The sequence below is a fragment of the Alkalihalobacterium sp. APHAB7 genome, from assembly GCF_048323755.1.
In the GTDB taxonomy this organism is placed as follows: domain Bacteria; phylum Bacillota; class Bacilli; order Bacillales; family Bacillaceae_F; genus Alkalihalobacterium.
In genome coordinates this window covers 1-115,343 of the sequence record NZ_JBLWFS010000012.1, presented here as the reverse complement: position 1 = coordinate 115,343, position 115,343 = coordinate 1, and the positions used below count along the sequence as shown (strand labels likewise).

The window sequence follows — 115,343 nt, the reverse complement described above, 5'->3', positions numbered from 1 at the left end:
CTAATAGTACAAAAAAAAGAGACATTCAGCAATCAAACACTTCTATATAATAATAGGAAAATATGAATAAAATATGAAACTACACCTAACTTATGTTAAATATCATAAAAAAAGAGAAAGGTAGCCCCTTTCTCTTTACTCATTGACTAGTTCATTTAATTCTCTTGTTAATCCTTCCAATTCTTTAAAGCTATCAATAATCTCGACAATATATTGGTGTTGCTCTTCTACACTCGCAAAAACTTCTTCAACCATCGCACTCGACTCTTGGGTTACATTCGTAACTTCAGATAATTCACCTGAGATCTTATTAGAAGCATTTTCTAGAAGAAGAACCATTTCCTCTAATTTTTGACTAAACGAGACCACTTCTTTGGTATTACGTAAAATTTCATTAAAGCTTACTTCTGTATCTTCCGTTACTTTTATACTTTCCCCAACAATTTCTTCGCCTTTTTGAACTTCTTCTGTTACTTTTTCGGTTTTTGTTTTAATATCTTGTAGGATCGATTCAATTTCTTTTGTAGACCGTTGTGAATCTTCAGCTAAACGTTTTACTTCATTTGCAACGACAACAAAACCTCGTCCATGTTCCCCGGCCCTTGCCGCTTCAATCGATGCATTAAGTGCAAGTAAGTTTGTTTGGTTTGAAATATCGCTTATAGTTGTTAAGATTGTACTAATTTTTTGGCTTTGTTCATTTAAGTCCTTCATAACAACAGCTGCTGAAGTAATCACAGATTGAACATTATCCATCGTTCGACTTAACTCATTCACTTGCTCATTGCCTTTATTCGTATGGTTGAGCGTTTCATTCGCAATGTTCTTGGCAGATTGTGTTAGTGAGGAAACATTTTGAACAGCAGTATTCTTATCACTCATTGACTCATTAATATCACTGACAGTTGAAGCTTGTGTTTCTACTCCTCTAGCCACTTCGGAAAAAGTTGACGTTAAGTCCGTTGAAACTTTTTGTGTGGCTTCAATATTCGTTTTCACTTGTTGACTAAACTCTGTAATGACATTCACAGAATTCGTCACTTTCGCTAGCAACTGATCTACTTTTTGTTTACCTAGTAATGCTTCTTCTCCTTTTAATTGCACATCCTTTTGCATATTTTCACCAATACGAGCTTGAGCAATTAAAACCCCCGTAATAATAATGACAAATACATTTAATGAAATGAGAATATTATTTTCTTGCCCAATAAACATGCTGTCTCTCAGTGTAAAGAAGAAATAATTCGTTAACAATAACCCTATTGCCCCAGATAAAGCTATCGAGCGGTAATTGTGGAATAACGTAATAAATACAAGTCCTATGTAAACCATTAAGTAATTCGAAAGTTTCGGTGAGGTTACTCCCATGACAAAAGTTAACACACCAAGACCAACCGCAATAAAATATTGTAAAGAATACGGCATCAATTTTTTGTAGGCCATGATTGAAAAAAAGATAGATAGAGACATACCCGTAATAGTATAGGCAATAATACCTCCCAAAGGTACGTCACTAATGAAGTTACTTATTAACCCAAGAATAAAGGCTCCCCAAAGGAGATTCGATACAAGTTTATTCCTTTTTCCATATACTTCTTTATCTATAATTGACATATAAGTGCCCCCTTAGCTCTGCTGAAGTATTTTATGAATGAATATTCATTCATAAAATACTTTGTTTACATACATTTTTTAGTAAAATAGTATTATTACTAATAGTTTACAAAAATTCTGACTACTAGACAACTACTATTTTCCAACATGTGAGTAGTATTTATTATAACTATTGGGCTTCGGCTGCTAAGTAGGCAGTTTCTCTCCGATTCTTTGTACAAATCAAATATCACAGAACAATTTTCACTTGATCAATTTTTCAGCCTTCGATAAGATAAACTCGTTACGAAAAGGAGTTAAATATATTGAAATTAAAATATTCGTTATATGTTTTTATTGGAGCATGCAGTTATGGAATACTTTCCACTTTTGTGAAACTTGCCTATGACCAAGGATTTATCCACCGTGAAGTAATTGGCAGTCAATTTCTAGTCGGATGGTTACTATTATTATTGTTATTCTTGTTCATTCGAAAGCAAAATGTATCTCGAAACCATTTCTTCCTATTACTTGGTGCTGGAACGACAACGAGTTTAACAGGTATTTTTTATTATTTAGCTTTAGAAACAATACCCGCTTCGTTAGCCATCATTTTATTATTTCAATTCACATGGATTGGCGTGCTCATTGAAGCGGTCACTGATCGAAAGTGGCCTTCAAAAACAAAATTAATTTCTATTGCCATTATCCTACTCGGAACATTTCTTGCAGCAGGACCTCTATTACAATTGACAGGGGAATTCACACTTACAGGTGTCGTTTACGGGTTAATTGCAGCCTTTGCATTTGCCTGGTTTATTTTCTTAAGTGGAAAAGTAGCGGTATCTGTTCATCCAATGACAAGAAGTTTTCTGTTTATCACAGGTGCTATGCTCTTAACGCTTATTCTGTTTCCACCCACTTTTCTAATAAGCAGTGCGATACAAGATGGTCTATGGATCTATGCTCTACCATTAGGGTTTTTTGGATTAGTGTTACCAACGATTTTATTTGCAGTCGGTGTACCCAAAATCGGTACAGGATTAGGAACGATACTCGGGGCTGCCGAATTACCGACAGCTGTTATTATGTCAGTGCTCGTTTTAAAAGAATATGTCTCTCTTCTACAATGGATTGGTGTCCTTTTAATCTTAATGGCTATAATCTATTCACAGTATCAAAACCTAATTACTGAACTTACAAAACGGAAAAAGCTAGAGACTTAATGAATAGGTCTCTAGCTTTTATGTATCTACTATTTTACTTAAAACATTCTGAGATTTTTTTAACAATTTGTAGAGTATTCGTTTGAATTAGATCTGTTTTATGTGGTTGTATGTAAATAGCTTTCATCCCAAGTAAAAGGGCAGGAGCGATTTCATTAATAAAATTATCTCCAATAGAGATTACCTCTTTTTCTTTCACATCGTACTGATCCATTAAATGTCTGAAAATATCAACCGTAAAAGATGGCTTTCTTGCAGATGAAACAATATGTGTAAATACGTCAAGAAGATCTAATTCTTTTAGTAGCCTTAACACATCTTCTTTATCACTATTTGTCAGTAAGACAGTTGTCTTCCCTTGTTCTTGTAATTCAATGATCCACTTTTTTAAACCAGAAATAGCTTGAAGTTCAAAAGATTCAGTAACCATAAATTCCTTAGTTGCTAAATAACTGCTATAACAATCATCTATTCCATAATGTTTAGCTACAGTAAAAGGAAGCCACCAACCATCTCCTATGGCCACAATATTTTCAAAATCAAAGTTTATTTGATTTTGAAAATGAACTTTTGTCTGTTCTTCACCCCAAACCGTACCGTCCCACTCTTCCACTTTTGTTACCGTCAACTTCAGCGGATCAATTGAAAGAAGAACATCACGGTTTACATCATAGGCTTTACCAATTTGAACGACATGGTCCCCGGCTTTCGCTTGTTCATATTCTTGATAAAAATTGTCTTGAACATCATTAGCCAGTTTATTCATTAAATGTCTCGCATAATAGTCAAAGTGCTCTGTACCTTCGTAAAGTGTTCCGTCCAAATCAAAAATAATCAATTGACTATCCATAAAAATGTGTTCCATTCTATTCACCTCGAAAAAATTATATTAGAAAATGATTACAAACAAATATATTACCTAATATACAGGTTTCGCTCATGAAGTAAACCATTCTATTGTAAATCTAGTGTAAATTTCGTTAAGATACGAATAATTATTTTAAGAAAGTTTAAAGATGTTCGTACTACCTATAGATTTTTTTAGAATTATGTTGCATAATGACAAAGTACTACAAATTATCCATAGAGGTGAAAAAAAACAATGAAGAAAATTTATTCATTCGTGTTAGCAGTAGCAATGAGCGTTGCACTAGTTGGTTGTGGAACAGCTGATGAAACACCTGCTCCAGAAGAAACAACTGGTGGCGACACACCAGAAACTACTGAAGAAGTTGCAAATGCAGATTTACCTAGCGAGATCGTTATGGGATTTGTTCCATCTCAAGACTCGGCTAACATCGCAGACACAGTTGCCCCACTTGCAGACCGTCTTTCGGCTGAGTTAGGTGTAACCGTTCGTGGTGAAGTTATGACAAACTACACAGCATTAGTTGAAGCAATGGGTAATGACCAAGTACATATTGGTTTCATTCCAGCTTTCGGTTATGTTTTAGCAACTGACCGTTATGACAACATTGAAGCTGTTCTAAAATCAATTCGTCACGGTAGCTCTACGTATAAAGCTCAATACACAGTTCGTACAGATTCAGACATTCAGTCAATTGAAGATTTAGAAGGAAAAGTTTGGGCATTCCCTGACCTTGCTTCTACAAGTGGTTACTTATTCCCTGCTGCACAACTAGTTAATGAATTTGGTGTTGATTCAGAGAACATCGCTGGTTTCTTTTCTGATATGATCCAATCTGGTGGACATGATAACGCATTAATTCAAGTACTAGAAGGAAATGCAGATGTTGCAACAACTTTCGATGATGCTCGTACAGCAATTGAAGGAGACTACCCTGAAGCTATGACAGATCTTCGTGTACTTGGTTACACTGCTGAAATTCCAAACGACACAATCTCTTTAAATACTAACCTACCTGAAGAGTTAAGAGACGCTATCGTTGCAGCATTTATGGCATTTAACGATGACGAAGAAATGTTAACAATTATGGATGAAGTTTATAACTGGACTGGTATTGATACAGCTTCTGATAGCGATTACGATGTAGTTCGTGAAACAGCTGCCGTTTTCCCAGACATGTTAAAATAATCTAACAAGGTATTAAACTATTAAAAAATGTATTAGGGGAGAAGTTAACTTCTCCCCTCCTCTTATGTCCTATTTAAATAGAACATAAGAAGAGGGGGCAAATACCTTCTACAAAGCCAACGAAATGAGGGAAAGAAATGATCGAGTTTAAAGACGTATCACTTGTCTATCCTAATGGTACGCAAGGATTAAAAAATGTAAATCTTAAAATAAATCAAGGTGAGTTTGTTGTTATTGTTGGTTTGTCTGGTGCAGGAAAATCAACTCTTATTCGAAGTATGAACCGTCTTGTTACACCTACAGATGGTGAATTACTCATTGATAACGATGATATTCTAAAATACAACCAGCGTAAGCTAAGAAAACTTCGTACTGAAGTAGGAATGATCTTTCAAAACTACAATCTAGTAAAACGTTCAACTGTAATGAAAAATGTTATTTCTGGTCGTTTAGGCCATACAGGTACGATTGCTAGTTTACTAAACATCTTTCCTAAGGAAGCCGTTTCACTAGCCTATCGCAGCCTTGAGCGTGTCAACATTGCTGAAAAAGTATATAGTCGTGCAGATCAATTAAGTGGTGGACAACAACAACGTGTAGCTATTGCCCGCGTGCTTACTCAACAACCTAAAATTATTCTTGCAGATGAGCCCGTTGCGAGTCTTGATCCACCTACTTCACATCAGGTAATGACATATTTGCGTAAAGTAAACAAAGAAGACAATATAACCACAATCGTTAATCTTCACTTTATCGATATGGCGATGGAATATGCTGATCGTATTATTGGAATGCGTGCAGGAGAAGTAGTATTTGATGGACCTGCTAGTAAAGTATCTGAACAAACATTTGAGGAGATTTATGGTCGAAAAATTCGAGAGGATGACCTTGTAGGAGGTCAAGACGATGAGTAATCCTGAAATAAAAAGCGTTGTTTCCTCAAGAGCGAAGCTACGAATGACAATTATTCTCATAGCTATCGTCGGTGTGTATATTTACACATCTTGGGCTACACGTTCAACACCCGTAGACCTTATTAAGGGTTGGGGCGGTTTTCAGCGAATTTTAACTGATTTGTTCCCACCAAACTGGTCTTATGCACCACAAGTTTGGGACAAACTAGCCGAAACGATCCATATGGCAATTATAGCAACAACTCTTGCAGCAATTGTTAGTATTCCAATTTTCTTATTATCAGCAGCAAATCTATTCCCTAGTCCTTGGATCCACCAACCTGTACGTTTTATTATGAATGTCTTACGTACAATACCAGACATCTTACTCGCAATTATTTTCGTTGGTATTTTCGGTGTAGGTGTTTTCCCTGGGATTATCGCTCTATTTATTTTTTCTTTAGGGCTTCTCGCAAAATTAATGTACGAGACAATCGAAGCCATTGATATGAATCCACTGGATGCTATTCGTGCATCGGGAGGAAATACGCTTCAAGTAATCTGGTATGCGGTACTTCCGCAAGTATTACCACAATTCGTCTCCTTTAGCTTGTATGTTTTTGAAGTAAACGTTCGTGCCTCAACTGTTTTAGGATTTGTCGGCGCTGGTGGTATCGGCTTATTACTTCAGCAACAAATAAGTTTCTTCAATTACCCGAGAGTCATGACGATTATTTTAATCATTTTCTTAGCTGTAATCATCATTGACTACATTAGTAATAAGATAAGGGAGAGAATTGTCTAATGGAACTAATTATGCCACCGAAGAAAAAACGTTCGGTTAAAAAGATTATTCGTAACATTCTTATTGCAATTGCTCTCATCGCGCTATATACATGGACTTTTGTTTCCATTGATATTCGTTGGGAGCGCATTTTCAGTCAACAAACGATTAACAATTTTGGTCGAGTCATTCCACAACTATTTTCACCAGATTGGAGTGCCTTTCCAAAAGTCATGGGCTTAATGTGGCAAACATTACAAATGGCTTACACAGGTACACTTCTAGCTGCCATTTTAGCCATTCCTTTTGGTTTCTTTGCCGCTAGTAATATGGTCAAGAACAAAGTATTAAACAATCTTTCTAAAGGGGCTTTAAACGGGATCCGTGCGTTTCCTGAGTTAGTACTTGCGTTAATGTTCGTTGCTGCTGTTGGTCCACGACCGTTTGCCGGAGTTTTAGCCATTGCAATCGGTTCGATTGGAATGCTTGGGAAACTATATTCTGAAGTCATTGAATCAATTGACATGCATGTCGTTGAAGCACTTCAAGCTAATGGGGCGAATCGAATTCAGGTTCTTTTCTACGGAGTATTACCTCAGATTATTCCTGAGTTTTTATCGTATGCGATCTATCGATTTGAAATTGATGTCCGTGCCTCTACGATTTTAGGGATTATCGGTGCCGGGGGGATCGGTACTTTAATTACTATTTCCATTGCAAATCGTAAATGGGATGAAGTAGGAATGATTTTACTTGTCATTATTGTCGTCGTAACGATTATTGACACAATCAGTGCACAAATTCGAAAACGTATTGTTTAGAGAAAAGCGATTGCACCCGTTTTGCGGTGTATGGACTGGAGCACTCCGTATGAGATAAAGAAAACACGTAGAGCGCTAGCGATACGATGTTGCCTTATCGTAAGGAGGAGATCGAAGTCCACTAGACGCAGGGTGCATCAGCTAGACAAGGAGAAAGCGATTGCACCCGTTTTGCGGTGTAATAGTAAAAGAGCGTTCATTATTGAACGCTCTTTTACTATTATATTAGAGATACTGACGCATATGTCGATAACGGTCAATTGTATCTTGCATACGTTTTTCACTTTTTTCGCGGTTGTGATATTTTTCAATATCACTTCCCACACGATTACGCTTAGTAATCGTAATGGTGAAAAATAAAAACTGAATCGTCATAAATATTGCCTCCTTTTCATTAGAACATGATTAGGTGAGGCCTTTCACCTTTTCATACCAGTTAATTACAGCACATTGTACAATCATCATTGTTATTACCTCCTTTTTAATATTTTATAAGTCAAAATATATAGAAAAAGCCACAGGTCGGCCTCTGACCTGTGGCTTTCTATAGCATAATAAAGAAAAATATACACTACATCGAAAACACTCTATAAGTAGGAACCAAACGTATGATAAAAGTATTCAATTGTAATTTCATTGATTTTCCAACTCTCATCATTGTGTTCAGCCCCTTTCTTTTAATAGTTAATATTCTTTACAAAGGAAATTATAACCAATTAAATTGCATTTGTAAATATCTAATTTGTTAAATAGGTGTTAATTTTCAAAACAGTTAAACTCCAACGGTACATCATATTCTAATTATATGCCTTATTTTAACAAGTTCTTCTTAAATAACCTGTATTCGTAAACTTTGTTGCTAAAGCGTGAAGAACCAAACTTTCGCTTGGTTACGGTCCAATAGCTAAAAGCTACAATCTATTAGAAAAGAGCCTTAAAATAAGAAACTGTAAACTGAAGCAACACCCTTCCCCAATAAAAAAACAGACCCCACATTGGAGTCTGCTTCATGCAATTAGAACGTAATTACTTTGAATCCCATTAGAACGACAAGGACTAACGTAGCAACAAACATTATCCAATAGTACGGTCCTTTGCCTGCTAATGTATCTTTTTTCGTACGAACTAAAATCATTTCCATAAAGTATATTAAAGAGATAGCTAAAATACCTTTTAATACGAATGTGAATACAAAATTCCACTGAATTAATAGTCCAATTCCTGTAAGAACCATAATCACGTAGAAAAGGCGTAAAATCATATGAACGATTTTTGCCCCTTTTTCTTTATTGGCTTTGATTAAGAAATAAGCAATAAAAAATAATAACACTGTGATTGCCCATGAACTCGAATGGGTATGTAATAAACCTGTATACATGTTATCCTCCTACAATATATAATTTATAATCCTCTACCATTATAATATAACGTCGACAATAAACCAAAAAAATTCACTTTTTTTTATGGAATACGAATAGCATCAAATGGAGTTACAATCCCAAGTAATGGGTCATTCGGATTCCCATTTTCCGTAATCAAAACGGCCTCAAGTCGTGTAACCTTTTTATCGATATGGTGTAGAAATAATTCTTTTACATCGTATATCGATTTATTCACACAAACAAACTTCACATTATTCATATGTTTTTCATAGATAATAACATCTGAAAGCTTTACCTTATCCACTTCGAAAGCAAATTGATCACGATGATGTGCGAGCCATGCGGTTATACCGTAATTGGTAAGCAAACATTTGAATTTCCCATTTTCATATATTGGGAATTGCGTATAGGCATGTCGTTCAATCGTTCCTAATACGGTTTCTAACGGATCGTCGATATTAAATGTCTTGACTTGTCGTTTATACTTCGGAATAACCATCTCAGGACTAATTAATTCCCGATGAACTTTTTCAATCATTTGAACAACCTCACGATGAGGCTCTGCAATGACAAAATCAGGTGCTGTTTGTTCATGAACGATGACATTTCTAAGTTCCGCAAATTTCTTTAAATCCATTTCGTATTTTGCAATCAGTGGATGTTTCTTTTTAGCGCCATCAATCATTCGTGAGAAAGAAAAATGACGATGCATGTTTAGTTGATCTTTTAATGCCTTTTCAATTGAATTAAATGCTGCCAAAAATCGATCAGCGTTTTCCCCCATATCTGTTACAACTCCTATCACTTTCATGCTGATAGTATACTATTCGATAAAAAGTTGTAAGTTCCTGTCGAAAATGAAAAGACTGACAAAATAATTGTCAGCCTCAATTTATAAATTTTATTCATCTTCGCCGATTACATCTTCAGCAATGTTCACCGCATGGTCTCCAATACGTTCTAAGTTACTTACAATATCAACATACACGATACCAGCTTGTCCTGAACATCTGCCTTCATTTAGACGTATAATATGTTTTTTACGCAGATCACGTTCCATTTTATCAATTCGTTCTTCTTTCTCAAGTACAGACTTAGCTTCTTCAATATCATGTGTTTCTAAAGCTTTAATCGACTGTCTTAGAGTAGATAGAGTTAACTCAAACATTTCATCCAAGTCTTGAATTGCTGTATCAGAAAACTTCACTTTATTTGTGATTTGATAATCAACTAATTCCATAATATTTTCCATATGATCTCCAATTCGTTCAAAATCACGGATCGAACTCATAAGTGTTGAATGAAGCTTTGAATCTTGAGCTGATAACGAATGAGACGACAACTTAACAAGATAATCTGTAATTTTGCGATCTAAATTGTTAATAGCGTCTTCAAACTGAGGAACTAGTTCCCCGTGCTTCTTTTGATGTGTTTTCAAATATAAACTGGTCTCTAGAAGTCCTTTTTCAGCTAATTCAGCCATTCTCAATATCTCTTTTTGTCCTTGTCCTAAAGCAATGGCTGGTGATTGTCTAATAAAGGCTTCATCTAAGTGAACGGCTTTGTACTCTACAGCTGAATCTTTTCCAGGGATGAGCTTTACAACAATCCACGCTAGCACTGCAATAAACGGTAATTGGATTAAAGTATTCGAAACGTTGAAAATACCGTGTGCAAAAGCGATTGTCATTTCAGGGTTAAGCTGCCATTCTCTTTGAATAGTTTCAACTAAATAAGTAAACGGAACTAATAATATTAAAACAAGAATTGTACCGATAAGGTTAAAAATAACATGTGTAGCAGCAGCACGTTTAGCCGCTATAGATGCACCGATTGCTGCTAACACTGCAGTAATCGTTGTCCCAATATTATCACCAAATAATACAGGTAAAGCTGCATTTAAATCCATCGCACCTTGTGCATAAAGGGTTTGTAACAAGCCAATTGAAGCGGATGAACTTTGCACTGCGACTGTAAAAATGGTTCCAATTAGTACTCCTAATAACGGGTTTTCACTCATACTAACCGTTAAATCTGCAAATGCTTGTACATCACGAATGGGCTTTAAGCCATCTCCCATTAATTTCAAACCATAAAATAATGCACCAAAACCAAAAACAACTTGACCATAATTATTTACTTTTCGATTTTTAAAGAAGAAAATGAGAAATGCACCTAAAGCTATAATTGGTAACGCATAGTCAGTAATTTTAATACCGATAATGAAAGCAGTAACCGTCGTACCAATATTTGCTCCTAAGATGACTCCTATGGCTTGTTGTAATGTCATAAAGCCAGCATTTACTAATCCAATGGTTAATACGGTAGTACCTGAACTAGTTTGCAATAGAACAGTTACAAATATCCCTGCAAATACACCCATTACTGGATTAGTCGTGAAGCGATCTAGGATATCTCTAAGTCCATCTCCAGCAATTTTCTGAAGTCCATCCCCCATTGATTTAATACCGAATAAAAAGATACCCAAACCACCGAAAAACACAAAGAGTATTGTTTGTAAATCCAACTGAAAATCATCCCTTCAAAGTAATTATATCCCCTTCGACAATTCTCTACAAAAAGAACCCCCCATCAATACTAAGGAATTATTAAGAGATTGTAAATATTAATTAATGTAAAGTTTTTGTAAAGTTTATTTATTATTTTACTTTGTTCTTGACATAGCTCATTTTAAAAGGGCTTTACTATTGTTTCCAGATGGATGTGTATGTATGAAAATTTTTTAAATTAATGGGTCGAAAGATTGAAATGAAAATAATCATACCTATGTCTAGAGCTGTTTGGCTATTCTATTACTTTTTTCAACATGAGGAATATAACCTTTCCTAAAGCTGAATATATTCGTTATCCGAAACAACCATCTACATTCCCCGTTACAAACGTATCTCATGTCAGTTGCTATTTATCAAATGATTTATCAGTATGGCGGATGGTAATTTCAATCGGATCATTTACCTACATGGATGGACAATGAAGATATTGGGAGAGCTCTAGCAAAAGAAAAAGGAGCCTCTGTCAGTGATATCTTCACTTTCAAAGGCTCCTTCATCCATATATATACCTTAAACCTTACCCTACTCGATACCCATATTGAACAGTGTTTTTACATGAGGACAGTTTTAGCAATTGTTCAATTCAAATCAAAATACTGTCCGTTGACTTCATACACAATACATTCAGCTAAATTAGTAGCATAGTCAGCAATTCGTTCAATATAGCGACCAATGAACGCCAAGTTAATGAGTGTCTCTACATGATTTTGGCTATCCTGTATTTTAAATAAGTTTTGTATGAATTCAGCATACATTTTGTCAACAGTATCATCCAGAATCGCAATTTTTTGAGCTTTTAGAACATCACTATGGTAGTAGGCTGCAAGTGCACTTGAGAGCATTTCAGTCGCTCTCTCCGAAATAGCAATTAGGTGATCCCGATAGATATCAAGCTCAGACGGCTTAACACGTTTTCCGACTTTCGCAATATCAACGGCCAGATCTCCTATTCTTTCCAAATCACTTGAAATTTTTAGAGAGACAATTAGTTTACGTAAATCTGATGCTACGGGTTGCTGTTTCGCTATGAGTAAAGTGACACTCTCATTGATTTGAAGCTCAAATTGATTAATCTTTTGATCATTTTGAATCACAGCTGCCATTCCTTCTTGATCATTATTTTTAAAGCTATCAAGGGAATATTGAAGTGCCATTTCAACGACCTGACCCATCTCTAATATTTTGGACTTAATATCCTTTAGTTCACTTTCAAAACTTCCTCGTATTATCATTTTTTTCACTTCACTTTCATTATCCGAAGCGACCAGTAATGTAATCCTCCGTTCGCTTATCAGAAGGGTTTGAAAAGATTTTACTAGTCTGATCATATTCTACCAATTCACCAGTTAAAAAGAATGCCGTTTTATCTGAAATACGAGCGGCTTGCTGCATGTTGTGAGTAACAATTACAATGCTGTAATCTTTTTTCAGTTGCTGTACTAATTCCTCAACTTTAAGGGTAGATATTGGGTCAAGGGCAGATGTCGGTTCATCCATTAAAATAACATCTGGTTCGATGGCTAAACATCTTGCAATACAAATACGTTGTTGTTGACCTCCAGATAAACCGTACGCGTTTTCATGGAGACGATCTTTAACCTCATCCCAGATCGCTGCTCCACGCAAGCTTTTTTCAACAATCTCTTTTAAGATTTTTTTATCCCTGATCCCATGAATTTTAGGACCATACGCAACATTTTCAAAAATTGACTTCGGGAATGGGTTAGGTTTTTGAAATACCATTCCTACACGTGTTCTTAGTTCTTCTACACCATAGGATCTGTCAAGAATATTTCGATCTCTGTATAATATCTCACCAGAAATCTTAACTGATGAAACTAATTCAACCATTCGGTTTAGTGTCTTAATATAGGTTGATTTCCCACAACCTGAAGGTCCAATAATAGCAGTTACTTCATTTTCATAAATGGGAAGATTAATATTCTTCAGTGCTTGATCTTTTCCATACCAAAGATTTAAGTCTTTCGTATTGTAGACAACCTTTTTATTTTCTTTAGGAGAATCCCCTGTTTCTCCTTCTTTATTAACCTTATTGTAATCTACTGAAATTGAAATAGATGACATCTTACATACCCCCATATTAATCAGTATCTATTCTGAAATTTGTTACGAATAATAATTGCGATCGAGTTCATAATAAACAAAACGATTAACAAAACAAGAATGGTAGCAGCAGCTAAATTCGCATACTCGTCTACTAGTACTGCATCAATTGTCCAGTAATAGATTTGCATCGGTAAAGCTGTAAAACTGTCAAATATACTACCTGGAATTGGAATGAGTAATGCTGGTATTCCGATAACAACTAACGGTGCTGTTTCACCGATAGCTCTTGATAAAGCTAAGATCGTTCCTGTTAGTATACCTGGCAGTGAAGATGGTAAAACAATGTTCTTAATCGTTTGCCACTTCGTAGCGCCCATCCCATAGGATGCTTCTCTGAGGTATGATGGTACAGAACGGATCGCCTCTTGGCTGGCAACAACGACAATGGGTAAAACGAGTAAAGCCATCGTTAACCCACCGGCAATAATACTAGGTCCAAAACCAAATGTCCTTACAAATACTGTTAGACCGAGTAAACCAAATACTATAGATGGAACTCCAGCTAAGTTGGTAATGTTTGTCTGAATAAAAGAAGAAAGTTTCCCTTTTTTTGCATATTCCTCTAAATAAATAGCTGTTCCTACCCCAAGTATCATCGTCACTGGACCTACAATCAACATGAGCCATAACGTACCAACAATAGCTCCTTTAATACCCGCACGCTCTGCACTAGTAGAAAGCTTGTTCGTTAGGAACTCAAAGTTCAACCACCCAATACTTTCTACAAATACACGGTATAAAAGGATGGCTAGAACAACTAGCCCAAATAATGTCGATAATAAAAACAAATACTTAAGGAGGTTATTTAAGAGTAATCTCGATTTCATCTTCTTCTGAACGATTTCAGTTTCTATATACTTCATTTTAATAAACCTCCCTATATTTGCGAGAGATATATCTTGCAAGCAAGTTCATCAATAACGTAAATACGAAAAGAGTCATGGCTACCGCATATAAGCTGTAATAAGCTGTTGTTCCAGCCGCAGCATCACCACTTGTGACTTCTACAATATAAGCTGTCATAGTCTGCATCGATTGTGTAATATCAAATGTTAAATTTTTTGAACTACCGCTTGCAATAGTAACGATCATCGTTTCTCCAATCGCACGTGAGATTCCTAGTACGAACGAAGCTACGATACCAGAAATTGCAGCAGGGATAACAACACGAAATGTCACTTCTAACTTAGTTGATCCCATTGCTAATGCCCCTTCTCTCATAGCATTTGGGACTGAGTTCATAGCATCTTCCGATAATGAAGCTACCATTGGAATAATCATAATTCCCATTACAATACCAGGGCTTAGAACGTTTGTTGCCTGTAATGCAGGGATGAACTCTCTTAAAAGTGGAGTTACAAATGTAAATGCAAAGAAACCATAAACTATTGTTGGTATTCCTGCTAAAACTTCAATAAGTGGTTTTAATACTTTTCTTGTATTTTCAGAAGCATATTCACTTAAGAAAATGGCTGTAGTTAATCCAATTGGAATAGCTACAAGCATAGCAATTAGTGAACTCATTAGTGTACCGACTAATAATGGCAAGATACTAAATTTTGGTTCAACTGGACTTAATGGTCTTAATTCTTTACTTGTAAAAAACTCGATAAATGAAACGGCTTTGAAGAATAGAGTTGTTTCATATATTAATGTAAAGACAATACCTACGGTTGTTAATATCGAAATAAGTGCTGCCCCAAAAAGAAGAACGGGAATAACTTTTCCAGTCACCTTATTAACACTCATCGTTTTATTATTTTTCTGTATTAACTCTCTTACACTAACAGCCATTTAAAACTGTCCCCTTTCGAACGATTCCTTGTTTCAACAATTACAGGAAAATAAACCCTTTCGTATCTTTAAATGATATAAGATGAGGAGATGCTTTCCTCCTCATCTTATATTCCTTTAATAAGGACTTAGCCTACATTAATTATTTAATAGATTGTACAAATTCCAGGTTAGCTTTTAACTCTTCCTCTGGAAGTGGAGCAAATCCAGTCTCACCAGCGAAGTCGTTAGCTGCAGTAAAGATATACTCAGCAAAAGCCTTTACTTGAGCTTTTTCTTTAGCAGCATTAATGCTTAAGTTTGTAAATACAGGACGTGTGAATGGTCCATACTCACCATCTTCTTCAATAGTGTCTAAAGAAGGTGCTACTGGTCCGTTACCAAAGTCAACTGCTACAGCTTTAATTTTGTCAGTGTTGTTAGCATAGTAACCATAACCAAAGAAAGCAATTGCGTTTTTATCTTCAGAAACTAGACTTACTAATGTTGAATATTCTTGTTGAAGGTTAATTGTTTTAACTAAATCTTGTTTTTCAATAATTACATCTACAAAGAATTCATTTGTTCCGTGGTTTTCGTTTGGTCCGTAGAAGTTAATTTGCTCTTCAGGCCATTCAGAACGAATGTCTGACCACATTACAACATCATCTTCTTTGATGTTTCCTGTAACGAACATCGTTTTAATTTCTTCTTCAGTCATTTCTCCAGCCCAGTCATTTTCCGGGTGAATAACCATTGTTAAACCATCTAATGCTACTTTAAATTCTTTAGATTCGATATTGTTAGCTTCTAATTCTGCAACCTCTTCGTCTTTAATTCCACGAGATGCGTTAGCGAGATCAACTTCACCTACTACATACTTCTTCATTCCTGCACTTGTACCAGCACGGCTAACTTCAACACTCACTTTTTCTTGCTCGTTTAACATAAATTCTTCAGCAAGGCGAGCCATTAATGGGAAAACTGTTCCAGACCCATCAATTAGTACTGAACCAGATAATTCTTCTACTTGCTCTTGTTTAGGATCTGCATCATTATTGTTACTGTCATTAGATGATGAACCACCAGTCTCAGTATTTGAACCACTAGATCCACAAGCTGTAGCAAAAAGCATCATTGAAGCCATTCCTAAAGTTAAAGCTGAACGTTTAAAAAATTTCATTAATATTTCCCCCTAAGAGTTAACTTTTTTTTGATTAGTTTAAATTATCGATAGAATGGTTAAATCGTTTGGAAACCCTCTACCATCCCTCCTCAGCGCGCTTGTGTTACTTACTACGTTTCTAAGAATACTCTCAATCTATTAACTTGATATGAATAAATTGTAAACCTTTTGTAAAGATCATCTTTTTAATCGATTTACATTTCGACACATTTGCGGTAAAGGCCTGATCATTCAACATTTTTCTTGTTCTTTTATTGAAAAATGTACCAATTATTTTTTCGAAAATAAATAAAAAAGCTGCTGACTTCTAGTCAACAGCCTTTAAACTCATATAATTACAACCCAACCAAAACTTAAAACCTTTGAGCTCATGTCTTGAAGCATATAACCGACATTTCTAACGGTTTTAATGTACTTTTTTTCACTATGGGAAGGTTCTATTTTACTGCGAATACGATTAATAAACACGTCTATGATCCGATGGTCGCCTGTCTCCTCATAACCACGAATGGCAGTCAATAATTTTTTTCGAGACACTGCCTTCCCACGATACTCATACAAAAACATAAGGATTTCAAATTCCTTTTGAGTTAATTCAATTGGTTCTTTTTTATAATATACAGTATAACTATCAGGAAATATATCAATATCTCCTATCGTTAGTTTACGGTTTTTCTTCTGATAAGAAACGACTTCAGCAGGGTTTTTGCTTTCACCTAAGCCTACTTGCGCTCTTCGTAAAATGGCTTTTATTTTGGCTACAAGCTTTTTGGAATGAACTGGCTTTGCATAATAAGCATCTGCACCAAGTTCTAAGCCCAGTACGGCATCTAACTCATGGAAATGATCTGATAATAGAATAATTGGTGTCCAATTCTTTTCTTCATAACGCATGTGACGACAGAGATCCATTCCATCAATTTCTGGGGCATGTATTTCCGAAATAATAGTTACTGGCTTCTTTACTTTTATTAGTTCAACAGCTTCTTTATAGTGTGATGCAGTCTCTAAACCATATCCAACTTCTTCAAGTCGGTACCGTAATGTCTTGATGAGAGATTGATCAGTGGAAATTAATAGGATGTCATTCCCATTCACCATTTATTCCCTCCCAAACACCCTAATAATCAGTCGTGGTGTCTTTTTTATTTTATTATACATGATTAATGTAAATTTTCTGTTAAATTTTATAGATCCAGGTGCGCGCCTTATCATTAAAGACACGCACCCCTCTTAACCGAAACGACCAGTTATATAATTTTCTGTACTTTCATTATTCGGGTTTGTAAAGATCGTATTCGTTTCATCAAATTCTACTAAATCACCATTTAAAAAGAATGCTGTTTTATCTGAAATACGCGCCGCTTGCTGCATATTATGGGTAACGATGATAATGGAATACTCTTCTTTTAACGATTGTATTAACTCTTCAATATTAGCTGTAGAACGCGGGTCAAGAGCTGAAGTAGGCTCATCCATTAAGATCACTTCGGGTTGAACCGCTAAGCAGCGAGCGATACACAGACGTTGTTGTTGGCCTCCTGATAGACCTAGCGCCGAATCATTCAAACGGTCTTTTACTTCATCCCAAAGTGCTGCTTCTCTTAAACTTTTTTCAACTAACTCAGCAAGTTTCTTCTTATTCTTTAGTCCGTGAACACGGGGTCCAAATGCTACATTATCAAATATTGATTTAGGAAATGGATTAGGTTTCTGAAAAACCATACCAATAGCACTACGTAATTCAACTAGATTGACGGATGGATCAAAAATATTCGTATCATGATAGATTACTTCCCCGCTAATTTTCACAACTGGTACTAATTCAATCATCCGATTTAAAGTTTTTAAGAAAGTTGACTTTCCACAACCTGAAGGGCCGATAATTGCAGTAACACCATTTTTAGGAATTTCCATATCAATATTCTTTAATGCTTGATCGTTTCCATACCATAAGTTAAGGCCTTTAACATCGAAGATATCTTCTTTAATCTCTGGCTTTTTAATATCATTTTCATTTGATTTCAGTACCGTTTCTATAATTGCCATATTTTCTTCCTCCCTTATTTTAACTACTTATGTGAAAAGAATTGTATTCCATCCCCAAAAGAACTTATAGCAGTTCATTTTTCTTACGATAATAGTTTCTAATTAATATAGCTGATAAGTTTAATAGAACAACCATAATAATTAAAACAAGTGCTGTTCCATATGCGATTGGTCTTACTACAGCCGTTTGTGCATGCTGCGTTGCCAGAATAAATAAATGATAAGGCAGGGCCATAAATTGATCTGTTACGCTTTGGGGTAATACCGGTATAAAGTATGCAGCGCCTGTCAAAATGATCGGTGCTGTTTCTCCAGCTGCTCGTGCGAGACCAAGAATAGAACCTGTTGCCATACCAGGAATTGCTGAAGGAAGAACAAGTTGACGAATCGTTTGCCATTTTGTTGCACCTAGAGCTAAACCACCTTCACGGAAAGAGGTTGGCACCGCCTTTAATGCTTCTTCTGTAGCAGTAATTACCCATGGTAAGACCATAATTGCTAATGTGATAGCAGCCGTAATTAAACCCGTACCTAATTTAAGCATAGATGCAAAAATAGCTAATCCAAATAGTCCGTAAACAATTGATGGAACACCTGCAAGATTTCGAATACTCATGCGGATCATTCGTACAATGGGTCCTTGTTTGGCATATTCATTCAAATAAATAGCAGCCCCTACTCCAACAGGAACTGAAATTAAAATGGTCAGTGATGCAACATAGAAAGTACCTACAATTGCCGGCCATATTCCTCCCTCGGTCATATTACTTCGAGGTCGATCAGTTATAAATGTCCAACTTAGAACATGCGCTCCATTACTTACAATCCAATAGAGTAATAGAAGAAGTGCCCCTATGGTCATCGCAGCAAAGAAACCGCAAATGGTAAACCATACTTTTTCTGTCATTTGTTTAGTCATTTTGCAGTTTCCTCCTCTGCTTCGAAATTAAGATATCTGCAACGAGGTTAACCACAAATGTAATCGTAAATAGAATTAATGCAGTGACGAACAATGCACTATAATGAAGACTTCCCCACGCAACATCCGATCCTTCAATCGCAATATTTGCAGTTAGAGTTCGAACTGAAGTTAGAAAGTCAGGTACTACAACTCCAAAAAATTCACGCAAAGGCATGTCAATTGCATTTCCTGCTGCCATGAGAACAGTCATCGTCTCTCCAACTGCACGACCAAAACCTAACATGCAACCTGCTACTATTCCTGACTTTGCTGCAGGTACAACAATTATCTTAATCGTCTCCCATTTAGATGCCCCTAAAGCATATGCCGCTTCACGGTAGTCTTTCGGTACACTTCTTAATGAGTCTTCAGCAATACTAATAATTGTTGGAAGAGCCATAACCGAAAGAATAACAGATGCAGTTAGAGCCGTTAAGCCATTAGATAAGTTAAAGATATTTGCAATGATTGGTGATAAAATAACTAAAGCAATAAACCCTAATACAACTGACGGGAAAATTGCTAGTATTTCAATAACCGGCTTTAAAAATTCCCGAACTCTTTTAGGGGCAATTTCTGCTATAAATATCGCAGTAAAGATCCCCCAAGGAATAGCAATAGCTAGTGCCCCTAGTGTCACCATAAATGAACCAATAATAAATGGAAGTGCACCATACCCTGCGCCTTGCGGTGATGAAGGATACCATCTAGTACCTGTTAAAAACTCCATTAATCCTACTTCTCGAATAGCTCCTGAACCTTCTCTTAAAAGGAAAAATAGTATCATTGCTAAAATAAATATAGCCATCATTCCAAATAGAAAAAATGCTTTTTCAACCAAATAATCCATAATATTGGACTTGAACGATCTCTGTGTTAACTTTTCTTTCGTTACGAGTTTGAGTTGATTTAATTTTTTACTGTCAGATGTCTTCTCAGCTTGCAATCCCACGGTTTCCCCTCCAAACCTTTTCATAAACATGTATTCTAGCAGCAATCACAACTATAGGAATTACCCTGTTTGGGCAATTCCTAAGCTATATGGTTTATTATTTAATTACCAATCGATACCTAGATCAGAATAAACTTTCTTATTACCTTCTTGGTATGCACCGATTTCAAAGAAGCCAGTTGCTTCTACTTGAGCTGTTGCTTCTGCATCTTGCAGGACCCAAGTTAAATAATGTAATACTAAACCTTCAGGACTACCGTTTGTATAGAAGAATAGTGGACGAGCAACTGGATAATCACCACTTGCAACGTTTGCTTTGTCTAATGGAGAAAAGTACTCTGAGTTCTCATCTAATGCAACTTCAAGTGCTGAAACGTTATCATCGACATAACCAACACCAATATAACCAATTGCATTTACTTCTTGTTCAATAGCTTCTTTAATTGCAGAAGTACCAGGCATAAACTTCGCACCAGCTCCAAAGTCTTCCGTTTCCATTACAACCTCATTAAAGAAGACATATGTACCTGAGTTTGATTGACGTGAATAAACAGAAATTTCTCCACCGTCTTCCCATCCAAGTTCAGACCAATCTGTAACTACTCCAGTAAAGATATCTTTAAGTTGACCAATTGTCATTTCTGTAATTGGATTTTCTGGGTTTACTGCTACTGCTACTCCATCCTGCCCTACAACAAACTCATGGACATCTACGCCATTTTCTGCTGCTAACTCAATCTCTTCTTCTTTTATTGCACGTGAAGATTGAGCGATATCCACATCATTGTTAATTAATGCTGTAATTCCAGTACCTGATCCGCCACCAGTTACGGCAAGACCAGCATCTTGATTTACATTATCCATGTAATATTCAGCTAATGCCTGTCCTAAGTTAACCATAGTATCTGATCCACGAATTTGTAATGTACCTGATGGCAACTCAGCCTCTTCGACTTCTTCAACTTCTTCAGTTGGAGTTTCGTTTGAATTATCTCCTCCTGTTGTTCCGCCATCGTTTGCTGTCGGCTCTGATGAGTTACCCCCACCACATGCTGCTAAAGCCATAATTGAAGCCCCTAGAACTACGGATAAAACTCTTCCTCTAAATTTCATCGTATTGCTCCTCCTTCTCCAAATCACACTTTTGTTTTTTGTGTTTCTTATGTTTCATTTCGATTACAAGTATAAAATTTGAATATTAAGGAATTCATGAGGAGGCGTTAACAAAACGTTAAACTAATATAAATATCCATTAATATTTGAATTAACAAAGCCTTACTTTACTTAATAATCCCATAATATAAAATCACTTAAAGCTAACGAAATGTTAATAATAATTGATATAACACCAATTTTTACTTTATGTAGCACTAACAGATTCAGAATATGTGAAAATATATGATGATTTGTAATTATCTATAAATTAGTTTGTCTTTCTTATATTTCCCACTTTTTTCTAGTATGATGGCAATATCACATCAGCTAAATGCTTTTGTGCAAGATCAATGTCACCATTTCGTGAGTTAATGATTTACAGGAAACTGAACTCAATGGAGGGATAATAATGAAGAAAAAATGGTTACTTACTTTAATGTCTGGCGCTTTAGCAATTAGTGTTTTAGCAGCGTGCGGGGAAGTTGATGAGGACTTTACAGAAGATCAAACCGATGACATACCAATTGAAGAATCTGAAACAACAGATTAATATCTTTTATCCATGTAAAAAGGGTGGAACTTTTGCCTCCACCCTTTTCTTATTCTTTAGTTTTCATATGTCCAGCCCGTTTTCGCTAGTTCTGCAGGACCTTGATAGTAGGCTTTTACTTGTTTGATTAACTGATTACGATCACCGAAGTGTGGTAAATGTGTTAATAACAGCTTTTTAGTATTTGCTTTTTGTGCAAGTAAACCGACGTCTCGACTGTTCATATGCCCTGCTGCCGTAGGGTCTTGATGCTCATAAAAGCTACATTCGGCAATTAGTAAATCACAATCTAAAGCAAACTGGTGCAATTCTTGAAAATAACTCGTGTCTGCTGTATATACAATTGTTGTGTTACCATCTGTTATTTTCATGGCAAAGCACGGGGCCGGATGTTTGGTTTTCAAAAAAGTAATTGTAAAAGGTCCTACATTTAATACTTTTTCAGGGTTATACGGAATGGCAGTGACATGCGGTTCATAAGAAAGCTGATTATATTTTTCTTTATCAAGTATATGTCCATAAACGGTAAGCTTTTTGTCCTCAGCTTTCCAGGCGTTATGTATGAGACGCGCATATTGGAGAACACCAATATCTGAAAAGTGATCATGATGGTAGTGTGAGAAGATTAATGCATCTAGTTTCTCAATTGGGCAATAGTTCTGAAGTTGACTCACTACCCCGCTTCCACAATCAATTAGTAATCGAAAATCATCTTTCTCAAGTAAATATCCACTAGATGCCTCCCCGGCTTCAGGAAAACCATGCCAATAACCAAGTACAGTAAACTTCATCCTGCTTCACTCTCCTTTATTCTGTATGATCGACTTTGTATATTGTTGAAAATCTGTTAAGTGATTATTTAAGATACTTTCTAAGATTGCTAAATTCACTTTTTGGTAATCGTGGATAGCTATATTCCTGAAACCAACCATTGCTTTCATTCTTTGATTTAAACTCTCACAAATGATTTTATTTCCATGCAAGACGTCAAAAGCTTCCCTGCTGGTTTGGGGGAGGCCTAACTTTTTTGTAGCGATTAAATGCATAGCAAGATCAATTGATGCTTCACATGCTCTTTGTATGTTAAGAATAATAGAATCTTGTTTCGTGTAATTCTTCAAGTTTTCTGGATTATTGGCATACTCTTCATTAATTCTTTTTAAACATCGTTCAATGACGGTTACTTTATTAATGATTACGTCATTATTCATATACGCTTCCACTCTCTTTTATTTGATCTATAATAGGTTTTCTTTCTTCATTCAATTTGGCATATTTTTTTAACGTAAGCATTTCAAATTCCTGCCGTGTTCTTTCATCAGAACAATAAATTAACTTTCCATAACCTACAATTTGCGCTTGAAACACAGTGGATGCTTGCTCGAGATCAACTAAGTCCACTTCTCTTTTAGTGATATCTGCTAATTGTTGAGCTAACATAAACCTCTCATAATGGGTTAGCTTTATTTTTGATAAAAAGGCAATATCTATATCGCTTTTTTCAGTTTGCGTACCTTTAGCAAAGGAACCAAAAATATAAATCATTGTAGGTTTGAGATGGTCTACAAGTTCATCTATTATCGCCTTTTCTATTTCTGATAGAGATTTCACTGGATTACCCACCTCTTTATTCTACTTTTCATCATGTATAAGTAATTAGCCTCTTATACATTAATTTCCTGCAAAGAAGAAAATTAATACTCTGATTGTGCTGATTATTGTCTGTTAGGTAAGAGTGTTTTTTCCTTGCTTGAGGATGGAATGTTGTTTTCTAAAATGAAAATGGAGTTATTAAATTTACTAGGAGGATTTAAATGATTATTAAAGCGCGAGAAGAACCATTAGAATTAAAATTGTGGCGAATTTTAGTGTCACGCATGAGGTTATCTGAAAATGATATAGGTTATTACCACAGTCTAGATAAAGGCTTTCAATGAGAGCTGCAGTTTGATTATTTAATAAGGAATTTAAGAAGTGACATATTAATTCTGAATGATTTATTATTTGAACATAACCATACGATATTTCAGATTGACTCTGTACTAATCACCGGTGAAAGCATCCTCTTAATTGAAGTTAAAAATTATGATGGTGACTACTATATGGAAGAAGAAAAGTGGTATTCACTAACAACAACGGAAATTAAACGCGAAGTTAAAAACCCCTTACTCCAGCTAAAACGAACTGAATCGATGTTTATTCAATTACTCCATCATCTAGGTTTTTCATCTAGTACATCCACTGTTAAATCACATCTAGTTTTCGTTAATCCAAACTTTTTCCTCTATCATGCACCGCTACAATTCCCTATTATCTTCCCCACACAAATCCAGCGCTTTATTAACAAGTTAGATGACATGAGGGCAAAAAAGAATATGGACATTTATCATAAATTAGCAGATGAATTAGTATCTATTCATATTAAAAATTCTCCATTGCTTTTTCCCGATCATCGTATCACCACAACAGCAATATACGACTGGTGTAACATCGTCCCAACTTATTCTATTAGAAAAATTCTCTCGAGACATTTCAAACTTATGGGACAAGGAAAGTCATCATACTATGTTTAAAGGAAAGAGCATCGGAATATGATTGCCTTATCATTGGTTACTGTATGGGTTATGGGTTGTCTTAGTTTTTCCGTTATCACGCGCATTCCTTTGCCTTTCGTTCACGCTTCCCCCTAGTTTTTTCCTCTAGTGCTCACGATTCGTTCTCTTTCGTTCACACTTTCTCCTAGTTTTTTACTTTATCGCTCACGATTCTTTCCTTTCCGTTCACGCTTTCCCCTAGTTTTTTCCTCTTGCGCTCACGATTCATTCCCTTTCATTCACACTTTCTCCTAATTTTTCCCTCTAGCGCTCACGATTACATCCACGAACCCTTTATGTTCTCCCCGCAAAAGCGAAAAAACCCGCTGAACTCAATTGAGTCCAACGGGTTTTTGTCACAGCATTATTGTGCTGCTGGGTATACACTTACTTGTTTGCGATCACGACCAACGCGCTCGAATTTCACAACGCCGTCTACTTTCGCGAATAACGTGTCGTCTCCACCTTTACCTACGTTTACACCTGGGTAAATGCGAGTTCCACGTTGACGTACTAGGATTGAACCACCTGTTACAGTTTGACCGTCAGCACGTTTAGTACCTAGACGCTTAGAGATAGAGTCACGACCGTTCTTTGTACTACCTACCCCTTTTTTACTTGCGAAAAATTGAAGGTTCATTTTTAACATTGAATTCACCTCCCCTAATTTTGGATTGTAATATGCTTGCTGTATTCTGCTTCAATTGAGCGTAAGGCTACGATCATACCTTCTAATAGAAGTTGTACTTTCTCATAGGTTTGTACGTCTAGTCCACCTGGGACCGTACAGCGGAGAAAGCCACCGTCGCCTTCTAAGTCAATGTGGGGTTCCACTTGACAAAGCTCTGCAATTGCATTGATCGCTCCAAAAGAAACTGCAGAAGCGCCTGCACAAACGATATCCTGACCATAAGGACCAGCCTCTGCATGGCCACTCATCGTAAATGAATGTATGTGTCGGTTTTCATTACGTTCTATTTGAACTGTAATCATCGTTTTACCTATTACGCGTTGATTTTTTCAATAACAACTTTTGTGTAAGGTTGACGATGACCTTGCTTACGACGGTAGTTTTTCTTAGCTTTGTATTTGTAAACAGTGATCTTCTTAGCACGACCGTGTTTTTCAACTTTAGCCGTTACTGAAGCACCTTCAACAAATGGAGCTCCAACTTTAACGTCGTTACCACCAACAAATAGTACTTTGTCGAAAGTCACTTGCTCATCTTCAGTGTTTAACTTCTCGATGTAAACCTCTTGACCTTCTTGTACTTTGATTTGCTTTCCGCCTGTTTCAATAATTGCGTACATGTACTTGCACCTCCTCGATTTCTAAGACTCGCCATTTGCAGGTAGCTACACGAATAGCTTTTAAAACCTGGTCTGTGCGGTTGTAGCTTTTGGGTGCTATCCAAATAACTAACAAAAGATATGATACCATAAATAAATGCTTAAAGTCAATGCTCTTTCCTTAACCGTTCAAGCTTATTCTTCGCCTCTTCCAGGCTACCCAAAAATGGAATTTCGTATTGTTGTTCTGTCATTTCTCGGTTTTCAAAAATAAGAATACGATAATGAAGTGCTTCTTCCAAACGCTTCAAATGCTCATCCTTATTTCCTCGCAACACTTGAGAAATATGCGGCGGTAATTCTAATACAAGTGCCTCATGATCCATCCCACGGTATTCCCATAATAACCGCTCCACATGAAAAGCTTGTGCTTCATTTGAGAGCACCGATCCTTTTCCTTTACAAGTAGGACAAACTTTCGATAAGCTGTCTTGTAAATTTTGTCTAATCTTTTTTCTCGTCATTTCCACGAGACCAAGTCCTGTTATCCCAAGAACATTCGTCTTCGTACGATCATTTTCCAATGCATTTTTAAAATAATTTAATACATCAATTTGATCTCGTTCTGACTTCATATCGATAAAATCGATAATAATGATCCCTGAGATATCTCTAAGTCTCAACTGCCTTGCAATTTCTTTTGACGCTTCAATATTTGTTCGTTTAATCGTATCTTGTAAGTCGCTTTTTCCAATAAACTTTCCAGTGTTCACGTCAATTACTGTTAACGCTTCGGTTTGATCGATCATAAGATAGGCACCATTTTTTAACCAAACTTGTTGTCTCAAGGCTTTGTCTAATTCTTTATCAATACCAAAGGCTGAAAAAATATTTTCTTTTCCTTGGTAAAAATGGAGTTTATCTTTTCTGTGCTCTCCTAGAAGGTCCACAATCCGTTTGTAATCATAAAAGTTATCTATATACACTGCATCTACTAGATCCAATGAAAAATCACGAACAATCCGTTCCATTAATCCGGTGTCTTGATGGATGAGAGCTGGTGGCTTGTCTTCTTTCTTTTCCTTCCAAGTGTCTTTCCAAAATCCTCGTAAAATACGAATATCTTCCTCAATATCTTCTGGTGTGGCCCCTTCGCAAACGGTACGGATGATTAAGCCTTCCTCATTTTCAGTAAGCTCTTCTCCTAATTTATGCAGTCTTGTTCTTTCTTCTTCCGAACGAATTTTACGGGAAACACCTATATAATTTCCATTTGGCATATAAACGACAAACTTACCTGGAAACGAAACAACACCAGATAGTCGAGGACCTTTTGTACCAAACCCTTCCTTTGTTACTTGTACGAGAAGCTCCTCTCCTTTTTTAACGAATTCACTAATATTCTTCTTCTTTTTTTCTTCGTCTGTTAAAGACAACTGCTGAAACGATAGTAAATCATCTCGGTATAAAAATGCATTTTTATCACGCCCAATGTCCACAAAAGCAGCCTGCATTCCAGGAAGAACGTTTACGACACGACCTTTATATACATTCCCGACAATTCGCTTTTCAACCGAACGCTCAATAAGTAACTCAACTACTTTATCATTTTCTAGAATAGCTGCTCGCCGTTCTCTTGTTGCCATATTAAAATATATACGATACAACTGCCATCACCAACTTCAATTTATATCTTCCTATTGTACTGTAATCTTCCCTAAAGTGGAAATTCGTTACTACAATTTTGTCCGATTTCTTCTATTTTTTCATTCATGTTACTTCTCAGGTGGAAAACTTGCTCCTATAAGATCGAAGCCAATACTCAAACTTAATTTAACTAAAAAGGAACGTTAAAAAACACCATCGTTCGATTTTTTTCTTTTTTAATTGTAAATTTTTTAATAAAGAAATTGCTATATTTTTTACAAAGAGTTAATATAAATTATAAATAGATTAATAATTATACATTTCTTTCATATTGCGGGAGGATTTATGGGTAGGAAACCGTTTATTTATTTGGTTGAAGATGAGCCGGCTCATGCAATGTTGATAACCTATCATATCGAAAAGCTTGGTTATGAGGTTGTCCACTATGATAACAGTCCTGATTTCCTTCGAGCTCTGCCAGACGATCTTGATTTTCTTATCGTCAGTGATCAATTAGCTGATATGGACGCTACAAAACTTTGTGAAGTAGTTCGTGAAAAAATAAAGAAACCAATTAGTATGATTGTTACTACTACTTTTGAGTCGAACGTAAATCACTGTGAATGTAATACTTTTATCACTTATTTGCAGAAGCCTTTTTCAATAGCAAATCTAAAAGAAAAGCTAAATTTCACACTCAAAAGTAATACTCTTACATACCAAAATGGCAATTAAAAACATAGATTAAGCAGACGATTTAACCTTCGTCTGCTTTTATTTTATTCGCTGTTTTCGTATACTTTATCCCTAAGAAATAAACACTTCCTTTAATTCACGGTCAAATGCTTTTTGATTAAAGTAAGCCTCTAGTAACATTTTCTCTGAGATACATTGCTTACGGTCAATTGTAATCGTATGTTGATGTCCACGACGAAACTGCTCTAATACTTGGCGAACTTTCATATTTTGATGCACTTGAAGCGAATAACGTTTTAAATGACGTTCTTCTAAGTAAAAACGATCCAATAGGAATCTCATAAAGATATAATGACGCTGTTTCCATTCTAAATAGTTAGCAATACATAAAAAGGTAAGAACGACCCAAAGATTTAAATGAAAAGGAAATAATTTCAGACTAATCATTCCTATAATTAGAATACCGGTTGTCGATAGTAATAATGTTAGTTTCTGTCCCTGCTTATAAGGTAGCTTATACGTACAGGCTAAATGTAACATACGACCGCCGTCCAGTGGCCAGATCGGTAGTAAATTAAATCCGAGTATCATTAAATTATGCCAAATAAAAAGCTGATGATCCGCCGTTGACCAAATTGGCGTTTGGACCAAAAGAAAAGATGCTCCAATCATCCAGAGGTGTTGTGCTGGGCCCGAAACAATGACAATCAACTCCTCGCGAAACGGTCGATTTGAACTTTCATTCATTTCAGCCACACCTCCGAATGGAAGCAACTCTACTTTTGAAATCCTCCATTTAAACCATCTTGCAGCAAATACATGCCCCATCTCATGAATAAACACGATCAAAAATACCATGATGACTTCTTTAAAATAGCCTGTAATGATCCCCATTCCCAGTACGAACCAAAATAGAGGATTAATTTTTATTTTTGAAAGAAGCGAATTATTCAAAGCTAATCACATCGTTTGGATCAATATAGTCTTCGCCTTCTTTAATGGATAAGTAATAAATTCCTTTTTCTGCTCCTTCACTAGCTGAAACTTTACCAACCGGTTTACCAGCTTCAATATGATCATATAACTTTACATCAACTGTCTCTAACATTCCATACCATGATTGTCCTCCGTCGTAATGCTGAATGGCAACGGTACGCCCAAGTCTTTCTTCTTCACCTACAAAAATAACAAGGCCCGATTTCACCGCTTCAACATTCGCGTCAATTTCGGTTTCTACTAATATCCCCGTACCGTTTTGTTGAAAGTTCTCACGAATTTGTCCAGTTGCCGGTACAGCATAGGCGACTGGCGGCGTTTCTTCTGTATCTTCAAGTGCTACGTCCATAGACATCGGTAACAGGGCTAGCGGGCGACCGAATTGATTTTCATACCAATCAGCAATAGCTGCAAATTGAAATTCTTGCTCATAAGACTGTTTGACGACTTGTCTCGCATTTTCAAGCTGTGGCATCCCACTATTGAACATGATGGCAACAAGTAAAAATAAGACAACTGCGATGAGTGATCTCATTAAAAACCAATCTTTTTGTTTCCACTTTTCATCCGTGGCCATTTTCTTTTTATCTTGGAAAACGTAAAAATCAGGCTCATCTCTCGATTCGTTATGGCGATCGTAAAAAACTGGTGCCGACCGTTCTCGTTCTTTTCGAGCCCCTTTCCCTTGAGCCTCTCTTCTTCTCGACTCTATTTGTCTCTTAATTTTATCAATTCGTTTAGACATCACATACCCCATCCTTTTCCCGACAGATTCTTCTAGTGCGTGTTCAAAAAGGAGGACAAAAAGATCCAAGAAGTTCGAGGCGGTGCAGTTGCGAGTACCACAGCGTATGCTATTAATACGTGAGGAACACAGCAACAAACCAACGAGCTTCCACAGGATGTGGTGACTTCGACGTTCCCACAGGACGTGGGGCTCTTAGTCGAAGGTCTTCTGCCACCAGAGATTTTTCCTGGACTTTTTGAACATCCTCTTCTAGTCTCGTCCCACTTTTTTACTCTATCTTATGACTTGTCCGTTCTTTATATGACATAAATCAAATGATTAAATGATTCATAGAAACAAGAAAAGCCCAAGCGCCCGTTCATCAACATACTTCCTGGAGCGCACCGTATGAGATAAAGGAAACACGGTGATCGTTAGTGTGTCGTTGTTGACTTATCGAAGGAGGTGAGCGAAGTCTCGCTGGGTGCTGGAGCTAGACAAGAAAAGTGCAAGGTGCCTGCTTATCGGCGACAAGCGCTGGATTACCAGCAATAAGTGTCTTGCTCTTTTAGACACGTTTGATGGACCGAAGCGACCTAGAGCCGATGGAACCTGGAGCTAGACATCTTCGAATTTTATAAGTTCTTTGCTCATAAAAAAAAGACACACGAATGAGTATGTGCCTTCAACAGTACCAAAGTTATCCAATATTCACTTCTTGCCAATTAGAGATAGAATCAGTCTGAATTTCTTCATACCATGCGAGCTTGTTCCTTAACTGAACGACCTCGCCGACAACAATTATTGCTGGTGACTTTATTTTGGCATTAGCGGCTTTTTCAACAATGGTAGCTAGGGCGCCAACGAGTGTTCGTTGCCTTTTCGTCGTTCCTTGTTCAACTAATGCGATTGATGTGCTAGGTGAGCGCCCATATGTGATTAGCTTTTCACATATTAATGAAAGATTAGATAGTCCCATATAAAATACGAGGGTATCCGAACCCATTGCAAGGTGGGGCCAGTTGATTTCTCGGCTACCTTTATCTGACCGCTTATGACCTGTGATAAACGTTACTGATGAACTATAATCCCTATGTGTCACCGGAATTCCGGCATACATCGGAGCAGAAATCCCTGATGTAATTCCTGGTATAAATTCAAAGTCAACCTGATATTCAGCACAATACTCAGCTTCTTCGCCTCCACGCCCAAACATACAGGGGTCGCCTCCTTTCAGGCGAACAACTTGTTTTCCTCGTTTCGCTTGCAGGACTAATATCTCGTTGATATGCTCCTGTGGAATCGTATGTTGATTGGGCATCTTACCGCAATATATGAGTTCGACAGTATGGCTCGCATAATTGATCAATTCCGGATTAACTAATCGATCATAGACGATGACTTCTGCGCGTTGAATTGCTTCTAAGCCTTTAATCGTTAAAAGTTTGGGGTCACCAGGTCCCGCACCAACTAGAAAAACCTTTCCTTTCGCTTTCATGTTATCTCCCCCTCTTTATTGATTAAATGACTACCGTTACTTGTGCAACCTTTTCTTTTATTGGTTGAACCGGACTGATTTTTACTGAACTGACTTTAAATTCCGGCATCCGACAAACGGGATCTAAAGCAGGATTCGTCACCCGGTTAATACATTGGAAATCCCCCCAATGAAATGGTGCAAATAGCGTGTCCTCGCGTATACTTTCAGTTACTTTACTCTTTACAATGACAGATCCTCTTTTTGACTCAATCCGAACTAATGTATCGTTTTCAATGTTATATTCTAAAGCTGTTTGTGGATGGATTTCTACAAAAGGTTCGTTTGATCGCTCGATTAGCTCCTGGCTTCTTCTCGTTTGGACCCCTGTTAAGTAGTGCTCCATTAAACGTCCTGTCGTAAGAATCAGCGGGTATTTCTTGGTCGCTTTCTCACTACGAATCAGTTCATGGCCCGTGTGGAATTGTGCACGACCGTCTGTGGTATGAAAGGATTTTTCGAACAGGCGTAAAGTTCCTTGGTGTGATGGGTCTGGGCACGGCCAGAATACACCTCCATTTTTAACTCGATCATACGTAATCCCGAAGTAATCTGCAGTTCCTCCTTTACTAGCTTGACGTAATTCATTAAATATGTCTTCCACTTTTTCATACGTAAAATATTGTTCTTTTCCTAATGATTTTGCGAGTTCACATATGATTTGCCAATCGTGTTTGACTTCTTTCGGTGCTTTTCGTTCGGCATGTCGGTAAACGACTCTGCCTTCTAAATTGGTCATCGTCCCTTCATCTTCAAGGTAAGAAGTCGTCGGTAAAATTAAATCAGCCATTCGAGCTGTTTCTGAAATAAACATATCTACTACGACTAAAAAATCTAGTTTTTCTAATGCCTTCTCTACAAAAATAGCATTTGGACTGGAGACGACTGGGTTAGAGCCCATTAAGAACAATGCTTTAATTTCTTGTCGATCGATTGTTTCAATGAGTTCATAGGCAGAAACACCTTTGCGAGGTAATTCACTTTCATCTACACCCCAAATGGCAGCAATATATTTTCGGTCAAGTTCATTTTCTATCGAACGATAGCCTGGGAGCTGATCGGCTTTTTGTCCGTGCTCCCTTCCACCTTGGCCATTGCCTTGACCCGTGATGGCACCGTACCCACACGCATGCTTACCAATCTTACCTGTTGCCAATACTAGGTTTAAAAAATGTCGAACGGTTTGATAGCCGTTCGCATGTTGTTCTACTCCTCTAGCAGTAAAAATCATCCCCGTCTCCGCTTGACCATATTGACGTGCTGCTTCTAGTATTTCTTCACTAGTAATGCCGCATTGTTTTGCAATTGTGGAAACGGAAAACTGATCTACCTGTTCTAGAACTTGCTCAAAGTCTCTCGTCCGCTCGGAAATAAAAGTTTCATCACAGTACTTTTCATCGACAAGCACTTTGAGCATTCCCATAGCTAGATTCGCATCCGTTCCCGGTTTAACTTTAATGTGCAGATCTGCAAATTTAGTGGTTGCTGTTTCTCGAGGATCTATCGCAATAATAAAAGCCCCATTCTTTTTCGCTTTGCGGAAGTACGGCATAATCGTTGGCTGGCATTCCGCAATGTTCGTTCCGGCTAGTATAATGCATTTTGCATCTGCTATTTCAGTCAGCTGATTCGTCATCCCACGGTCGATACCAAACGTAGCGTTGGACGCTGATGCTGCTGCACTCATGCAGAAACGACCGTTATAATCAATATACTTGGTTTGCAATCCAACTCTAGCAAACTTTCCTAGTAAATAGGCTTCTTCATTCGTTAACGAGCCTCCACCGTATACCCCGATTGAATCCTTCCCGTACTCCTGTTGTAATGACGAGAATTGTTCTGCGATCATCTCTAATGCTAAGTCCCAGGAAATTCGAACCCATTCTCCATCAATCTTATATAGCGGGTATTTCACACGCGCTCCATTAATCGCATGTTGATGAGCTTGAAGCCCTTTAATACATAGTCTGCCTTCTGAAGTTGGATCTTGTTTATTCGGTTTTACTTTAAATCGTTTTCGTTGAATGATATGCTCTTCAATAAGCTCCATTGAACATTGCATACTACAGTATGGACAACGTCCTTTCATGATCTGTTCGGAGCTTTGTTTTAGCTGTTTTTCACGAAAGTATTGAATTAAATCGCTCACTTCATAACACCCTCTTACTCCCCTAGTATAGATGGTTTCACAAGCTACTTATAAGAACCCTCTACTCATCTAGTTAATGACCAGAAAAACGTTCTCTTCTTCAACAATGGTTTCATAACTTTTGACGCAACCTTTATCTGGTGTTTGAACTAATCCATCATTTAAACAAACTTTCCAGTCGTGCAATGGACAGAAAACGTGGTCGCCGGCTACGATCCCTTGAGAAAGGGGCCCGCCTTTATGCGGACATTTGTTTTCAACCGCGCGGACAGCACCCGAGGCTAAGCGAAATACCGCTACACTCTGATCACCGATAATGACTTCTTTACCATATTTCTCAGGTATATCTGTTAGTTTTCCGATCATCACTTTTCTTCCCGCTTGAATGTTACTCATTAACAGCTCCCCCTTTTATTGAATGACTTCAACGTGTTTATTTTTAAATAATTCAGTTTGTAGTTTGTTACTTTCGTAAATTTCACTCCAAGGTTCCTTAATAGTTGATAGAACAGTATCCATTCGATCACTTAATTCTTTTCGATTTTGCTCATTCGAAATGACTTGCTCAATGACATAATCAAGCCCTACTCTTTCAATCCAATGCGATGTTCGCTCTAAATAACGTGCATTTTCGCGATAAAGTTGTAAATAAGCTGCCGTAACTTCAAGGACCTCTTCACTTGTTTTAACTTTGCAAAGCAAGTCACCTTTTCGGAGTTCGGTTCCACCATTACCACCAACAAAAATCTCCCAAGCTCCTTCAACCCCTACAATCCCGACATCTTTAATTCCTGATTCTGCACAGTTTCTCGGGCAAGCGGACACGGCCATCTTGACTTTATGCGGTGTGTTTAACCCTTCAAATTTTTTCTCAAGTGCAATTCCCATTCCAATCGAATCCTGTGTTCCAAATCGACAGAAGCTTTCACCTACGCATGTTTTTACTGTACGAAGCGTTTTACCGTACGCATGACCGGATGGCATCCCAATTTCTTTCCAAACATTCGGCAGATCTTCTTTTTTTATACCAAGTAAATCGATTCGCTGACCTCCCGTTAGTTTTACAAGAGGAACATTATACTTTTCTGCTACTTCAGCAATTCGCTTTAATTCAGTCGGATTTGTAACTCCCCCGTACATCCTAGGTACAACCGAATACGTACCGTCCTTTTGGATGTTCGCATGCATTCTCTCGTTTACAAATCGTGACTCTCTTTCATCTTCGTAGTTTGTCGGATGAACCATTCCCAAGTAGTAGTTAATAGCTGGACGACATTTCGAACAACCACCTTCATTTTTCCAACCTAGTACATTCATCACTTCTCGCGTATGCGTTAGTCCTTTTTCACGGATTTCAGCAACTACTTGTTCATGAGTTAAATCCGTGCATCCGCAAAGAGCTTCTGTTTTTGCGGCAGCATCAAATTCGTCTCCTAATGTGTCTGCAAGCAACTCTGAAATCATCGGCTTACATGTCCCGCACGATCGACCGGCACTTGTACAGCCACTGACTTCTTCTACTGAACACAGACTTTGTTCACGAATTGCTGATACGATCGTCCCTTTTGTGACACCATTACAGCCACAAACATTGTCGTTCGCTGCTAACGAGGCGGTTAAACTTTCAGATACCGCGTCATTACTTTGCAAAATATTGATCGGGGCCATATCTGAAACATCCGCACCTTCATTAATCATACTTAATAGTTTTGTACTTTCTTTTGTATCTCCAAATAATACAGCCCCCACCACTTTGTTATTGCGAATCATTACTTTTTTATAAATACCTTCATATTCGTCGTATACTCGGACACTTCTCGTCGATCCATCATCGACGAACTCGCCTGCAGAAAACACATTGACGCCAGATACTTTTAATTTAGTTGATAGAACCGACCCTTGATATCCAGCACCAGCGTTTTCACCAACGATATGTTTTGCGAGCACTTTACCTTGCTCATAAAGGGGTGCGACTAATCCATAAACGACTTCGCGGTGTTCGGCGCATTCCCCAACAGCGTAAACACCTAGAGCACTTGTTTGCATGTAATTATTAACGATAACACCGCGATTTACTTCAATGTCACTTTCACTTGCTACTAGCGTATTTGGGCGTATCCCAACGGCCATGACAACGAGGTCTGCTTCGGTTTCCGATCCATCTTTAAAGATTACTTTTTCGACTCGATTCGTTCCTACGATTTTGTCGGTGAGCTTTGGCATTAAGAAGTTCATTCCTTGTTTTTCAAGCTCTACTCGAAGGAGATTTGCTGCATCTTGGTCTAGTTGTCTTTCCATTAAATGATCTTGTAAATGCACAACATCGACTTCCATACCAAGGTTTAAAAGACCACGGGCTGCTTCTAAACCAAGTAAGCCCCCACCAATTACGACTGCTTTTTTATAGTTTTTAGACGCATCAATCATCGTTTCGCAATCTTTTATATCTCGGAAGGCTATGACTCCTTCCAGGTCAGCACCTGGAACTGGTAAAATGAACGGGTTAGAGCCTGTCGCCATAATGACGTAGTCGTATTTCATTTCTCGATCTTTGTTCGTATAGAGAACTTTCTGCTCTGTGTCTAATCTCATAACCGTCTCGTTTGTAAACAGCTCAATTTCATTTTCTTCATACCATTCAATACTATTAATCTCGATATCTTTTATCGTCGTATCCCCAGCTAACACCGCTGAAAGCATAATCCGGTTATAGTTGACATGAGGTTCACTTCCGAATACCGTAATTTCAAATTTTTCTTTTCCACCATTCAGCTTTAAAATTTCTTCAATACAACGAACTCCAGCCATTCCATTCCCAATGAGCACCAGTTTCTTTTTCTCCATCGTAATCCCTCCTGAGTATCTATTCGTTTTATTTGTACGGCTTGCTTTATAGTGCTTTTCTTGTTAAAACTTTCTCTTCCGATACAACAGCTGCTTCTTCTCGATCGACTGATGATAAGTGATATTCTTCACCAAATGAATTATCAGGTTCTTCTAAAAGGAAGTAACAAATCACGAAGCTGAGAAATGCACCGGTTGCTAGAATGAAAAAGAATTGTTGCGGCGTAACGAGTGTAAATAACGTTAAGTAAATGGTTGAACCGACATTTCCATAAGCACCTGCCATTCCAGCGACTTGACCAGTTATTCGTTTTTTAATCATCGGAATAACTGCAAATGTCGCCCCTTCTGCTCCTTGAATAAATACAGATGTTAAAACAGTAACCGCAACAGCTGCGATCAGTGGCCATGATGAGTCAATAAAGCCCATCGCCACTAAGCCTAACGTAATCCCAATCATGTAAACGAGCATCACTTTTCTTCGGCTTCCCATTCGATCAGATAGCATTCCACCAAGTGGCCTAGCAACTAAATTAATGAAGGCAAATGAGGCAGCAATGAGACCAGCCGAAGTGGCACTAAGTGAAAAGGTTAATTGAAAAAACATCGGCAGCATCGAAACAATCGCTAATTCTGCCCCGAAGTTAGCAAAATAGGTACTGTTTAATGCAGCTACATTTTTAAATTTGTATTGATCATCTTTAGGAACACCCTTTTTTAAGATTGGGATATTCACTTTCAGGATTTTATAGACTTGAAAAACAATTGTAAGTGCGATCGCTGTATAAAGGGCATACAGCACATTAGTCGAGATAAAGCCCATTCCTTCCAATCTCCAAGACAGGACGGCTAATGCACCACCTAATGGAACCGTCCAGATAATGAGCCAAACTAAGTCCCCCCAACTGCTAACTTCCATCGCCCCAGTTCGTTTCGGTTTGATGTATTCTTTTCCTTCCGGGGTATCTCGGACATTTAAATAATAAATAATGCCATAGACGAGACAGAAGACACCAGTTAAAGCAATTGCATACCGCCAGCCGTTTTCTCCACCAAACATCGTTAAAGCGATCCAAGGAAGTAACATCGCACCTGCAGCTGAACCAAAATTACCCCAACCACCGTATATCCCTTCTGCAAAACCGACATCTTTCGGCGGGTACCATTCAGCCACCATGCGGATCCCAATGACAAAACTTGCACCAATACTACTTAGCAATAGCCTGGATATCATCAGCTGAGACCAACTATCTCCAAAGGCGAATATGAACGTCGGAATGGACATGAGGATAAGTAAACCAGAATAAACGACTCGTGGTCCAAATCGATCTAGCAATACCCCAATAATAATGCGAGCTGGAATTGTTAAGGCGACATTGATAATTGCTAACGCTGAGATATGTTCCCTTGTCAGCCAGTCTGAGCTTTCTAGCATCGTCGTAGCAAGTGGCGCCATATTAAACCAAGTGAAGAAAGAAACAAAAAATGCAAACCAAGTAAAGTGTAATATTTTCGTCCTCTCATCCTTAAACGTAAACAAATCCGAAACTTTCAAACTAGTTACCCCCTCAATTTTTCTTTTGGATTTCTTCCGAATGGTTGTTGATCTATAAAAGCAAGTTAAAACTATCGGTTTATAAGGAATTATACTTATAAAAACATGTGCAACAGATTGATTGTAGTGGTTGCTGAATTACGTTTATAAAATTCAGATTGTTTTGATTAATTTGATTGTGCCATAAAAGTAATCTAACGTGTTCCAGTTTGAAAGAAGATCTTACAAGGTTTTCCCTATAGAAACAATGAAAACGCTATTATTTCTGTTGGTGATTTGGATTGGAGGTTAGGCAGGCATACTAAAGTTAGAGCACTAATAATTGTATTGGTTGTTATCCTCCTGATTTTTTTAAGTGCACCATTTCCCCTCTTTGTTTCACGCTTTCTCCTAGTTTTTTCCTTTAACGCTCACGATTCATCCCCTTTTATTCACACTTTCTCCTAGTTTTTTCCTTTATCGCTCACGATTCATCCCCTTTCATTCACGCTTTCCTAGTTTTTTCCTCTATCGCTCACGATTCTTTCCCTTTCGTTCACTCTTTCTCCTAATTTTTTACTTTAGCGCTCACGATTCTTTCCCTTTCATTCAAGATTTCTCCTAGTTTTTTCCTTTATCGCTCATTATTCGTTCCCTTTGGTTTACACCTTCTCCTAATTTCTTCCTCTAGCGCTCACCATTCGCTCCCTTTGGTTCAAACCTTCGTCTAGTTTTTTACTTTAGCGTGCGTCGCTCCGAGCTTCTAGTTAATAAAACTAACTCCTAACATAAAAAAAGCGCAACGGATTTTGGACAAATCCATTGCGCTTTAAATTTTGAAATTGAATATTAACGAATACCAAAGAACTTCTTTACTTTTGTAAAGACGCCTTTTTCCTCACCAAGTGACATAAGAGGAACCGTTTCGCCTAGAATGCGTCTTGCAATATTACGGTATGCAATCGAAGCTTTGCTTCCTGGATGAAGAGCAACAGGCTCTCCTTTGTTTGAATGCTTAATGACATTTTCATCATCAACGACGATCCCTAGTAATTCAATTGCTAGAATACTAACAATTTCATCAACGTCTAGCATTTCACCGCTTTTCATCATATGATTACGGATGCGGTTTACAATCAGTAATGGTGGTTCAACGTTCTCTTTTTCTAGTAATCCAATAATACGGTCGGCATCACGAACTGCTGATAACTCAGGTGTCGTTACAACAATCGCTTTGTTTGCTCCAGCAACCGCATTTTTAAATCCTTGCTCAATACCGGCTGGACAGTCAATTAAAACATAATCATAATCCCGTTTTAATTCTTCCACAATCGTTTTCATTTGCTCAGGTGTTATTGAAGACTTGTCCTTTGTTTGAGCAGCTGGCAATAGATATAAACATTCGAACCGCTTGTCTTTAATTAGGGCTTGTTGTAAGCGACAACGTTCTTCTGCTACATCGACAAGATCATATATGATTCGGTTTTCTAGTCCCATAACAACGTCAAGATTTCGAAGACCTATATCTGTATCGATTAAGCAAACTCTTTTACCTGAAAGGGCTAGGGCTGTTCCGATGTTAGCGGAAGTTGTCGTTTTCCCGACGCCCCCTTTTCCAGAAGTAATTACGATAGCCTCTCCCACACATATTTCCCCTTTCTTCCTCTATGTCAAATTCCGACCGACTTTTCCTTTATGAAGTCACTTTTTCAGGTGACCGATTTAAACTTGGACGTAACCAAGGTAATTGTTGAATTCGTTCTAAAACAATCGAATGATCATTGGAATTTATGTAAGCACACTCCATTTGACGGTCAACTTGTTCATTCCGATTAGGCTCTTGACGCATATGTTCACTAATTTTCAACTGTGAAGGTGCCATCACAGACGCTGCAATGACTGCCGTTTCATCTCCTTCACTTCCAGCATGAGCCATTCCTCGTAATGCCCCCATTACAAAGATATTACCAGAAGCAACTACTGTTCCACCAGGGTTAACATCACCAATCAATAACAAATCACCATTGACTTTAAAAACTTGACCCGAACGAACGATTTTAGAGACCATCACAGTTTGCTTTTCCTCTGCCATTCGTTCCGCTTCTTCTTTAGTAATGACTTTCGTTTCAATTTGATCAATCACCAAATTTTTACCTTCACAAACGAGGTCTTTAAGTGCCTTCTCTTGATCCTCAGTTAAATAACGGTTTCCCGTATCAATATAAACTTTTACTGCTGGACCATCGGCTTTTTCGTAATGTTTAGAAGATAATTTTTCTTTAAGTTCTTCCATAATACTTTCGAAACTACAGTTATCACTTAATAAAAATGTTAATCCGTCTTTCGTCCCTTTTATTGTAACGTGGTGTTTCTTTTGTAACATTTATAGTTCACCTCAGAGTAGGTTAGATCCATTTACACCATTACTGTTATTTCTACAAAAAGACTAAAATCTCCTCTATTAACGGAAAGAAAATTGAAATTACTTAATGTTTTTGTATTTCTTCGATTCTCTTTAGATAAAGAAGATACTTACGTAAAGGATACAAAATGATGAGTGAAAAAATAAAATTTAAACCTAAAGTTGATAATAAACGTCTTTGTAAAAACTCATCATGCGTCATTGCCGTAATATTAAGCATGGAATTAATTCCAAATGTAAAGTACTCGACAATGATGACCGCCACTAATGTAAGTAACACAACAACGGTATAGCTTCTTCTCACATAAAGGTGTGACAAGGATAATAAATAGGCAATAAACCCAAGACAAAACATGTACACACCCAGTAATTCTGTATAAACGACATCATAAAGAAGGCCAAAGATTAAGCCGTATATAATTGCATGAGTCTTCCCTAAGAAAATACCGATAATGATTATTGCAACGACAACAAACCTAGGGATAAAAAGCATATCACTCCCATATTGCTCAGGTGCATACACTTGAAAGAGTGACCCTTCAATGACAAAAATAAATAACATAATTAAAGGAAGAAGAATTCGATTCACAATCCATCTCCCTCCATAAGATCAGGATCTAATGTTGTACTTGCTCGTTCTATAATAATAACATAGTCTAACCCATAAAAATTTGCTGCAGGTTGGATATATGCATTTTTAGTTAATCCATATTCATCTGGCTCAATCTCAACAATTTCACCGATAATTAAACCACGTGGATACACACCGCCAAGCCCCGAAGTCGTAACGGTTTGTTCAACTTCAATATCAGCGTCGATATCTAGTTTCTTCAACATCAGCATGCCAGTTTCTGGATCAAAGCCTTCAATAAAGCCATAAGCAGGTACTTCGGCTTGAACCATTGCAGACACTCGGTTGGTGCGGTCATTATCGGTTAACAATTGAACTTTAGAAGAAAACTGTCCGACTTGATGGACCTTTCCAATTAATCCACCTGAAGTAATTACTGCCATATTTCTTTGAATGCCATGTTCTGACCCACGGTTAATTCCTATAAATTCGCTCCAGCGATCAGGGTTACGATGGATTACCGTTGCTGTTCGCATTCGATAATCACTTAACGTTTCTTCTATTTCAAGTGTTGCTTTTAGCGTATCATTTTCCGCTTTTAACATATTTCGCTCAACTGATACTTGTGCGTACTCTTCTAATCTTGCTTTTAATACTTGATTTTCCGCATAGAGTCCTTGTAATTCATTTAGATTCTCGAAGAAACCCGCTGCAAATTGAGCGGGTTTGGAGACGAGGGTTTGAACCCATCCAACAGTGTCCTTCATAAATTGCTCTGGCCAAGTTACTCGGTCACGGTCACTCATGGAATATCCAATTAACGCAACAAGTATAATAATGCTCACCATTAAGACAATGAGCCGTTTATTTGAAAAAAATGTCATTGTCTACACCTACTTACAATTACGATTTACGACCGGAACGAACAGTGATTCCCGCTCTCGAACGGAATAAATGAATATTTTCCAACGCTCGACCAGTACCAAGTGCCACACAATCAAGTGGATCTTCGGCAACAATTACTGGCATATTCGTTTCATCACTAAGTACACGATCTAAGTTACGAAGAAGTGCTCCACCGCCAGTTAATACGATTCCACGATCCATAATATCTGCTGCTAATTCGGGAGGAGACTGCTCTAGCGTATTTTTCACTGCATCCACAATTGCATCTACCGTATCTTTTAGAGCATCTGAAATTTCAACAGCTGTGACTGTAATCGTCTTTGGCAATCCTGTAACAAGGTCACGACCACGAATGTCCATATCTTCAACACCTTCAGGAGAACCTGCAGAACCAATTTCTAATTTTAGAGCTTCGGATGTACGCTCACCGATCATTAAGTTATACGTTTTTTTAATGTATTGAATAATCGAATCGTCCATTTCATCACCAGCAACGCGGATCGATTGACTAGTTACGATCCCACCTAAAGAAATAATCGCAACTTCTGTCGTTCCCCCACCAATATCAACAACCATACTACCGGTTGGCTCCCATACTGGTAAGTCTGCGCCAATCGCTGCTGCAAACGGCTCTTCAATCGTATAAGCTTCACGAGCTCCCGCTTGTTTTGTAGCATCTTCGACAGCGCGCTTCTCAACAGCAGTAATACCTGATGGTACACAAACCATAACATTTGGTTTTCTTGTAAAAATCGAACGTTGTCTAAGAGCTTGTCGAATAAAATGTTTTAACATCGTTGCAGTTGTATCAAAATCAGCAATTACACCGTCTTTCATTGGACGAACGGCAACGATATTTCCTGGAGTACGACCGATCATATTTTTCGCATCGTTACCTACCGCTTCAATCGAACCTGTATCCGTTCTAAGTGCAACTACTGAAGGTTCACGAACAATAACACCTTTACCCTTCACATATACGAGGGTATTGGCTGTACCTAAATCAATTCCTAAGTCTTTTGAAAAACCACCAAACATCTATGTATCTCCCTTCATGAAACCCAAAACTCATAAAGTATATTATACTGAATATCATTGCAAATGAATAGTCTCAAAGTACTCTATACGATAATTTTACACGTTTATTACAAGAGTGAAATATTGGATTTCTTAATATTTTATGTCAAATATCCCTTCTCCTTTAAACTTATATACGTTCGATCCCCAATTATGACATGGTCCAACAGCTCAATTCCAAGAATTTTTCCACACTCACCTAAACGTTTGGTTACTTCAATGTCCTCTCGGCTTGGCGTTGGATCACCTGAAGGATGGTTGTGCAGACAAATGAAAGAAGCTGCCGAACGGCGAAGGGCTTCTTTGAACACCTCCCTTGGATGAACAATGCTTGCATTTAAGCTGCCGATAAAAATCGTTTCCCGATGAAGAACATGATTTTTCGTATTCAAATAAAGACATACGAAATGCTCTTGCGTTAGAGACCGCATGTCTTCCATTACGTACCGAGACACATCTTCTGGTGATCGTATAACGTATCGTTCTTCAAGTTTAAGGTTCGTAATTCGTCTCCCTAACTCTAGGACCGCACACACTTCAACCGCCTTTGCTTCACCAATTCCCTTAATTTCTTTTAGTTCTTCAACAGTCGCATCCTTTAGCATCGTTAACCCGTCAAATTTCTGTAAAACACGATGAGCCAGTTGTAAAACTGATTCATCTTTTGAACCCGTTCGTAAAATAATTGCAAGCAGTTCTTGGTTCGATAAATACTTAGCCCCATCAGCTAGAAGCCTCTCGCGGGGACGCTCGTGATTAGGTACATCACGAATTAGAAGGGACTGCTTGGTCAAGTAACATCCTCACCTTCCTAGCGTTTGCCATTTTTCTTCATTTCATCCAATAGAATAGGGATTTTTGTCTAAAAATTGGGGGTAATTCCGAAGTGGTTTAACTGTCGAACCGTCAAAGCCAATGGCAAGCCTACAACTGCAAAATAATCACCAGCAATTTCTCGGACTAATGTTGCTCCAAAGCCTTGAATTCCATAAGCTCCAGCCTTATCAAAGGGTTCATTGGTATCCAAGTAACGTTCAATTTCAGCATTGGATAGTTCCCAAAATTGTACTCGAGTTTCAACAAAAAATGTCTTTTGTTGTTCGCAGCTTAAGATTGCGACACCTGTTATTACAGAGTGCTGCTTTCCTGATAATGCAGTTAGCATATCTCTTGCATGATCACGGTCATTCGGCTTACCAAGAATTTGACCTTCTAATACGACGACGGTATCCGAACCGAGCACGACAGCATGTTGATTTGATTTAAAAACTGCTTCTGCTTTTTGTAAAGCTAACGACTGGACAAATTGTTCTGGGGATTGGGCAGGATCGAGCGTTTCATCAATATCACTCGTTTGCACGGTAAACGAAATATTCGCTTGTTCCAATAATTCTTTTCTGCGCGGAGAACCTGAAGCTAATATGAAGGGTTTCATGAAGGGCACATCCTTTACAATAAATTTTCTTATGTGTTTATTGTACAAGGATTAGTTAAACTATACCAAATGATACTATCGAATTTAAAGAGATATCAGTGAAACTTTACAGTAATTAAACATTTGGATAAGATTATTCATTAAGAACTCAACTAAATCAATTTGTGGTGGACGATCTATATTACAGACTAGGGACAAAGTAAATCCTGTCAGCTGATCCACAGCATTAAATCTGAAGTCATTAATTTAGGGCACTGAGAGGCTCTTATATGCGCTAAATCCTACTATTTAGGCTATTTAGGGCACTCAGAGGCCCCTATATGGTTAATTCTTTTATAAAACAATATGAAATGTAGAAAATAAGGGCCTCTGAAGTCCATTACGGTTTCAAAAAGCCAATTTTTACTGAAATAAGGGCCCTGTGAGTCCGCAAAAAAGTGCACCAAATAATTAAGTCTATTATAAGTAGGTGCTCCTAAATCATACGAATACAAGACGCTCAGATTTATACTCTGAGCGTCTGATGCTTTCTTATTCGGTATTGCTCCTAGGCTATTTATCATTGTGCTTCCCATTTTGATTAGCATTTTCTCTAGGATGCTTAATGTAACTTGTTTAGGAAGTTACTTTATCGTTTGAACAAACGTGTCATACGCAAGTAATGCTTCTAGTAGATGTTGTTGGATGCCCCATAGGTTTGCTTCTTCTTGGTTACCTTTATACCCTTCGATTTGAGTAGCGGCTCCAGCCATGCTTGAAAGAAATTGCTCAGCATGCCCTTGTGCTTCTGCCGGCAGTTCAGCAATTACGATGGACCCTTGATTACTCCACTTCTGGTATTGCTCTAAAAAGGTGTCGATGTTTTCTAAAGCGTAACTTTGTCCGGATAGACCAGCAACTGAAAAGCGGGCTAAATCGTTAAACATTCCGCCACCTTGAGCAAAGAACTCCTTTACAGTTTCATTTTCAACCGAGTGCATGGAACCATTTACGGCAAACGGCTTAACATACGTATCTTGACCGTGTTGTTGATAAATTTGGCTTAAGCGACCGGCTTCTTCTTTTTGAAGCCCTAGTCCGATGAACATGAACATCGGGTCACCATCGGTTTTTAATACGGCTGCTTGTCCTCTGCTTTTTATCGAAGAAACAATTTCGTTTCCTTTTTCACTGCTTGAAAAAGCACCGCCTTGAACAATTTCAACGGATAAATCTGGGAGTGTTACAGCAGCAGCCTGTCCATTCGCCACCGTTTCAATCGCTTCGTTTGCCGGAACGAGCGAAGCTGTCGTGCTTTGATCCGCGTCGCCGGTAAAAGCGGTTAAGACCATAAATCCGAAACCAACACCGACGATAATAGCAGAGACACCTGCCATGATGAGTGAAATCGGCAAGCCCGATAACGTGTTCTTGAGTCGATCGGCCGGCTTTTTCTTTCTTTTATTCGGTGGAAGTTTCGGCACCCACTTCCGGTTCCCATCATCCCAATACGGTTGTTCTCTCGTTTCTCTTTCTTCTTTCAGCTGATTAAAGTCGATGATGTTGCTTGTAAAATAACTTTGAGTATCATCCACCTTTTCCGCCTGCTGTTCTTCTATTCGTTCTGGCCTTCTCTCCTCTTTTGCTTCGAAATTTCGTTCAAACGGCGGTGGTACTGGACTTTTCGGCCGAATCAGTTCATTCGAATGAACAGGCTCTACCGGCTGATCCTTTTTTGTATTCTCTATTTGATGAAACGAATGTTCTTTACCGTTCAACTTCACTGATATGCGTTGCTTTTCTTGCTCCACCATCACTCGCTCCTCTCCTGCTTCTTATTTTCTTAATTCTATTCTATTAATTTGAATTAGTAGATAGAACTAAAAGCAGAAATTTAATAGAGAAGAATTTGAAACCATTCGAAGCCGAACTATCAGACAAAATAAAAAAGAACAAAACTTAGGAGTAAGTCTTGTTCTAGTTGCTAGTTCGATATTAACCAAAGTTGTTATAAATTGAAAACATCGGCAACAGGGCCGCAAGTACGATCGTACCTACTATAACCCCTAAGATAACAATCATTAACGGTTCGATGATTGCGCTCATACGTGATGCCATTTGTTCTACGTCTTCTTCATAAAAATCGGCAACCTTTTCTAGCATCGTATCTAACTGACCGGTTTCTTCGCCGACTTTAATCATATGGCTAACAATTTTCGGGAAAACCCAGCTTTTATCTAAGGGCTCTGACAGACTTTCTCCTGCTCTTAGAGACTCTTTTGATTCATTAAGTACTTTAGCTACAACATCATTGTTAGCGATCTCCGCACTCATCGTTAAGGTTTGCAAGACAGGAACTGAGCTCGAAAAAAGTGAAGCCATCGTTCGCGTAACTCTAGCGATAATCGTTTTTTGAAATAATAAGCCGAAGACCGGGATCTTCAATTTCAGATAATCTAGCATGAAATGTCCTTTAGGATTTCGATAGATCGCAATAAAAAGAAGTACAAATAATGCAACAAATAATAGAACTAAATACCATCTGTAAATGAGAAAATCTGAAATACTCATGACGATTTGAGTAGGAACGGGGATTTCTCCACCCATGCTTGTTAAATTGTTTAAAAGACTAGGTAAAACATTCGTTAATAAAATGATCACAACGACTACTGCAATAATCGATACCGCTATTGGGTACATCATCGCTGATTTCACTTTTTCTTTGACACGATGTTCTTTTTCATAGAACGTTGCTAAACGATCCATGACATTTTCTAAGTCTCCACTCGTTTCCCCGGCACGAACCATATTGACAAAGACTTTATCAAAGATCTTTGGAAAGTCGGAGCAAGCTTCAGAAAAGGATGTCCCTGAACGAATATCATTATAAACATCTTCAAGCGCCTTTTTAAAAATCTTCGATGAGACTTGTTCTGATAGAATACGAATCGATTCGGTGATCGGTGTTCCAGCTTTTAATAAAGTAGCTAACTGGCGGCAGAATACAACAAAATCTCGATTTTTAACAGGCTTCCCAATGACGATGTTTAACTCATTTAAATCTTTATTCCATACCGTTTCCTTACGTTTTGAAAGTTCGGCAATATAAAGACCTTTACCTTTCAATTCCTTAACAGCTACTTCTTGTGTGGGGGCGTATAATTTACCTTTTACTTCTTTTCCTGTTTTTGAATCAATTGCTTTATAGAGAAAGAGCATATTGTTCTCCCTTTCATACAAGTTTTTTACTCATGTTGGTCCCATCCAGGAACAAATTCATCTGCAACAGCACGAGTTACTATCCCTTTATGAACAAGGTCGGTAACTGCCATATTGATCGTCTGCATGCCACTGCTTTTACTCGTTTCTAGGATTGTTAAGATTTGATGAATTTTATCTGAACGTATTAAATTCGCAACTGCTGGATTACTTACTAATATTTCTAATGCTGCCGTTCGTCCTGTTTCATCTGCTGTTGGCATTAAACGTTGAGAAATAACACCAGAGAGCGTACTCGCTAATTGCATTCGAATTTGCTGATGCTGTTCTCCTGGAAACACGTCAATTATGCGGTGAACCGTTTGAGAAGCTGTTGTCGTATGAAGAGTTCCTAAGACTAGGTGGCCCGTTTCTGCAGCAGTGATGGCTGTTTGTATCGTATCTAAATCACGCATCTCACCAACTAATATGACGTCAGGATCTTGCCTTAATGCAGCTCGCAAACCAATCGAAAAAGATTGACTGTCTTGTCCAATTTCACGTTGGTTAATAATACTCTTTTTATGATGATGTAAATACTCAATCGGATCTTCCAGTGTTAAAATGTGCTTGCTCATATGTTCATTAATATAATCAATGATCGCCGCAAGCGTCGTCGACTTCCCGCTACCTGTAGGACCTGTAACGAGTAGTAAACCTTGTGTTTGTTTGGCAAAATATTTAACGACATCTGGTAGATTTAAATCACCGATCGTAGGGACTTTACTATGAATGACACGACAAACGATACCAACGGCTCCCATTTGCTTAAATAAATTAACACGGAAACGACATGCATCTTCTAATGCATAGGAGAAATCTAACTCACTCGTTTGTTCAAATGTTTCAAACTGACTTGGAGTTGTAATTTGCCGGGCTAAGTCAAGGGTCATCTCTTTTGTTAAAAATTGTGAGCCTACTTTTTTTAGCTTGCCGTTAATTCGCACAATCGGTGTCGTATCGACCGTAATGTGTAAATCAGATGCCCCATTTTGAAAGGCAAAATATAATAGTTTATTCATGTCCAATACAAATCACCCTACTCTCCAACGGTTACTCTATAGACTTCATCCAGTGTCGTTAGCCCTTTAGCCACTTTCATTAGGCCATCTTCAAACATGGCTACAAAGCCTTTTTGCTCTACATAATGACGATACTCAGAATCAGAAGCTTTTTTCGTAATCATTTCTCTCAAGTAGTCATCGATCATTACAGTTTCATGAATCGCCATTCGCCCTTTGTAACCTGTACTATTACACGTGGCGCAACCTTCACCTTTTACGATTTTTGTTGTTTCAATTCCTCTTGAAGTGAACAACTCTCGTTCTTTAACGGTTAATTCGTATGGAACTGCACACGAAGGACATACTCGGCGAACCAAACGTTGCGCAACAACACCGGTAAGTGATGAAGACACAAGGAACGGTTCAACTCCCATATCGATTAAACGACTAATCGCACTAACGGCATCGTTTGTATGCAAAGTGGTTAAAACTAAATGTCCAGTCATCGCTGATCGCAATGCAATTTCTGCCGTTTCAGAGTCACGAACCTCACCGACCATGATAATGTCTGGATCTTGTCGCAAGATCGAACGAAGACCAGCGGCAAACGTCATACCGATACTCGAGTTCACTTGTACTTGGTTAATTCCTTTTAACTGGTACTCTACAGGATCTTCAACCGTGATGATGTTTACGTCTTCTGAATTTATGTTGGATAATGCCGAGTACAAGGTCGTTGACTTACCACTTCCGGTAGGACCAGTAACAAGCATAATCCCATAAGCTTGTTTGAGCATCTTTCGGAAATTCGCTTCATTCATTTCGGAAAATCCTAACCGGTCAATTCCTAATAAAACATTACCAGTGTCGAGAAGACGCATGACTACTTTTTCTCCAAAAATGGTAGGTAAACACGAAACACGCAAGTCAATTCTGCGCAGATCTACATCCATTTTAAAACGTCCATCTTGTGGTAATCGCTTTTCAGCAATATTTAAATTAGATAAGATCTTGACCCTTGAAACGAGAACGTTGTGCATGTTTTTAGGGATCGTTCGTTCAGGACGAAGAACACCATCGACACGAAAGCGAATGACCGTTTCCATTTCTAGTGGATCAATATGAATATCACTTGCACCAACTTGGGTTGCTTGGCTAATCAACTGATTAATCATTTTAGCAACCGGTGAATCGTCGGATTGTTGCGACTCGATCAGCATATCTTCATCATCATTCGTATTGATATCTTTTAACATCTGATCAATCGACTTCTGCATTCCGTAGTAACGATTAATTGCTAAACGCAGCTCTTCTTTTTTGGCAATCGCTGGCTCGATTTCAAATCCCGTACTCAACCGAATATCATCAATGGCAAAGTAGTCAAGTGGATCTGCCATCGCTATCATTAAACGGTCTCCATTACGTTTAACGGGTAGCAGTTGATAGCGACGTGCTAATTCTTCATTAATTATCCCAATAATTTTCGGATCAATTTTTTGTTTATATAAATTGATATGAGGAATACCCAGTTGAAACTCAAGTACTTCAATAATTTGTTGTTCGTCAACAAAGTTCATTTGAACGAGCTGGTCTCCTAAGCGATTGTTCGTTGACTTTTGTTCATGAAGTGCTTCCATCAGTTGATCTTCCGTGATGACACCTGCTTCAACGAGCAAATCTCCTAACCGTCTACGTTTTTGTATGGCCATTTTTATAGCTCCTTTTCTATCAAACTAGCTATTAAGGCTGTAATCACTTTTCTGTAAAACTAACATACCCATTCAAAGTAAGCATGAAATCAAGCATTGCTCCCTGGGCCTGCCACAAGTGAGATCGTTGGTTTTGATTTTGATAATTCTTTAATGCCGTTTCAAGTTGTTTTGTATAAATTAATGTATTTTCTAATTGTGTGTTCCAAATCATATCCGAGCTATTCGTCATCGCTTCTCTCGCTCTTAATTCATAGACGCGAATTTTAGCAGAAATCAGGTCCATTTGTTCGGATGAAATTTGATAATTCGTTTCCGTTAACCCTTTTGTAATGACAGGAGACACAGATGAAACCAGATCCTGTGCATCTTTTGCTAATGCCGTATTTCCTTTCACACTAAAAGGAACTTGATCAACCCACGAATGAAAATCTTTATTTACAGACTTTAAATAATTAGCTAACTGTTCAGCAGAAGATTTGTCATGAGCCACCCCTGTATAAACGACAAATCTAGTTTCATTGGCTTGATTTTCTCTTTCGACTTCTCTTGGGTACATGCCGGCATTTCGCAAATTAGTTACTTGTTCATATAACGTCGCTTCCGTATTGTATCCGCCGGTTTGAACAACATAGAATGCTAAATTCGCTTCTTGTTCACCTGCTGCTGGCTCAACGTAACGTTTTGATGGATCAACAAGCTTAATTTCTGTAGTCGAAGTTGCCGGATCTGATGGTGTAGTAGAAGAAGAATTTTCACCATTCGTTCCTGTCTCATTTAAACCTTCACTTCCACTACTTATTTCAGGTGATACTTCAATATAACGGTTTAATTTACTTGGATCGAAATTATAATCTAACTTAAAATCTACAGCATCTTCAATAAACTCTAAAAAGTCTTCACAATAAAAAGCACGGAGCGTTGCCGATGCTTGTACTCTTTCTGTTTCACTATCTAGTGAATAATCATAGCTTTGCACATGGATGATGCGTTTTAACTTTTCAACTTCTTCAATGAAAGAATGTACATCTTCTTCTTTTCCGTTCATACTAATAGACATTTCAATATAGGAAACATGAAGTCCGTTTACATCAGCCACTTGTGTTTCAAGAAGAGAATATAAGTCTTCGTCTAAAATATTTCTCCAGGATTGCGTGTCTTGTCCTTCATTTTCCTGTGCCTCACTCGGATGAATACTAATCGATACACTATCAATAACAGCACCTGTGTCCAGCTCGGTTCTTTCTAGATCCGCAATCACTTGTTCTACGTTAGGGCGCATCGGAACACGATCAAGTAATGTCTTTTTCTGCAGTGGTGTTAAAGATTGAGCAGTTAGTTTACTAATCTGTGTTTCATAGTGAGCGATGTCGGTTTGAATACGATGGAGTTCCTCTTGTTGACTACGTTCCTCTGCCTGTAAAGGGCGAACGAAATACATATAAAATACCGTTAATAATAAAAAGAAAATAAGAACACTATATAAGATCCGGTTTTTATTGTTATTCAACCATTCACTCACGATTCTTCACCTACTATCGTATCGAGCTTTAACGTAAATTGAGATTGATAAAGCAAATCTTCATTAGAAATGGAAATCGTTTGTACTTCAGCACTCGTCACTATTTCTGCCTGTAATAGACGATTTAAATAAATCGCGGCATCTCCTTTGGATTGGAACGTGATTTGCATCGAAAGATCACCATTGTTTAAAAATGAATAAGAATTGACTTCCGCTCGATCAGGCAGCAACATATACACACGTTCTCTTAGATCGATCGTATCTTTGTAGATCGTGTCTAGTAAAGTGTTCACGTTCGTATAATAATCAATGTAATTGTATTCCGTCATTCCCGTTGTTTTCGTAAGAAACTCTTGTTCAGCAGCATTACGGACTTCCGTTTGAGCAGCAACTTCCTGTTCTAACGATTGAACCGAGCTTTTCGTATCAACATACATAAAAGTAAGAAAGCTAGCAGCAACAATAACCGCACAAGCCCCCGCAACTGGAATGACAGGAACTCCTCCTCTTTCTTTTGCTTTTACTCGTTGAGGTAACAAATCTATGCTAATGTTCACAGGTATCGCTCCAATCCTTTTGAAACGTAAATAGTCATTTATTTCTTTTTCTTCTCACTTTTTTCATTGCCCCGCATTGCAAGCCCGATCGCAACACTGCAACGATCTAGCAAGTCATGCTGCATAAATCCAATATCAACAATCGAGCTATAATCAATCTGAACCACTTCAGTCGGAAGTCGTTCAACTAACCTTGAGAAAATATGCTGCGTTTTTTCTCCCGTAACAATGATTCGATCAAACTCACTATCTCGTTCCCCTAAAGAATAGCGGTAGAAGTTTTGCGCTTTTTGGATTTCATTTAGTAAATCTTCAACATACGAATCCTCTTTTTCGTCTTTTGTTAATTCGCTCGTCGCAGCCACTTCATCCTGTAAGGTTAATTCTTCTGTATCAAATGAAAGCACATCATCTGAAGACATTGGATTTGCCACAAACTCACTACGGTTTAACTCCATCGTACGAGAAAAAACAATTAGCTCATCTTTGAAAATATGAATATCCACAGAACCACCAGACGCATCAATGATCATTTCCGTACCTTTTAGCCAGTTCGGATGCGTGTGTAGTAATAGACGTTGTAGCGCTAACGCTCTTAACTCCGCCGTTAACGGTTTATAGCCTGCCTCTTCACAGCTTTCTAGCAATCCTTCAGAAAGTTCACGAGACGTAGCAAAAAATAGTATTTCACTTCGCGGTCCTTGCAGCTCCTTCTCCACACTTTCCGTTAACTCTTCTAAAGTAAAGTCATCTTCTTCTGAAGAACTTTTGTTCTCTTGATCAGGTTGGATCGAACCAATTTTAACAAAATCATAGATCGGATCTTCAAAAGGAAGGTGAATCGTTTCACCAATTTGAAACTGAAGCAACTTCGCTAATTCAGGCTCCCCTACATCTGGTAGTGTATTCACTTTACGAATTAACGAATGCTGAGTCGGAATCGCTAAATGAACATGTTTTGAAGCTTCTTTATGTTGCTGTAAGTAGTTTCGAAGTGCTGTTTCAAGCAAACCCTTTTCTTGCACTTGTCCACCAGCAATAACCGAATCTGTTAATGTCATTTCATAGACTTGCTGCAGGACGGGCAGCTCCTTGTCCATCTTGATCGTCGCAAACGTCACTTTCTTCTCACGAAAATCGATGCCTGAGTATTTGTTGTTGAAAAACATAGGGTCACCTCAATTGATAACTTAAGAATTTATCTTGTAGTTTTAAAGTTTAATATTTGTAGACTGGAATTCCAAGAATAGTCACTAGTGTCCAAATCAATAATTGGTACATTGTTTTGACTAGAACAGTTCATATTGATGAGTGAACAGTTGAAGCCTTTTGCTTCTCCATTAAGAGCAATGTTACCGTTCTTACTAAAGTTATTTGTTATTATTCCACTATTAATTGTTAATTCACCACTATTTAAATTCGAGTTATTTCTCACAATTAATATTCCATTGACTTCAAGTGTTGAGTTACCACTCATATTTAATTCTTCAGTAACGAGAATCCCGTTTACGGTAAGTTGAGCTCCTTCATGCTTTTGACCACCTGAACCATGTAACTCAACATGTTTAGTAAAAACTTTGGCACCTTCAGCAACTACAATTGAACTTGCTTGTCCGCTCTGAACAATTTTGTGTGGATTATGAAAGCCTGGTGAAAAAGTATGTGAACTATTTATTTCAGCATTCGTATACGACGGAGAATGATAACCTAACTCATTCAAAATCCTATTATATGGTACACTTGCAATTTTTATTTCTTGTCTATCTCTTGCAGTTTCCCCAGTCTTATTATTTACGACTGCATTTTGATCGTATAAATATAGTTTAAGCTCATCATCGTGAATCCCACCATTATAGTTAAAGTTACTTACAAAATGGATTGGTCGATCTAAAACAAATTCTGGTGGTGTCGATTGTTTGGGAATAACAGGTTTGTTTTCACGAGTCACATTAAGATTAAGCGACCTAGTAACTCTTGTTTCTCCCTCTAAATAACTAGCATTCAATGTGGCTCTATAATTTTTTTCATCAATTTTAGTCTTTTGTATCTCGACTTCAACATCCTTACCGCCAATCAATTTAGTTGATGGCAATTGATTATCTTCCAAATAAAAATAAGGACCCTTTCGATCAATCATTCTGTTTTCAACTGCTGTTCCATCCTCATATAACAATGGTACTTGTCCACCATTATAATTTCTCATTTCATCAATTACGATTTCTAATGCGCCTTCAGCTCGGTAAAATTCCCCTTGCACTGTTGTATTAGAATTAATCGATTTTTGACTATATAAGGTCACTGATAACATTCCTACTCCTACAATTGATATAAGTGCAATGATGAAAAGTGATAAAAGTAATGCTGCCCCACGTTGAGAATTATACTTGGACTTCCAACTCATATAGAAAACTCCTCTTAACAATTATCTCCTTGTTGAAAAGGTTGGATATGAATTACTAGTACTTTTAACTCTTGGACCTAGTACTTGTTCTCCTTCCTCATTTTCATTAGGTACCCCTGGTTCTATAATATCTTCATTATCAATAATTATCTCTTTAGGTATTTCACAGCCTTGTTCACCAAGTAGTGCGCAGTTAATTCCCTTTCCCTCTCCAGTAATTCTTACTGCATTGGATTGAGCGTGGATAACATTTGTAATTATGCCACTATTGACAACTAAACGAGCATTACCTTTCAAGATTATTTCGTTTGCAATTAACAACCCATTTACAGTTAATCTAGAGTTATTACCGCTCCCAGACCAATTAATTTTATCAACATAAACAATTGCATTTGTAGGGATCACAATTTGATGATGATTACCACTAATATTTATTTCGTTGATTATAGTAACATTGTTAGCAGGAGTATGAGGAAACGTATTAGCACTAGTCACTTTGTTGTAATGATTAAAATTGATATTGTTTAATCCTAAATTATCAATTACATTATTAAAATACGTAAGAGATTGAAATTCATTTCTTTTAGATTTTAAATGATTACTATAAACGTTATTAAAATGCTGAGACTTTGTACGGTCTTCCAAGTAATTTATTGCCTTATTTGAAATATTAAAGGTTTCTTCTGGCTCTGAAGGTATCACAGGTTCTGCACCAGGTGGACTATTTTCACTTGAAATGTTATTTTCAACTTCAACCATCGTATTTAAATGGGCAACTCTTGTAATATTAGTATCAGAAGTTACATCATCATAAGAGGAATGAATTTCAAACTCAACTTCAGTCGTACCTTCTTCTAAATCATCAATGTTTTTAATCTCACCATCTACAACTTTAAGCTCCACTTTTACTTTTTCTCCACCTATTTCATACTCTTTATATGTCGGATTATTAGGGTCTAACAAATAAAAATATGGACCTTTTTCATTACCCGAACCGTAATTTCTTATTTCATCGTAAAATACTTCAATTGCTCCCTCAGCTCTATAAAATTCTCCTTGTATTTCTTTATTCGTGGATACTGTTTTAGTACTGTAAAGTGTAGAACTTAATAAAGCAGTCCCTACAATACTTAAAAATGCCACAACAAAAAGAATTAATAGCAGGGCAGCACCTCGCTCATTATTATGAAATCTCTTCATACTCAATATAGGAAACCACCTTTCTCCTAATTTCGTATTCTTACGAAGCCAATCTTCGTACTTACCTCGTATTCGTGGTTGCCTTTTTTTAACTTAAAATTAATGTACTCACCATCAGTAAGGTAATCTTTTCTGAAACTTATTACATTTTCCGATAACACATTTCCACTCGGTAATAAAATAACTTTATTATTTTCGTATTTTAACACTTGTTGATTATCGTCATTTTCAACAAACTCATACAAGACATAGTTATTGGAATCTGGTGGTTCTTCCACCAAGTCATAATTGTCATCTCTTAATTTAGTAGTAATATATTCTACAATGAGTCGTGCTTCTCTCTGAAGTTCATTATCAATTGAAACAGTTCTTTCACTTTTTATGGATAATTGAAGTAATGATATAATAACAGCAGTAATAATTCCCATAATTACAATCGTAGTTAGCAATTCTACTAATGTGACCCCTCTTTGATTTTTCATTGTTTTTTCACCACTGTGTAGAACTTTATTTCCGAATTAGAGGACAGGGATTGGACCAACACTTCATAAAAATTATTGTTCTCACTAAATTCTTCTACAATCACTTCAATTTCACCATCATATATTAATGTGTTGTCATACTCATCATGGTTTTCATCGATACAGCCTAAATCATTTAAGCAATAATATTTTGTAGGATCACCCGGTGTATAACCATTATTTCTTATGTTCTCCATCACTTCTTGTGCGAAGTACATATGCTGAGTATCATCACCTTGTATATGCGTTCTCGTGAAAGTTCCGGTCATAATGTGCAGCAGTGGTACTAGTATGAGTCCTGCAATAACGATTGCTACTAATAGCTCTACTAATGTCATTCCCTCTTGATTGTTCATTGATTGTCACCCCTGCAACATGCTAATATACCAATTCCATATATCATAACCAAATAAATATGCAACGATGGTCCCCACAAAAATAAAAGGCCCAAACGCTATAGGTTGTTTTCGTTTAATAACACCAGTGACCATTAATAAAACACCGATAAAGGTACCAACAAATGATGCTAACACGAGACTCATAACCGTCATCCACGGCCCTAATGCAACACCGATCGCCGCATAAAGCTTTACATCACCACCACCCATACCACCTCGACTGACGATAGCAATCAGTAGTAACAATGCAAAACCAACAACCCCACCAAGTAAATAGTACCAAAACGGTTCCGTCCCAATAAAAAGCCGACTTATAATCAATAATCCAAGCATTGGTAACGTAACCACATCTAAAATAAGTTGTTTGCGAATATCGGTTATGACGGATATAACAAGCAAAACAGTTAAAAGAAGTGCTGGAATAAGTTCTAGTTGTAGACCGACAAATTTATAAACAATAAAAATTGATGTTGCTGTTAATAACTCTCCAAAAGGGTATAATGGAGAAATTTTAGTTTTACAGTAACGGCATTTTCCTTTTAAAAATACGTAGCTGAATACAGGGACCAGATCTAATACTGAAAGTTTGTGCTTGCAATATGGACAATTAGAAGGAGGGAAGACGATTGATTCTTTTTTTAATAGACGAATGGCTACGACGTTGAAGAAACTACCTAGTATTAAACTAATTAAAATTACATAAAGTTCAACCAACAACATCATTTTCCTTCCTTCCATTTAGTAAAATTTTTTTTAAAACAGCTGCCGCCTCATGTATTAGCGACAGCTGTTTGATGTTAAAAAATCCTAACTCATTACACTCTTAAAGTTTATATAATTCACTATTGTACTAATCATTTTTGATACATTTAGAAGTTTCAATATCAACTTCTTTTATCTTTGCATTTGCACCTTCACCTTCTAATGTGTATTTGAAATCACTATCATCACATCCAGCAAATTTTACTGGAGTTGGAAGTGGATCAAGACCTAATTTTTCTTTTAAATTTGCTGATGTTGGATAATCTCCAACCTCTACATAATATCTTTGAACTCCATCTTGCAATAATTTAAGATTTTGCGTATTTGTAGCTTGAGCTGCAGCATCCCTATTGCCTGTTAACTGTGGAATCGCTATCGCCGCAATAATCCCCAAAATAACAATTACAACTAGTAACTCGATTAGTGTTAAACCTTTTTGGTTTTTAAGACGTTTTTGAATTAGTGCCTTCATTTAATAAATCTCTCCCTTTTTTCTCATAATTAATTTATTTTTTGAGCTTGTCTGCTCTCAAAACCGTGACTACGTTCTTGTTGCTAGAGTTGACCTAATAATGATGTTTTTGACGCTGTTTGCTAACTTTTTTACCTTAATTTGTCATAAAGTGACAGTTTAAGAGTAAAAAAATAACCTTTACTAGACCACCTCCGAAGATTGTCATATGTAAAAGCCGGTTGCACCACTAGCTCCGTACGACTTAGGTGCCCACATACAAGTCGTATTTCATCGCGCCTTTATTTTCAATATATTGAACAATTCTAGTAATAAATACCCTAATTCCTTCTGTTTCAAACCTATTATAACAAGTTCTACTCCTCTGGTCATTAGAGTTGTTAAATTCCCTTTAATTTACTAGTCTGTTTGCTTCACCCTTATAGCTCTGATTATAGCAAGATTCTCCTAAATTAAAATACTTTTTGATAAAATTTTATTTGGAATTTATATCGAACTCGTGACTTTAGTCACAAAAATGACAATAGTAATATTTATTAGAAAATAAATGTCGTTATCTCGTCAATGTATCTTCCAACGTTGCTGCTGCTTCTTGTACTCCATGTCCATCCCCATACACCGCTACACGGTTCCTGCCTTTCTGCTTCGCTCCCGTATACATTGCCCGGTCGGCTTGGCGGACCAGTGAAACGGGATTGGACTCTTCATCATCGCTCGTTGCCACACCGATACTTGCCGTGACCTGGATCGGTGTCACTTCTCCTTCATTGAGATCGTTATGAATGAGGAACTGGTGTTGTGCAATTCGCGTACGTAAATCCTCCGCTTTCATGTATGCGACAGTTGAATTTGTGTTTGTTAAAAGAATGACAAACTCTTCTCCGCCATAGCGAGCGACAATCCCATTTTCCCCTATCGTCTCTTCCATCAGTCTTGCGATTTGACAGAGCACTTCATTGCCGGCTTGGTGGCCATACGTATCATTAACAGACTTAAAATGATCTAAATCTAGTAAAATGACAGCTACATTTTCGCGGTGAATGAGGCTTCGTTCATAGTTTTCTATTAATAGACGCTCAAATGAACGATAGTTAAAGAGACTTGTCAGTGGGCAACGTTCACTTTCCTTTTTCGTTGCCTCGTAATGACGGGCGTTATCGATGGCAACACCAACGAAATTGGCGAGGATTTCCATTAACGTGACATCTTGCTTTTTATAAGCACTTTTTTGATTGACGGCAATCGTGATAATTCCTTTTAGCTCACGATGTTGAATCATCGGGACGACCATTACGGAATGAGCTGATTTTAACCAAAGTCGCTCTGGAGTTGGCCATTGGCTCCTGTTTTGAAAGACAACAGCTCTTTTCCTGCGATAAACTTTTTCCGTTACCGAGTCAATTGATTTTCCAGTTAAAAATAGATCGGTTGGGTCTTTTTGATAAGCTTCGAGAAGTTCGAGCTTGGTGTTTTCTATTGTATATAAGTAGATGTAATCGCTTGGGAATAAATCTTTTATTTTATTGATAAATAAGTGAGCGGTTTCTTTTACTTCCCACGTACTGCTTAGTTCGATGCCGAGTTCATTTACTTTTTTGAGTTGTTCATTCATTAATTCACTTCTACGATAGACTTTTAACATAATCGAAATTCCGATAAAAGCAACTGCGACTATTCCAGACGCCCCGTAGCCAATTTCTTGGTACATCATGACAAGGATCAAACTCATTGGTAATACGAGCGCTGCCGTCGCTAGTTCCCATACCGTTCCTCTATCAATAAACTTTGTTTTTACCTTAGCCATATGATTTCGAATGAGGTAGATTAACACATGGTTAACGAACAAAAATGTACATACATACGCTGCTACCGGAACAAAAAAATCTAACGCATTAGGAAGCGGTAATCTCACGACGAAATAATACATTCCCGCAGCAGAAAGAGACGTAATATAGAACATGATTGAATTCAGTGGAATTCGATACAAGCTTTCACGATTTATCTTCATTAAAAGAAGGGAAAATAATAGAGCGAATTGGGTCACAATGATTTCAATTAAGAGACCATATAACAGAAAACTAGCAAGAGATACCCATTGAAATAAGACGAATGAATACCCTCGATAATGAATGGGAAATGCTGCTGCGATTGCGGCTAATACGAATAAAGAGAGGATTTCTTTTTCATTTCCAGTAATTTGAGAGAAAGCATATAAATCAAAAGCAGTGATGAAAAAAACAGTTAGAATAAACCAAATTGTCCACAATGATGCTTTTACCGTCCCCGACACAATCCTTCCCCCCTATGATTACTTTTATAGTTTTCTGAAATTTCGATCTCTCTTTATTATATTACTACAATAGTGTAAAAATTCCTACTTTAAACATAGTGTTAAACTAATTAATGGTATTATTTTACTATAAATTTACTTTTTGAAATATAACCTTACTTGCGAAATAAAATATAAAGATCCTGTTATGAGTAATAAGTCCCTATTTTCTAACAATAAATGTTTCGTTTTAATAAAGTTCCGCCAGTCACTGACTATCGTTTTCTTTTTCAAGCTGCAATTTGCATACAAATTGGTTGCTGAAGCTGCCCGTGGAAAATCGAAACTAGTAAAACTAATTTCATCTATTACGTCATATAGAGGCGTGAGCATCTTTTCGACGTCTTTTTCTTTTGTCGCAGCGAATAGCACTTGGATGTTTTTATCCGAAAACTGTTCACGTAAGGTCGTTGCTAATGCTGCTATTCCTTCCTCGTTATGAGCACCATCGATATAGACAAGCGGTGTTTCACTGAGCTTTTCAAAACGCCCGATCCACGCCGCCTTTTTTAGAGCACTGCGAATTTCTTCTTCTGTAATGATCAGCGCTTGATACGTTTTTAAATAATCAATAACCATTAAGCCAAGCGACGCATTTTTGATTTGATGTTTACCGAGCATCGTTAGTTCTAGAGCTTCTATTGTACGAAATGGCGATGTAAAGGTGAATGTCTGTAAACCACTAGTAGCAGAAGCACTATCAATGAAAAAGTCATCTTCTAACACATATAGTTTCGAGTGCTTTTGCTTCGTTTGTTGGTTAAAGATCTCCAAGATGTTCTCTTCACTTTCCGTCGTGATGAGCGGAACGCCTGCTTTAATGATCCCTGCTTTTTCACGGGCAATCTCTTCTTTGGTTTCACCTAGTAAATGCATGTGGTCCATACCGATATTTGTGATCGCAGTTACGAGCGGCATCGAAACATTCGTTGCATCGAGGCGCCCCCCCATACCAGTTTCTAATAGAACAAAATCGACTGGACGGACTTCTGCAAAATAGTAAAACATCATTGCCGTTAAATTTTCAAATTCGGTCAACATCGCTTGTCCATTCGCTTCAAACCGTTCGCGAGCTGGTGTTAATTGATCAAAGACGTGGATAAAGTCCTCTTGTGTAATCGGTTCTTTATTCATAGAGATTTGCTCTTCATAGCTGAGCACCGCAGGAGTGGTAAACGCACCGACATCGTATCCAGCTTCTAGTAACATCTCGCGAATAAAATTTAACGTCGATCCTTTTCCGTTCGTACCGGCAATATGAATAATTTTTAACTTTCGATGTGGGTTTCCTATTTCTGCTAAAAAGTCTTCCATATTTTCTAAGCCAAGTTGAATGACATTACGTCCTTGTATAAACTCAACTATTTCTTTAAATGTTTTCATCCATGGTACGCCCTTTCTTCACATGTAACAGTATTTATATTATCTCCAAAACACGTAAAATAGAAGAGCCCCTACAGAAAAAGATAACTCTTATAGCTTTCCACCTTAAGTTATTATTCTTCAACCTTTTCCCTAACAAAAGAAAGAAAATTAAGTGAGCCTGTGATGACTAGAACCTCGTCCTCTTGTAGATCCCCTTTTAATTGATGGTAGGCTGTTTTGTAATCTTCTTTAAACTGAAGCGTTTGATCGTCAAGCACACTAACAATATCACCTCGCTGAATAGAACGAGGATGAGGGAACGTTGTTAAAATAATGGTATCGGTGAGTTGCTGCAACGATTTGACCATTTCTTTTACATCTTTATCGACCATCGCTGAAAATAGGACGGTAAATTTTTTATTAGGAAAAGAGTTTAGTAATGTATCGACAAGGGCTTGTACCCCTTCTTGATTATGGCCACCGTCCATGATGATCATTGGCTCAGTTTGCACGACTTCAATTCGGTTTTTTATTGTTGCTTGTTGGAGACCCGCCCTTACTGCTTCTTGTTGTACATTAACATCATGAAATGCTTTTAGTAGTTCAATCGTTCGGACCGCTAATGAGGCATTGGTTTGTTGATGGCTACCGAGCATTGTAAGCTGCAAATCAGTGTACGTATGTTGTTCCGATTTATAAGTAAACGTACGGTTTGAATGGTTTATTTTAAATTGACTGCCTAATTGGTGTAGTGATGACTGTTGTGCTGCTGCCTTTTTTTGCAGCAATGAAGTGACTTCTTGCTGCGTACATCCCGAAACTATAGGGATTGAAGGTTTAATAATTCCTGCTTTTTCGTTTGCGATTTGCAACAGGTCACTTCCTAAAAATTCAATATGATCCAAGCCAATATTCGTGATAATTGCGACCAGTGGTGTTAGAACATTTGTCGGATCTAACCGACCTCCTAATCCCGTTTCAATGATCATAAAGTCGATATTCTCCTGTTGAGCAAAATATAGAAAAGCGAGTGCTGTCATCACTTCAAACTCAACAGGCGCACCGTAATCGGATCGTTCAAGTTCTTCAATAACTGGAAGTATCTGTTCTACTAGGTGTACAAACTCTTTTTGTGAAATCGGCTTCCCATCTAGTTGAATTTGATCGTTTCGTTGAAAAATGTATGGTGATGTAAATGTACCGACTCGATACCCAGCCTCATTTAAAATAGAACGTAAATAGGTTAATGTCGACCCTTTTCCATTCGTACCGGCAAGGTGAATACTCCTTGTCTTCTCATGCGGGTTCCCTAGTTTATCAAGTAATACTCGCATTCTTTCGAGTCCGAAATAAATTTTGTTTTCTTTTGTCTGTTCGATTAATTCATTTGCTTTATTGTAAGAAAGCATGGATAAGCTCCTTTGAAAAAAGTATGCAAAATAATGTCTTTTCCTTTATGATGAAACAAGACAGTTCAATATACTACTATTTAATCACTTATTGAAGTTCAAAGAAATAGATCAGGAGAGGCTGTATGAAAAAAAAACGAACAGGATGGCTCATTTATAACCGAGAAGATGCTGATAAAAATCAAGCGTATATCAAGTGGATGCTAGAAGAAGCGGAGTTATTAAACATCGATTTATCTTTTTACTTTAAAGAGGAACTACTTTATGGCGTCCTTAATCAGCAGCTGTTTATTCACCACCATCAAGCTCAACTTCAACTACCAGATTTTGCGATCATGCGAAATATTGATCCACTTTTTAGTCAACAATTAGAAGCACTTGGCGTAACCGTTTTTAATAACTCGTTCGTTTCTGGGCTTTGCAACGATAAAGCAAGAACGCACCAATTTTTAACGCGGGCTGGCATTCCGATGTTGAACACTTTATTTGTAAAGAAGAATGAATTTGTGCCCTTGCACCTTCCGTTTTCTTATCCGATCGTTGTCAAAGAAGTATCAGGGAGAAGCGGACAGCAAGTATACGCTGTTGAAAACCTCCAGGCATTAGAAAGCTTGTTAGCTAACATCACTTCTAACGACTTGATCATTCAAGAAATGGGAGACGTTCCTGGGAAAGATGTTCGCGTATTTGTCATTGGTTCTACCATCATCGCTGCGATCTTACGCTATTCAACAACCGATTTTAAAGCGAATTTTTCCTTAGGAGGAAGTGCGAAATTATACGAGTTAAATGATGAGGAAACCACATTAGTGGAAAAGATTATTGCACAATTTGACGGACAACTAGGCCTTGTTGGAATCGATTTTCTTTTTAATAAAGAAGGACAGTTCATCTTTAATGAAATCGAAGACGTCGTTGGTTCACGAACCTTATCAGCCAATTCGTCCTACAATATTGTACGCCTTTATTTACAACATATTATGCAAGTATTAGGGGGAGTTTAAAGAGAACACATACCTTTTTCTTCCGACGGCAGTAGCAGATCGTATTTAAGAAAAATTAAAGACCGGAGTAAAGTGAAAGAAGACGAAAATCGCAATGATTTTCGTCTTTTTCGTGTTTTTGTATTTAGATGTTCGTTTTACCCCTTTAACTCCGCAATGCGCGCTTTCACAGTTTCGCGTTTTTCAATATAATCTGCTTCTTTCGCTTTTTCTTCTTCGATGACTTTCTCAGGTGCTTTAGCAATAAAGCCTTGATTGCTTAGTTTTTTCTGTACGCGTTCCACTTCTTTGTCGAACTTCTCCAGTTCTTTTTCAAGGCGAGCAATTTCCGCATCCAAATCGAGTAGGCCGGCCAGTGGTAAGTATAACTCTACCCCCGTCAGGACGTTAGACATTGACTTTTCAGGTGTTGGTAAGTCTGTTCCAATTTTTAATTCACTTGGGTTACAGAACTTTTCTACATACTGAAGGCCGCGGTTTAATTGGTCTAATACTTGAGCATCTTTCGCTTTAATGTGAAGTTCGATTTGTTTGCTCATTGGCACATTTAACTCTGAACGTGTATTACGAACCGAACGAATAATGTCTTTTAATAGGTTGAAATCAGCTACAGCATGTTTAAACATTAATTGCTCTTGCTTTTCTGGCCAAGCTGCAACAGTAATTGATTCGCCATCATGCGGCAAATGTTGCCATATTTCCTCGGTAATAAACGGCATTAATGGGTGTAATAGGCGAAGTGTTTGATCTAACACATAAGCGAGTACAGAGCGTGTTGTTTTCTTCGCTTCTTCGTTATCACCGTAAAGTGGCAGTTTCGCCATTTCAATGTACCAGTCACAGAAATCGTCCCAAATAAAGTTATAAAGGACACGGCCTACTTCACCGAATTCATACGCTTCTGTTAAGCGTGTAACCGATTCAATCGTTTCTTGAAGTCGTGTTAGGATCCACTGATCGGCAACTGATTTTTCACCAGAAAGATCAATTTCCTCATATTTCAATCCGTTCATATTCATTAAGGCAAAACGAGATGCATTCCAGATTTTATTAGCAAAGTTCCAAGTCGACTCGACTTTTTCCCAATAGAAACGTAAGTCATTTCCTGGAGAGCTTCCTGTCGCAAGGAAGAAACGAAGTGCATCTGCTCCGTACTTGTCGATTACATCCATTGGATCAACACCGTTACCAAGTGATTTACTCATCTTACGTCCTTGTGAGTCACGAACAAGTCCATGGATGAGTACATCTTTAAATGGCCGCTCATCTGTGAATTCAAGACCTTGAAAAATCATACGTGCCACCCAGAAGTAAATGATATCGTATCCAGTAACCAGTACATCGGTTGAATAGTAACGTTTGAAGTCTGCGCTATCTGTGTCCGGCCAGCCCATCGTTGAAAACGGCCATAATGCAGATGAGAACCATGTATCTAATACGTCTTGATCTTGCTCCCAGTTTTCAATGTCTGCTGGTGCTTCATGACCAACATACACTTCACCTGTTTCTTTATGATACCAAGCCGGAATTCGATGTCCCCACCATAATTGACGAGAAATACACCAGTCACGGATGTTTTCAATCCAGTGAAGATATGTTTTTTCAAAGCGTTCCGGAACAAAGTTTACTTTTCCTTCAGACTTTTGCAGTTCAATGGCCGCTTCAGCTAATGGCTCCATTTTAACAAACCATTGGGTTGAAAGGTAAGGCTCGACAACAGCCCCGCTGCGCTCTGAGTGGCCAACAGAGTGTGTATGCTCTTCAATTTTGAAAAGAACGCCCATATCTTGAAGGTCTTTAACGATTTGCTTACGGCACTCGAAACGATCCATTCCTTGGTATTTATCTGCATTTTCATTCATTTTACCGTCTTCAGACATAACGAGTACGCGCTCTAGATTATGACGGTTTCCAATTTCAAAGTCATTCGGGTCATGTGCTGGTGTAATTTTTACTGCACCTGAACCAAATTCCATATCAACGTAGTCATCGCCGACAATTTCAATTTCACGGCCCACGATTGGCAGTCTTACTTTTTTGCCGATTAAATGCTTATAACGATCATCTTCTGGATGAACTGCAACCGCTGTATCTCCTAGCATTGTTTCTGGACGTGTTGTTGCCACTTCAATATAGCCGCTTCCATCGACAAGTGGGTATTTCATATGGTAGAACCCACCTTGTACGTCTTTATAAATAACTTCAATATCGGATAAGGCTGTCTTTGTTTGCGGGTCCCAGTTAATAATGTACTCCCCGCGGTAGATTAAACCTTTTTCATATAAGCGAACAAATACTTCACGAACCGCTTTAGATAAACCTTCATCTAGTGTGAAACGCTCACGAGAGTAATCTAGGGCTAGTCCAAGCTTTGACCATTGCTGGCGAATATGTGAAGCATACTCTTCTTTCCATTCCCATGATTTTTCTAAGAACTTTTCACGACCTAAATCGTAACGGCTCAGTCCTTCTTCACGAAGTTTGCCTTCTACTTTAGCTTGAGTTGCGATCCCAGCATGGTCCATACCTGGCAACCAAAGAGCATCGTATCCTTGCATTCGTTTCGTACGAATTAAAATATCTTGTAAAGTGGTATCCCAAGCGTGACCTAAATGAAGCTTTCCAGTTACGTTTGGCGGTGGAATGACGATCGTATACGGTTCCTTTGCTTCATCCCCTGTTGCTTCAAAAAACTTTCCATTGACCCAAAATGGGTACCATTTCGCTTCTGTATCTTGTGGGCTGTACTTCGTTGGCATTGTTAAATCTTGATTTTCCATTTTTGTGACCTCCTTTATGTATAAAAAGAATTGGCTATTCCCTGCTTTAAATGAGTTCAAGCCTTGTTTACTTCTGTTTCTTACAGTCGGCAACTGAAGCAATGACACAATTACCATAAATGCCGTAAAACATCAAAAAACTCCCTCCACCTCAAAGGACGAAGAGAGTTGTATTCGCGGTACCACCTTTGTTTGCAAGCTAAAAAAGCTTACACACTTCATTCAGGTAACGGCATCTGCCGACTCGATCTACTAGTAACTAATGATAGAAGTACTTTCCGTTTGTTCCTTTGTAAACGGATGATACTTTCACTTCGTCTCGTTCAAAAGAGCTGCTCAAGGGTGACGTTCAATTCATACGTCCTGAAAAATCTCTCAGCAACTGATTTTTCTCTCTGAAGGGTTCTGAACCTACTCTTCCCTGTCTAAGCATTTATGTATATGGATGTTAAAACATCGGGTTCTGCATATTATTCTACCTTTTTCGATACTTTTTCGTCAATAAAAGCATCGCCAATTTTTTCTTTTTTTATGCATGGGCTCTTGATTTCACATGAATGCAGCCTATGCATATGTATATAGAGAGACTGTTCTCAGGAAGGAGCCTCGATATGCCAAAGCGATATAAGCGTTTTCGACCACCTCTATGGTTAGTAAAACTACGTTTAATGCTCATACAGATTTTGTTTCCACTTCTATGCTTTCAGTTTATCCGAACCTTGCTTTTTCCAACATCCTTTGATGTCATTTTACTAGCTTTAATGGCTCTTTTATATGGATTATTTTTCGCCGGAATTATTTAAGGTTAACGATACCGTGTCAAAGTGGAAATGCAACTATATAAAAGGCTGTCCCATTTGTTTGTGTAAAGCCCCCTAAGCCTATCTAGATATAAAGAAAACTAGCTTTTCATCTCTTTATATCTCTAGGCGAGGAGCTTAGACACTTTTGGGACAGCCTTTTATTGTTGTTCAAATTGTGGCGTTTGGTCTTCTTGTTTTATTAAATAGCCTTTTAACCGTTGCACTTTTCGCATCATATGAAAGCGTTTCTCTAACCTTTGGACATGATAGATTTCAGGTTTATCTTGGTTTTGTTGCAAGTAGAGCTGCAATGAAAATAACACAGGTTCTGGGAAGCATAAATAGCCAAATAATAACTCTTTTTCTTCATCTAGTAATGAGATGTTTCGGTCATACGTACCAAACCATCGAACCATTTCTTCTTCATCCCAAAGGTTATAACCAAATGATTGCCGGCAGAATAAGGCCAGATCGCGGGCAGGTGTATCCATTGATGCTCGTTCAAAGTTATATAGAATAGGCTCTCCACTTGCATTAAATATTGTATGCTTTCTTGATGCTTTGCCGTGACATAAAACCGTTCGATACCTACCTTTTTCAACACAAATATCATACCAGTTTTTCAAGTGACGCTTGGCATCTTCGACCATTAATAACATTTGGTGAACATGCGTTAAATAGGTTAATTGAAAGGGAGATATATATGTTTTTCCTTCAGCCTCATCGGCAAAACGTTCCAAATCTAACCGACGCATATCCCATCGTCTTAATAACGATTGATAAGCTTCATCAATTGTTTCTTTTGGATAGTCGTCGGTTTTCGCAGTTAGTCGATGAATAATACCGAGTTGGTCAATGATTTTTGCTTCTCTAGACGTCCGTCCCTGATACGGTTCCTCTTCAACCCACGGCATTAAATAGTAGGTTCTATCGTCTGTGGAAAGGACATATTCTCCATACTTCGTAGGCAAAATGGGAATCAATTGACGATAGCCTAACCGATCTAATTTTCGCATCACTTGAACGAACAGCTCGCCTTGCTGACGATTCATATGAGCTTCTTTCAAGGCAAACATCCCACGATTTGTTTGTACTTGTTTGACTTTCCCCCAACTCTCAATATGCTCAGGAAATAAATCGTAATGAAACAGGATAGGCGCATAACGATCTAGGATAGACCGACTAGTCATGTGGCCACCTTCTTTCTATCTTCTTTTACCCAATTGATCAGGGTCAAAACGAGTTGCCGGCGGTCGTTCCATTCTTTTTGGAACGTTGAAAAATGAATTTCGGTCTCTTCCTTTTCTTCACTTTGCTGAAGAAGTTTCATTGCATGAACTAACTCCCAGGGCAGCCATGCCTCTGCAAGCAATTCATTACCATACATCTGCCGGAACGGAATTTGCTCCTCAATTTCATTTAACAGTTTGACTAGCGATTCTTCTCCATTTTCACCCACCCATTGTTGTAAAAAGTGAGTTAAACTAACAAAACCGTATTCCGGTGCTTCTGCTGTGCCTTGCCAAACAAACAATTCATATATTTTCTTTGCTTGGGTAGTAGACGAGACCTTGTCCATTATAGGAAGTCTTTTTTCTTTACTTTTTTTCCTCAATTCTAGTGCTTTATGTTTTCTGCGCATCGCCTCTTGAATACAAGATTGTAAAATATTTCGCTTTTTTTCATCGAGCAGCGTTGTTTTAGAGACCCATACTTTCCATTCTGAAGTCGACGGAAACTCACGTTTAGCTGCGGAAATACGATTATCTTTTGTTGCCGTACCGAATTCAATCATTCGAGCGATAAAATGGGCCCACTTTTGTTCATAGTCTTTTGTTGGATACGGATCAATAATATCATCGTGTACGGTTAACCAACCTTCTTCTAACTTAATGGCTTTTTTCTTATCTTTTGTTTGCAACATCCGATCGGTCAATTGATACGGATTTCGGCTGCATTTTTCACGCCATTCCTGGTGCCAGTTTAACAATGCTTCGTCATGCCAGATCCGATATCTTTTTCGTCCTTGGCTCGTATCAATTATTCCTTCGTCTAATTGAGATTTCACTTCAAACGGATAATTTTCTTTAATTAATGGGAGAATATCCATACTTGTTTTCTCCTTTTTTTATAGATGGAGGGCAACTCATTAGTACTTGTTGCCTCACAACGATGATCGATGAGGAAGTTCAATTTCTCCTTATCTATCATTGTGAGGTGTTTAGCACTTTGCTAATGAGTCACCCTCCTCGTTTTCATATTAACGCTTAGAGCCTACTGGAATGTACAAGATTTGCCCTTCTTCTACTCGCTCTTCATTTAATCGGTTGACTCGAACAATTTGACTCGTTGATAGTTCATAGCGTTCTGCAATTGTATCTAATGACTCATTTTCTTGAATGATGCACATCTTTAATTTTGAAAATTGTTCTTCGCCGTCTGCTAGCATTTTCGTTAAGTAGAGCGCATTTTCATCGGTTCTCGATTTTGGAGCTTTTACAGCTTCTGCAGCCGGATCATCTTGATCATGTACTGCAACTTCTTCCTCTACTTCTACTGCAGCAGGTGGTCGCTCAGATAACTTTTTCAACGGTGCAAAGTTGATTTTTGTTCCCTCTTCTTCTTCACGGCCGGCAGGATCTTCTGCGGCTTGAAGTGCTCCTACTTTTTCTACTGCTTCTAATGCTTCTTCTTTTTCTACTTCTTCTACCGATTCTACTCGTTCTTCTTCCTCAACAGTTTCCTGCTCAAAGCTAGTTGCTTGTTCTGAAGAGCGTTGATTGTTCGGAACAAGATTGTCAATTGGGTTTCTTTCTTCAGGTTCAATCACTTCAGGACGAGCTTCAAAGTTCAGTTCTGGTGATTGTTTCGGTATTACAGGTTCTTGATTTTGTATCGGCTCGCTACCCTCTACTTCAAATTTTGGTGTTTCATATTGTTGTTCATATTCAGGCTCTTCCATTGCTGGAACGAGTTCCTTTGCTTCTACTACAGGTTCTTCTGCTTTGGGCTCCTGTACCGCCTGTTTTCTCGCTTCAAAAGAAAATGACGGGAACGGTTGAAGCGATGGTGGCTTCTCTATTTCAGGCAATTCTTCTGAGAAAGAAGGATTTTGCGGGATTGACGGATGATCCACATTAGACGTTGCTTCTGTATAATAGGATTCTCGCTCCTCCCTTTCAAGCGTTGCCTCTGAATAAGACGGCTCTGAATAAAGCTCTGAATAAGATGAATCTGGTGAATACGATGGTCGCTTCACTTCTTGCTGTTGAGTACTCATCCCGCTGATTGCCACATCTGCTGTTAGTTGCAGACAACTTTTTTCTGGAAGATCGTAATCAAATGTCTCCACTTGTACGTAAACATCATCAATGTTTTGAATACGGCTTAACGGGATTGTCACATCAATTGGGAAGAAGTGTTTAATTTCACCGACGTTCTGTTCATTCAAGGTGACTTCTTCAAATGAACGAAACGCAGCAACTTCTCCCTCTCCTGTGTTTTCAGGATCATTTTGCACAGGGCGGTATTCTCCGAGTAAACGGAGACCACCTTTAATAACTACATGGTCGTTCTTTTCTTCAATGCGGATTTCGGGATCTAATGACATTGAAAGTATTTCTGCAACTTCTTGCCCTTTATTTAACCACACCGATTCCTCAATGGAAAATGACAGTTTAGATGGATGATCTTGTGTCATGGACGTTCCTCCTTGTTTCAAAAAAGTTTACCCCCAGTTACGCTCATGCTCTGTACATTAAACTGTATGACAAGACCTTCCTCGTTATGAAAAGAATTTTAAAAAATGCTAAAAAATTAGTTTTACGAGCAAATTAAAATGATTTATAGACGATTGTTCGTTATGATCCTCCTTAGTCCGGAGGATGTTACTAGTTTATTGTTATTTTTAAAAATTAGAATGGTATGATTAGAGTTAGGGGGAGGGGTTGTGCGTTTGTTAAATGGGTTGCTTTTAGCAGTTAGAAATATCGGGGAACGGCTGTATTGACCTGAATTCGTTCCCTTATGATGTGGCTTATGATGTGGTTATTTCAGGGTGCGGGCTCTCTTCGCTTCCTTTAGTTCCCGTATCATCTGATTTTACAGGAGCTCGGGCTCTATTTCATCATCATCAAACTAATAAAAGCTCAGACCAATTAGTCTGAGCCTTTATAGCACTATGTGATGTAATCAAAAGATAGAGAGATTACTTCAGTTTTGAAAATGCGATCTCTGCTGCTGCAATCGTGTCATCAATGTCTTTTTCAGTATGCTTTGTTGATAAGAACATACCTTCAAACTGTGATGGCGGTAGAGAAATGCCTTGGTGCAGCATCTCTTTAAAATAAGCTGCAAAGAAATCTAAATTCGATGTTGATGCGGATGCAAAGTCTTTGACAGGTTGATCTGTAAAGAAGAAACCGACCATTGAGCCTGCCAGGCTTGTTGTATGAGGAATGCCATGCTTCGTTGCTGCAGCCGATAAACCTTCTGCTAAACGCTTTCCAAGACGGTCAAACTCCTCATAATGTTCTGGTTTAAGCTGTGATAGTGTTTCATATCCAGCGGTCATCGCAAGCGGGTTACCTGACAGTGTCCCTGCTTGATAAATTGGACCAGCTGGCGCGATTTGCTCCATAATTTCACGACGCCCGCCGTAAGCACCAACTGGTAAACCTCCACCGATTACTTTTCCAAGGCATGTTAAGTCAGGTGTTACTCCAAACTCTCCTTGCGCACAGTTATAACCGACACGGAAGCCTGTCATGACTTCATCAAAAATCAGTAAGCTGCCGTGAGCATGAGTGATTTCGCGAACGGCTTCAAGGAAGCCTGGCTCCGGACGAACGACACCCATATTCCCAGCAACAGGTTCTAAAATAACAGCGGCAACATCATCGCCAAATTTTTCGTAAGCTAGTTTTAAACTTTCTATATCATTATAAGGAACGGTTAGCGTATTTTGAGCGACAGATTCAGGAACTCCTGGACTATCCGGCAATCCAAGTGTCGCAACACCAGAACCTGCTTTAATTAATAAAGAATCACCGTGGCCGTGGTAGCAACCTTCAAATTTAATGATCTTATTGCGCCCCGTATAGCCACGTGCTAAACGTAAAGCACTCATTGTTGCCTCTGTTCCTGAGTTCACCATACGAACGACTTCAATTGAAGGAACACGATCGATAACGAGCTTGGCAAGTTTTGTTTCTAACTCACTTGGTGCCCCGAAGCTTGTTCCTTTTTCAACCGATTTCTTTAAAGCTTCTACCACTTGCTCATCGGCGTGTCCTAAAATAAGTGGTCCCCATGATAAGACATAGTCAATGTACTCATTTCCATCGATATCATAAATACGTGCCTCTTCTCCTCGTTCCATGAAAACAGGATCCATCTTCACGGATTTAAAGGCACGAACGGGACTATTTACTCCACCTGGCATGACTGGTTTTGCTTCTGAAAATGCGGCTTGCGATTTTTCATAGGTTCTCAACTGCTTCACCTCTATCGTTTATTTTTCATTCAACCAACGTACAACATCTTTTGCAAAGTACGTTAATATTAAATCTGCACCGGCACGTTTCATACTCATTAATGTTTCAAGAACAACACTTTTTTCATCAATCCAACCGTTTTGAGCAGCTGCTTTGATCATTGAATACTCACCGCTGACGTTGTATGCAACGACAGGAGCACCTGAAAAATCTTTCACTTCACGGATTATATCTAAATACGATAGTGCTGGTTTAACAATAAGGAAGTCTGCTCCTTCATTCATATCTGACTCCGCTTCACGAAGTGCTTCTAAACGATTGGCAGGATCCATTTGATACGTTTTGCGGTCACCGAATTTAGGCGAAGAATGAGCTGCATCACGGAATGGTCCGTAATAGCTAGATGCATATTTTACGGCATACGACATAATCGGTACATCGTGATAGCCTGCTTCATCTAAACCGTGACGGATTGCTGCTACAAATCCATCCATCATATTGGAAGGGGCAATAATATCAGCACCGGCTTTCGCTTGAGACACAGCTGTTTTCGCTAATAATTCTAGAGTAGGATCATTTAATACTTTTCCTTCCTCAATGACACCACAATGGCCATGATCCGTAAACTGACATAAACACGTATCTGCGATAACCGTTAGATCAGAGTGCACTTCTTTAATTTGTCTAATCGCTTTCTGAACAATTCCATGTTCGCAATAAGCAGATGACCCTACATCATCTTTATCATTTGGTACACCAAACACAATAATGGCTGGAATACCTAAATCAACAACTTCATTTACTTCTTCATTTAATAGGTCAAGTGACAGTTGAAATACACCTGGCATCGAAGGGACTTCATGACGTACTTGTTCTCCTTCCGTCACAAAGATTGGGTAGATTAAATCTTCTTTATGTAAATGTGTTTCTCTCACCATTGAACGAATCGATGCCGTTCCTCTAAGTCTACGGTGACGACTGAAATGTAATTCAGACATGTTTGGGCCTCCCTTTATGTTCGATCATTTCTTGGATCATACCTTCAGTAGTAAATTCCTTTGCTACTAACAGCGGTTGCAAGTTCCACTGTTCCGCTGCTTGCGCCGTTATTGGACCGATACAGACAAAAGTCATCTGTTCATCTAACGTTAAATTGTTCTTATTGACCATGTTTATGAAATGTTGGACAGTCGACGGACTTGTAAAGGTTAGATAGTCGAGTTTCTGTTTCGTTAGCATATGTACTAGATTGTCTTCTACTTCTTGGTTTTCCACCGTTTCATAAACGGTTACTTCTTCAACAGAAAAGCCATCTTCCTTTAGGCCCTCATAAAGTACATCACGGGACAGATTACCTTTCACAAGTAAGATGCGACTTTCTTTTTTCAAGTTCGTCTGAAGTTTTTCTAACAAACTTTCTGCGACAAATTGATCAGGAAGCAGAGAAGCCTTTACCCCATAAGATTGAAGAACTTCTTCTGTCTTTGTTCCGACAACTGCAATCTGTTTTGTCTTTAAATCTGACCACTTGTCCATCTCTTCGATTTCATTTATAAAAAAATGTACGCCATTTGCACTCGTAATCACGAGCCAATCGTATGTATGTAAATGAGACAATACGTTTTGAATATGTTGTTTGTCTTTAGGTGATTGAAACGCAAGGAGCGGGACGGCAACTGCAATCCCTCCTTGAGCTTCTATCTTCTTTATAAACGAACGAGACTGCTCCTTAGCTCTCGTTACTCCGATCGTAACACCAGCAAGAGGAAGCGCAGTCATCATTATAGATCTAACTCTTTCTTCACTTGAGTTAAAATTTCTTTCGCACCTTTGTCGAGGAGCTTTTGGGCAGCTAATTCACCAAGGTCTTGAGGATCACTTCCAGTTAACGTTTCGTGTAAAATCGTTTTTCCATCTGGTGAACCAACTAGAGCAGTGATCTTTACATCATGATTGTCTTCAAGTGTTGCATACGCCGCGATTGGTACCTGGCACCCACCTTCAATTTTATGAAGGAATGCGCGTTCTGCAGCTACTGTACGAGCTGTTTCGTCATGATTTAAATGTTGTAAAATAGTAATGACTTCTGGATCGTCTGAGCGACATTCAATTCCTAATGCGCCTTGACCAACTGCAGGAATACAAACTTCGGGCTCTAAATATTCAGTAACAACATCATCAGACCACCCCATACGTTGAAGGCCTGCAGCAGCTAAAATAATCGCATCAAAGTTTTCTTCTTTTAACTTACGAAGTCTTGTATCAATATTTCCACGGATCCATTGAATTTCAAGGTCCGGTCGGCTCGCTAAAATTTGTGCAGAACGACGTAAACTGCTCGTTCCTACGATTGAACCGGCAGGAAGATCAGCTAATTTTACATGATCATTTGAAATGAACGCATCACGAGGATCTACTCGCTCAGTCACAGCTGCTAAAGTGAAGCCTTCCGGTAATTCTGAAGGAACATCCTTCATGCTATGAACCGCAATGTCAATTTCTTTATCGCTCATTGCTTGTTCAATTTCTTTAACAAATAACCCTTTTCCCCCTACTTTTGAGAGAGTAACATCAAGAATTTGGTCACCTTTTGTCACAATTTTTTTGACTTCAAACTCATTTGGGACTCCTGCCTTTTTTAATTGGTCAATCACCCAATTCGTTTGAGTTAATGCTAGTTGACTCTTTCTTGACCCGATTACTATTTTTCTCATTCGTATCCTCCAATTGTGTGTTCGTTTTTTCTATACACATTATACTGAATTTAATACCATAGATGAAAGTTTGAGAAACTACTGGATAAAAAGTAGTTAATTAATACAAGTAAAAATGTTGCGATATTTGTTAATGCCATTAGGTAACCTTTCGCATTTTTTACAGTCCGTTGGTACAAGTAATAGCCATACATCGCTAAAACGATGAGTGAACTGATTACTTTGGAATCAAGCCATGGAAGTTCCCCGAATTGGATAGATGCCCATATAAATCCGAGAATAATACCTAAAAGTAATAATGGAAAGGCAAATAAAGCACTAAAATAGGAAAGTTTATCAAGCTTGGCAAGGTTCCCAAACCGTACGAGTCGTTTTCCCCATAGTTTTCGCTTTAACATTTGGTGTTGGATGACATACATTGAGGCAAAAGCAAATGATAATGTAAAAGCGGCATATGAAAGTAAAATGAGTATGACATGAATAATTAAAAGTTCAGAAATTAGTAGTTGTGAAAGTTCTTCGGGAATATCCCCCGTCGGTGTAAACACACTGAGTGACATTAAAATAAATCCGACTACATTTGTAAAAAGGACCAGAAAATCTACCCGATAACGCCAGTTAATAATGAGTGAGAACGTGACGAGCAGCCATGCGTAAAAAAATAGTCCCTCAAACGGTGTAAGAACTGGGAAGCGATTGACTTCTAACATTCGTAAAATAAAAAAAGAGGTTTGTAAAACCCAGACAATAGAAAGCAACCAGAAGGCCATTTGGTTGACCTTCCGGTTGTTTTGTATGAAATCAAAAAAGTATCCGAGGACACTTAAACTATATAAAATAACCGTTAAAAGATACATCCAATTTAAACTGTTCAAACGAAAACTCCTCCTTAGGAGCGTACGGCAACACCTTTTACGTTTGTAAATTGTACAGTTTCAGCTTTTTGTTTATCCCACTGAAGTTCAGCCATTTCAATTCGAAGCTTTTCTTGTTCTTTTACCTTTTGTTCGGCTAACTCTTCTTCTAGAGCAAAAATCTTCGTAAACAATTCAAGTGAACGCTGTGCATCTTCTTCTGCAGCTAGTTCTTTTACTCTTGTAATTGGTTCTTTTAACAACTGATTGACAATACTCTTCGTATGTTTACTTAGTACCTTTTTATCACGATCAGTTAAATCTGGCAGCTTGCGAACGAGACTGTCCATCGTGTCAGCTTGAATAGTTAACGCTTTTGTACGTAAAGCAGAAATAAGAGGCACAACACCTAATGTGTTCAGCCAGTTATTAAACTCAACGATTTCTTCTTCAATCATAAGTTCAATCTTTTCTGCTTCTTTTTTACGCTCTGCTAAATTAGCTTGTACGATTCCTTCTAGATCGTCAATATCATATAAATAAATATCATCGAAATCTGCTAGGGCTGGATCTAGATCACGTGGTACTGCTATATCAACCATAAAGAGCGGGCGTCCTTTTCTCTTCTTCATTGCTTGTTTCGCAATCGCTGGCGTAATGACATAGTCTCTAGCACCTGTTGAACTTATTAAAATATCAGCATCAATGAGTGCGTCTGCTAATTGCTCCATTGGACGAGATGTTCCTAAGAAGCGCTTGGCTAGTTCTGCAGCCTTTGCTTCCGTGCGGTTAATGACTGTAATCTTACTCGCACCGTTTGCATGTAAGTGTTTTGCCGTTAATTCACTCATCTTTCCTGCACCCAGAATTAACACATGCTTGTCTTGAAAATCACCAAATATATTTTTACCTAACTCAACAGCAGCATAACTAACAGACACTGCGTTATTACCGATCTCAGTCTCCGAATGAGCACGTTTCGCCAGTGTCACTGCTTGTTTAAATAGGTGATTAAAAATCGTTCCCGTCGCCCCATTTTCTTGAGCTAGTAAAAAGCTATCTTTGATTTGTCCTAGTATTTGCGTTTCTCCTAGAACCATTGAATCTAAACCACAGGTTACTCGTAAAAGATGTTCTATTGCATGCTCATCTTCACGTATATCTAAATAGCTTGTAAATTCTTCACGAGCTAAGTTAAACCATTCTGAAAGAAAGACTTTTGTAAAGTGACGACCTGTATGCAGTTGATCTGATACTACATAAATTTCTGTCCGGTTACAGGTAGACACAATCGTACATTCTAAGATACTCTTCATATTACGTAACTTATGAAGCGCCTGTGGTAGTTCTCCCGCTGGAAAGGCAAAGCGTTCACGAATTTCTACAGGTGCTGATTTATAATTTAATCCGACAACTAAAATATGCATGGTAAAGCTTCACCCCCACTACATCCAATCTATTTATTATCGGGATATCTCTCTCTTTTCCGACATACTCTGTCCTCATTATAACATGGTTTTTTTTCTATACAAAAAAAAATTGTGAACAGATCATGAAAGCGTGTGATATCATGTTGGTATTGTCTTGGTTTTCCTGGCAGATGTTATTGTTTATAGTAAAAACTTGTAAACAGGAATATATATGTAGCATATCCATCTACGTGAGAATATATGAAAGGATACGATAATTTAATGAAAAAACAAGGAATTTTCCCTGGAATTTTATTTATCGGTGTTGGAGCCTACTTTCTTCTTCAACAATTTGACCTTCCTTTTGCTAATCAATTATTAACTTGGCCTTCAATTCTATTAATCATCGGGATTGCGTTTTTATTTCAATCGTATTTAGGGCACGATTCGGGTGCAATCTTTCCAGGTGCTCTTCTCCTAGGATTAGGTGTTCATTTTCATGCGATTGTTATGTTTTCCGGTTGGCCGCAACATTGGGCGATGTTTACGTTAATTGTCGGTCTTGCCTTTATGCTTTTATACTTCAGAACGAAAAGAGATGGCCTTGTTCCAGCTATTATTCTTTTTATCGTTTCTGGGTTCGGCTTTTTCTCTTCTGACTTGATGAAGTGGCTTGGATCTTTCTTAGATGTGTTTGAAGGGTTTTGGCCCTTGTTATTAATTGCGTTAGGGCTCTATCTTATTTTCCGAAAAAAATAAGTGCATAAGTGTTTTTTTATATGGCTCTTTTCTAAAAGATTGTTGCTTTTTACTATTGGACAGTTAACTAAGCGAAAGCATGGTTCTTCACGCTTTAGCGCATTAGAAAAACCCCACTAGATGACTAATGGGGTTTTTCTGCTTACTTTTTCATATAAGCTAAGATCGTATTCCAGGCTTCCTCTTTTCCTTGAGCTGTTTCTGCGGAAAAGACGATTAAAGGGTCTTCTTTATCTTTATTTAGTACTTCTCTAATAATTTTACAATGTTTATCCCATTTTCCTTTAGGGATTTTATCAGCTTTCGTTGCAATAAGAATTACCGGAATTTCATAGTGCTTGAGCCACTCGTACATCGCCCGGTCATCTTTAGATGGTTCATGACGAATATCAATAATTTGAAGAACCGCTTTTAGTTGATCTCTATTTTGAATGTACGTTTCAATCATTTTGCCCCAAGCTTCACGTTCCGTTTTGGATACTTTGGCAAAACCATAACCTGGCACGTCGACAAAATAGAGCATCTCATTAATGAGATAAAAGTTTAACGTTTGGGTTTTACCGGGACGTTGTGATGTTCTCGCTAACTTCTTACGATTTAACATTTTATTGATGAACGATGATTTTCCAACGTTCGAGCGACCTGCAAGACCAAACTCAGGTAAACCTGTCGTTGGATACTGTTCTGGTTTTACGGCTACCGTTCCTAACTCTGCTTTTGTTACTTTCATTTTTGTTTACTCTCTCCCAACGCTACTTTGAGGACTTCATCTAAATGCGAAACAGGTATAAAGGTCAGTTCGTCACGCACACTTTTCGGGATGTCCTCTAAATCTTTTTCATTATCTTTCGGCATAATAATCGTTGTTAAACCAGCACGGTGTGCACTCATCGATTTTTCTTTTAGTCCACCAATAGGTAAAACTCGACCTCGTAGTGTAATTTCTCCGGTCATACCGACTTCTTTCTTAACGGGTCGCCCTGTTAAAGCGGAAACGAGAGCGGTTGCCATCGTAATCCCAGCGGAAGGTCCATCTTTTGGAGTCGCTCCTTCAGGTACGTGGATATGAATATCGTTTTTCTCATGGAAACTCGGGTCGACTTCAAGCTCCTCAGAACGTGAGCGAATATAACTAAATGCAGCTTGCGCTGATTCTTTCATAACGTCACCCAGTTTGCCAGTTAAGATTAACTTCCCTTTTCCTTGGACGACAGACACTTCGATGGATAACGTGTCTCCCCCAACTGTTGTGTAAGCAAGCCCAGTAGCTGCGCCGACTTGGTCTTCTTCCTCCGCAAGTCCATAACGGAATTTCGGTTTCCCAAGCATATCTTCAACTGTTTTATCTGTAACGACTACACGTTTCTTCTCACCTGATACTAACAGTTTTGCAGCTTTACGGCATAATGTGGCCATTTGACGTTCGAGATTACGTACTCCTGCTTCTCGAGTGTAGTAACGAATGACTTTTAATAATGCATCGTCTTTTACTTGAAGCTTTCCTTTTGTCATACCATGTTCTTTCATTTGCTTAGGTAACAAATAATTACTAGCAATGTGCTGCTTTTCTAGTTCAGTATACCCGGGGATAGAAATAATCTCCATTCGGTCTAATAACGGGCCTGGGATCGTACCGATATTATTAGCTGTTGTTACAAACATGACTTTGGATAGATCATATGGTTCTTCGATAAAGTGATCACTAAACGTATTGTTTTGTTCTGGATCTAATACTTCTAATAAAGCAGCTGAAGGGTCACCACGGAAATCGGAAGCCATTTTATCAATTTCATCTAATAAGAAAACAGGGTTAATGGAACCTGCTTTTTTCATTCCTTGGATGACTCGACCTGGCATAGCTCCAACATACGTACGTCTGTGCCCGCGAATTTCTGCCTCATCTCGAACACCACCAAGTGATATACGAACAAACTCACGATTAAGTGACCTAGCAATCGACCTTGCTAATGAAGTTTTACCGACACCTGGAGGCCCAGCTAAACAAAGAATTGGTCCTTTTAATGCTTTTGTTAATTGTTGAACTGCAAGATATTCAAGTACACGTTCTTTTACTTTTTCGAGCCCGTAATGATCCTCATTTAATATATCTTCCGCATGATTAATATCTAAAATATCTTCCGTTTCTCTTGTCCACGGTAGGTTTAATAACCAATCGATATAATTGCGGATTACTGAACTTTCTGCTGAGGAAGCCGGCATTTTTTCATAACGATCTAATTCTTTTAAAGCTTTCGCTTCAATACTTTCAGGCATGCCCGCCTCAAGTATTTTTTCTCTTAATGACGTTATCTCTCCAGAACGGCCTTCTTTATCGCCTAATTCTTTCTGAATCGCCTTCATTTGCTCACGAAGGTAGTATTCCTTCTGTGTTTTTTCCATCGATTTTTTGACGCGTTGACCGATCTTCTTCTCAAGGCCTAATACTTCTTGTTCATTATTCAAAATCTCAATGATCTTTGTTAATCGTTCTTTGACTGACGTCATCTCAAGAAGGTCTTGCTTTTCTGCAATTTTTAATGGTAAGTGCGATGAAATTACATCTGCAAGCCTGTCTGCTTCCGTAATGTCAGCAACTGATGCTAACGTTTCATTTGAGATTTTTTTAGATAGTTTGATGTATTGTTCAAATTGATGAAGTGTATTTCGCATTAATGCTTTTTCTTCAAGCGAGTTTTCCATATGCTCTTCTTCAAGAATAGATACCTCAACCTCAAACATTTCTTCATTATCAGTAAAGCGTTCAATCTTTGCACGGTTAAGACCTTCAACAAGAACGCGGATTGTTCCATTCGGAAGTTTTAACATCTGCTTTACTTTTGCTAATGTCCCGATAGAATAAATTTCATCTTCACCCGGTTCATCTATTGAGATTTCTTTCTGTGTAGATAGTAAGATTTCGTGATCTTCTAACATTACTTTTTCTAGCGCATTGACTGATTTCTCGCGTCCAACATCTAAGTGTAGAACCATTGTTGGAAAGACAAGCAGTCCTCGTAAAGGTAGAAGTGGAATTACTCTTGTATTATTATTATCAACCATTTTAACAGCACCTCCGACCACCATAGTTAGTCCATCAATACTATGGAGATGTTCACAATGAACGATAGGATTAGTTCCTAACTCCTAATTAAATATGTAGAAAAGTTTACCATGAATTCTTTTATACAATTCTATCCTATTGACCTTTCTTTGTCTAATTTAAGTTCATGAGCAGCATTTTGATGAATAAGAGGTTGGTGGCGATTATCCAATGGCCCAACCTCTTATTTTTTCGTTTGAGTAAAAGGTATTTTAGAGAAAAATGAGGAGCGAAACTTATCTGATTCGCTCCCATTTTTAATTGATTATTTACACAGATGCAGCTGGAGAGGAAACAGCCCCACTTGCAGGGATGACCTCTTCTTCTTCATTTTCTTTTTCTTGCAGTAATGCTATATCAAATACTTCTTGAATTGTAGTTACAGGAATGATATTGACATCTCCTAATTCTTTTAAGATTGCTTGTTCATTTTCTTTCGGGATGATAACCGTTTCTGCTCCTGCTTGGATGGCTGCTTCCACTTTAGCGACAACTCCGCCGATTGGTTTTACTGTTCCGTGAATGCCAAGTTCACCCGTCATAGCTACTTTATTGCTGACTTTAAGTTCTCTAATTGCTGAGAAAATTCCTGTAGCAATCGCGATACCTGCTGATGGACCATCAACTGGCGTTCCTCCTGGGAAGTTCACATGAATATCATAGTCACTAGTAGGTATACCCATTTTTCGTAAAACTGTAACTACATTTTCTACCGAACCTTTCGCCATACTTTTTCTTCGTATGGAGCGAGCTTGGCTCCCCGAACTTTCTTCTTCTACGATCCCAGTAACGTTGATCGTACCTTTGCCTTTTGCGACCGATATGACATTTACTTCAATTTCCATGAGAGCGCCTAGATTAGGACCGAACACTGCTAGCCCATTGACGATCCCAATTTGAGGTTCAGGATAAATTTTTCGTTCTGGTCTTGGTGACAATTGGCTCGATTGAATCACCCATTCAACGTCTGCAAGGGTAATCACTTTTCGATCTTCACCCGTTGCTATACCGGCTGCGATTTGTATAACATTTACTGCTTCGCGTCCGTTAGTTGCATATCCGCCAATTTTTTCTAAAACACCTTCATCCGCATCAAAACCAATTTTGTCGACTGACTTTTTCGCGATCGTCACGATTTCGTCTTGCGTTAGAGCTCTAAAGTAAACTTCCAAACAGCGTGATCGTAAGGCTGGCGGTAACTCTTGAGGGTTTCGTGTCGTCGCACCAATTAAACGAAAATCTGCTGGTAGTCCTTTTTGAAATATTTCATGAATGTGTCTTGGGATATTTTGATTATCTTCATTATAGTAAGCACTTTCTAAAAATACTTTCCGATCCTCAAGTACTTTTAGTAGTTTGTTTAATTGGATCGGGTGTAACTCACCAATCTCGTCAATAAATAATACCCCGCCATGAGCTTTCGTTACTGCCCCTTGTTTAGGTTGAGGGATACCGGCTTGTCCCATTGCTCCAGCTCCTTGATAAATCGGATCATGAACAGAACCGATTAAAGGGTCAGCGATACCACGTTCATCAAAACGAGCAGTTGTTCCATCTAATTCAACGAATACTGCATCTTGTTTAAACGGTGTTTTGCTATTTTTCTTTGCTTCTTCTAATACGAGTCGTGCGGCAGCTGTTTTACCGACACCTGGAGGTCCGTATACGATGACATGTTGAGGATTTGGACCACAAAGGGCAGCACGCAATGCACGGATCCCTTCTTTTTGTCCGACTATTTCATCAAAGTTTCCTGGACGAACACGCTCTGATAAAGGTTCACTTAATGTAATTGATTTTAGCTTTCGAAGATGATCCATTTCTTTACGTGACTCTCTATCCACCGACGTCTTTTGATTGCGCTGGCTCTTTAATAAATTCCAAAAATACAATCCAATAATTGTCCCGAATACCAATTGTATGAGTAGTGCAATTCCTGTCCAATTCATTCAAGTACCCCCTGTTTGTTTATGTATGACATTTTCTTTTAGTATGCTTTGATGTCTTTGGAGGTAAACGCAGAAAAACTTGCCTATTTCTGTTAATAAAAAAGAAGAGGTAAAGTTTTAAAAATTTTGGTGTCAGGCACCTTTAGTACAATAAAGAGATAAAGGTGCCTGCTACCATTAACACGGTAATGCTTTGAAGTTGTAGAGGCAGGAACCATATAGCACAAAAATAAAAAAGAAGCTGACGGGGTCAGCTTCTTTTTTATTTAGTTTATGCGCTTTCTTTTGGGACTTCGATTTCGTCGCCGTCTTTTGTGAGCAGCTTCGGCATTTGGTTATCTTCAACCGATTCTTTTGTAATAACACATTTGGCAATATCTTCTCGTGAAGGTAAGTCGAACATGACGTCTAACATGATCCCTTCAATGATTGAACGGAGACCACGTGCACCTGTTTTTCTCTCAATTGCTTTGTTTGCAATTGCACTTAGTGCGTCTTCTGTAAATTCAAGTTCAACGTCGTCCATCTCTAATAACTTTACATATTGTTTTACTAGTGCGTTCTTCGGTTTCGTTAAGATTTCAATAAGAGCTCCTTCATCCAAAGGCTCTAAGCTCGAAATTACTGGTAAACGACCAATAAATTCAGGGATTAATCCGAAACGCAATAAGTCTTCTGGAAGAACTTTTGTTAAGTACTCACCTGGTTTTAAGTCATCTTGTTTCATATCTGAACCAAAACCGATGACTTTTTTACCTAAGCGACGTTTAATAATTTGTTCAATACCATCAAACGCTCCACCACAAATAAAGAGAATATTTGTTGTATCGATTTGAATAAATTCTTGATGCGGGTGTTTTCTTCCGCCTTGTGGAGGTACACTCGCTGTAGTTCCTTCAAGAATTTTAAGTAACGCTTGTTGAACACCTTCACCAGAAACATCACGAGTAATCGATGGGTTTTCTGATTTACGTGCTACTTTATCAATTTCATCAATATAAATAATTCCTTTTTCTGCTTTCTCTACATCGTAGTCGGCAGCTTGAATTAATTTTAAGAGAATGTTTTCAACGTCTTCCCCAACATAACCTGCCTCAGTTAAAGAGGTTGCATCTGCAATTGCAAATGGTACATTTAAAATTCTCGCTAACGTTTGTGCAAGTAAGGTTTTACCACTACCTGTAGGTCCAATTAGCGCAATGTTACTTTTAGCAAGTTCAACATCTTCTGAAGATTTACCAAGAGAATTAATACGCTTATAGTGATTGTACACAGCTACGGATAGTGACTTTTTCGCACTATCTTGACCAATAACATAGTCATCTAAAATTTCACGAATCTCATGAGGCTTAGGAACTTCTTGGAATTCAACTTCTTCTTCCGTTCCCAATTCTTCTTCAACGATCTCGGTACATAACTCGATACATTCATCACATATATAAACGCCTGGTCCTGCGACTAATTTACGAACTTGATCTTGCGTTTTCCCACAAAAAGAACACTTCAATTGTCCCTTTTCGTCATTAAATTTAAACATCGTATCACCCCTTACAGAATTGTACCACTCCGATGCATCTTTCCATCATTGGCTTACCGACATCACATCACCAATTTATGAATGAGATTATCCCAATCTAAGAAAGTCACCAATCAAGTGTAGTTATTATAGAAACATTCTAATTTGCCCCAATTATGTATAGCATTGTATCACAAAATCGTAATGAAGCGTTAATAGTAAAGCTTATGTAGTGAAAGAAAAGAAATTGCCTTACAAATTGATGTCAGTAAAAATTTCTATGCTATAGTACATTCAAGATTACTGGTAAAAAATCCTCTTTCTTCTTTTACCTTTTAAAATTATGTATCGCTTATGGATGGAAACAGGAGACGTTTCTATTCATCTTGTTCAACTAAAGCGGAAATCATACTTCCATTTTCCAGTTCATATAGGTTTAATAAAACTTATATATATGTATAACATAACACATTAATTCTTAATATATGTAAAACAAGGCACGAAACTTCGCGCCTTGTCCTTTGTTATATTATTCTGCAGTTTTACTATTTTCAACAAGTAACTCTACTGCTTTTTGTACTTTTAAGTCCTCTTTAATTGCGCTTGTACCGCCTTGAGCAGCAAGTAAAGATTTAATTTCTTCTACAGAACGCTTGTACATTTCAGACATTTTCTCAAGCTCTTTTTCAACATCTTCGTCTGTTACTTCGATGTTTTCAGCTTGTGCAATTGCCTCTAATGTTAAGTTAACTTTTACACGCTTCTCAGCATCTACCTTGAACTGTTCGCGCATACCCGCTTCGTCAGTACCAGTGAATTGAGCATACATTTCAAGGTTCATTCCTTGCATCTGTAGACGTTGTCCAAATTCTTGAAGCATGCGGTCTGTTTCCGTTTCAACCATTGCAGCCGGGATATCAACCGTTGCGTTTTCTGCTGCTTTCTCAACAACAGTATCACGTTGTTGGTTTTCAGCTTGTTGAGCTTTAGATGTTTCTAATTTCTCTCTTAACTTTTTCTTTAAGTCTTCAAGTGTTTCTACTTCTTCATCTACATCTTTAGCAAACTCGTCGTTAAGCTCAGGAAGCTCTTTACGCTTAATTTCGTGAACTGTTGCTTTGAATGTAGCAGCTTTTCCAGCTAAGTCTGCTGAATGGTATTCTTCAGGGAAAGAAACTTCAACATCTTTTTCTTCACCAGATTTTAAACCGATTAATTGCTCTTCAAATCCTGGAATAAATTGACCAGAACCGATTTCTAGCGGATAGTTATCACCTTTTCCGCCTTCGAAAGCTTCTCCATCGATAAATCCTTCAAAGTCGATAACTGCTGTATCACCTTCACCAACAGTACCATCTTCAACAACAACAAGCTCAGCTTGACGCTCTTGAATTTGCTTTAACTCTGCATCTACATCTTCATCAGTAACTGTAGTGTCAACAGCTTCAACTTCTAAGCCTTTGTATTCACCAAGTTCTACCTCTGGTTTTACAACTACTGTCGCTTTGAAAATTAGGCTTGAACCTTTTTCCATTTGCTCGACATCGATGTCAGGACGATCTACAGGCTCAATACCTGTTTCTTGAATTGCAGCCATATAAGCTTCTGGTAATAAAATATCAAGAGCATCTTGGTATAAAGACTCTACACCAAAACGTTGCTCAAATAATGGACGAGGAATTTTCCCTTTACGGAATCCAGGTACATTTACTTTTTGACTTACTTTTTTAAATGCCTCATTTAAAGCTACATCTACTTTTTCAGCGTCAACTTCAATAGTTAAGACACCGTTGTTTCCTTCTAACTTTTCCCATTTAGCAGTCATTAATTATTTCCCTCCAACTTCAAATAACATTCATTCCGACTATTATATATACTTGACAACCACTCTATTATAACATACTAGAGAAGCATTTCAAGAAAAGTTCGATATACATTTACATCTCAACCCCTTGAAATACCTGCTCTTCCACTTCAACAATTGCATTAGCTGCCTTTACTAACTCTTGTACATTTACATTGTACAGGTCTGAGATTTCTTTTTCATCAAATTCCCCACCTAAGCTCTCAATAACCACTAAATGAACAGCCCCTGCCCATATGTTCTCATCTTGGGGCTTTGGCAGAAAGGGGACGAGTGCAAATAAATACTGCCACCATAATTGTAACACCATGTCTTTTAAGCTCGGATTTTCTTGCTCTAACTGATATGTAATAATATTAGCCACTTTTTGACCAAAAGGATTTTCAAATAGATCATTAAGTTCTTGAGGGTTTATGTTTTTGATTTGACCTAGCTTCCTGATTTCAACTTGTTCATCTATTTTCTGTTCTTTTAAGCTCTGTAAGACAAATGTTTTAAGGACTAGATCTTTTTCTTCATCTTTAAGGTATTCTAAGTATTTTCCTAAGACATGTGGATGGTTATGTTTTTTCAACTTTTGAATAGCAGCCCATTGTTTTTTTACATCAGGGTCTTCCAACAAGTCCAAAAGTTCAATCGGTGGCTCTCCCTCTTTTTCTTGGAGGTTGATCACTGTATCCTCTACAATAGGTTCATCTTCACTCATTTGACGACTAAAGTGTAATAGTTGATACAACTTCTCAGCCTGGTTTGAAGGGACTTTCCCTTCTGCTAATACAGCTTCTAGCATCGTCACAACTTCTTCGTAACATGCTAATTGTACTAGTAAAGAGACATGAACTTGTAATACATCGAAGTAGTCTCCAATCCCCTCCTGAAGCATTCGCTTACTCTCGGCTGCTGCATCATCAAGCCGACTTAATTCAATATATGTAAGAACAACTCCATAACGAGCTTGGGGGTGAATTTCATCGTATTTTAGTGCTTGTTGAAAATCGTCTAACGCATCTTTTAAACGCTTTTCTTTTAATGAACCCATTCCTTTCTCAACTAGTTTTTCAACAACTCCAGGAAATGGAATTACATTTTGTTCTTTACTTTTCGTTTCATCATTCATACGAACGCTCCACTCTTGGATTATTGATCATTTACTAATAAGTCTAACAGGTAGTAAGTTGAATTTCAAACCTTTCTATAGTAGAAACAAGTGCAAATTCTAGCTTAAAATGCGAGAGCATATTATAAGAAAACAAATAACACTCTACATACGAACTAAACATGGAAGCGGTTACAATATACCGTTCTTTTTTACCTCCTAGTTTTACGATCTAGAAGGTAATATGCTTATTTTCCCTTTTTTTGTTTTTTTTATCATTTGCAATGTAATCAAAGAGATGAAAAGCTGAGGAAACACTCCCCAGCTCAGTCTATATTAAGCATTTGCTTTTTCGAATTCAGTGATCTTATCTTCATAACGTAATGTTAATCCGATTTCATCCCAGCCGTTTAAAAGCATTTCCTTCCAATATGGATCAATTTCAAAAGAAGCTTCAAACCCGTCAGCGTCTGTAACCTTCTGCTCTTTAAGGTTTACCGTCAGTTCGTAAATATCTTTGTCTGCTTTTTCAATTAGTTCATACACTTGATTTTCATCTAAACGTATCGGTAAAATTCCATTTTTGAAGCAGTTATTGTAAAAGATATCCGCAAAGCTCGGTGAGATAACCACTTTAAATCCATAATCTTGTAATGCCCAAGGCGCATGCTCACGAGATGACCCGCACCCAAAGTTATGCGCTGCTACTAAAATGCTTGAACCTTGATTATGAAGCTGATTTAATTCAAAGTCCGGATTATCTGTACCGTCAGCATTATAACGCCAGTCAAAGAATAAAAACTTTCCAAATCCAGTACGCTCGATACGCTTTAAAAACTGTTTCGGAATGATTTGGTCCGTATCTACGTTGACACGGTTCATTCCTGCCGCTTTTCCTGTATGAACAACGATAGGTTCCATATATTCCACCTTCTTCTACTATTGATAAAGTTGATTTTATTAGAGGTTGTTCAAAATGTCCGGGAAAAATCTCTTTCGGGATAAGACCTTCGACTAAGAGCCCCACGTCCTGTGGGAACGTCGAAGTCACCACATCCTGTGGTAGCTCGTCAGCTTGCTCTTCCGCTCTTCACGTATTAAACTCATACGCTCCAGTCCTTGGAAAAGAAGATCACTTTTCCGGCGTGCGAGGTTTATGCTTACGGAGCAACAAGCTTTATGCTCAGAGACTGCGCTTCCTCGAACTTCTCGGATCTTTTTGTCCTCCTTTTGAACACATATATTAGAATTACACCTCAGCGATTTTTAGGTAAAAGATTAAACTGGGAATTTTTCTAACGTACGAACATCGACGAATTTGCCATTGATTGCTGCAGCTGCAGCCATCGCCGGACTTACAAGGTGTGTTCTCGCCCCTTTACCTTGACGCCCTTCAAAGTTACGGTTTGAAGTAGACGCACAACGCTCACCTTCAGGTACAAAGTCTGGGTTCATACTTAAACACATACTACATCCAGATTCCCGCCATTCAAAGCCAGCCTCGATAAAGATCTTATCTAACCCTTCGTCTTCAGCACGTTGTTTGATCTTTTGTGAACCCGGTACTACAATCGCGCGAACACCTTCTGCGACTTTTCTTCCTTTGGCAACTGCGGCTGCGGCACGAAGATCACTCATGCGTGAGTTCGTACATGATCCGATAAATACGTGTTGAATAGCAACTTCTGACATCTTTGTTCCAGGCTCTAATCCCATGTACTCAAGTGCTTGCTCGATTGCCTTTTTCTCTGACGTTGTTTCAACATCATCTGGACTTGGAATCGGCTGATGAATTCCAATACCTTGTGCAGGGTTTGTACCCCAAGTTACCATTGGTTGAATTTCATCCGCTTCGATTACAACAGACTTATCATATGCTGCACCTTCATCTGTCGCTAAGGCTTTCCATTTCTCAACTGCTTTATCAAACTCTTCCCCATCAGGAACATACTCGCGGCCTTTTAAATAATCATATGTCACCTGGTCTGGACTAATTAAACCAGCTTTCGCTCCAGCTTCAATTGACATATTACAGATTGTCATACGCTCTTCCATCGTCATTCCGTGGATGGCTTCCCCTGTATATTCCATGACATAACCAGTACCGAAATCTACGCCGAATTTAGAGATGATTGCTAAGATAACATCTTTTGCTGTAATTCCTTGTGAAAGACGACCGTTAACACGTACTTCTAATGTTTTCGGTTTGCTTTGCCACAATGTTTGTGTCGCTAATACATGCTCCACTTCACTCGTACCAATTCCGAATGCTAAAGCACCAAAAGCACCGTGGGTGGCTGTATGACTATCACCACAAACGATCGTTTTTCCTGGTTGTGTTAAACCAAGTTCAGGCCCAATAACATGGACAATCCCGTTGTCAGGACTCTCAATACCTGCAACCCTAATTCCAAACTCGTTACAGTTCGTTTCTAACGTTTCCATTTGCTTCTTCGCAATTGGGTCTGTAACGTTATAACGGTCGACTGTCGGCACGTTGTGATCCATTGTAGCAAACGTTAAATCAGGACGGCGGACTTTTCGACCATTGATTCGAATACCTTCAAACGCTTGCGGTGATGTAACTTCATGAACCATATGCAAATCAATATATAATAAATTCGGTTTACCCGGCTCATCTAGAACCGTATGGTTTTCCCAAATCTTTTCGATAATTGTTTTTGGTGTCATTCTCCTCTTCCTCACTTTCATATATCCATTTTGAGTTCCAAAAAGATCCAATTTCCTCACTATGGTACTCTCGGATCTTTTGCCCTCCTTTATAACCGAACTTATACGACGACTTCCCCTTTAATTAACTCAATAACTTTTGCTGTCATCTCTGTTGTTGAAAGAACTTCTTCTCCCGGATTAGCAATGTCCCCTGTACGGAAACCAGCTTCAAGTACTTCACTAATCGCTTGATCAATTGCATTCGCTTCTTCTACCATTCCGAAAGAATACTTAAGCATCATAGCGACTGAAGCAATTGTCGCAAGTGGGTTCGCTTTGTTTTGTCCTGCAATGTCAGGGGCTGAGCCGTGAATAGGTTCATATAAACCCGGTCCCCCACTGCCAATACTTGCAGATGGAAGCATCCCTAATGACCCCGTAAGCATTGAAGCTTCATCACTCAAAATATCTCCAAACATGTTCTCCGTTACAATGACATCAAACTGTTTCGGATTGCGGATTAACTGCATCGCTGCATTATCGACAAGCATATGGTCTAATTCAACATCAGGATATTCTTTTCCAACTTCAATAGCGACTTCACGCCATACACGGCTAGATTCTAAAACATTCGCTTTGTCTACTGAAGTTAACTTCTTATTACGGACTCTTGCTAATTCAAATCCCTGCTTCATAATACGTTCAATCTCACTTCGTTTATAAGCTAACGTATCTACAACAACTAGGTCATCACCTTCTTGACGACGTTCACGCGGCTCCCCGAAATATAAACCACTCGTTAATTCACGAACGATCATCAAGTCTACACCGTCAATGACTTCCCTTTTCAATGTTGAAGAATCAGCTAGACTATCATGTGCAGTTACTGGGCGTAAATTAGCAAAAAGGTCTAATTCTTTACGAATACCAAGTAACCCTTTTTCAGGTCTCATATGACCTGGAAGTGTATCCCACTTCGGTCCTCCAACCGCTCCTAGAAGGACCCCGTCACTTGTCTTACAAGCATCGACCGTCTCCTGCGGAAGTGGAGTATCGCATTCATCGATGGCAATTCCACCGATTTTTGCATCAGTATATTCAAATTCATGATTGTATTTTTTCGCAATTGCATCTAAAACTTGTAGAGCCCCTTCGATGACCTCAGGGCCAATTCCGTCACCTGGTAAAACGGTTATCTTCTTTTTCAATTCATTCAACTCCCACTCATTAAGCCTATTACAGCTTTACTTCCTGAACCGGATCTAGTTCACGTGTTCTTCTATTTAAAATACGATTTACAGCGTTAATATAAGCTCTGGCAGATGCTTCTAGTACGTCATGTGCCGTTCCACGGCCACTCGTTTCCGTTCCGTCAAAGCGAACCTTAACATAAACTTCTGCTAATGCGTCTCTTCCGCCAGTAATTGACTGAATACGGTAGTCTAATAGTTTAACTGGTGATGCAATAATACGCTCAAGCGTGTTATAAATCGCTTCAACACTACCTGAACCTGTCGCAGCTTCTTGTACGATTTCTCCGTCAGGCATTTTCATCGTAATCGTGGCTGTTGGAATATTCATTGTTCCATAGTTCACTTGTAAACTATCAACTTCGTAGTATTGAACAGCAGCACCAATCTTCTCTTCTGTCATAAGAGCAAAAATATCATCTTCTGTGATTTCTTTTTTCTTATCTGCCAGTTCTTTAAATGCTTTAAAAACTTTATTAATTTGTTCGTCTGTGGCAGTGTAACCGAGTTCTCTAATTTTGTCTTTAAATGCATGGCGGCCTGAATGCTTTCCAAGTACCATTCGATTAGATGAAACACCGACAAGTTCTGGTGTAATAATTTCATAGGTTGTTTTCTCTTTAAGTACACCATCTTGGTGAATACCAGACTCATGAGCGAATGCATTATTACCAACAACCGCTTTGTTATTCGGTACAACCATACCCGTCAGCTTACTAACTAACGAACTCGTTCGTTTTACTTCTTTTAATGTAAGGCCTGTCGCTGCTTTATAAAAATCATTACGGATATGCAGAGCTACTGCCACTTCTTCTAAAGAAGCATTTCCAGCGCGCTCGCCAATTCCATTAATCGTTCCTTCCACTTGATCTGCACCTGCTTCAATCGCTGCTAGCGAGTTAGCCGTCGCCATCCCTAAATCATCATGGCAGTGTGTGGAAAGTTTGGCTTTGTGCATATTTGGTACGTTTTCTTTTAAATAGCTAAAAATATGCGTAATTTCTTTCGGAGTGATATATCCGACTGTATCTGGGATGTTAATGACGGAAGCACCTGCATCAATAACTTGCTCAATGATACGAACTAGAAAATCTAAATCAGAACGACAAGCATCTTCAGCAGACCATTGAATTTTAGGAAACTTTTGCGCAGCATATTTTACAGAAGCAACAGCATTTTCAATCACTTGATCTGGTGTCATCCGAAGTTTATGTGTCATATGAATAGGAGATGTTGCAATAAATACGTGAATTCTTGGATCTACTCCACCTTTAAGCGCTTCCCAAGCTGCATCGATATCCGATTGAACACTTCTTGACAATCCAGTTACCGAACTGCCTTTTACGAGGTCTGCAATCGCTTTAACAGACTTAAAATCCCCAGGGGATGAAGCCGGGAACCCGGCTTCTATGATATCGACCCCTAGTCGTTCTAACTGTCTAGCAATCTCAAGTTTTTCTTCAAAGTTTAAATTGACACCTGCGGATTGCTCACCGTCTCTTAAAGTTGTATCGAATACATCAATTTTTCGCACTACCTACCACTCCTTTTGATTTGGCCTTGACGAAAGGCATCATTTCACGAAGTTCGCGACCAACCACTTCAATTGGATGTTTTTTCTCACTTTCGTTGATTGCAGTAAACTCTGGACGATTTGCTTGGTTTTCTAAGATCCAACCTTTAGCAAATTTACCAGTTTGGATATCACTTAAAATGGATTTCATAGCTTTTTTCGTATCCTCTGTTACGATTTGTGGTCCAGCAACAAAGTCACCCCATTGTGCTGTGTCAGAGATTGAATAACGCATGTACTCAAGTCCACCTTCGTACATTAAGTCAACGATAAGCTTTAATTCATGTAAACACTCAAAGTATGCAACTTCAGGTTGGTAACCTGCTTCTACTAACGTTTCGAAACCAGCTTTTACTAGAGCTGAAGTTCCTCCACAAAGTACTGCTTGCTCACCGAAAAGATCCGTTTCTGTTTCTTCTTGGAATGTTGTTTCAATAACTCCACCGCGAGCAGAACCAATTTGTTTTGCGTAAGCTAATGCAAGCTCTTTTGCTTGACCTGTCGCATCTTGATATACTGCGATTAATCCTGGTACACCAGCACCTTCAGTGAATGTACGACGTACTAAGTGTCCTGGTCCTTTTGGTGCTGCTAAGAATACATCAACATCTGCTGGTGGTTTAATTTGATTAAAATGTACATTGAAACCGTGTGCGAATACTAACGCTTTACCAGCTGTTAATTCTGGTTCGATTGACTCTTTATATACTTTCGGTTGGTTTTCATCTGGAAGAAGGATCATCACAACTTGAGCTTTTGTAGCCGCTTCTTGAACTGTAAGTACCTCAAAACCGTCATTTACCGCTTGATCCCAAGACTTCCCTGGGCGTAACCCTACAACTACACTTACTCCACTTTCACGTAAGTTTTGTGCATGAGCATGACCTTGAGAACCGTATCCGATAATTGCCACTGTTTTTCCTTGTAATACGCCTTCGTTGATATCACCGTTATAATAGATGTTTGCCATAATAAATCTCTCCTCTTTTAATGTTATTTTAGTTTTTATATTATTAATAATTAATTAATTAGCGTAATTCTGTTTGATTCAAGAGATCTTTTGGTCCCGCGCTTAAGAGCAGTTATTCCAGTACGAGCAAGGTCTTGAATTCCATATGGTTTAAGGAGGTCTAACAATGCTTCGACTTTTTCGTGATCTCCAGTAATTTCAATGGTCATATTCTCACGACTAACATCAATGATCGATGCTCTAAATGGATTGACAAGAGCACCGATTTCAGCTCTTTGTTGAGGTGTCACTCCAACTTTTATTAGTGCTAATTCTCTAGCAACGGTTTGTTCATCGGTTATGTCTCTTACCTTAAGTACATCCACTTGTTTGTTTAGCTGTTTAATAACTTGATCAATATTTCCAATCGTATCTACAACAACGACAAACGTCATTCTAGAAATTGAAGGGTTTTCTGTAATACCTACAGTAATACTTTCAATATTGAAATTACGTCTAGCAAATAAACCAGTAATTCGGTTAAGTACACCTGACGTATTATTTACAAGAGCAGTTATTGTTCGTTTCATGGTTTAATTCCCTCCATTTCATGCTGTCCTTTACCAGGAGCAATCATTGGATATACGTTTTCTATTTGAGTAACTCTAAAGTCCATTAAGACGGGACCGTCATGTGCAAGTGCTTCTTCTAATGCCCCTTTTACATCCTCAACTTTATCAACTCGCATTCCTTTTACATCGTAAGCTTCTGCTAGTTTTACAAAGTTAGGTTGTGTGTTAAATACTGAATTAGAGTAACGCTCTTCATAGAAAAGCTGCTGCCATTGACGAACCATACCGAGTGAAGAATTATTTACGATAATAATCTTGACTGGTAAGTTTAAGTCTTGAAGAATGGAAAGCTCTTGAGCTGTCATCTGAAATCCAGCGTCTCCTAAAATGGATATAACTGGTGTATTCGGTTCTGCAAATTGTGCTCCTATCGCCGCTGGGAAACCAAAGCCCATCGTTCCTAGGCCTCCAGATGTAACCCAACGATTTGGTTTATTAAACTTATAGTATTGAGCTGCCCACATTTGATGCTGACCTACATCTGTAGTAACAATCGCTTCACCATTTGATACTTCATAGATTAATTCCATTAGCTTTTGCGGCTTGATCGTTTCTCCATCTTCTTTGTACCAAAGTGGATATTCCGCTTTCATCTTGTCTAACTCAGCTAACCAAACTCCCGTTTCACCTGCTGACCCATTCTCATCTAATAGCATTTTCAATGCTGCTTTTGCATCTCCAACTACTGGAATCTGTGTTTCAATGTTTTTACCAATTTCAGCTGGATCGATGTCGATGTGAGCAATTTTTGCATTTGGTGCAAAATGTTGTAATGCCCCAGTTAATCGATCATCAAAACGTGCACCTATGCTAATGAGTAGATCACTTTGATGGATAGCCATATTTGCTGCGTATGTTCCGTGCATTCCGGCCATCCCCAAAAATAATTCATGTTCTCCAGGGAAAGCCCCAAGGCCAAGTAACGTACTTGCAACCGGAATACGCATTTTTTCAGCATATTCAAATAACTCATCGTAAGCATGTGCATGGAGAACGCCAGCACCCGATAAAATACATGGCTTTTTCGCTTCACTTACTGCTTCAGCAAGCTTTCTAATTTGCAATTTATTTGGAATGACTGTCGGTTGATAACCTGGCAAATCGACTTCTTTTTCATAATCAAATATACCTGTAGCAACCGATACATCTTTAGGTAAATCAATAAGGACTGGACCCGGTCGCCCTGTTGTTGCAATGTGGAATGCTTCCTTCATGATTCTCGGAAGGTCTTCTATCGTTCTCACTTGAAAATTATGTTTTGTAATAGGCATTGTAATACCAATCATATCTGCTTCTTGAAAGGCATCTGTTCCAATGACCGAAGTAGCAACTTGACCTGTGATTACAACAAGTGGTAACGAGTCAATCATTGCATCAGCAATTCCTGTAACTACATTTGTAGCCCCAGGGCCTGATGTCACTATACAGACTCCAGGTTTTCCTGATACTCTTGCGTACCCTTCTGCAGCGTGAATAGCTCCTTGTTCATGGCGAGCTAGAATATGACGAATACCTGATTTATAGATTTCATCATATGTTGGTAAGATTGCCCCGCCTGGATAGCCAAAGATGACATCTACACCTTCTTTAGCTAAAGCTTTAATTAACATACTAGACCCTGTTACTGGTTGCTTCTCCTCTACTACACTTAGCTCTTTGTTTCTCAACTTGGTACTCACTTTTTCTTCCTCCCTACTACCAGTTGATTTTTTATTCATACTTATAAAGATTTATATATTTTAAGAAAGAAAAAACCTTTCTTATTACCAAATAAAAAACACCTTCTCACCCCATCATGAACCTATTGGTCCTAGCAGAAGGGGTGAAAAGATGTTCTCTTTCCACGGTACCACCCTTTTTTATGACATTTTTACAAATGTCACCTCATGGACGTAAGTATCATTTGACGTCCAGTTTTAATAACGAGTGCAGTGAACACCCGACCAACCCTACTAGCTTACGTTCGAATTGGCACTCCGAGGTGAGTTCATCGAAAGGAGCATCGCCGCCTCTCAGCACAAGCGGCTCTCTGTGGATGCTGATCCTTTTCAACTACTTTTCCTCTTCAACGTTTTTATCTCTATGTTCTTTTTTTCTATTGTTTATATTTTCATAACTCCGCCAGTATTAGCGGATGTAACAAGCTTAGAATATCGAGCTAGATAACCTTTTTTAATTTTAGGCTCAGGCTCTTTCCAATTTTCTCTTCTATTGGCTAATTCCTTGTCCTCGACATTTAATGTGATGGAACGATTTATTAGATCAAGAGTAATCTTATCTCCATTTTCAACAAAAGCAATTGGTCCACCTTCAGCAGCTTCTGGACTAATATGACCGATTGAAATTCCTCTTGAAGCACCAGAAAAGCGTCCGTCTGTAATGAGAGCAACCTTTGTACCTAGACCGCGTCCAACAATCGATGAAGTCGGCGCTAGCATTTCTGGCATTCCTGGACCACCTTTAGGGCCTTCATAACGAATGACTACAACATGACCAGCTTTTACATCCCCATTATTGATCCCTTCAAGTGCTTCCTCTTGTGAGTTGTAGACAATTGCTTCACCTTCAAACACTTTAATCGAAGGATCAACTGCCCCTACTTTAATAACTCCACCATCTGGAGCTAGGTTCCCAAATAGGACGGATAATCCACCTACAGGACTATAAGGGTTATCTTTTCGGCGAATGACATCATCATTCGTAATTTCAGCATCCTTAACTGTTTCATAAATCGTTTTACCTGAAATCGTAATACGATCAGGATGAATAGCTCCTTCAATTTCACATAGTTCCTTAATAATTGCACTTACTCCTCCAGCTTTGTGAACGTCGTCCATTGAATAATCTGAGGCAGGACTAATTTTACTTAAATAAGGAACTCTTTCCGCTACTTTGTTAATATCATTTATGTTGTATTCTATTTCAGCTTCATTAGCGATGGCTAATATGTGTAATACTGTATTTGTAGAACCACCCATCGCCATATCTAACGCAAAAGCATCATCAATTGTTTCTTTCGTAATAATGTCACGCGGACGAATATCTTTTTCAATCAACGTCATCAAGTGCTTCGCAGCATCTTTAATTAACTGATGTCTACCTTCTGAAGTTGCAACTAATGTTCCATTTCCAGGTAAGGCAACACCTAGCATTTCCATTAATGTGTTCATTGAATTGGCTGTAAACATCCCTGAACAGGAACCACATGTCGGACAGGCAGATTGTTCAATCTCTAGTAATTCCTCACGCGACATACTTCCTGAAGCAAATGCTCCAACTCCTTCAAATACGGATGCTAATGATAAACTCTTTCCATCTTTCGTTTTTCCAGCTTCCATTGGTCCGCCGGAAACGAAGACTGCAGGAACATTCGTACGAACAGCTGCCATCAGCATTCCTGGTGTAATTTTGTCACAGTTTGGAATGTAGAAAACTCCATCAAACCAGTGAGCATTAATGACCGTTTCAGCTGAATCACAGATAATTTCTCTACTTGGTAAGGAGTAGCGCATTCCGATGTGTCCCATCGCAATTCCATCGTCAACACCGATCGTATTGAATTCGAACGGAATACCTCCTGCTTCTCGAATAGCTTGCTTTGCTACTTCAGCAAATTTATTCAAATGCATGTGTCCTGGAATGATATCAACGTAGGAATTACAAACACCGATAAATGGTTTATCCATGTCTTCTTCTTTTACCCCGGCTGCTCTTAGTAAGCTTCTGTGTGGGGCGCGGTCTATGCCTTTTTTAATCATATTACTTCTCATATTGTTCTCTCCCACATTAATTGTATTTTTTGCTAGTACTTTAACCTCATTATTAGCTAACTTCTACTTGAGAGTTCACTGCTGTATATACTTTTTCCCCATCTTCTACTACCTTTTTACGGAAGGCTTTGAGTAATTTATTTGTCTCTTTACCAGGCTTTCCATCACCAATGACTCTTCCGTCAACTTTTACAACTGCAATAACTTCAGCTGCCGTACCCGTTAGAAAAACTTCATCTGCTACATACACGTCATGACGTGTAAATGGCTCCTCTTTCACGTCGTATCCGAGATCTGAAGCAATGTCGATAATGGCATTTCTCGTAATTCCTTCGAGTGCCCCTACGTAGCCAGGTGGTGTAAGAATTTTATTTCCTTTAACAATGAACACATTATCTGCAGACCCTTCGGCTACGTATCCTTCATTGTTAAGCATTAATGCTTCACTAACTCCTGCTAATGATGCTTCTATTTTTACTAGAATATTATTTAAATAATTTAAAGATTTAACTTTAGGGCTTAATACATCCGGACGATTTCGTCTTGTCGGAACAGTAACTATTTCTAGACCATTTTCATAAAGTTCTTTCGGGAATAGCGTTAACTGTTCAGCAATAACGATGACGTTAGGTTTAGGGCATGAGGCTGGATCTAACCCTAAGTTACCTACTCCTCTTGAAACAACGAGGCGAATGTAAGCATCTTGTAATTGATTTACTTTTATCGTTTCAACGATGATTTGAGTTAATTCCTCAAGTGAATGAGGAATGTTAAGCATAATGGACTTCGCTGAATTATATAGACGTTCTAAATGTTCTTTTAATTGGAATATGTTACCGTCATAAACACGAATACCTTCAAATACACCATCACCGTATAAAAATCCATGATCGTATACTGAGATTTTCGCATTATGTTTTTCGACAAATTCCCCGTTTAAATAAATCCGTTGCTGACTCATACGATACACTCCTCATGATGTTATTAATTATTAGAAAATTTAGAATTCTTTTTTTAGACAAGTACTACGATTTGGACTTAACAACATGCATAAGTGTTTAATTATAAGTGCTTAAAAGTATTCATGCACTGCCTTTGTTATTAATATTATCAAACAATTTTGTATTTGAGGATTATATTACGCTTATTATTAGTGCTGGTCAACCACTTTTTCTAAAATTTTTTGACTATTTTGATTTATGAATATCATTGTATCCGCTTACATCATTACTGCATCAGGATTACGTAATTAAACACATTTTTTCTCATTAAATGAAAAGATTTTTTCTACTTTTGTAATAGGAAATGAAAGAATAGTAAAAACTAGGGTCGGTGATGATTATGTTAAAAATAAAATGGAAAACTCAAAAAGTGTTATTTCTAAAAGTCTCTCTACCGACACTAGCTACGAGAAGAAAAAAACCTCCTTATCTCGTACCCGTTAATTTAGAGGAACATAAGTGTAAAAAAGAATGTGAGCGAAAGTTATATCAAGCATTGTTTTCTCAAGACTATTATGTAACGCCTTATTTAGAATGTGGCAGGTTTGTCATTAATCTAGCGCTTATTCCATTTCGAATAGCTATCATTGACGAAAAGCAAGCCGGTGATGAAAAGTTTGAAAAGGCATTAAGGAAGGATGGTTGGACTGTAATATATTATAACGAAGAAGAATTGAATGAAAATTTAAAGTCTACTCTTTTGCGTATTCAGCAAGAAGCGAGCAGCTATAGACAATTATTATCATAGGAGAAAAGAGTTTAGGATGGAACATTTATGATCGGTTTATGGGACCGATCTTTTTGTTTGGATGTATACCGTTAGTAATTGAGTTTCAAACAAAAAACACCCTTATCAAATGATAAGGATGTACTGATTATGTAATCAAGTGGCGTCCCAGGAGAGATTCGAACTCCCGACCGACGGCTTAGAAGGCCGTTGCTCTATCCTGCTGAGCTACTGGGACAGTTGGAGCGGGTGATGGGAATCGAACCCACGACATCAGCTTGGAAGGCTGAGGTTTTACCATTAAACTACACCCGCAGTCTATTCACTTAAATTGTCATGCCTCTTTCTCTTCTAGCATGCCTGTGTCGATGAAACGGATTGTAATGTTTGTAACGACAATTATTAATATATAACATTTCGTACTCAATGTCAACTATTTTGTAGATTTTTTTTGCATTGGCTGACTTTTTGAATTGGACTCTTAATTCCACGCTATCTAGTATATCATATTTAAAAACATTTTATTAGTGTCTCAAAATTCTTTTAATTAGTCAGCCAATGCAAATGGTTTATTCGTTATCCTTAAATGATATACGTGTTAGATAGATCTTCTACTATATTGCCCTCAATTGAGTAAAACGTTACATCAATAGAGTTAGTTTCGATTGTACATAAGCAATACGTTTGTTCTTTTCGGTTCCGAGGAAGTCTGATGCTACCTGGATTTATATAAATAACTTCATTTTCTTTAAACGTTGTAGCTACATGAGAATGACCGAAACAAACGATACGCGCCCCTACTTCCTCCGCTCTATAGCTTAGCGGGACGTATGTCATTTTTACATTGTAGTGATGACCATGGGTTGTATAAAGTAAAATATTGTCCGTTATTTGGAGCATTACTTCTTCAGGAAAATCATTTCCCCAGTCGCAATTACCCCTGACAACATTTACTCCTTCGAGTTGTTTTGCATCTGTTTCTAATTCTGAATCCCCACAATGGATCATGTGATCGACTAAATCGCGATGACGATCAATTACATTTGCTAATTCTGTTTTCCAGCCATGACTATCGCTAACAATTAGAATTTTAACCATTAACTCATCTCCCATCATCGCAACACTATTATGAAATCTGTTTCCATTTCTCTTTAAGTTGGTGAAGCGCCTTAGCCCGATGGCTAATTTTATTTTTTTCCTCAGACGTTAATTGTGCCATCGTTTTTTGTTTTTCCTCTATGTACATAATTGGATCATAGCCAAACCCATGATCTCCAATTGGTTTCACTGTTATTTTCCCTTCACAATTCCCTTCAAAACATTCGGTCCGCCCGTCTGGATATGCAAGTGCAATTGTGCAATGAAATCGAGCTGTTCTTGCACTTTCAGGAATACCCTTTATTTCTTCTAAAACCTTCTTAATATTTTCGGCATCGTTTTTGCCTTCTCCTGCATAGCGCGCTGAATACACGCCAGGTCTACCGTCTAAAGCGTCAACAATCAGTCCTGAATCATCTGCAATTACCGGTTTTTGAAGAACCTTTGCAATCGTCACAGCCTTTAACTTTGCATTTTCAGCAAATGTCGTGCCTGTTTCTTCTACCTCTGGGAGGCTAGGGTAATCAAAAAGCGAAGTAACCTTGTAGCCTAGCTCACCTAAGATGGCATCGAACTCTTTTACTTTGCCTTTATTTTTGGTTGCTACAATGATCTCCTTCATTCAGTTACTTCCCCTTTTGGTGCTTCTATTTTCTCTGCTAGCTTATTCGAAATTTCATCACCGAGTGCCAGCTTCTGTTTTGCAATTAAATCCTCAATGCCAAGTTCAGCTAAATAAAGTAATTTGTCTAATTGACTTCGTGAAAAAGTCGCTTCTTCTCCAGTTCCTTGAAGTTCTACAAATTCACCTTTTCCAGTCATAACAACATTCATGTCGACTTCAGCACTTGCGTCTTCAAGATAACATAAATCCAATACCTCACCGTGTTCTTTGTCAATCCCAACAGAAACTGCAGCAAGGAAATCAGTTACTGGTAATTCTGGTAACGCCTTTTTCATAACATATTTTTGAAGGGCAAGTACCATTGCTACATAAGCTCCGGTAATAGCGGCTGTACGTGTTCCACCGTCTGCCTGAATAACATCACAATCAATCCAAACCGTTCTTTCACCTAGTTTTTCTAAATCAATAACTGTTCGTAATGCTCTTCCGATTAAACGCTGAATTTCCATTGTCCGTCCACTTACTTTACCTTTTGATGATTCACGAATATTTCTCTGCTGTGTTGCTCGAGGTAACATTGAATATTCCGCAGTAATCCACCCTTTACCTTGATTTCTCATAAACGGCGGTACACGGTCTTCAATCGATGCAGTGCAGATTACTTTCGTATTTCCAAAAGAAATAAGTACAGACCCCTCAGGATGCATTAAATAATCTGTTATTATTTCTACTTTTCTTAATTGATCTTGTTCTCTATTATCAACTCTCATTTGATAAAACCCTCCCTTGAAAAGCCTTACTTATGTAGTATCAACCTTTTCTGTTAATTCTATAGGCTGTTTTCGTAAACTTTGTTGCTTTTGGACCGTCTCACGCTATGCGTGAAGAGCCAAACATTCGCTTGGCTTACGGTCCAAAAGCAAGGAGCGACGATCTTGCCACGTAAAAAGGCAGCAATGTTGCTGCCTTTTTTGTTACTACTTCGTTATTATAGCAAATTTTCCTTCAATCTAATATGGTAGTGTTTTAAAACTTCCCTGTATTCACATTAACTGGACGTGAAACCGGCTCTGTTAATGGCTCACCAGAAACTTTTAATACTTTTGCTTCACCATTTACTTGGATTGCTACTTTTTCCACTCCAGGTTGTTCAGTTAATGACAAGACGATTAAGTTTAATACCTCATTTGAAATTGCTGTATTTTCCATTTGGTTTAGAATGGCTTCATTAAAATTTAACGTTACAACACCGTTTTCATATTTGGGACTATCTAGCAATTCCGCTCCGTTTCGAATGTCTGTCAGTAAATCAGAATAAATAGATGGTCCTGCTAAAAGTTGATTGACGACTTCATTAATTGAGTCATCTGTATTCTTTACTCGTCTCGTTACTGGTACATAATAAGTGTTGTCCCCATTTTGGGCAAGGAAGTAAAGGGTCACCCCTTTACTGTTCACCACATCCGCTACCTCGCTTTTTTCAAGATTGATACCATTCGCTCGACTATATCCTTCTCCAATTGGAGTATTGCCGACTGGCATCGTTTCTTGCTCATATCCATTTATACGAATTTGTACTTTATCTACATTCTCAAATTGAGTTAATGTCCAAGTGATTGATTGAAGAATTTGCAATTCTTGTTCTGGATTATATGATTTAAATTCCTCAGAAAAATCAGCTATTGCTATACGATCATCTTCTTTATAGTGAACATCTACTTCAGTTCCAGCAGGCAATACCGCTTGAAACCCACTCGGTAATAAGTTTGATACAGGCCCACCATCGACTAAATACTCTAATGATTGTCTAAGTACACCTTGAGTCTTTGGTAAATCAAATGTTTGTGAAACAACCATTCCGTTTTGATCGATTAAGTAAAGTTCTCTCGTAACCGTTTCAACTGACCCCTCTTCGGTTTCTGCTTGTTCTTCAATTGGTTGTTCCTCAGAACCTATTAATTCTGTTTCCTCACCTAGTGCTTCTCCCTCATCAACATAATTTATTTGAGGAGTATCCATTTCCTGCATCGCTTTATTTGAGCCAAAGGAACATCCAGATACGACTAACGTTAGAAGAAGCAGCGTTGGGACCCCTGTTTTGATCAATTTCCTCATTCTTTTCCCTCCTAAGGTAGTTTGTACTAGTATGTATACGAGCCTTTTTCAAAAATAGACCATCTTTGTCTACAAAATTAAAACAGCTTGATATACAGGCCGGCTACAATGCGGTTTTCATATGACAAACATTTAATTACCTGTAGGGTTATAGGAGAAAAATTAACTGCAGATGAAAATGACAGGTATAAAAAAACAAAATCGCATTGGATTTACGCTCCAATGCGATTTAAAATACGGTTCTCGACATACATTTTTACCCTAAATGGATTGTCTCTACATGGTCGAGATTAATTTTTAACCAACTGCTAGCAATCTTTTTAAATGTTACATGATCACCAGTCGTATAAAAAATATGAACAGGTTTACGGTTCTCTTTGTAAAGTAAACCTTTATGATATAGGAGCGCACTTACTTCTCGTGCTGTCTCATCACCAGAACTAATTAGCGTAATATCATTTCCTACGACACGTTGAATGACACCGCGTAGTAACGGGTAGTGTGTACACCCAAGTATTAACGTATCAAATGTATTAGTCAGAAGTGGTTGTAATGTTTCTGATACGACTTTCTTCGCTTCTTCGCCTTTAAAGATACCTTGCTCTACTAATGGAACAAAAGGCGGACAAGCCATACTTTCAACTTTTATATTACTATTAATATCTTTTAATGCTTTTTCATAAGCTTTACTTTGAATCGTTCCTGTTGTTCCAATAACAGCCACATGATCATTTTTGGTTACTTTAAGTGCTGTAATTGCTCCCGGGTGTACAACCCCAATCACAGGTATAGGTAACTTTTCTTTTACTTCGTCAAGGACGACAGCTGTTGCAGTATTACAAGCAATGACGAGCATCTTTATTTGTTCTTGTAACAGACGTTCAATCATTTGCCACGTATAAGTTCGTACTTCTTCTGCGGGTCTCGGTCCATATGGACAACGAATGGTATCCCCAATATAAACAATTTGTTCTTTCGGTAACTGTCGAAGAATTTCTTTTGCTACGGTTAATCCTCCTAGCCCCGAATCAATAACTCCAATCGGTCTATCCAAAATTCTCCCTCAATTTCTATCTTCTTTTTTGATTAGCTGTTAAGTTCTTTTGCTGAAGATTCCATTTCTTCATGAAGGACATGTAAGTTCTTTTCTAAAAATGCAATATCCTCATCCGAGAAGTTTTGAAGAATATCTTTTAAATAATCTTGTCGTTTCTTAATTACTTCTTGGATAATCGTTTCACCTTTTTCTAATAAATGAATACGAACAACTCTGCGATCTTTTAAATCTTTCACTCGTTCTACTAATTCATTCTTTTCCATACGATCGATAAGATCTGTTGTCGTACTACAGGCTAAGTGCATTTTATTCGATAAATCACCAATTGTCATATCACCTAATTCATTTAACCATTGTAAGGCAACGAATTGTGGAGGTGTAATTGGAAACTGATTAAGGATTACACGGCCCTTTTGTTTAATGATTTGTGCTATTTTTCTTAATGATTTTTCAATATGTTCTACTTGTTCAAATTCTGCCATCATCTTCCCTCCTGCTTATCATTTGTATATAAATTTAGTAGTTTTTTGATTATATCTTATTTATTTTCCCTGTTTTCCTATAGAATTGCAATAGAAAAACGTTAGGAAATGTGAAGAAGAGTTGTCAATTGACAACTCTTCTTCTCTTTATTATAGACTGCCAAACCTATTCTTAACTGATTCTTGGACTTCTTCTGATGTATTTTTCATTAGCATTTCTTTTGCGAAACTTTCTAATTCTTGCTTAGATAGTTTGGCAATTTGACTTCTTGCAGGCAAAACTGATGTTGCACTCATACTAAATTCATCGAGCCCTAATCCTAAAAGAATCGGAATTGCGATTTCGTCTCCAGCCATTTCACCACACATACCTGCCCATTTACCTTCCCTATGTGCTGCTTCAATGACCATATTTACAAGACGAAGGATTGCCGGATGATAAGGTTGATACAAGTAAGAGACTTGTTCATTCATTCGATCCGCTGCCATCGTATATTGAATTAAATCATTGGTTCCAACACTAAAGAAATCAACTTCTTTTGCAAAAAGATCAGCGACAACAGCTGTTGATGGAATTTCAACCATCATCCCTACTTCAATTGAGTCAGATACATGTTGACCTTCATTTAAAAGATTTTGTTTTTCTTCCTCTAAAATCGCTTTCGCTTGTCGTAATTCTTCAAGCGCTGCAATCATCGGAAACATAATTTTTAGGTTCCCAAATGTACTTGCTCGAAGTAATGCACGAAGTTGCGTACGGAAAATGTCCTGATGCTCTAAGCACAGTCTGATCGCACGGAAACCAAGGAATGGATTCATTTCTTTAGGAAGCTCTAAGTATGGAAGTTCTTTATCTCCACCGATATCAAGCGTACGAATAACGACAGGCTTACCTTCCATTCTTTCTAAGACCGTTTTATAGGCATTGAACTGTTCCTCTTCTGTTGGCAATTGGTCTCGCCCCATATAAAGAAACTCTGTTCGGTATAGCCCAATTCCTTCTGCACCATTATTAATAACGCCTGTTAGATCCTCAGGTGTACCTATATTAGCTGCTAATTCCACATGATGTCCATCATCTGTCTTCGTCGCTTCATTGACAAGTTTAGCCCACTCTAACTTTTGTTGTTCGTACGATTCTTTCTTCTGTTCATAAGCTTGCATTGTTTCATTATCTGGTTGAACGATAACGACACCTTCTAGTCCATCAATAATAATAGTATCGCCATTTTGGATAGAAGATGTTGCCTCTTTCGTTCCTACAATCGCAGGAATTTCCATCGATCGAGCCATGATTGCTGAATGAGATGTACGTCCACCGATATCAGCAGCAAACCCTTTAACAAATTTCGGATTCAATTGCGCTGTATCTGATGGTGTTAAGTCTTTTGCAATGATAATCGTTGCTTCATCTATGGCAGCTAACGATTTCATTTGGATACCAAGCAAATAACCTAGCACACGCTTAGAAACATCTCGGATATCGGCTGCACGTTCTTTCATATACTCATTTTCCATCGTCTCAAACATAGAAATAAATGTTTGTGAAACGTCATGAACAGCACTTTCTGCATTCACTTTTTCATTATCAATATGTGCTTGCATACCGCCGATGAATTCTGGATCACTTAAAACAAGGAGGTGAGCAGCGAAAATTGCTGCTTCTTCCTCTCCTAAATCAACTTCTGCTTTTTCTTTGATCTGCGCAAGATCAGCCTTCGCTTTCTCCAACGCTGTTTCAAGTCGATCTTTTTCAGCTGCAGGGTCAGTATCTGTTATTTTCTCAAAGGAATAGTCAGGCTCTTCCAATATATAAGCGTTTGCTATTGCAATCCCAGCTGACGCAGCTATCCCTGAAATTTGTTTCATTATTCTCCTAACCCTTCCTTGATTACAGCTTCTAATGCTTGTAATGCTTCATTTTCATCTGAACCGTCTGCTTTAATCGTTACTTCTGCCCCTTGGCCTACTCCTAGAGACATAACACCCATAATGGACTTTAAGTTCACTGACTTTCCTTTATATTCTAAGGTAATATCTGAAGAATATTGTCCTGCTTTATTTACAAGTTGTGTTGCTGGTCTCGCATGAATTCCTGTTTCTGCTGTAATTTTAAATGTTTTTTCTACCATGAGATCTACCTCTTTCTTTAAATTAGAATTTATTTATTTTCAATGGAAACTAATCCAGTTTCTCCATGTTCAACTGCTGCTTTTTCCTGCAGATTGATTATTTCATTTTCTTTTAAATTGGTGAAGACAATCGGTGTAATCGTTGATGAGGCTTTTTGTTCAATTAAGGCTAAATCCATTGTGACCAGTTTTTGACCTTGTTCAATTTCATCACCTTCTTGAACGAACACTTCAAAGCCTTCCCCATTCATTTTTACAGTATCAATACCTATATGAATTAGAATTTCATGCCCGCTATGAGCTAAAATTCCAATGGCATGCTTTGTTGGGAAAACATTAATAATTTTTCCGGATACAGGTGAGACAACGAGTCCTTCAGTTGGTGCGATCGCAAAGCCATCTCCCATCATCTTTTCTGCAAACACTTTATCAGGAACTTCTGTAATAGGTAACAGCTTTCCTTTGATAGGTGCAGCAACCTGTAATTTATCTCCTTGATCTGCAGACTCACTGTTTGATTGAGGGATGACCTTCGTTTCATCAACTTCTTGATCATCTATGTCCTGCATCACTTCTTTACCGTCAATCAAATCTTTAATCTGTCCTTTTAGCGCGTCAGATTGTGTGCCAAAGATTGCTTGTATATTATTACCCATTTCAAGGACACCTGAAGCACCTAATTTCTTTAGTTGCGAGCTATCAACTTCAGCACGGTCTTTAACCGAAACCCGAAGTCTTGTGATACAAGCATCTAATGCCGTAATATTATTCTTCCCACCTAGAGCATGTAATACATTTTTAGCTAACTCTGATTTATTTCCTTTTGCAGGAGTTTGACTAACTTGCTCCTCCGGTTCTCGTCCCGGTGTTTTTAAATTCCATTTCCTTATTGCAAAACGGAACCCGAAATAGTAAATGAACGCAAACCCAATACCTACAGGAATGATCATCCAGGAATTAGTTGATAACCCCCAATAAAGAACATAATCAATAAAGCCACCTGAGAATGTAAATCCAGCTTTAACACCTAGCAAGTCCATAATGACAAATGAAAATCCAGCAAACACACAGTGGATTAAAAATAGGACAGGTGCAACGAATAAAAATGCAAACTCAATCGGTTCTGTAATACCTGTTAAAAAGCTAGTCAAAGCCGCCGATGCCATAATACCAGCAACTGCTTTCTTTCGTTCTGGTCTTGCTTCGTGATAAATGGCTAAAGCAGCAGCTGGAAGACCAAACAACATAAACGGGAATAAACCAGCCATGAATGTTCCTGCTGTAGGGTCTCCTGCAAAGAAGCGAGTCATATCTCCTCTTACAACATCTCCTGCAGCAGTCGTAAACGTACCAAATTCAAACCAAAACGGTTGATAGAATATGTGGTGTAACCCAAATGGGATAAGAGCTCTTTGTGTAAAGCCGAAGACAAAAGCTGCTACTGTTGTCCCTGTTTCAGTCGCTAAATGGGAGAACCAGTCAATCACACCTTGAATTGGTGGCCAAATGAATACAAATGCGATACCAAGTAAAACCGCAGTTGCCGCTGTAATAATTGGAACAAACCGTTTACCTGCAAAAAATCCTAAAAATGGTGGTAGTTCTATATTATAGAAACGTTTATAAAGAGCTGCTGCTACAAGACCCATAATAATACCACCAAAGACACCTGTTTGCAGTGTCTCAATACCAAGTACGGTTACTGTTTCGGCGCCGTAATATCCAGCCATTATCCCTAACGTAGTATTCATAACTAGGTAACCGATAACAGCCGCTAACCCTGCAACTCCATCACCGTCAGCTAAACCAATAGCAACCCCAACCGCAAATAATAGCGCCAAATTACCGAATATGACGCCACCTGCTTCTGCCATGATCGGAATATTTAGAACGTTTTCATGACCAAGACCCAGTAATAAACCAGCTGCAGGTAAGACCGATACAGGTGTCATTAACGCACGACCGACACGCTGTAACGTACCAAATGCTTTTTTAAACATACTCTCACTCCTTTTATGTTTCGTTGTTGTCAAAAACCATTCATTCTCATAGAAGTAATCGTTTTCACTCATCTACAAATTCTTTTTATGTAAAAACCAAAAAAGACATGAATAAAAGAGGCATACGAGTAGACGAGACAAACCTATGGATAGATTGCCCAAGTTCTACTACATATACACTGCTTTTACTCATGCCTGATCGTATCAGTAACACGTAAATAGAGTGCACTTATTATTCGGTTGGAGTAAGCCTTTGCAAATGCATCGCTAGGTAAACTGCCTCCGCATCAGCTACTGGTAATTGATAATGAGTTTGAATGATCTTAATCAACTTCCAAGCAAGATTATAGCATACTGGATACTCTTGCTTCAATAACTTCACAAATTTTTCATTTAAATCGACTGATTCTTGATGACTGACACGATCAATTACATGCCGTAGATGGGTAACAAGTCGAGAATATTTAAGTGTATGCTTCTGTACTTGGATATTTAAACCGGTTTCTACTAAATCTACAAGTTTCATTACGAGCTTCGTATCGTCTTGTATTTCTGATAATGGTTTATTTTCTAGCGCACTATGAATATGCAACGTAACAAAACCCATTTCATCTTTAGGCAACGAAATCTCTAATTGTTCATTAATTAAAGTGATCACTTGTTCTGCAATTTGAAATTCAACTGGATACATCGACTTCGTTTCGCCTAAAAAAGGATTCGTAATGACAATTCCTTGTTCTAACCTTCTGATTGCAAAGGCAAGGTGATCCGTTAGTGCGATATGAATACGCTCATTTAATTTTTGATCTAACCTATTACTTATTAAGACAATTGCATCATTTATCGTTTCCATAATAGAGTCTTCGATTTGCAATAACAATTGCTTATATTCTTCTTGTTGCTGTTCATTCACAAGTTGAAAAAGTTGATCGATGTTTTGATGATCAATTTGGTTTCCTTGCTTTTTCCCGAATCCGAGACCTTTACCTATTATTATAACTTCTTCATCTATTGTATTTAAAGCTATGACTACGTTATTATTCAAAACTTTCTTGATTGTGTACGTTCCCCTCATTTGGCTTATCCTTTCTAAATAGCTTCGTAAGTCATCGTAATCTGCTACATCTATTTTTTCAAGTATAACGTTTATAAAAGTGAGACAAAATAGAAAGGAAAATTTTAGCGTGTTTGTATTTTATTCCGTTAATGACATTATTTATGTTTTTTTATTATTAGTGTCAGTTTAAAAAGGAGGATTTTCAGTGGAATTAGGTACTGCCAAAGTAGAAACAAATAGAAAAAAGAAAAGTGTCGTCTGGGATTGGCTGACAACTGTTGACCACAAAAAAATTGGGGTCATGTACTTAATTGCTGGGACATTATTTTTTGTGAAAGCAGGCGTTATGGCTTTACTCATTCGTATACAGCTGATGTACCCAGAAAGTTTATTTATCAGTGGTCAAACGTACAATGAAATCTTAACGATGCATGGGACAATAATGTTATTTTTTGCCGCCACCCCTATTATATTAGGGTTTATGAATTTTATCGTCCCTTTACAGATTGGTGCGAGAGACGTTGCATTTCCATTCGTAAATGCGCTCGGGTTTTGGATCTTCTTTTTTGGGGCAAGTTTAATGAGTTTAACGTGGTTTTTTGGCGGTGGACCTGATGCTGGATGGACAGCTTATGTTCCGTTATCAGGAAGAGATTACGCTGGTATCGGTTTAGATTTCTATGTACTAGGTCTACAAGTAAGTGGTATAGGTACATTAGTAGCCGCCATCAATTTTTTAGTTACCATTATTAATATGCGTGCTCCTGGAATGACTTTAATGCGGATGCCTTTATTTGTTTGGACGACATTTGTTGTATCAACATTAATTTTATTCGCATTTACTCCATTAGCAGCTGGTTTATTATTACTTATGTTAGATCGTCTATTCGGCGCCCAATTTTTTATGCCTGATATGAGTGGGAATGTTATCATCTGGCAACATATCTTCTGGATCTTTGGTCACCCGGAAGTTTATATTTTAGTACTGCCTGCTTTTGGCATCGTATCAGAAGTTATCCCTGCGTTTTCAAGGAAACGATTATTCGGATATACGACGATGGTATTTGCAACGATCTTAATTGCGTTTCTTGGGTTTATGGTTTGGGCCCATCATATGTTTACCGTTGGAATGGGACCGATTGCAAATTCAATTTTTGCGATATCGACGATGCTCATTGCTGTACCGACTGGTGTAAAAGTTTTTAACTGGTTATTTACAATGTGGGGCGGTAAAATTACGTTTAACACAGCCATGTTGTTCGCTTCTTCATTCGTACCGACGTTTGTACTCGGTGGAGTTACAGGTGTCATGGTCGCAATGGCTCCTGTTACACAGTTATACCATGACAGTTACTTTGTCGTAGCTCACTTTCATTACGTTATTGTGGGAGGTATTATTTTAGGACTGTTTGCAGGGTTATTTTATTGGTACCCTAAAATGTTTGGCCATCGCTTAAATGAGACACTCGGAAAACTGATGTTCTGGATTTTCTTTATTGGTTTTCATTTAACCTTCTTTGTTCAACACATTCTTGGAGTCATCGGAATGCCTCGCCGTGTGTACACTTACCTTGGCGACCAAGGTTGGGACGGTATGAATTACATTAGTTCAATTGGAACGTACTTTATGTCTGTGGGAGTTATCATACTCGTTGTTAATATCATTTATTCTGCCTTTAAAGAAGAACGAGTTAGTAACGGTGACCCTTGGGATGGAAGAACACTTGAATGGTCAATTCCAAACCCAGTACCCGAATATAACTTTGCTCAAACACCGCAAGTACGTTCATTAGACCCTTTATTCTATGAAAAAGTACATGGAAACGGCAAGATGAAGCCCGCTGAACCGTTGCAAGACATTCATATGCCTAATGGTTCAATACTGCCGTTCATTATGTCTGTCGGATTATTCTTCATGGGCTTTGGATTTATTATGATCAATATGAACAACCCTTGGGTGAACCCATACCTTGTCATAGCATTAGGCTCTGTTCTAACTTTCGGTGCAATGATCGTTCGATCGGTTAAAGAGGATCATGGGTTTTATATCCCTAAAGAGGAAATTAAAGAAGAAGAAATGGGTTAATCATTCCCCCTTACTTTCTTGCCCAAAGAAAGTGAGGGGGTTTTTCTTACAGGTTACGTGAACTAACAACCTTCATGTAAAAATAAGAAACTGACTCCGTCAAGCATTTATTATAAGCTCTATAGCAATATATAGCCTACTTCAAAAGTAGGCTATATATTGAGTGGCTATTAGACTTAAGAGTCAGCTTCATTTCAATTAAATCTCAAGTTCACCTAGTCGTACTAACTCGATCACTGCCTGGGAGCGCCCCTTAACCCCAAGCTTTTGCATCGTGTTTGAAATGTGATTGCGAACTGTCTTTTCACTAATGAAAAGCTGCTGAGCAATTTCTTTCGTCGTTTTGTCTTGAACCAATAGCTCAAATACTTCTCGTTCCCTTTTTGTAAGTAAAGGTTTTGGTCCGTATTCTGCTCCTTTCAATGAATTCACCCCTTCTTGCTCAGGCTGTACACCAAAGAGGCTTCAGATAAGAGAAATCCAAACGCATGAAAAGGTTCAGGTAGACTCTTACAGAAGGTATCTAGTCAAAAATATTATATGTACTGTGTATTGACCTTGTGAATTCATATAAGCTTAAAGTGATATTAAACTTCTATTTTTTTTCTAGCTGACTTCATTTTGTCGACCATTTCGTTCGTCCACTCTACAGGCTTTCCGGTTTGTTTGGAAATTTGGACGATTCTCCCTCTTCCCGTAATACAGATTTCATCTTTTTGATTCTTTACCATATAATGCAAGTCAACTGAAGTGTTTCCAATATGATGAGCTGTGACGTAAACTTTTAACTGTTCATCAAAAAATACTTGTTTAATATAATTACATTGAAGGTCAGCGGTTACAATTATGAAATCATTTTCTTTTTTCATCCATTCGCTCATTAAGCCTAATGATTTAAAATATTCTATTCTTGCTTCTTCAAAATAAATAAACACTCTTGTATTGTTTAAATGTCCGAACGCATCTGTCTCAGAAAAACGAACTTTTATAGGACAGTAGAATGAAAATGTTCCTTCCCACTCTTTTATATTTTCAATATAAGGAATACTTGACATACGAATAACCTCAACTTTCTAATTCAACTTTATATTCTTTGATATATCTTTATTTTTCTACTATAAGGAATTTTAGCATAATTTTACACTAGCACAAAGGATTAATAATTATTATTTCGCTACTCTGAAATCGCTATAAATTGTAACTGTATAGAATTGTTTTCATTGTTTGTTTTACATAACAATTCACTTAACAATTTTATCGAGTAGGAGGAGGTGATTAACCTCCGACCTCTCACACCACCGTACGTACGGTTCCGTATACGGCGGTTCAATTTTATACTAAGCATGTACTTTGTTGTAATGTTGGACACAAGAGATTAGCCC

104 protein-coding genes, 2 tRNA genes, 1 riboswitch and 3 other annotated features are annotated in these 115,343 nt (G+C 38.1%); of the genes, 14 read left to right on the top strand and 92 right to left on the bottom strand.

The genetic code is table 11. From position 1 onward, the window contains the following. Positions 1–135: 135 nt before the first annotated feature. Positions 136–1,614, bottom strand: a complete 1,479-nt coding sequence (locus tag ACNSTQ_RS13520) for a methyl-accepting chemotaxis protein (protein ID WP_418200343.1) — start codon at positions 1,612–1,614, stop codon at positions 136–138. 302 nt (positions 1,615–1,916) lie between these two features. On the opposite strand from ACNSTQ_RS13520, the gene ACNSTQ_RS13515 reads away from it, so the two are divergent. Then, positions 1,917–2,819, top strand: a complete 903-nt coding sequence (locus ACNSTQ_RS13515) for an EamA family transporter (RefSeq protein ID WP_418200356.1) — start codon at positions 1,917–1,919, stop codon at positions 2,817–2,819. Between the two features lie 34 nt (positions 2,820–2,853). Here ACNSTQ_RS13515 and ACNSTQ_RS13510 read toward each other — a convergent pair whose 3' ends face one another. Next, a complete protein-coding gene (locus ACNSTQ_RS13510) occupies positions 2,854–3,684 on the bottom strand; it encodes an HAD family hydrolase (RefSeq protein ID WP_418200342.1) in 831 nt (276 codons plus the stop codon). Between the two features lie 237 nt (positions 3,685–3,921). Between ACNSTQ_RS13510 and phnD the strand changes: the two genes are divergently transcribed. The 4 genes from phnD to phnE (ACNSTQ_RS13490) all read left to right on the top strand — a co-directional run bounded on the left by phnD (position 3,922) and on the right by phnE (ACNSTQ_RS13490) (position 7,373). Continuing rightward, positions 3,922–4,875, top strand: a complete 954-nt coding sequence (phnD, locus tag ACNSTQ_RS13505; RefSeq protein WP_418200341.1) for a phosphate/phosphite/phosphonate ABC transporter substrate-binding protein — start codon at positions 3,922–3,924, stop codon at positions 4,873–4,875. Positions 4,876–5,012: 137 nt separating this feature from the next. After that, positions 5,013–5,789, top strand: coding sequence for a phosphonate ABC transporter ATP-binding protein (phnC, locus tag ACNSTQ_RS13500; RefSeq protein WP_418200340.1), 777 nt, complete (start codon positions 5,013–5,015; stop codon positions 5,787–5,789). Beyond that, entirely contained in the window at positions 5,782–6,573 is a 792-nt protein-coding gene (gene phnE, locus ACNSTQ_RS13495) for a phosphonate ABC transporter, permease protein PhnE (RefSeq protein ID WP_418200339.1), read from the top strand. The genes phnC and phnE (ACNSTQ_RS13495) overlap by 8 nt, the downstream gene beginning before the upstream one ends. Further along, entirely contained in the window at positions 6,573–7,373 is an 801-nt protein-coding gene (gene phnE, locus ACNSTQ_RS13490; RefSeq protein WP_418200338.1) for a phosphonate ABC transporter, permease protein PhnE, read from the top strand. The genes phnE (ACNSTQ_RS13495) and phnE (ACNSTQ_RS13490) overlap by 1 nt, the downstream gene beginning before the upstream one ends. Before the next feature lie 225 nt (positions 7,374–7,598). Here phnE (ACNSTQ_RS13490) and ACNSTQ_RS13485 read toward each other — a convergent pair whose 3' ends face one another. From ACNSTQ_RS13485 to ACNSTQ_RS13420, 14 genes are all read right to left on the bottom strand, one after another. Further along, the gene (locus ACNSTQ_RS13485; RefSeq protein WP_418200337.1) at positions 7,599–7,748 is read right to left on the bottom strand and encodes a YrzI family small protein; all 150 of its coding nucleotides are present in this window, start codon (positions 7,746–7,748) and stop codon (positions 7,599–7,601) included. Between the two features lie 640 nt (positions 7,749–8,388). Then, the gene (locus ACNSTQ_RS13480; RefSeq protein ID WP_418200336.1) at positions 8,389–8,751 is read right to left on the bottom strand and encodes a YisL family protein; all 363 of its coding nucleotides are present in this window, start codon (positions 8,749–8,751) and stop codon (positions 8,389–8,391) included. Between the two features lie 83 nt (positions 8,752–8,834). Continuing rightward, entirely contained in the window at positions 8,835–9,539 is a 705-nt protein-coding gene (locus ACNSTQ_RS13475; RefSeq protein WP_418200335.1) for a CBS domain-containing protein, read from the bottom strand. A 117-nt stretch (positions 9,540–9,656) separates the two neighbouring features. Next, positions 9,657–11,282, bottom strand: coding sequence for a Na/Pi cotransporter family protein (locus ACNSTQ_RS13470; protein WP_418200334.1), 1,626 nt, complete (start codon positions 11,280–11,282; stop codon positions 9,657–9,659). A 624-nt stretch (positions 11,283–11,906) separates the two neighbouring features. Further along, positions 11,907–12,560: a phosphate signaling complex protein PhoU gene (gene phoU, locus ACNSTQ_RS13465; RefSeq protein ID WP_418200333.1), complete on the bottom strand. Its 654-nt coding sequence runs from the start codon at positions 12,558–12,560 to the stop codon at positions 11,907–11,909. Positions 12,561–12,579: 19 nt separating this feature from the next. Continuing rightward, entirely contained in the window at positions 12,580–13,413 is an 834-nt protein-coding gene (pstB, locus tag ACNSTQ_RS13460) for a phosphate ABC transporter ATP-binding protein PstB (protein ID WP_418200332.1), read from the bottom strand. A gap of 20 nt (positions 13,414–13,433) precedes the next feature. Further along, a complete protein-coding gene (gene pstA, locus ACNSTQ_RS13455) occupies positions 13,434–14,318 on the bottom strand; it encodes a phosphate ABC transporter permease PstA (RefSeq protein ID WP_418200331.1) in 885 nt (294 codons plus the stop codon). A 1-nt stretch (position 14,319) separates the two neighbouring features. Then, entirely contained in the window at positions 14,320–15,249 is a 930-nt protein-coding gene (pstC, locus tag ACNSTQ_RS13450; protein WP_418200330.1) for a phosphate ABC transporter permease subunit PstC, read from the bottom strand. A gap of 142 nt (positions 15,250–15,391) precedes the next feature. Further along, on the bottom strand, positions 15,392–16,411 hold the full coding sequence (locus ACNSTQ_RS13445; RefSeq protein WP_418200329.1) for a PstS family phosphate ABC transporter substrate-binding protein: 1,020 nt from the start codon (positions 16,409–16,411) through the stop codon (positions 15,392–15,394). A gap of 330 nt (positions 16,412–16,741) precedes the next feature. Further along, positions 16,742–17,515 carry a response regulator transcription factor gene (locus ACNSTQ_RS13440; RefSeq protein WP_418200328.1) on the bottom strand — a complete coding sequence of 258 codons (774 nt, stop codon included), beginning with the start codon at positions 17,513–17,515 and terminating at the stop codon, positions 16,742–16,744. A 132-nt stretch (positions 17,516–17,647) separates the two neighbouring features. After that, positions 17,648–18,463, bottom strand: a complete 816-nt coding sequence (gene pstB / locus ACNSTQ_RS13435; protein WP_418200327.1) for a phosphate ABC transporter ATP-binding protein PstB — start codon at positions 18,461–18,463, stop codon at positions 17,648–17,650. A 64-nt stretch (positions 18,464–18,527) separates the two neighbouring features. Next, positions 18,528–19,382 (bottom strand): phosphate ABC transporter permease PstA, encoded by an 855-nt coding sequence (pstA, locus tag ACNSTQ_RS13430; RefSeq protein WP_418200326.1) that lies wholly within the window; start codon positions 19,380–19,382, stop codon positions 18,528–18,530. After that, a complete protein-coding gene (gene pstC / locus ACNSTQ_RS13425; RefSeq protein ID WP_418200325.1) occupies positions 19,375–20,376 on the bottom strand; it encodes a phosphate ABC transporter permease subunit PstC in 1,002 nt (333 codons plus the stop codon). The genes pstA (ACNSTQ_RS13430) and pstC (ACNSTQ_RS13425) overlap by 8 nt, the downstream gene beginning before the upstream one ends. A gap of 105 nt (positions 20,377–20,481) precedes the next feature. Continuing rightward, positions 20,482–21,489 carry a PstS family phosphate ABC transporter substrate-binding protein gene (locus ACNSTQ_RS13420; RefSeq protein WP_418200324.1) on the bottom strand — a complete coding sequence of 336 codons (1,008 nt, stop codon included), beginning with the start codon at positions 21,487–21,489 and terminating at the stop codon, positions 20,482–20,484. A gap of 451 nt (positions 21,490–21,940) precedes the next feature. On the opposite strand from ACNSTQ_RS13420, the gene ACNSTQ_RS13415 reads away from it, so the two are divergent. Continuing rightward, a complete protein-coding gene (locus tag ACNSTQ_RS13415) occupies positions 21,941–22,081 on the top strand; it encodes a hypothetical protein (protein WP_418200323.1) in 141 nt (46 codons plus the stop codon). A 56-nt stretch (positions 22,082–22,137) separates the two neighbouring features. Here ACNSTQ_RS13415 and ACNSTQ_RS13410 read toward each other — a convergent pair whose 3' ends face one another. From ACNSTQ_RS13410 to mntA, 3 genes are read right to left on the bottom strand one after another with little or no spacing between them, the layout of a single operon-like run. Next, positions 22,138–22,872: an MBL fold metallo-hydrolase gene (locus ACNSTQ_RS13410; RefSeq protein WP_418200322.1), complete on the bottom strand. Its 735-nt coding sequence runs from the start codon at positions 22,870–22,872 to the stop codon at positions 22,138–22,140. A gap of 6 nt (positions 22,873–22,878) precedes the next feature. Then, a complete protein-coding gene (gene hepT / locus ACNSTQ_RS13405; RefSeq protein WP_418200321.1) occupies positions 22,879–23,292 on the bottom strand; it encodes a type VII toxin-antitoxin system HepT family RNase toxin in 414 nt (137 codons plus the stop codon). Beyond that, positions 23,285–23,692, bottom strand: a complete 408-nt coding sequence (mntA, locus tag ACNSTQ_RS13400) for a type VII toxin-antitoxin system MntA family adenylyltransferase antitoxin (protein ID WP_418200320.1) — start codon at positions 23,690–23,692, stop codon at positions 23,285–23,287. The genes hepT and mntA overlap by 8 nt, the downstream gene beginning before the upstream one ends. Positions 23,693–23,895: 203 nt before the next feature. Here mntA and ACNSTQ_RS13395 point away from each other — a divergent pair, with 203 nt between their 5' ends. Both ACNSTQ_RS13395 and ACNSTQ_RS13390 read left to right on the top strand, forming a co-directional pair. Next, the gene (locus ACNSTQ_RS13395) at positions 23,896–24,018 is read left to right on the top strand and encodes a hypothetical protein (RefSeq protein WP_418200319.1); all 123 of its coding nucleotides are present in this window, start codon (positions 23,896–23,898) and stop codon (positions 24,016–24,018) included. 3 nt (positions 24,019–24,021) lie between these two features. Continuing rightward, positions 24,022–24,654 carry a nuclease-related domain-containing protein gene (locus ACNSTQ_RS13390; RefSeq protein ID WP_418200355.1) on the top strand — a complete coding sequence of 211 codons (633 nt, stop codon included), beginning with the start codon at positions 24,022–24,024 and terminating at the stop codon, positions 24,652–24,654. Positions 24,655–25,039: 385 nt separating this feature from the next. Here the strand turns inward: ACNSTQ_RS13390 and rpmA are convergent, their stop codons facing one another. The 4 genes from rpmA to ACNSTQ_RS13370 all read right to left on the bottom strand — a co-directional run bounded on the left by rpmA (position 25,040) and on the right by ACNSTQ_RS13370 (position 27,631). Further along, positions 25,040–25,324 carry a 50S ribosomal protein L27 gene (rpmA, locus tag ACNSTQ_RS13385; protein WP_026671451.1) on the bottom strand — a complete coding sequence of 95 codons (285 nt, stop codon included), beginning with the start codon at positions 25,322–25,324 and terminating at the stop codon, positions 25,040–25,042. 14 nt (positions 25,325–25,338) lie between these two features. Further along, on the bottom strand, positions 25,339–25,668 hold the full coding sequence (locus ACNSTQ_RS13380; protein ID WP_418200318.1) for a ribosomal-processing cysteine protease Prp: 330 nt from the start codon (positions 25,666–25,668) through the stop codon (positions 25,339–25,341). Between the two features lie 11 nt (positions 25,669–25,679). Continuing rightward, complete coding sequence (rplU, locus tag ACNSTQ_RS13375) at positions 25,680–25,985, bottom strand: 50S ribosomal protein L21 (protein ID WP_216828788.1); 306 nt, start codon at positions 25,983–25,985, stop codon at positions 25,680–25,682. A 14-nt stretch (positions 25,986–25,999) separates the two neighbouring features. Beyond that, positions 26,000–26,077: a sequence feature (ribosomal protein L21 leader region), on the bottom strand. Positions 26,078–26,131: 54 nt separating this feature from the next. After that, a complete protein-coding gene (locus ACNSTQ_RS13370; RefSeq protein ID WP_418200317.1) occupies positions 26,132–27,631 on the bottom strand; it encodes an Rne/Rng family ribonuclease in 1,500 nt (499 codons plus the stop codon). Positions 27,632–27,956: 325 nt separating this feature from the next. Between ACNSTQ_RS13370 and ACNSTQ_RS13365 the strand changes: the two genes are divergently transcribed. Beyond that, complete coding sequence (locus ACNSTQ_RS13365; RefSeq protein WP_418200316.1) at positions 27,957–28,346, top strand: response regulator; 390 nt, start codon at positions 27,957–27,959, stop codon at positions 28,344–28,346. 72 nt (positions 28,347–28,418) lie between these two features. Here the strand turns inward: ACNSTQ_RS13365 and ACNSTQ_RS13360 are convergent, their stop codons facing one another. From ACNSTQ_RS13360 to ACNSTQ_RS13215, 30 genes are all read right to left on the bottom strand, one after another. Then, positions 28,419–29,201, bottom strand: a complete 783-nt coding sequence (locus ACNSTQ_RS13360; RefSeq protein ID WP_418200315.1) for a M50 family metallopeptidase — start codon at positions 29,199–29,201, stop codon at positions 28,419–28,421. A gap of 52 nt (positions 29,202–29,253) precedes the next feature. Next, positions 29,254–30,048 carry a peptidoglycan DD-metalloendopeptidase family protein gene (locus ACNSTQ_RS13355; RefSeq protein ID WP_418200314.1) on the bottom strand — a complete coding sequence of 265 codons (795 nt, stop codon included), beginning with the start codon at positions 30,046–30,048 and terminating at the stop codon, positions 29,254–29,256. Positions 30,049–30,730: 682 nt separating this feature from the next. Continuing rightward, entirely contained in the window at positions 30,731–31,528 is a 798-nt protein-coding gene (gene cobA / locus ACNSTQ_RS13350; RefSeq protein ID WP_418200313.1) for a uroporphyrinogen-III C-methyltransferase, read from the bottom strand. Between the two features lie 22 nt (positions 31,529–31,550). Then, on the bottom strand, positions 31,551–33,716 hold the full coding sequence (nasC, locus tag ACNSTQ_RS13345) for an assimilatory nitrate reductase catalytic subunit NasC (protein ID WP_418200312.1): 2,166 nt from the start codon (positions 33,714–33,716) through the stop codon (positions 31,551–31,553). A gap of 69 nt (positions 33,717–33,785) precedes the next feature. Beyond that, positions 33,786–34,112, bottom strand: a complete 327-nt coding sequence (gene nirD, locus ACNSTQ_RS13340; RefSeq protein ID WP_418200311.1) for a nitrite reductase small subunit NirD — start codon at positions 34,110–34,112, stop codon at positions 33,786–33,788. A gap of 15 nt (positions 34,113–34,127) precedes the next feature. After that, on the bottom strand, positions 34,128–36,560 hold the full coding sequence (gene nirB, locus ACNSTQ_RS13335) for a nitrite reductase large subunit NirB (protein WP_418200310.1): 2,433 nt from the start codon (positions 36,558–36,560) through the stop codon (positions 34,128–34,130). A gap of 46 nt (positions 36,561–36,606) precedes the next feature. Continuing rightward, positions 36,607–38,115 (bottom strand): NarK family nitrate/nitrite MFS transporter, encoded by a 1,509-nt coding sequence (locus ACNSTQ_RS13330; protein ID WP_418200309.1) that lies wholly within the window; start codon positions 38,113–38,115, stop codon positions 36,607–36,609. Between the two features lie 828 nt (positions 38,116–38,943). Further along, positions 38,944–39,738 carry a septum site-determining protein MinD gene (minD, locus tag ACNSTQ_RS13325; protein WP_418200308.1) on the bottom strand — a complete coding sequence of 265 codons (795 nt, stop codon included), beginning with the start codon at positions 39,736–39,738 and terminating at the stop codon, positions 38,944–38,946. Between the two features lie 49 nt (positions 39,739–39,787). Next, positions 39,788–40,477 (bottom strand): septum site-determining protein MinC, encoded by a 690-nt coding sequence (minC, locus tag ACNSTQ_RS13320; protein WP_418200307.1) that lies wholly within the window; start codon positions 40,475–40,477, stop codon positions 39,788–39,790. Positions 40,478–40,580: 103 nt separating this feature from the next. Beyond that, a complete protein-coding gene (gene mreD / locus ACNSTQ_RS13315; protein ID WP_418200306.1) occupies positions 40,581–41,105 on the bottom strand; it encodes a rod shape-determining protein MreD in 525 nt (174 codons plus the stop codon). Next, positions 41,102–41,971, bottom strand: coding sequence for a rod shape-determining protein MreC (gene mreC / locus ACNSTQ_RS13310; protein ID WP_418200305.1), 870 nt, complete (start codon positions 41,969–41,971; stop codon positions 41,102–41,104). Before mreC ends, mreD begins: the two co-directional genes overlap by 4 nt. A 19-nt stretch (positions 41,972–41,990) precedes the next feature. Continuing rightward, positions 41,991–43,031: a rod shape-determining protein gene (locus ACNSTQ_RS13305; RefSeq protein ID WP_418200304.1), complete on the bottom strand. Its 1,041-nt coding sequence runs from the start codon at positions 43,029–43,031 to the stop codon at positions 41,991–41,993. A gap of 140 nt (positions 43,032–43,171) precedes the next feature. Continuing rightward, the gene (radC, locus tag ACNSTQ_RS13300) at positions 43,172–43,864 is read right to left on the bottom strand and encodes a RadC family protein (protein ID WP_418200303.1); all 693 of its coding nucleotides are present in this window, start codon (positions 43,862–43,864) and stop codon (positions 43,172–43,174) included. Between the two features lie 68 nt (positions 43,865–43,932). Then, positions 43,933–44,505 (bottom strand): Maf family protein, encoded by a 573-nt coding sequence (locus ACNSTQ_RS13295; protein WP_418200302.1) that lies wholly within the window; start codon positions 44,503–44,505, stop codon positions 43,933–43,935. Positions 44,506–45,128: 623 nt separating this feature from the next. Continuing rightward, on the bottom strand, positions 45,129–46,301 hold the full coding sequence (locus ACNSTQ_RS13290; protein WP_418200301.1) for a hypothetical protein: 1,173 nt from the start codon (positions 46,299–46,301) through the stop codon (positions 45,129–45,131). Between the two features lie 178 nt (positions 46,302–46,479). Beyond that, complete coding sequence (locus ACNSTQ_RS13285) at positions 46,480–47,703, bottom strand: type II secretion system F family protein (protein ID WP_418200300.1); 1,224 nt, start codon at positions 47,701–47,703, stop codon at positions 46,480–46,482. A 26-nt stretch (positions 47,704–47,729) separates the two neighbouring features. Further along, positions 47,730–48,764 (bottom strand): type IV pilus twitching motility protein PilT, encoded by a 1,035-nt coding sequence (locus ACNSTQ_RS13280; protein WP_418200299.1) that lies wholly within the window; start codon positions 48,762–48,764, stop codon positions 47,730–47,732. Between the two features lie 17 nt (positions 48,765–48,781). Beyond that, entirely contained in the window at positions 48,782–50,455 is a 1,674-nt protein-coding gene (locus ACNSTQ_RS13275; protein ID WP_418200298.1) for a GspE/PulE family protein, read from the bottom strand. A gap of 43 nt (positions 50,456–50,498) precedes the next feature. Continuing rightward, entirely contained in the window at positions 50,499–51,977 is a 1,479-nt protein-coding gene (locus ACNSTQ_RS13270; RefSeq protein WP_418200297.1) for an SPOR domain-containing protein, read from the bottom strand. Continuing rightward, positions 51,974–52,534, bottom strand: a complete 561-nt coding sequence (locus ACNSTQ_RS13265) for a hypothetical protein (protein WP_418200296.1) — start codon at positions 52,532–52,534, stop codon at positions 51,974–51,976. The genes ACNSTQ_RS13270 and ACNSTQ_RS13265 overlap by 4 nt, the downstream gene beginning before the upstream one ends. A gap of 38 nt (positions 52,535–52,572) precedes the next feature. After that, positions 52,573–53,703 (bottom strand): type IV pilus biogenesis protein PilM, encoded by a 1,131-nt coding sequence (gene pilM / locus ACNSTQ_RS13260; protein WP_418200295.1) that lies wholly within the window; start codon positions 53,701–53,703, stop codon positions 52,573–52,575. Positions 53,704–53,732: 29 nt separating this feature from the next. Next, complete coding sequence (locus tag ACNSTQ_RS13255) at positions 53,733–54,935, bottom strand: hypothetical protein (RefSeq protein ID WP_418200294.1); 1,203 nt, start codon at positions 54,933–54,935, stop codon at positions 53,733–53,735. 21 nt (positions 54,936–54,956) lie between these two features. Then, on the bottom strand, positions 54,957–56,141 hold the full coding sequence (locus ACNSTQ_RS13250) for a hypothetical protein (RefSeq protein WP_418200293.1): 1,185 nt from the start codon (positions 56,139–56,141) through the stop codon (positions 54,957–54,959). A 20-nt stretch (positions 56,142–56,161) separates the two neighbouring features. Beyond that, positions 56,162–56,617, bottom strand: coding sequence for a PilW family protein (locus ACNSTQ_RS13245; protein WP_418200292.1), 456 nt, complete (start codon positions 56,615–56,617; stop codon positions 56,162–56,164). Continuing rightward, positions 56,614–57,012 carry a type IV pilus modification PilV family protein gene (locus ACNSTQ_RS13240; protein ID WP_418200291.1) on the bottom strand — a complete coding sequence of 133 codons (399 nt, stop codon included), beginning with the start codon at positions 57,010–57,012 and terminating at the stop codon, positions 56,614–56,616. The genes ACNSTQ_RS13245 and ACNSTQ_RS13240 overlap by 4 nt, the downstream gene beginning before the upstream one ends. A 6-nt stretch (positions 57,013–57,018) precedes the next feature. Then, positions 57,019–57,777: a prepilin peptidase gene (locus ACNSTQ_RS13235; RefSeq protein WP_418200290.1), complete on the bottom strand. Its 759-nt coding sequence runs from the start codon at positions 57,775–57,777 to the stop codon at positions 57,019–57,021. 127 nt (positions 57,778–57,904) lie between these two features. Next, on the bottom strand, positions 57,905–58,288 hold the full coding sequence (locus ACNSTQ_RS13230) for a type II secretion system protein (protein ID WP_418200289.1): 384 nt from the start codon (positions 58,286–58,288) through the stop codon (positions 57,905–57,907). 209 nt (positions 58,289–58,497) lie between these two features. Continuing rightward, positions 58,498–58,578, bottom strand: a riboswitch (cyclic di-GMP riboswitch). Between the two features lie 263 nt (positions 58,579–58,841). Continuing rightward, positions 58,842–60,578 carry a sensor domain-containing diguanylate cyclase gene (locus ACNSTQ_RS13225; protein ID WP_418200288.1) on the bottom strand — a complete coding sequence of 579 codons (1,737 nt, stop codon included), beginning with the start codon at positions 60,576–60,578 and terminating at the stop codon, positions 58,842–58,844. Between the two features lie 135 nt (positions 60,579–60,713). Beyond that, a complete protein-coding gene (locus ACNSTQ_RS13220; protein ID WP_418200287.1) occupies positions 60,714–62,000 on the bottom strand; it encodes a bifunctional folylpolyglutamate synthase/dihydrofolate synthase in 1,287 nt (428 codons plus the stop codon). Between the two features lie 113 nt (positions 62,001–62,113). Next, positions 62,114–63,391, bottom strand: a complete 1,278-nt coding sequence (locus ACNSTQ_RS13215; protein WP_418200286.1) for a bifunctional folylpolyglutamate synthase/dihydrofolate synthase — start codon at positions 63,389–63,391, stop codon at positions 62,114–62,116. A gap of 125 nt (positions 63,392–63,516) precedes the next feature. Between ACNSTQ_RS13215 and ACNSTQ_RS13210 the strand changes: the two genes are divergently transcribed. Then, positions 63,517–64,395: an ATP-grasp domain-containing protein gene (locus ACNSTQ_RS13210; protein ID WP_418200285.1), complete on the top strand. Its 879-nt coding sequence runs from the start codon at positions 63,517–63,519 to the stop codon at positions 64,393–64,395. 137 nt (positions 64,396–64,532) lie between these two features. On the opposite strand, the gene ACNSTQ_RS13205 is transcribed toward ACNSTQ_RS13210, so the two are convergent. Continuing rightward, positions 64,533–67,175, bottom strand: a complete 2,643-nt coding sequence (locus ACNSTQ_RS13205; RefSeq protein WP_418200284.1) for a valine--tRNA ligase — start codon at positions 67,173–67,175, stop codon at positions 64,533–64,535. Between the two features lie 151 nt (positions 67,176–67,326). Beyond that, positions 67,327–67,612 (bottom strand) — a binding site (T-box leader). Positions 67,613–67,786: 174 nt separating this feature from the next. Between ACNSTQ_RS13205 and ACNSTQ_RS13200 the strand changes: the two genes are divergently transcribed. Beyond that, on the top strand, positions 67,787–67,978 hold the full coding sequence (locus tag ACNSTQ_RS13200; RefSeq protein ID WP_418200283.1) for a hypothetical protein: 192 nt from the start codon (positions 67,787–67,789) through the stop codon (positions 67,976–67,978). Between the two features lie 158 nt (positions 67,979–68,136). Here the strand turns inward: ACNSTQ_RS13200 and ysxE are convergent, their stop codons facing one another. The 9 genes from ysxE to hemA all read right to left on the bottom strand — a co-directional run bounded on the left by ysxE (position 68,137) and on the right by hemA (position 78,468). Beyond that, positions 68,137–69,168 carry a spore coat protein YsxE gene (gene ysxE, locus ACNSTQ_RS13195; protein ID WP_418200282.1) on the bottom strand — a complete coding sequence of 344 codons (1,032 nt, stop codon included), beginning with the start codon at positions 69,166–69,168 and terminating at the stop codon, positions 68,137–68,139. Continuing rightward, a complete protein-coding gene (locus tag ACNSTQ_RS13190; protein WP_418200281.1) occupies positions 69,165–70,088 on the bottom strand; it encodes a hypothetical protein in 924 nt (307 codons plus the stop codon). Before ACNSTQ_RS13190 ends, ysxE begins: the two co-directional genes overlap by 4 nt. A gap of 150 nt (positions 70,089–70,238) precedes the next feature. After that, the gene (gene spoVID / locus ACNSTQ_RS13185) at positions 70,239–71,678 is read right to left on the bottom strand and encodes a stage VI sporulation protein D (RefSeq protein ID WP_418200280.1); all 1,440 of its coding nucleotides are present in this window, start codon (positions 71,676–71,678) and stop codon (positions 70,239–70,241) included. A gap of 507 nt (positions 71,679–72,185) precedes the next feature. Next, positions 72,186–73,472 carry a glutamate-1-semialdehyde 2,1-aminomutase gene (gene hemL, locus ACNSTQ_RS13180; protein WP_418200279.1) on the bottom strand — a complete coding sequence of 429 codons (1,287 nt, stop codon included), beginning with the start codon at positions 73,470–73,472 and terminating at the stop codon, positions 72,186–72,188. Between the two features lie 18 nt (positions 73,473–73,490). Further along, positions 73,491–74,471, bottom strand: a complete 981-nt coding sequence (gene hemB, locus ACNSTQ_RS13175; RefSeq protein WP_418200278.1) for a porphobilinogen synthase — start codon at positions 74,469–74,471, stop codon at positions 73,491–73,493. Next, positions 74,464–75,255 (bottom strand): uroporphyrinogen-III synthase, encoded by a 792-nt coding sequence (locus ACNSTQ_RS13170; RefSeq protein ID WP_418200277.1) that lies wholly within the window; start codon positions 75,253–75,255, stop codon positions 74,464–74,466. Before ACNSTQ_RS13170 ends, hemB begins: the two co-directional genes overlap by 8 nt. Continuing rightward, on the bottom strand, positions 75,255–76,187 hold the full coding sequence (gene hemC / locus ACNSTQ_RS13165) for a hydroxymethylbilane synthase (protein ID WP_418200276.1): 933 nt from the start codon (positions 76,185–76,187) through the stop codon (positions 75,255–75,257). The genes ACNSTQ_RS13170 and hemC overlap by 1 nt, the downstream gene beginning before the upstream one ends. 50 nt (positions 76,188–76,237) lie before the next feature. Next, the gene (ccsA, locus tag ACNSTQ_RS13160; protein ID WP_418200354.1) at positions 76,238–77,044 is read right to left on the bottom strand and encodes a cytochrome c biogenesis protein CcsA; all 807 of its coding nucleotides are present in this window, start codon (positions 77,042–77,044) and stop codon (positions 76,238–76,240) included. 32 nt (positions 77,045–77,076) lie between these two features. After that, positions 77,077–78,468 carry a glutamyl-tRNA reductase gene (gene hemA / locus ACNSTQ_RS13155; protein ID WP_418200275.1) on the bottom strand — a complete coding sequence of 464 codons (1,392 nt, stop codon included), beginning with the start codon at positions 78,466–78,468 and terminating at the stop codon, positions 77,077–77,079. Positions 78,469–78,732: 264 nt separating this feature from the next. On the opposite strand from hemA, the gene ACNSTQ_RS13150 reads away from it, so the two are divergent. Beyond that, positions 78,733–79,209: a LiaF transmembrane domain-containing protein gene (locus ACNSTQ_RS13150; RefSeq protein ID WP_418200274.1), complete on the top strand. Its 477-nt coding sequence runs from the start codon at positions 78,733–78,735 to the stop codon at positions 79,207–79,209. Positions 79,210–79,351: 142 nt separating this feature from the next. On the opposite strand, the gene yihA is transcribed toward ACNSTQ_RS13150, so the two are convergent. From yihA to ilvE, 15 genes are all read right to left on the bottom strand, one after another. Then, the gene (gene yihA, locus ACNSTQ_RS13145) at positions 79,352–79,939 is read right to left on the bottom strand and encodes a ribosome biogenesis GTP-binding protein YihA/YsxC (RefSeq protein ID WP_418200273.1); all 588 of its coding nucleotides are present in this window, start codon (positions 79,937–79,939) and stop codon (positions 79,352–79,354) included. After that, positions 79,936–82,269 carry an endopeptidase La gene (lon, locus tag ACNSTQ_RS13140; RefSeq protein WP_418200272.1) on the bottom strand — a complete coding sequence of 778 codons (2,334 nt, stop codon included), beginning with the start codon at positions 82,267–82,269 and terminating at the stop codon, positions 79,936–79,938. Before lon ends, yihA begins: the two co-directional genes overlap by 4 nt. Before the next feature lie 309 nt (positions 82,270–82,578). Then, positions 82,579–84,258, bottom strand: coding sequence for an ATP-dependent protease LonB (lonB, locus tag ACNSTQ_RS13135; RefSeq protein WP_418200271.1), 1,680 nt, complete (start codon positions 84,256–84,258; stop codon positions 82,579–82,581). A gap of 271 nt (positions 84,259–84,529) precedes the next feature. Further along, a complete protein-coding gene (clpX, locus tag ACNSTQ_RS13130) occupies positions 84,530–85,795 on the bottom strand; it encodes an ATP-dependent protease ATP-binding subunit ClpX (RefSeq protein WP_418200270.1) in 1,266 nt (421 codons plus the stop codon). A gap of 508 nt (positions 85,796–86,303) precedes the next feature. Then, positions 86,304–87,599: a trigger factor gene (gene tig / locus ACNSTQ_RS13125; RefSeq protein ID WP_418200269.1), complete on the bottom strand. Its 1,296-nt coding sequence runs from the start codon at positions 87,597–87,599 to the stop codon at positions 86,304–86,306. 112 nt (positions 87,600–87,711) lie between these two features. Continuing rightward, entirely contained in the window at positions 87,712–88,755 is a 1,044-nt protein-coding gene (locus ACNSTQ_RS13120; RefSeq protein ID WP_418200268.1) for a hypothetical protein, read from the bottom strand. 315 nt (positions 88,756–89,070) lie between these two features. Continuing rightward, complete coding sequence (gene leuD / locus ACNSTQ_RS13115; protein ID WP_418200267.1) at positions 89,071–89,655, bottom strand: 3-isopropylmalate dehydratase small subunit; 585 nt, start codon at positions 89,653–89,655, stop codon at positions 89,071–89,073. Positions 89,656–90,012: 357 nt separating this feature from the next. Continuing rightward, positions 90,013–91,425 carry a 3-isopropylmalate dehydratase large subunit gene (gene leuC / locus ACNSTQ_RS13110; protein WP_418200266.1) on the bottom strand — a complete coding sequence of 471 codons (1,413 nt, stop codon included), beginning with the start codon at positions 91,423–91,425 and terminating at the stop codon, positions 90,013–90,015. Between the two features lie 101 nt (positions 91,426–91,526). Further along, positions 91,527–92,615 (bottom strand): 3-isopropylmalate dehydrogenase, encoded by a 1,089-nt coding sequence (leuB, locus tag ACNSTQ_RS13105; protein WP_418200265.1) that lies wholly within the window; start codon positions 92,613–92,615, stop codon positions 91,527–91,529. Between the two features lie 28 nt (positions 92,616–92,643). Continuing rightward, positions 92,644–94,191: a 2-isopropylmalate synthase gene (locus ACNSTQ_RS13100; protein WP_418200264.1), complete on the bottom strand. Its 1,548-nt coding sequence runs from the start codon at positions 94,189–94,191 to the stop codon at positions 92,644–92,646. Then, on the bottom strand, positions 94,178–95,200 hold the full coding sequence (gene ilvC, locus ACNSTQ_RS13095; protein ID WP_418200263.1) for a ketol-acid reductoisomerase: 1,023 nt from the start codon (positions 95,198–95,200) through the stop codon (positions 94,178–94,180). Before ilvC ends, ACNSTQ_RS13100 begins: the two co-directional genes overlap by 14 nt. A gap of 50 nt (positions 95,201–95,250) precedes the next feature. Continuing rightward, a complete protein-coding gene (ilvN, locus tag ACNSTQ_RS13090) occupies positions 95,251–95,769 on the bottom strand; it encodes an acetolactate synthase small subunit (protein WP_418200262.1) in 519 nt (172 codons plus the stop codon). Then, on the bottom strand, positions 95,766–97,529 hold the full coding sequence (gene ilvB / locus ACNSTQ_RS13085) for an acetolactate synthase large subunit (RefSeq protein ID WP_418200261.1): 1,764 nt from the start codon (positions 97,527–97,529) through the stop codon (positions 95,766–95,768). Before ilvB ends, ilvN begins: the two co-directional genes overlap by 4 nt. A 97-nt stretch (positions 97,530–97,626) precedes the next feature. Continuing rightward, positions 97,627–97,889: a binding site (T-box leader), on the bottom strand. Between the two features lie 24 nt (positions 97,890–97,913). After that, positions 97,914–99,581, bottom strand: coding sequence for a dihydroxy-acid dehydratase (gene ilvD / locus ACNSTQ_RS13080; RefSeq protein ID WP_418200260.1), 1,668 nt, complete (start codon positions 99,579–99,581; stop codon positions 97,914–97,916). 52 nt (positions 99,582–99,633) lie between these two features. After that, positions 99,634–100,542 carry a branched-chain-amino-acid transaminase gene (gene ilvE, locus ACNSTQ_RS13075; protein WP_418200259.1) on the bottom strand — a complete coding sequence of 303 codons (909 nt, stop codon included), beginning with the start codon at positions 100,540–100,542 and terminating at the stop codon, positions 99,634–99,636. A 380-nt stretch (positions 100,543–100,922) separates the two neighbouring features. On the opposite strand from ilvE, the gene ACNSTQ_RS13070 reads away from it, so the two are divergent. Beyond that, positions 100,923–101,330, top strand: coding sequence for a hypothetical protein (locus tag ACNSTQ_RS13070; RefSeq protein WP_418200258.1), 408 nt, complete (start codon positions 100,923–100,925; stop codon positions 101,328–101,330). Between the two features lie 140 nt (positions 101,331–101,470). Here ACNSTQ_RS13070 and ACNSTQ_RS13065 read toward each other — a convergent pair. The 12 genes from ACNSTQ_RS13065 to glcT form a co-directional block, all read right to left on the bottom strand. Beyond that, positions 101,471–101,547: transfer RNA gene (locus ACNSTQ_RS13065), tRNA-Arg, on the bottom strand. 3 nt (positions 101,548–101,550) lie between these two features. Then, a tRNA-Gly gene (locus tag ACNSTQ_RS13060) sits at positions 101,551–101,624 on the bottom strand. Between the two features lie 267 nt (positions 101,625–101,891). Then, positions 101,892–102,407, bottom strand: a complete 516-nt coding sequence (locus ACNSTQ_RS13055; RefSeq protein ID WP_418200257.1) for a metallophosphoesterase family protein — start codon at positions 102,405–102,407, stop codon at positions 101,892–101,894. Positions 102,408–102,435: 28 nt separating this feature from the next. Then, a complete protein-coding gene (locus tag ACNSTQ_RS13050; RefSeq protein ID WP_418200256.1) occupies positions 102,436–103,029 on the bottom strand; it encodes an XTP/dITP diphosphatase in 594 nt (197 codons plus the stop codon). Further along, positions 103,026–103,802 carry a ribonuclease PH gene (gene rph, locus ACNSTQ_RS13045; protein WP_418200255.1) on the bottom strand — a complete coding sequence of 259 codons (777 nt, stop codon included), beginning with the start codon at positions 103,800–103,802 and terminating at the stop codon, positions 103,026–103,028. The genes ACNSTQ_RS13050 and rph overlap by 4 nt, the downstream gene beginning before the upstream one ends. Before the next feature lie 256 nt (positions 103,803–104,058). Further along, entirely contained in the window at positions 104,059–105,147 is a 1,089-nt protein-coding gene (locus tag ACNSTQ_RS13040; RefSeq protein WP_418200254.1) for a GerMN domain-containing protein, read from the bottom strand. A 256-nt stretch (positions 105,148–105,403) separates the two neighbouring features. Continuing rightward, entirely contained in the window at positions 105,404–106,201 is a 798-nt protein-coding gene (gene racE, locus ACNSTQ_RS13035) for a glutamate racemase (RefSeq protein WP_418200253.1), read from the bottom strand. A 32-nt stretch (positions 106,202–106,233) separates the two neighbouring features. Next, complete coding sequence (locus tag ACNSTQ_RS13030) at positions 106,234–106,689, bottom strand: MarR family winged helix-turn-helix transcriptional regulator (protein WP_418200252.1); 456 nt, start codon at positions 106,687–106,689, stop codon at positions 106,234–106,236. Positions 106,690–106,836: 147 nt separating this feature from the next. Beyond that, positions 106,837–108,555, bottom strand: a complete 1,719-nt coding sequence (ptsP, locus tag ACNSTQ_RS13025) for a phosphoenolpyruvate--protein phosphotransferase (protein WP_418200251.1) — start codon at positions 108,553–108,555, stop codon at positions 106,837–106,839. Then, positions 108,555–108,818: a phosphocarrier protein HPr gene (locus tag ACNSTQ_RS13020; RefSeq protein WP_418200250.1), complete on the bottom strand. Its 264-nt coding sequence runs from the start codon at positions 108,816–108,818 to the stop codon at positions 108,555–108,557. The genes ptsP and ACNSTQ_RS13020 overlap by 1 nt, the downstream gene beginning before the upstream one ends. Positions 108,819–108,847: 29 nt before the next feature. Further along, the gene (gene ptsG / locus ACNSTQ_RS13015; protein ID WP_418200249.1) at positions 108,848–110,818 is read right to left on the bottom strand and encodes a glucose-specific PTS transporter subunit IIBC; all 1,971 of its coding nucleotides are present in this window, start codon (positions 110,816–110,818) and stop codon (positions 108,848–108,850) included. A 232-nt stretch (positions 110,819–111,050) separates the two neighbouring features. Then, positions 111,051–111,893 carry a glucose PTS transporter transcription antiterminator GlcT gene (gene glcT, locus ACNSTQ_RS13010; RefSeq protein WP_418200248.1) on the bottom strand — a complete coding sequence of 281 codons (843 nt, stop codon included), beginning with the start codon at positions 111,891–111,893 and terminating at the stop codon, positions 111,051–111,053. Positions 111,894–112,080: 187 nt separating this feature from the next. On the opposite strand from glcT, the gene ctaD reads away from it, so the two are divergent. Further along, positions 112,081–113,961 (top strand): cytochrome c oxidase subunit I, encoded by a 1,881-nt coding sequence (ctaD, locus tag ACNSTQ_RS13005; RefSeq protein WP_418200247.1) that lies wholly within the window; start codon positions 112,081–112,083, stop codon positions 113,959–113,961. 198 nt (positions 113,962–114,159) lie between these two features. Here ctaD and ACNSTQ_RS13000 read toward each other — a convergent pair whose 3' ends face one another. After that, positions 114,160–114,384 carry a helix-turn-helix domain-containing protein gene (locus ACNSTQ_RS13000; RefSeq protein ID WP_216828860.1) on the bottom strand — a complete coding sequence of 75 codons (225 nt, stop codon included), beginning with the start codon at positions 114,382–114,384 and terminating at the stop codon, positions 114,160–114,162. A gap of 164 nt (positions 114,385–114,548) precedes the next feature. Then, on the bottom strand, positions 114,549–115,016 hold the full coding sequence (locus ACNSTQ_RS12995) for an acyl-CoA thioesterase (protein ID WP_418200246.1): 468 nt from the start codon (positions 115,014–115,016) through the stop codon (positions 114,549–114,551). Positions 115,017–115,343 lie beyond the last annotated feature (327 nt).

What these genes read in the sequence shown, in the direction of transcription:
- pilM (WP_418200295.1), bottom strand. Translation starts at nt 53,703, where the DNA reads ATGTTTTTCAACAACAAATACTCAGGCATCGATTTTCGTGAGAAGAAA.
- nirB (WP_418200310.1), bottom strand. Translation starts at nt 36,560, where the DNA reads ATGGAGAAAAAGAAACTGGTGCTCATTGGGAATGGAATGGCTGGAGTT.
- ACNSTQ_RS13485 (WP_418200337.1), bottom strand. Translation starts at nt 7,748, where the DNA reads ATGACGATTCAGTTTTTATTTTTCACCATTACGATTACTAAGCGTAAT.
- ACNSTQ_RS13410 (WP_418200322.1), bottom strand. Translation starts at nt 22,872, where the DNA reads ATGAAGTTTACTGTACTTGGTTATTGGCATGGTTTTCCTGAAGCCGGG.
- pstC (WP_418200330.1), bottom strand. Translation starts at nt 15,249, where the DNA reads ATGGCTGTTAGTGTAAGAGAGTTAATACAGAAAAATAATAAAACGATG.
- phoU (WP_418200333.1), bottom strand. Translation starts at nt 12,560, where the DNA reads ATGATAATACGAGGAAGTTTTGAAAGTGAACTAAAGGATATTAAGTCC.
- ACNSTQ_RS13445 (WP_418200329.1), bottom strand. Translation starts at nt 16,411, where the DNA reads ATGAAATTTTTTAAACGTTCAGCTTTAACTTTAGGAATGGCTTCAATG.
- rph (WP_418200255.1), bottom strand. Translation starts at nt 103,802, where the DNA reads ATGAGAGTTGATAATAGAGAACAAGATCAATTAAGAAAAGTAGAAATA.
- glcT (WP_418200248.1), bottom strand. Translation starts at nt 111,893, where the DNA reads ATGAGGGGAACGTACACAATCAAGAAAGTTTTGAATAATAACGTAGTC.
- clpX (WP_418200270.1), bottom strand. Translation starts at nt 85,795, where the DNA reads ATGTTTAAATTTAATGACGAAAAGGGACAATTGAAGTGTTCTTTTTGT.
- nirD (WP_418200311.1), bottom strand. Translation starts at nt 34,112, where the DNA reads ATGAGTAACATTCAAGCGGGAAGAAAAGTGATGATCGGAAAACTAACA.
- ACNSTQ_RS13295 (WP_418200302.1), bottom strand. Translation starts at nt 44,505, where the DNA reads ATGAAACCCTTCATATTAGCTTCAGGTTCTCCGCGCAGAAAAGAATTA.
- ACNSTQ_RS13190 (WP_418200281.1), bottom strand. Translation starts at nt 70,088, where the DNA reads ATGGATATTCTCCCATTAATTAAAGAAAATTATCCGTTTGAAGTGAAA.
- phnE (WP_418200339.1), top strand. Translation starts at nt 5,782, where the DNA reads ATGAGTAATCCTGAAATAAAAAGCGTTGTTTCCTCAAGAGCGAAGCTA.
- pstB (WP_418200327.1), bottom strand. Translation starts at nt 18,463, where the DNA reads ATGGCAATTATAGAAACGGTACTGAAATCAAATGAAAATGATATTAAA.
- ACNSTQ_RS13150 (WP_418200274.1), top strand. Translation starts at nt 78,733, where the DNA reads ATGAAAAAACAAGGAATTTTCCCTGGAATTTTATTTATCGGTGTTGGA.
- ACNSTQ_RS13440 (WP_418200328.1), bottom strand. Translation starts at nt 17,515, where the DNA reads ATGGTGAATGGGAATGACATCCTATTAATTTCCACTGATCAATCTCTC.
- ACNSTQ_RS13510 (WP_418200342.1), bottom strand. Translation starts at nt 3,684, where the DNA reads ATGGAACACATTTTTATGGATAGTCAATTGATTATTTTTGATTTGGAC.
- tig (WP_418200269.1), bottom strand. Translation starts at nt 87,599, where the DNA reads ATGACTGCTAAATGGGAAAAGTTAGAAGGAAACAACGGTGTCTTAACT.
- ACNSTQ_RS13305 (WP_418200304.1), bottom strand. Translation starts at nt 43,031, where the DNA reads ATGTTTGGTGGTTTTTCAAAAGACTTAGGAATTGATTTAGGTACAGCC.
- ACNSTQ_RS13030 (WP_418200252.1), bottom strand. Translation starts at nt 106,689, where the DNA reads ATGATGGCAGAATTTGAACAAGTAGAACATATTGAAAAATCATTAAGA.
- ACNSTQ_RS13220 (WP_418200287.1), bottom strand. Translation starts at nt 62,000, where the DNA reads ATGAAAACATTTAAAGAAATAGTTGAGTTTATACAAGGACGTAATGTC.
- ACNSTQ_RS13415 (WP_418200323.1), top strand. Translation starts at nt 21,941, where the DNA reads ATGAAGAAAAAATGGTTACTTACTTTAATGTCTGGCGCTTTAGCAATT.
- yihA (WP_418200273.1), bottom strand. Translation starts at nt 79,939, where the DNA reads ATGAAAGTAACAAAAGCAGAGTTAGGAACGGTAGCCGTAAAACCAGAA.
- phnC (WP_418200340.1), top strand. Translation starts at nt 5,013, where the DNA reads ATGATCGAGTTTAAAGACGTATCACTTGTCTATCCTAATGGTACGCAA.
- ACNSTQ_RS13365 (WP_418200316.1), top strand. Translation starts at nt 27,957, where the DNA reads ATGGGTAGGAAACCGTTTATTTATTTGGTTGAAGATGAGCCGGCTCAT.
- ACNSTQ_RS13480 (WP_418200336.1), bottom strand. Translation starts at nt 8,751, where the DNA reads ATGTATACAGGTTTATTACATACCCATTCGAGTTCATGGGCAATCACA.
- ACNSTQ_RS13055 (WP_418200257.1), bottom strand. Translation starts at nt 102,407, where the DNA reads ATGGTTAAAATTCTAATTGTTAGCGATAGTCATGGCTGGAAAACAGAA.
- lon (WP_418200272.1), bottom strand. Translation starts at nt 82,269, where the DNA reads ATGGTTGATAATAATAATACAAGAGTAATTCCACTTCTACCTTTACGA.
- ACNSTQ_RS13040 (WP_418200254.1), bottom strand. Translation starts at nt 105,147, where the DNA reads ATGAGGAAATTGATCAAAACAGGGGTCCCAACGCTGCTTCTTCTAACG.
- ilvC (WP_418200263.1), bottom strand. Translation starts at nt 95,200, where the DNA reads ATGGCAAACATCTATTATAACGGTGATATCAACGAAGGCGTATTACAA.
- hemA (WP_418200275.1), bottom strand. Translation starts at nt 78,468, where the DNA reads ATGCATATTTTAGTTGTCGGATTAAATTATAAATCAGCACCTGTAGAA.
- hemB (WP_418200278.1), bottom strand. Translation starts at nt 74,471, where the DNA reads ATGTCTGAATTACATTTCAGTCGTCACCGTAGACTTAGAGGAACGGCA.
- ilvE (WP_418200259.1), bottom strand. Translation starts at nt 100,542, where the DNA reads ATGAGTCAGCAACGGATTTATTTAAACGGGGAATTTGTCGAAAAACAT.
- rplU (WP_216828788.1), bottom strand. Translation starts at nt 25,985, where the DNA reads ATGTACGCAATTATTGAAACAGGCGGAAAGCAAATCAAAGTACAAGAA.
- ACNSTQ_RS13245 (WP_418200292.1), bottom strand. Translation starts at nt 56,617, where the DNA reads ATGAAAAATCAAAGAGGGGTCACATTAGTAGAATTGCTAACTACGATT.
- ACNSTQ_RS13240 (WP_418200291.1), bottom strand. Translation starts at nt 57,012, where the DNA reads ATGAACAATCAAGAGGGAATGACATTAGTAGAGCTATTAGTAGCAATC.
- ptsP (WP_418200251.1), bottom strand. Translation starts at nt 108,555, where the DNA reads ATGAAACAAATTTCAGGGATAGCTGCGTCAGCTGGGATTGCAATAGCA.
- ilvN (WP_418200262.1), bottom strand. Translation starts at nt 95,769, where the DNA reads ATGAAACGAACAATAACTGCTCTTGTAAATAATACGTCAGGTGTACTT.
- mreC (WP_418200305.1), bottom strand. Translation starts at nt 41,971, where the DNA reads ATGACATTTTTTTCAAATAAACGGCTCATTGTCTTAATGGTGAGCATT.
- ACNSTQ_RS13420 (WP_418200324.1), bottom strand. Translation starts at nt 21,489, where the DNA reads ATGAAATTTAGAGGAAGAGTTTTATCCGTAGTTCTAGGGGCTTCAATT.
- ACNSTQ_RS13020 (WP_418200250.1), bottom strand. Translation starts at nt 108,818, where the DNA reads ATGGTAGAAAAAACATTTAAAATTACAGCAGAAACAGGAATTCATGCG.
- ptsG (WP_418200249.1), bottom strand. Translation starts at nt 110,818, where the DNA reads ATGTTTAAAAAAGCATTTGGTACGTTACAGCGTGTCGGTCGTGCGTTA.
- ACNSTQ_RS13285 (WP_418200300.1), bottom strand. Translation starts at nt 47,703, where the DNA reads ATGCTCTTTCTCTATAAAGCAATTGATTCAAAAACAGGAAAAGAAGTA.
- pstB (WP_418200332.1), bottom strand. Translation starts at nt 13,413, where the DNA reads ATGTCATCTATTTCAATTTCAGTAGATTACAATAAGGTTAATAAAGAA.
- ACNSTQ_RS13360 (WP_418200315.1), bottom strand. Translation starts at nt 29,201, where the DNA reads ATGGGGATCATTACAGGCTATTTTAAAGAAGTCATCATGGTATTTTTG.
- phnE (WP_418200338.1), top strand. Translation starts at nt 6,573, where the DNA reads ATGGAACTAATTATGCCACCGAAGAAAAAACGTTCGGTTAAAAAGATT.
- ilvB (WP_418200261.1), bottom strand. Translation starts at nt 97,529, where the DNA reads ATGAATAAAAAATCAACTGGTAGTAGGGAGGAAGAAAAAGTGAGTACC.
- ACNSTQ_RS13520 (WP_418200343.1), bottom strand. Translation starts at nt 1,614, where the DNA reads ATGTCAATTATAGATAAAGAAGTATATGGAAAAAGGAATAAACTTGTA.
- phnD (WP_418200341.1), top strand. Translation starts at nt 3,922, where the DNA reads ATGAAGAAAATTTATTCATTCGTGTTAGCAGTAGCAATGAGCGTTGCA.
- lonB (WP_418200271.1), bottom strand. Translation starts at nt 84,258, where the DNA reads ATGAATTGGACAGGAATTGCACTACTCATACAATTGGTATTCGGGACA.
- rpmA (WP_026671451.1), bottom strand. Translation starts at nt 25,324, where the DNA reads ATGTTAAAAATGAACCTTCAATTTTTCGCAAGTAAAAAAGGGGTAGGT.
- cobA (WP_418200313.1), bottom strand. Translation starts at nt 31,528, where the DNA reads ATGAAAGCGAAAGGAAAGGTTTTTCTAGTTGGTGCGGGACCTGGTGAC.
- ACNSTQ_RS13280 (WP_418200299.1), bottom strand. Translation starts at nt 48,764, where the DNA reads ATGAATAAACTATTATATTTTGCCTTTCAAAATGGGGCATCTGATTTA.
- ACNSTQ_RS13380 (WP_418200318.1), bottom strand. Translation starts at nt 25,668, where the DNA reads ATGATTACAGTTCAAATAGAACGTAATGAAAACCGACACATACATTCA.
- spoVID (WP_418200280.1), bottom strand. Translation starts at nt 71,678, where the DNA reads ATGACACAAGATCATCCATCTAAACTGTCATTTTCCATTGAGGAATCG.
- ACNSTQ_RS13395 (WP_418200319.1), top strand. Translation starts at nt 23,896, where the DNA reads ATGATTATTAAAGCGCGAGAAGAACCATTAGAATTAAAATTGTGGCGA.
- ACNSTQ_RS13355 (WP_418200314.1), bottom strand. Translation starts at nt 30,048, where the DNA reads ATGTCTAAACGAATTGATAAAATTAAGAGACAAATAGAGTCGAGAAGA.
- ACNSTQ_RS13070 (WP_418200258.1), top strand. Translation starts at nt 100,923, where the DNA reads ATGTTAAAAATAAAATGGAAAACTCAAAAAGTGTTATTTCTAAAAGTC.
- minC (WP_418200307.1), bottom strand. Translation starts at nt 40,477, where the DNA reads ATGTTACAAAAGAAACACCACGTTACAATAAAAGGGACGAAAGACGGA.
- ACNSTQ_RS13235 (WP_418200290.1), bottom strand. Translation starts at nt 57,777, where the DNA reads ATGATGTTGTTGGTTGAACTTTATGTAATTTTAATTAGTTTAATACTA.
- hemC (WP_418200276.1), bottom strand. Translation starts at nt 76,187, where the DNA reads ATGAGAAAAATAGTAATCGGGTCAAGAAAGAGTCAACTAGCATTAACT.
- ysxE (WP_418200282.1), bottom strand. Translation starts at nt 69,168, where the DNA reads ATGACTAGTCGGTCTATCCTAGATCGTTATGCGCCTATCCTGTTTCAT.
- leuD (WP_418200267.1), bottom strand. Translation starts at nt 89,655, where the DNA reads ATGGAACCTATCGTTGTTCATACAGGAAAAGCGGCAGGAATGAACCGT.
- ACNSTQ_RS13050 (WP_418200256.1), bottom strand. Translation starts at nt 103,029, where the DNA reads ATGAAGGAGATCATTGTAGCAACCAAAAATAAAGGCAAAGTAAAAGAG.
- ACNSTQ_RS13275 (WP_418200298.1), bottom strand. Translation starts at nt 50,455, where the DNA reads ATGGCCATACAAAAACGTAGACGGTTAGGAGATTTGCTCGTTGAAGCA.
- ACNSTQ_RS13475 (WP_418200335.1), bottom strand. Translation starts at nt 9,539, where the DNA reads ATGGGGGAAAACGCTGATCGATTTTTGGCAGCATTTAATTCAATTGAA.
- ccsA (WP_418200354.1), bottom strand. Translation starts at nt 77,044, where the DNA reads ATGTATCTTTTAACGGTTATTTTATATAGTTTAAGTGTCCTCGGATAC.
- ACNSTQ_RS13230 (WP_418200289.1), bottom strand. Translation starts at nt 58,288, where the DNA reads ATGAAGGCACTAATTCAAAAACGTCTTAAAAACCAAAAAGGTTTAACA.
- ACNSTQ_RS12995 (WP_418200246.1), bottom strand. Translation starts at nt 115,016, where the DNA reads ATGTCAAGTATTCCTTATATTGAAAATATAAAAGAGTGGGAAGGAACA.
- ACNSTQ_RS13205 (WP_418200284.1), bottom strand. Translation starts at nt 67,175, where the DNA reads ATGGAAAATCAAGATTTAACAATGCCAACGAAGTACAGCCCACAAGAT.
- ACNSTQ_RS13215 (WP_418200286.1), bottom strand. Translation starts at nt 63,391, where the DNA reads ATGCTTTCTTACAATAAAGCAAATGAATTAATCGAACAGACAAAAGAA.
- ACNSTQ_RS13210 (WP_418200285.1), top strand. Translation starts at nt 63,517, where the DNA reads ATGAAAAAAAAACGAACAGGATGGCTCATTTATAACCGAGAAGATGCT.
- pstA (WP_418200331.1), bottom strand. Translation starts at nt 14,318, where the DNA reads ATGAAGTATATAGAAACTGAAATCGTTCAGAAGAAGATGAAATCGAGA.
- leuC (WP_418200266.1), bottom strand. Translation starts at nt 91,425, where the DNA reads ATGACACCAAAAACAATTATCGAAAAGATTTGGGAAAACCATACGGTT.
- hepT (WP_418200321.1), bottom strand. Translation starts at nt 23,292, where the DNA reads ATGAATAATGACGTAATCATTAATAAAGTAACCGTCATTGAACGATGT.
- ilvD (WP_418200260.1), bottom strand. Translation starts at nt 99,581, where the DNA reads ATGAGAAGTAATATGATTAAAAAAGGCATAGACCGCGCCCCACACAGA.
- ACNSTQ_RS13120 (WP_418200268.1), bottom strand. Translation starts at nt 88,755, where the DNA reads ATGAATGATGAAACGAAAAGTAAAGAACAAAATGTAATTCCATTTCCT.
- pstA (WP_418200326.1), bottom strand. Translation starts at nt 19,382, where the DNA reads ATGACTAAACAAATGACAGAAAAAGTATGGTTTACCATTTGCGGTTTC.
- ACNSTQ_RS13255 (WP_418200294.1), bottom strand. Translation starts at nt 54,935, where the DNA reads ATGAGTTGGAAGTCCAAGTATAATTCTCAACGTGGGGCAGCATTACTT.
- ACNSTQ_RS13200 (WP_418200283.1), top strand. Translation starts at nt 67,787, where the DNA reads ATGCCAAAGCGATATAAGCGTTTTCGACCACCTCTATGGTTAGTAAAA.
- ACNSTQ_RS13170 (WP_418200277.1), bottom strand. Translation starts at nt 75,255, where the DNA reads ATGATGACTGCGCTTCCTCTTGCTGGTGTTACGATCGGAGTAACGAGA.